This window comes from Bacteroides sp. Phil13, from assembly GCF_001940965.1.
GTDB classification, from domain to species: domain Bacteria; phylum Bacteroidota; class Bacteroidia; order Bacteroidales; family Bacteroidaceae; genus Bacteroides; species Bacteroides intestinalis.
Genome location: NZ_MSHA01000044.1, coordinates 1 through 84,900, shown reverse-complemented (window position 1 = coordinate 84,900; position 84,900 = coordinate 1). Strand labels below are relative to the sequence as shown.

Genomic DNA, 84,900 nt, shown 5'->3' with positions numbered 1-84,900 from the left:
AACCTTAAATCTAATACTATGAAAAACACAGTGCAAAGATACGGACTTTTGGGATATCTGCAAATAAAACAAATAAAAAAGAGTGTTTTATAACATGTTTTAGTAAAAGCGTTGTTTTTGTTAAGGCTTACTAAGGATTTGAGCCCCCTCAGTACTTGTTTTCTAAAAAAGAATTATCTTTGCATGGCTGCGAAAATAAGCTGCACTTTTGCCTATTAATAAATTTATAAAGAACAACTACTGTGAGCGAAGAAGATATTGTCCTTACCCCGATGATGAAACAGTTCTTGGACCTGAAAGCCAAGCATCCTGATGCCGTTATGCTGTTTCGTTGCGGCGACTTCTATGAAACTTATTCTACCGATGCTGTTGTCGCAGCCGAAATCCTGGGAATTACTCTGACTAAGCGTGCCAATGGCAAAGGAAAGACTGTTGAAATGGCGGGATTCCCTCATCATGCATTGGATACGTATCTGCCTAAGCTTGTACGTGCAGGGAAGCGTGTGGCCATCTGTGATCAGTTGGAAGACCCGAAAATGACCAAGAAGCTGGTGAAGCGGGGCATTACGGAACTGGTAACTCCCGGTGTTTCCATCAATGATAATATACTGAATTACCGGGAAAATAACTTTCTGGCTGCCGTACACTTTGGTAAGGGAGCGTGCGGTGTGGCATTTCTCGATATATCTACGGGTGAGTTCCTCACAGCAGAAGGGCCTTTCGATTATGTAGACAAGCTATTGAATAACTTCGCTCCTAAAGAAGTGCTTTTTGAACGTGGAAAACGGGGTATGTTTGAGGGTAACTTTGGAAGTAAGTTTTTTACTTTTGAACTGGACGACTGGGTATTTACAGAGACCACTGCCCGTGAGAAACTTCTGAAGCATTTTGAAACGAAGAATCTGAAAGGTTTTGGTGTAGAGCATCTCAAGAATGGTATTATTGCTTCGGGAGCTATCCTGCAATATCTCATTATGACGCAGCATACCCAGATAGGACATATCACTTCTTTGGCACGTATTGAAGAAGATAAATACGTCCGTTTGGATAAGTTCACCGTTCGCAGCCTTGAACTGGTGGGTAGCATGAACGATGGCGGCAGTAGCCTGCTGAACGTGATTGATAAGACTATCAGCCCTATGGGAGCCCGTTTGCTGAAACGTTGGCTGGTGTTTCCGTTGAAAGATGTGTTGCCTATCAATGAACGTCTGAATGTGGTGGAATACTTCTTCCGTCAGCCGGATTTCAAGGAACTGATCGAAGAACAGCTGCATCTGATAGGCGATCTGGAACGTATTATCTCTAAAGTGGCTGTAGGGCGTGTTTCTCCGCGTGAAGTAGTTGCGTTGAAGGTGGCTTTGCAGGCTATCGAACCTATCAAAGAAGCCTGTATGGAGGCGGATAACGCCAGTCTGAACCGTATCGGTGAACAACTGAATATCTGTAAGTCCATTCGCGACCGCATTGAAAAAGAGATTAATAATGATCCTCCGTTGCTGATAAACAAAGGTGGTGTCATGAAGTCGGGCGTTAGTGATGAATTGGATGAATTACGCCAGATAGCCTATTCCGGTAAAGATTATCTGCTACAGATACAGCAGCGGGAAAGTGAACTGACGGAAATTCCCAGCTTGAAGATCGGCTACAACAATGTGTTCGGTTATTATATAGAAGTCCGTAATACGCACAAAGATAAAGTTCCGCAGGAGTGGATACGTAAACAAACTCTGGCAAATGCCGAACGTTACATCACGCAGGAGCTGAAAGAGTATGAAGAGAAGATACTCGGCGCCGAGGATAAGATATTGATCCTGGAGACTCAGCTTTATACAGAACTTGTGCAAGCGTTAAGTGAGTTTATCCCTGCCATCCAGGTCAATGCAAACCAGATAGCACGTCTGGACTGCTTGCTTTCCTTTGCCAATGTGGCGCGTGAGAATAACTATATACGTCCTGTTATTGAAGATAACGATGTGCTGGATATTCGCCAGGGACGCCATCCGGTTATTGAGAAGCAACTTCCTATAGGGGAAAAATATATTGCCAATGATGTGATGCTGGATAGCAGTTCGCAACAAATCATTATCATTACCGGTCCGAATATGGCTGGTAAGTCTGCATTGTTGAGGCAAACGGCTCTGATAACGCTGTTGGCACAGATCGGTAGCTTCGTACCTGCCGAGAGTGCGCATATCGGTTTGGTGGATAAGATATTCACTCGTGTGGGTGCCAGCGATAATATTTCTGTTGGAGAATCTACATTTATGGTAGAGATGAATGAGGCAGCAGATATCCTGAATAACCTGTCTCCGCGCAGCCTGGTGCTCTTTGATGAGCTGGGACGAGGTACATCTACCTACGACGGTATTTCTATCGCCTGGGCGATTGTGGAGCATATCCATGAGCATCCTAAAGCCAAAGCACGTACATTGTTTGCTACGCACTACCATGAATTGAACGAAATGGAGAAGAGCTTCAAGCGTATCAAGAACTACAATGTTTCCGTTAAGGAGGTGGATAATAAAGTTATCTTCCTGCGTAAACTGGAACGTGGCGGCAGTGAACACTCTTTCGGTATCCATGTAGCAAAGATGGCGGGTATGCCGAAAAGCATTGTAAAACGTGCGAATGACATATTGAAGCAACTGGAAGCGGATAATCGCCAGCAAGGTATTGCAAGTAAGCCGATGGCGGAAGTGGGAGAAACGCGTGGCGGCATGCAGCTTAGTTTCTTCCAATTGGAAGATCCGGTCCTTTGCCAGATACGGGATGAGATATTGAATCTGGATGTGAATAATCTGACTCCGTTGGAGGCGTTGAATAAATTGAATGATATTAAGAGGATTGTAAAAGGGAAATAGATCGTTTTCCTGAATTCAGGAAAACGATCAGGTTAAAATTTTAGGTTGCGCTTTTATAATAAAGACTTCTCTATCTTTACGTTATCCTTCTGCTGTTCTCTGTACTGTCGCGGCGGCATGCCGAAGCGTGAAGAGAACAACTTATAGAAGGTGCCGCGGTTATTGAACCCTGTCCGATCCATAATTTCTTCAATAGTGAAATTCTTGGTCAGTAACAAACGTTCGGCCATCGTAAGACGATATTCCTTGATGATATCAGCCGGTGACTTTTCGGTAATCGGTTTCAGTTTCCGGTAGAATTGACGGGTGCTGTATCCCAAATCACTGCTCAATAATTCGACGGACAAGTCGGGATTGGTGATGTTCTTCTCTATGGTTTCTATTACTTTATCCAGAAATTCCTGATCTTCCTTATGGATGCAGTTCCCATTTTCTACGGTGAAGGAACTGAATATGGAACTGTAATATTCTTTTAAGTCCGATTCGCGCTGAATCAATCGATAGACCACTTTTTCCAGGTATTTCACGTTGAAAGGCTTCGTTACGTATACTTCCGCACCGGCTTCAATACCTTTCACCTGATCGTCTTCGTGATGAAGTGCGGATAATAAAATAAGTGGAATATGGCTCCATAACTTATTCTGCTTGATTTTCTGGGCGAAAGAAAGTCCGTCTGTTTCAGGCATCATCACATCTGAGATAATCAGATCCGGTTGTTTTTGTTCCAGGTTAGCCAGAGCCTCTTGGGCGCTGCCGAAAGATAGTACATTGTATTTATCTACAAATATTTCCGAAACAAACCACAGCATGGAAGGATCGTCATCAATAATCATAATTGTGTGTTTCGAACTATCGAATTTCTTAATGGTCTGTTCTAACTCTATAGATTCTGTATTAGTATTTATAGGTGTTGTTTCATATTCTTTCCGGGACATATCTGCCTCTTGTTGGCTTGGTGATAGTTCCGGTAAAGTAACTGTAAATGTCGTTACTTCGTTTTGGATACTGCTGACATTGATTTCTCCGTTCAACAAAGTAGTCATGCTTTTGCAAATAGCCAATCCGAGACCGTTTCGTGAATTCTTCCCATTCATCTCAAAGGAATCCAATATCTTGTAGCGGTCGAATATCTTCGAAAGGTTTTCTTTCGCTATACCTTTTCCGGAATTGGATATGCTAAGGGTCAGATGTTGATTCTCTGTCTTCAGGCTAACGGTAATAGTGCCTTCTTCCGGAGTATATTTAAAGGCATTGGAGATCAGGTTATTGGCTATCTTGTTGAAACAACTGATATCCGTATTCCATTCAATATCCGGTTCGATATCCAATTGATAATTCAAGTTCTTATTCTCGGCCAGTTCACAGAATGATTCTGCAATATTCCGGAGCTTGTCCGATACCGGTAATCTTTGGATGGAAAGTGCCTTATGGCCGGTTTCCAGCCTACGGAATTCAAGCAATTCCAGAATCAAGCTATTCAGTTTCTCCGTATTCTGCTGTATCATCTTTCCGTATTTGCGGATATATGAGTCTGATTGCGGGTAAGCAAGTATCTTTTCGCATGGACCGTAAATCAGTGTGAGCGGTGTACAGAACTCGTGTGTAATGTTGGTAAAGAAGCGAAGTTTGGATTCGTAAACTTCTTCTTTCTTTTCCCGGTTCAGCTTTTCGATGATGCGGTGTTGTTTCCGACGGTATTGACCGATAATCCTGTAGACAGCAAGAATACAGAGCAAAGCTATGATTATGAAATAGAAGATATATGCCCAGGTACTTAAATACCATGGTGGAGTGATCTGAATCAGAAGAGTCTGAGGTTCAGACTCTTTCCCATTCATGTTATTTCTGTATTTTACTAACAGCCTATATTGTCCGGGTGGAAGATTGGAAAATACGGCACTGGCTGACGTTCCACTTTCTATCCACTGGTTACTAACCTCATCCAGTTTGTAAGAATAAGAATAGTTGTTGCCGTTTATGTAATCGACTGCCATAAAATTAATGCAAAAGAAATTCTGGCTGTAGTCCAGTTGGAGTATTTCCTTTTCTTTCTTTTTATAAAGAAAGTCATATATATTATATTCTTTTCCGAAGATAGACAATCCTTTCAGGCTTATCTGAGGCATATAGTCTGCCATCCTGTATGTATTAGGCTTGATGGTTACAAAGCCGTTTGTACCTCCGAAGAATAAGGTTCCGGTTCGTAAGTCCTTATAAAAAGCTCCATCACTGAATTCAGTGACTTCCAGACCGTTTTGCCTGTCGTATGTCTGTCCGGTGTTTGTCTGCGGGTTGAACCTTACCAACCCTTGATTCGTACTGATCCAGAGATTGTTTTGCTGATCCTCTAAAATGCCGTGTACGGTGTTGTTTGAGAACAGGTCTGCCCGGTCATGCCGATGAGAGTAATTCTGATTCAAATGTAGCAATCCTGAACTGGTGCCTAACCAATATCCCTTTTCATTTTTGTAAATAGCGAATATATCATTGGCAGTCTGACTTTTCACAACATCATCAAACTTGTAGGGAGTCATTTCACCGGTTTCTACATTGAGCCGGTAAGCGCCGTAGCCACGATTACCAAACCAGAGTATGGAGTCACTTTCCTGGAAAGAGGTAAAGAAGTAATTGGATGCCATGCGCCCTTTATCCAGAACAATCCTGGTGGCTGATTTAACGGCTGGCGAGCTTCCGGTATTATTCAGAATTACCTTTACGATACCCTCACCAACGGTAGATACCCATAAAGTAGTATCATTCAGTTCATTGATAGAATGTACGTATTTCACTTTCTTATTGTCGGCAACGACTGGGAACTCTTTTAGTTGTTTGCTTTTGTACGAATAATAATTAATGCCGTTTTCGGTACCTATCCATAGTTTGCCTGTAGTGCTGGGAGCAAAACAATAAACGGCATTATCAGTCAGCGTACTGTTAGCAGCAGAAATACGGTTGAATGAAGTTAGCGACTCCTTATCAGGAGAATAATTATTGATACGTACTATGCCACCTCCTTTAGTTCCTATCCATAATGTTTGTTCCTCATCACAGTAAAGTGCGCGTATGGGGTTGTTAATCTGGTAAGCAGGGGTATCCAGCAGCGTGTTTGTTATGGAAAAAGCATCGTTAAAGTACATATATACGCCTTGACCGTCTGTTCCTATCCATACGATATCCTGAAACTTATCTTTCATCAGGCAGAAGATTCCCGAATGTATTTCGGTGGATTGCATCTGGTACTTCACTTTCTGGTCGGCCATGTATTTTAATAGAATCAGTCCGCTGCTTTTGAAGCCGATGTAATAGTCGTTCTGTTGCTTGATAATAGAAGATACCTCTCCACGTGACTCGATTTCGGTTTTAAGGTCGGCTATATAGTACTCTTGTTGATTGTTGAAATTATATTCGTATAACGAGTAAGTATCGTCAATGAAATAGACTAAGTGATCTTCTGCAAAAGCCCATAGCAGTTTTCCGTCATGCTTGAACAGATTGTTAGGAGTTAGGGTTACTCCCTGCTCTGTTTTATGAATCTGGTAGCTACGGGTATCATGATCCGATGTGAAGATCCAGAGAATATTATTTTCATCGACAATCGTGGATAATACATGTTCAAAAGCGACTGGCGGAACTTCCAACTTCCGGAAAGCTTGTTTTTCCCGTTGGTAATGATAAAGATATCCGTCATCTTTCACGATGAAGAGTTCGTTATCGTCACTTTTAGTGATGTAGTTATTGTCTTTGAAGTCCGGGAAACTTTGGCAGATTTGCTGTTTGGTGTCCAACCTGTCCAATCCGTAATTGGTTTGTATCCACAATACGTTCTCTTCGGCTTCCATGATATGGTTGATCAGATTTCCCGAAAGCAATGTTTCTGAAGAATAGACTGGGGTATATACCTGTATGCGGGTGCCATCGAAAACATTCAGACCGTCACATGAACCGATCCAGATGACTCCTTGATGATCTTGGTGAAGAGACAGGATAGCACTATTGGATAGTCCGTTTTTATTGGAGAACTGTCGTAGGCTATATGCGTAATTCGCCAAAGGGAAACAACATATAAAGCATGAAAGCAACCATATAAACCGGAATATTTTGTGGATGTTTCTCATATTCATATATTCGTTAGACGTCACAAAGATAAGGAATAATGGCAGGATATTGTCTTATAGTCGGACTTTTATGTCCAAAGTCTGTATATCTTTTCTTATGGAGAACGCTTAATTTTGCATCAGAAAATTAGTACTATAAATTTAGAAAACAGATCGATATGATAAGAGTCTCTTTGGGAGTGGCAATGATTTTATTGCTGACATCGACTGCTATATGCAAGGCAGAGGATTTCAGAAAGAAAACAGATCAGACATCCGGGTATACTCAGAAAGAAGTCTGGATGGCTTATGACGGATTTAATAAAACCTTTCTGGATTCAAACAAATATATCTATAAAACGGATACCTCCTTCGAACAGGCGGTTGACCGCGGTAATGGTGCCGCAGCTATCTGGTGCCAGCCCATTTATTGGGAAATGGCTATGAATGCATATAAGCTGGCTAAGTCGGAGAAAGATAAAAGGAGAACTAAAGAGATGAAAAAGCTTTGTGAGAAGATTTTTGCTGGAAACAAAGCACATTATGCACATTTTGATTTTGATGATAATAATGAAAACACAGGTTGGTTCATTTATGATGATATAATGTGGTGGACTATTGCTCTGTCGCGTGCCTATGAGCTATTTGGGGAGGAAGAATATCTTCGACTGGCAGAAGCCAGTTTTAAGCGGGTATGGTATGGCTCGGATAAGGTAGGAGACACAGGATCTTATGATGAAGAGGATGGAGGTATGTTCTGGCAATGGCAACCTATACGGAATCCTAATCCCAATAAACCCGGAGATGGAAAGATGGCCTGTATCAATTTTCCCACTGTAGTAGCCGCCCTGACTCTCTATAACAATGTACCGGAAGGAAGACCGGAGCAAACCGGACAAATTCCTGAATGCCAGTCAAAGAGCCAATATCTGGCGAAGGGCAAAGAGATTTATGAATGGGGAGTTGAGAATCTGTTGGATCAGAAAACGGGTCGCGTTGCCGATAGCCGTCATGGCAAGGGTGCTCCGAATTGGAAAGCACATGTTTATAATCAGGCTACTTTTATCGGAGCCTCCGTTTTATTGTATAAAGCTACAGGTGAAAAACGCTATCTGGATCATGCGCTCCTGGCAGCTGACTATACTTTCAATGAGATGTCTTCTGCGGAATATATACTACCTTTTGAGCATGGAATCGAGCAAGGTATTTATACTGCTATTTTTGCTCAGTACATTGCTATGTTGGTATATGATTGCGGACAGACTCAATATCTTCCATATCTGCACCGCAATATTTGTTCCGGTTGGTCCAACAGGGATGAAGTACGTGGCATTTGTGGCGGTGAGTATACCCAAGCACTGTCAACCGATGTAGTGGTTGACAGTTATTCCGCTTCAGGCATACCGGCGCTGATGCTTTTGTTCCCTGCTATTCGATAACAGCAACGAAACCGCCATTCCGTACAAGACGTATGCTGATTTTCTCTCCCTTTTTCAGCGTACGTTCTTTTTTGCGATAATCCATAGCCTGACGGCCGGCATTGATTCCATCTTCAAAAGAAGTCATACGATATGTTTTTCCTTCTTTTAAGAAGCTGAAGTCCAAATCGAAAGTTCTTTCTTTCTGCTGGTTGTTAGTCATGCCACCAATGTACCATTTGTCTCCTTTGCGTTTGGCAACAATGGCGTATTCACCGGCTTTAGCTTCCAGTGCGATGGTTTCGTCCCAAGTCTGTGGAACCTGAGTAATGAACCGGGTACATTCTTCGTTACGGTAATAAAGTGTCGGATTGTCTGCCATCATCTGGAGTCCGCTTTCAAAGATGACGAACAGGGCCATCTGATAAGCGCGTGTACCTATGCTGGCGGAATTAGGACGTTCGCAACGATATACTTCCGGTTGCATGCTGAACATGGCTCCGGGGGTATAATCCATCGGACCCACTGCATTTCTCATGAAAGGCAGGTAAACACTGTTATCCGGTTTACATCCGCCCATTTGTTCCATACCTCTTACGCCTTCATACGACAGTACGTTAGGATACTTATATTCTAACCCGGCCGGTTTGAATGAACCATGGAAATCAACAAATAAATGATGTTTTGCGGCTTCCTTAGCCACTTTTTCATAGTAGTTAACCATCCATTGGTCACTCCGATCCATAAAGTCGATTTTGACGCCTTTTATTCCCCAATTTTCAAAAGTTCCAAAAAGCTCGAAGTTATTCTCTACTGCCAGCCATGTCAGCCAAAGTACAATGCCTACATTTTTCTCTTTGCCATAACGGATAAGTTCATGCAGGTCTACGTCCGGGTTGGGAGTATACGGATCTTTTGTAGATTTTGCCCAGCCTTCGTCCATGATGATATAGGGCACTCCGTAACGGGAGGCAAAGTCGATGAAGTACTTGTAGGTGTTCAGATTACATCCGGCTACAAAGTTTACGTCCGGACCGTAAGGAGTGGCACCATTCCACCATTCCCAACTGGCTAATCCGGGCTTAATCCAGGATGCGTCTTCCAATAGATTCTTGTCTGCCAGCTTATAGGTCATCGTATTTTCTATCAGTTGCCTGTCATCCTTGCTGATGACGAAGTAACGCCAGGGAAAATCACGTTTTCCATTCGTCTTGGCTATATAATCCGCTTCTTTGAGAATCTTCAGGCTCCGGTCTCCATCTTCTCCGAATTCCACCGGTACCTTCGGAAACACGGAATACATTCCATTGTTATTATTGCTTTTGAGGAATAGGGCAGGATAGTCCGTCAGATTCGATTCACTGATCAGGATCTTATAGCCTTTTTGTGTATCGATCAGGATGGGCAATAAAGCCATCTTGTCGGTTTCTTTCCAATCTTTGCTTTGTATGTGTTGATAGGCTTCTTCATAAGCTGTTTTGAAGCTACCCGGTTGTTGGGTATGGAGTAAGTAATTATCCGGGAAATGCACTTGGAATGTCTCATTCTTTACCTCAACAATTCCTTTTTTGTTGATGATGAAACGATAGGCAAGTCCGTCATTAAAGGCACGGAATTCCACAGAATAATCTCCCTTGAATTTCAATATGAGCTGATTGTAATTGTTGGAGACGGTTGAATACTTAAGTGGTACAATAGGGGTTAATTCTTCCTGAATGCTTTTGGAGGTTGCTTTTAGCAGTTTGGGGTTAGCCCCCAATTGCAGGTTGCCTATTTCCAATTGCAGGTTGCCTTTTTCCAGTAATGTTTCATTCTGGTAGGTAATGTCGTAGTCGATTTTATCCGAAAGACTGATGGATATACCGATATTCTTATCCGGGGATGACAACTTATATATCTTTTGGCTATGGCCATATAAAGATACACAAAATGCACAAAGTAACAACAGGTGTTTTTTCATGGTAAATAATTGTTTTATGTTTCGGTGTAAAAGTACTGCGTTGTGTAGATTATCCTTTATGTATTCGTGACATTTATGTGTTTTTTTTGCGACATTCGGGCTTTATATACAATAATGTCATATATCCGTATACCGGATGACCTCATGACGCCCTATCTTTACCTCACACTAAAAACATTAAATGCGAATGCTATGAATTTGAAACAATCTCTTATGGTATGTGGTGCTTTTCTGGCACTGACAAACGGAGTCGTTTCAGCCCAGACTACTGCTACGAAAACGGCAAAAGTATATACTGTGGCTGATGCTCATCTGGATACCCAATGGAATTGGGATGTGCAAACCACCATTAAAGAATATGTGTGGAACACATTAAACCAGAACCTGCTTCTACTGAAGCAATATCCCAATTATATTTTTAATTTTGAAGGAGGTGTAAAGTATGCCTGGATGAAGGAATTTTATCCCCGGGAATACGAATTGTTGAAGGAGTACATCAAAGAAGGGCGTTGGCACATTTCCGGTAGTAGCTGGGATGCCAATGATGCTTTAGTTCCTTCCACCGAATCCTTCATCCGTAACATTATGCTGGGTCAGGAATACTACCGGAAGGAATTCGGGGTGGAGAGTACCGATATTTTTCTTCCCGACTGTTTCGGTTTCGGCTGGACTTTACCCACTATTGCCGCTCATTGTAGTCTGATAGGTTTCTCCTCTCAAAAGCTGGACTGGCGTGTACATCCTTTCTTTGGAAAGAGTAAACATCCTTTCACCATTGGAGTGTGGAAAGGAATAGATGGTTCTTCTATCATGCTGGCTCATGGTTACGGCTATGGTAAAAGATGGAATGATGTAGATTTATCTGAAAATAAAGAGCTGATGGAATTAGCGGAGCGTACCCCTTTGAAAACTGTTTACCGTTATTATGGAACAGGTGACATCGGCGGTTCACCTACTATTGGTTCCGTACGTTCCGTAGAGAAAGGCGTGAAGGGTAATGGTCCATTGCAAATTATAAGTGCTACGAGCGACCAGTTGTTCAAGGATTATCAGCCTTACAAAGAACATCCTGAACTTCCTATGTACGATGGTGAACTATTGATGGACGTACATGGTACCGGATGTTATACTTCGCAAGCGGCTATGAAACTCTATAACCGCCAGAACGAACTTCTGGGTGATGCAGCCGAACGTGCGGCAGCAGGTGCCGAGTGGCTGAATCTTGCAGATTATCCCGGTACTTTCCTGACTGATGCGTGGAAACGCTTTATATATCATCAGTTCCATGACGACCTGACGGGAACCAGTATTCCCCGTGCCTATGAATTCTCATGGAATGATGAATTAATTTCTCTTTCTCAATTCTCAGATGTGCTGACATCCTCGGTACGTGGCGTTGCCAGCCAACTGGATACCCGCGTAAAAGGTATTCCTGTAGTACTTTATAATCCGTTGGGCTTCTCTGCAAAGAGTGTGGTGGAAGTGGAAGTCAGTATGCCGCGCGCTCCCAAAGGCGTATCTGTTTTTGATGAGGCGGGAAAGAAAGTGGCTTCTCAATTGCTTTCTTATCAAAACGGGAAAGCAAATCTGCTGATTGATGCTGTGGTACCTCCGGTAGGTTATGCTGTATATGATGTCCGTACTTCCGGTGAAAAGGCTACAGAGCTCTCTGCACCGGTCCGTGAAGGCGAAAACTACCGGGTAGAAAACTCCGTATACAGTATGAAGCTGGATGCTAACGGAGATATCATTTCTTTGTTGGACAAGAAAAACGATAAAGAAATTGTGAAGCCCGGAAAGGCTATCCGTCTGGCTCTCTTTACGGAGAACAAATCTTATAGCTGGCCGGCTTGGGAGATTCTGAAAGAAACCATAGATAAAGAACCTATTTCCATTACGGATAAGAATGCTGAGGTTACACTGGTGGAAAACGGTCCGCTACGTAAAACAATCCGTATCAAGAAGCAGCATGATGAATCAGTTTTCTGCCAATACATCCGGCTTTATGAAGGAAGTCAGGCACCTCGTATCGATTTCTATAACGAAATAGAATGGCAGAGTACCAACGCCCTGCTGAAAGCAGAGTTTCCTCTGAACGTTTCTAATGAGAAGGCGACCTATGATTTGGGTATCGGCAGCATACAGAGAGGCAATAATGTCCCTACAGCCTATGAAGTATATGCACATTATTGGGCCGATCTGACCGACAAGAATGAAAGTTATGGAGTTTCTATATTGAATGACAGCAAATACGGATGGGATAAGCCCAATGACAATACGATTCGTCTCACGCTATTGCACACACCGGAAACAAAGCGAAACTATGCTTATCAGAATCGTCAGGATTTTGGTTTCCATAGCTTTACTTATAGCTTGATAGGTCATGACGGTAAGCTGGATAAAGCGGAAACCGTTCAGCAAGGAGAATTGTTGAATCAGCGTCTGAAGGCTTTCCAGACTGATAGTCATAAAGGTACATTAGGCAAAACTTTCTCTTTCGCTTCATCTGATAATCGGAATGTACTGCTTAAAGCATTGAAGAAAGCTGAAAGTTCTGATGAATATGTGGTACGTGTGTACGAAACTGAGGGTAAGCAGGAACAGAAAGCTACTCTGACTTTTGCCGGAGAGATAACCGCTGCTTGTGAAGCAGACGGAACGGAGAAGAAGATCGGTAATGCTTCATTCGCAGGAAACACCTTGCAGGTTTCTTTAAAACCCTATTCTGTCAAGACATTCAAGATCAAGTTGAAACCTTCCGGGTCAGTGGCTGCCACATTGGATTCAGAATATCTCGCGTTGAATTATAACCGTAAATGTGCTTCATGGAACGAATTCCGTAATGAAGGAAATTTTGAATCCGGCTATTCCTATGCAGCGGAACTGCTTCCTGAATCATTGACTGTGAATCAGATTCCTTTCAAGCTGGGTGAGAAAGATGCTGCCAACGGTATGACTTGTAACGGAGATACCCTGCAAATTCCTGTAGGCAAAGGATATAACCGTATTTATTTCCTTGCAGCTGCCACCGATGCGGATTATGAAGCTACCTTTACCACCGGTAAAACACAGCAGAAAGCCTTTGTCCCTTGTTATACCGGATTTATCGGTCAATGGGGACATACGAATCATACAGAAGGGTATTTGAAAGAAGCTGAAATAGCCTATGTAGGTACTCACCGCCATGGAGCTACCGAAGATCTTCCTTATGAATTTACCTATATGTTTAAGATAGGGGTAGATATTCCTAAGGGTGCCACTACGGTTATATTGCCTGCAAACGAAAAGATCGTTCTTTTTGCCGCTACTGCTGTAAAAGAAACAATGGAACCAGTGGAAGTAGCTACCCAATTATTCAGGACTGCCGTGAAAGGTTCAGTTACCATCAAGGAAGCTACCGTTCCCAAGGAGAACATCTTGAAAGAAGCCCATGTGATGGGTTGGTCAGGATATACGCGTGAAGGTGAACACCCCCGTCTGATGGTGGATGGAAATAGCGAAACAAAGTGGTGTGATACCAGTATATTACCCAACTACGTGGATTTCGACCTGGGTGAAAACAAGACTATCAGCGGCTGGAAATTACTCAATGCCGGACAAGAAAGCCAATCCTGGATTACAAGTGACTGCTTCCTACAGGTGAAAAATGCTGTTAACGAAGAATGGAAGACGGTAGACGGAATATTTGGTAACTCAGGTAACGAAGTATCCAGAAATCTTTCGCAGCCGATAGAAGCGCGTTATGTTCGTCTCTTGGTAACTAGACCGACACAAAGCAAAAATGGGAATGCAGTGCGTATCTATGAATTTAATGTGTATTAAATAAAGGCGTTTGAATTAAAATCCCCGGTATCCTTCTTCATGACGGGATATCGGGGATTTTCTATTTGAACCCTATCTGAAACATACTTGCTTCGTACCATTGCCGTACTTTCTCCACTCAGAGGTACCTCTGGATGGAGAAGGTACGGAGCAAGTGTGCTTCAGATAGGGCTCAGGTATGGTGCAGGAGATACTTATTTCTCCTGCATTTTGTCCATCAGTACTTTTATCCAGTAACCTCCGATTACAGAACGAGCCTTAAAACCAACCCAGGTACCTGTATCGGTATAGTGCCAGTCGTTCATTGGTACACGGGAGATTGTTTCATTGGCATATTTGTAAATGGGATCAATGAACTTTTCAAATGTAGCCTGGTCGGAAGCCATGGCGGCTGTCCACATAATCCAATCGGACTTGCTGTAAGTCTTGCGGTTATCCAGCGGCAGACCGTAAGCATTCTGTTTGGTCAGGTAATATTTGATTTCCTTTTCAGCAACACCGGGGAATAGGTTCAAATTCCACATCTTGTCCCATACCATATTATACTTCTGGCTCCAAGTGTTTTCACGGTCGAAAGCCAGACGGTAGTGGTCACCTTCACGTGCCATTTCTTCCCATTTTACGGCCATCTTCTTTGCAGTTGTTGCGTATCGGTCAGCAACATCATTCATGCCAAGCATACGTGCCATTTCGCTATAAGCGGCAACGCCCATGATTGCTTTTACGGACAGGTTGGTATTGTGTGCCCAGTGTCCGGCAAAGTCATCCGTACATAATTGGTTCTCAGGATTCTGCCCGTATTCTGCAAGATAGTCGGTCCAGATAGTCAATAGATCCCAGTACCGTTTGGCATAATTGGCATTGCCTTCTGCTTTGGCAATGGCTGCTGTCAGAATTACCATATTACCCCCTTCCTCAAGTGGCATATCACCGCCGTACACCTGACCGTTGGCTATGGGGTAGGTACCCAGGTCGTGAGCAGGGAACGGCTTATTCCAGCGTCCGCTTGCACTGTATTCGAAGATACTGGTCATCATTGCTTTTTGGAGGTCGGGATTATATATCAGGAACAAGGGAGCGGAAGGATAAGTCAGGTCAACCGTATTGACACATCCGTTGCTATTGTTTTCTTTAGAGAAGAACAGCAAATTGCCTTTTTCATCTTTAAACAGCTTATGGGCGGCAATCACCTGACGGTAAGCTAATGCGCAGAGTTCGGCATATTTGCGACCGCCAGCCTGTTCGGCATCATTCAGAATCATGGCATCGTAGGCACGGCAACGTTGCATGATGCTTTCATAATTTTCTTTGGCACGTTCGAATGCATCGAAGATACTTACTTTACCATCGTGTTTCCAGTAAGCCATACGACGCTGGTACATGTATTCGATGGAATAAATGTCGTCGTAACCTACCATCATGAATCCGGACTTTCCGGTTGCAGATACCATTCCCAAGTTGTCGGTGTATGCCATGGCAGGCATCAGTTTTGCCTGACGTGTGACGATCTCCCCTTTGCTGGGAAGTAACTTTCCGCTTGAGGCAAATGTCGATTTCATTTCATTGTAATCGCCCAAGCTGACTGCTGTGGTTGCATTCATATTGCCTGCAATATAAGCATACCCCCAGTCTATACAAATCAGGTCGCCTTTGTGGGCTGTGACAGGTTGGTCGATTGTTCCGGCCTGTATATAACTCAAACCATTGCGGCGGATCACTTTAGCAATTGTAGGTTGTATGGGTTTGTTTACTGCCAGTTGTGGAGTGGTTTCTATATATACCTGTACATCATGCTGTTTTTTGTCGATGGAGCGCACCTGATAAGAGATGTAGTTGACCGGAGTAGAGATGAGATCCAGATCGTCCAGCATCAAGGGGGCTGTAAACACGACATTCAGTTCTACCGGTCCGCAAGCGAATGTATAATAAGTCTGCGTGGGCAACACGGAAACAGATTTCTGTATGGCAAGATTTTCAAAGGCAGTCGTTTGGTTGTTAGGCACGAATAACCCGAAATCTACATAGGCGCCTCCGGTCGTATTGTGACAGTGGGCGGCAATTACATTTTTGCCTTTGCGAAGCTTCTTTTTGGTTTCAACAGTCAATTCCAAGAGTACGTTATCTCTCCAGCAATAATCTGTTGCTACCAAGCGTTCGCCATTCAGATAGAGTTCAAAGACATCATCATGCGAGTATTTCAGGTAGGCCGGACGGTTGCTCAGATCTTCGTTCAGGTTGAATTCACGACGTACCCAAATGTCCGGTTCACTTTTCCAAGGGGTTCCGATCATAGATCTGTCTGAACTTCCGAAAGCTGCTTTTCCGGCTTTCCAACCGTTGGCATTGTATTCGATGTCTGTCCAGTTTCCGGCGGGTTGTTGGAAGGTGTAGTTACCTTCCCATATTTCATCTTCAACCATTGGGAGTATAGCCTCCAACGTTTGTTTTCCCATGAAACGATATACTTTTCCGTCTACACGGACAGCTCCGATAAGCGGATGTTCGGTTCCGGTCCAGTGTTCGGTACTTCCTTCATTTAGTTTGTCGTAGGGTGACCAGATGGAAAGGTATGGATCGGAAGTAATCAGTGGCACAGATGGTGCACGAAGTTCCGTTTTCTGTACAGGTGTGAATAAGTCGGCTGCTTGTGATTGGCAGAACAGTCCGATTGCCAACATCGTTGTAAATAGACTTTTCATTTGTTTTTGCATCTTGTTTTTTTAAATACTATTCAGTAAATCCAGTTTTCCTTCGTTTACCAGTTTCAGAATCAATTCTCCGAAAAGTGTGTTTTGCCAGGCAAACCAGGCGCGGGTGAAGTTTGCCGGATCATCCTTATGGAAGGATTCGTGCATGAAACCTGTACCTGCATCTGTGTTTATCAGCATCCGGATACATTCTTTGATTTCCTGATCGTCTTGGCTGGTGAATGCCTTCATCATGATACTCATAGGCCATACCATATTGTAGCCGATGTGCGGGCCACCGATTCCTTCGCCGGCTTTTCCTTTGAAGAAATACGGATTGCTTTCACTCCATACGAAACGGCGGGTGTTCTGATAGATGGGATCGTTTACATCTACATCACCCAGATAAGGCATAGCGAGCAGGCTCGGTACATTGGCATCGTCCATCAGCATGTGATTGCCGAAGCCATCCACTTCGAAAGCATAAATAGTACCGAATTCCGGGTGGTTGTAAGTAGCATATTTCTTCAGTGCGGTTTCCACTTCATCGGCAAGTGCTGTACATTCTTGCGATAAGCTGTTGTTCTTGTTTACCGTTGAAAGAATTTCGGCCGCTTTTCTTAGAGAAGATACGGCAAAGAAATTAGATGGAACCAGATATTGGAAAGTGGTTGCATCATCGGATGGACGGAAGCAGGACACAATTAGTCCGACAGGATTGACAGGAGCACCCAGACCATCGTTGTTCAGGGTATCGAGAGCACGTTCCGTCTTGCGTTGGAACTTATAAGGACCTACACCATCCTTGCGTTGCTGTTCCTTGAACGTTTTCAGGATATTGGTAATCGCTTCAATCCAGGCTTGATCGAAGACACTGGCATCACCGGTTTCTTTCCAGTACTGATAGGCCAGGCGAAGCGGGTAGCAGAGTGAATCGATCTCCCACTTGCGTTCATGGAGTTCGGGCTTCATGTCTGTCAGGTCCGACATCCAACTGCCACCTACCGGACCATCATTATAAGCATTGGCATAAGGATCGATGTTGATGCACATAAACTGACGGCGGATTACACCTTCCAGCATCTTCTTCAGTTCCGGGTCTTGGTTGGCAAGTTGTACGTAAGGCCACACTTGTGCACCGGAATCACGTAACCACATGGCATGGATGTCACCGGTATAAACAAAAGTATCCGGTTTGCCATTCAAGAGACGATAGTGTACGGTGGTATCCAATGTGTTGGGGAAACAGTTTTCGAACATCCATGCCAGTTTGGCATTGGTCAGTAACTTCTTTACCCGCAGGATTTCCGCTTCTACTGCTTGTGATGTGTAGAGGCGGTTCTTTACTGCCGGACGATTTGTTTTGTAGGTAGCGGTTATTTGAGCATGATTTACGACTTTCGTGTTATCTTGCTTCAGAGCAGGCAGTGCTGCTTTGGCAGTGCCACTCATACATAATAGGGCAACTGCGCATAGGCCGATATTCTTCTTTTTCATATTCTTGAAGTATTGATATTTTATTAGTATGATTAGTATTGGATAGCTGCAAGGCGGGCATACATTTCTACCATGGCAGCTTGTGTGAGAAGCCATTTCCGTTCGTTCCTGTTATCACCGGTGAAGTCGGTGTTGAAAAGACCTTTCTCATCGCGGGCATGTTCCCAGGCGTGGTCCAGACTCTTATTGAAAGAATCCAGATAGGTTTTATTGTGGTCTATATGATAAAGCTCGATGAACCCCCTCAGCATGACGGCGGTAAACCATACATCTCCCTGTTTGATCATTCTGAATGCTTCGCCATGTTCCGGGGTATAGTCCGTAAAGAAGTAGTTATGGCATGCCTGAGCTATATTTTGTGCATCGGTCAGATACTCCTCTTTTCCGGTGAGTTGATATAGTAAAGAGGCGGATTGCATCATTTGTCCGCTGTTGTAGGCAAACTTGGCTTTACCTATTTTCCCATTCAGGGATATATTGTCAAAGTACAGGTAGTCTGTTGAGTCTTGTAATTGGGCTTGGGTCCATTTGTACAGTTGTTCCCCTTGCTTCAGGTAAGCACTATCCTGGGTAGCCTTAAAGAGTTTCAATGCGAGGACTGAGCCGGGAGCATTGGAACAGGTATTCTTGGATCCCTTCTTTTGTTCGCACCAGTAGATGCCACCACCTAAGTTATCATCCATGCCGCTTTCTATAAACTTCCAGATGAGTTTTGCTTTCTGAAGGTATTTATCTTCTTTAGTTGCTAAATAGGTGTCGGTGAAGTCAATGCCCAGCCAGACATTATCATCGTAGAAACGGTCGGATTGGGGAGCTGTGCGGATATAGGAAGCGTAAGCTTCGGGTGTTCTCTGGGTATCGAAATACTCTTCCAAGCCTATTAATACCTTCTTGTCGAGCAGTGATTTGTAGAGGGTATCTTGTGTAACCTCATATAAGGCACTTACTGCGGAGAAGGTGCCGGAATAAGGCCATAAGTAGGAATATTGGTTGGGTATATTCTTTTGTTCTTCGGATGCCAGATAGGTTGCGGTGTAGTCGCCAACATTCGAAGGATAATTTTCGCGAAGCAGGCATGTGCCGGGAGCAGAGTAGTTCTGGTATAGGGAATCCAATGTTTGCTTGGCCCGTGTCAGGGAGAGTTCATTGCCTACGACTACCTGTTTCCGGGTGTCGCAACCGGTCAGTGCGGCTATGCATACCAATAGCCCGAAGAATACTTGTTTTGAGTTCATCATTCTTAATTTAGATTGTTATTGGGTTAATATTTTGTTTCAGTCGGCAAAACTTTTTCTTAATATGCAAAGTTACTCGCCGACCTGTAAAACGATATACGATTTCGCGACATTAATGTACTAGAGAGAGGGAATGACACAAAAGGAGATAGATGTGTCATAAAAGCGTAAAGGAGAAAGGATAGGGGAAATCATGCGAAATGGAATCCCTGCGATTTTTTCTTTTTCTTCTACTTAGGGTGGAAAGGGAAGCTTCTCGTGCGAATAGGATTATCAAATTGACAGATTGGCAAAATGGTTGTATGGTTAAAGTTTAATGATGAAGTTTGAAAGAAAAGAATCTAATGAGTTTATCTATCAATTCAAATAAATACTCTATTTTTGTTGTGTTCAATGATTTGATGAAGACTTATGAGTAATTACAGATATACATTATCCGATTATAATGCGATTAAAGAAGCAGATATTGCTATTAATGGCATAACTGTGCTTGCCGGAGAAAATGGATGTGGAAAAAGTACATTGTCCCGTTGGCTTTATTATCTGATTAATGGTTTTAACAGGTTTGATGAGTTTGCTTATAACGACTTGTTGAAGCAGATACAAGATTGCTTGCGTAAACCGGATCGAGTGCGTAGGGATATAGTGAATCGAGGAGATGAGAATATCAATGTTACCTATAGCCGCTTGCTGGAGACCAGAGTTGTATATGGGGATATTGAAAGTCTTTTTCATGCGAGTTTGGATGTGTTAGCCTCTTTCCGGAAAGAGTTAGTAAGTTATATGAATAGTGGTGACAAGGGGAATAAAAATCGAATTCTGACATATCTTGCTATATCATTGGATGGAGGTATTACTTTGGATGATTACTGTGATGATTTAGAGAATATTGTTGCGGCTGCATACATCAATCTTTTAGATGACTTAAGGATGCATCCGGTTGGGAGATTACAAGGGTATATCTATGAATATCTGATTGAAGAAGGAATCTTTGATCCTCCTGCTTCTATTCAGTTATATGAAGACCAGATTCCTCTTTTGGCAGAACGGTGTTTCAGTATGCCTTATATGTTGCATAGAGCAATATATATTGATACCCCTATGGCATTAGCAGTAGAAGGATCAGAGTTAAATCATTGGAAAGACTTGGCGAATATGATGCTTAGCTCCGCGGGAACTAATATACCGGAGCGGAATAGACTTCTTTTAGCCCGGATAATGCGTTCCATTAATGGTAAGATTTCAGTGGATAAGGGATGGTTTAAGAATGACGAATTACATTATCATCGTACTGATGGATTGGATATCACGCTTGCGTCTACAGCCACCGGAATCAAGTCATTCGCTTACTTGCAACGTTTGCTTGAAAATGGATACTTGAATGAAGAGTCTCTTTTGCTTATTGATGAACCTGAGGCGCATCTTCATCCTCAATGGATTGTAGAATTTGCTCGTTTACTGGTGTTGCTTCATAAACAAGTAGGGCTCAAAATAATAGTTGCAAGCCATAATCCTGATATGGTATCTGCTATTCAGTCAATAGCCCGTAAAGAGGGCGTATTACAGAATACCTGTTTCTATCAGGCAGAGAGAGCTTCAGAAGATTCCATGCAGTATGTCTATAAGAACTTAGGCAGCGATATAAGTGAAATCTTTAAGTCATTCAATATTGCTATTTCACGTATACAGGATTATGGTTCAACTGGTCTGTCAGAATGATATTATAGTCAGCCACCCTTTTGCTTGTCATTGTCAGGCTACTTTGAATGATGTTGCTGCAAAAGATTATCAGAGAACGGGATGGTTCGATCCACGTATCACTTGTCTTTCATTGGATGACTATGAGGCTAAAGTACTTAAAGGGAGTAATGACTGTACAATGGATGCTGCCATTGGAATAGGTAATTATGCGAATAATCGTGTTACTACTTCCCGGTTGATGCTGGTAGAGTTGAGAATGGGGTATGATAATGTAGATAATTTAAGTGCATCCTCATTGGAAAATAAGATAAGCCATTCCGAAAATCTATTGTCGGGTCATCGTATAGACAAGAATAACTACTTTATCTTTAGAGACGGAGTGGCGGCTCAGGCTAAAAGCTGGGCGGAGCGAAAAAAGAAAGAAGGAGGAGTATGTCATGTATGGGTTGTCTTGTCTGTAGATGAGTTTAATCATCTGATTCAGTTTGTAGAAGATATGCCTTATGTACCAAATAATGATTTGGCACAGATAAGCAAAAGACTGACAGATTGTGTGACTAATAGAAATTGGAGAGGTTTATGTGAAGAAACGGACTACTGGCGGGAAAAGGCACTTTACTATAAACATAGATATGAATTGGCTGAGTTTGAAGCTATTCGTACTTTGTTGTTAGATACATGGTGTGCTATTGAACCTGATCAACTGGGTTTAAATATACTGTCGGATGATTACTGTTTTTTATGTATAGTCAAAGAAGATCTTTCTTGTTTGAATGTTTAGCAATGATAATAAGCTTGTTTTTCCGGTAATCAACTGAAACTACTAAATTCGGTTGATTACCGGAATTACTTTTTATTTACTCTTTACTACCTTACTTTTCCAGATGTGGTACGTCCACTCCGCATGACTGCTGCCCGAAGGTTGTACATCAGGGGCTGCCTTGCTGACTGTAAAGTAGAATTCCGGTTCTTCCCAGTCTTGCAGGTGGCCGAAATTATCTCTCAGCAAAGTGGCATTGTGGTTTCTCGGATAGCCGGTATCATCCGGAGTGATCCGGTAAATCGGTGTCCAGTTACCTCTTTGATTGGTGAAGTCAGAAAGGTTCATGTAGTCTATTTCCAATGAAGAATTCAGGTAATTGGGATAATCACTGGGCATAGGCTGTACCGGACGTATCATGACGATTTTATCCGCATCCTTGTCAATTGCAAATTCCGAGTTACAGGTATAATCCCTTGACTGGTTGTCAATGGTCTTTAAACCTGTCTGTACAATTGTTTGCGGGGTACTGATGGAATATGTATCCATATTACTGAAATCCGCTTCGGCCCAGACGATGCGCGTCCCCCCGATATCACCTACGGTATAAGTCAGCAGTAGCTTACCTTTTCCATCCAGAGATACGACAGAAGGCTGGCCTACTCCCCATGACTTACCGCCGCCACCTATTTCCTGGTCACCTTCGCTCGACCATGTTTTCTTCACAATCTGCTGCGGATACTTCACCCAGCTATCTGCACCAAGGTCGTTGCTGAACGCGACACCGATTTCATTGTAATATACTCCGTACATATTACTCAGGAAGAACATGGCATACTTGTAGGTAGTATTCTTCCAAGTGAAGTTACCTTCGATAACAGAAGGGTCACAGGTATGGTGATCGTCCCATGAACCTGATACACCAGGCTGCAATACACTTTTGGCAGCAGTCTGTGTACCATCCGGGTTGATCTTGATATGGAAGATATTATCGACCATGATCAAATTTTCCGGATTGCCGCAGAAGTATAGATGAACTGTTCCATCAGCTTGTTTCAAGGCACTTGGGCAGTAAGAATACTTGCTCTGGCCTTGGAAACCGAATACAAATTCCGGTTTTGTGATGGTTACGGTAGGTGTAGGTGTTGGCGGGTCTATCGGAGGGGTTTCTCCGGGGTCGGTGTCCGAGCAGGAACACATGAGCCATAAACTTATGAGACCCAATAGATATTTAGTCATAATGCTTATTATTTATTGAAGTGAGCCGGTTGCTTGGTCAGTAACTGGACGAAATGTTGTTTGATATTCTCAGCCTGAATGGAATCTACTGTCAGGTAGTAACGGTTTCCTGCGGCATCGGGAGTAAATTCAGTAGCACCTTGGTCCGTTACGTTTATTTTACCTGCCGGAGAAACGTTGAAATAGGATGGACCTTCAACGGAATATAGTACGGAAGTCAAGTCCCATGTAGGACGGTCGTAAGGCATCTGTTGGTAGCTTTTATATGCTTCTACCATTGGGTGCATAGGAGCCCATCTGAAATCGTTTTCAATGCTGCTGCCGGGATAGTTGATGGCGATACCTACTTCGAAAGGAGAGGTCACCAGTGTGGTAGGCCATTCGGAGAATATCTTCTTTGCCGCCGGAATGTCTTTCACTACGTTATATTCGAACAGGTTGGGATTATTGAAGCAGCCTGCCATGGTACACAGCAGTTTTACTTTTTGGGCAACAAGCTCTTTTCCGGTCAGCGGAGATACATCGTCAGCCGGAGTATCCAACAGGCGTGCAAGGTTCGTGGAGAAACCTACGGAGATGATGGTAACAGAACTGTCCGGTTGCTGTGCCAATAGCTTACGATAGAGGGCAGGCGCTTCCGGCAGTTGGTTATAGTCACCTTTCAGTGAGCGCTTGAAAGCCGGTTCACCGTTATCTTTCTGGATGAGGCATACGGCTTTGGCATAGTTTGTAGCATCGTTCTCACAGTCGGCTCCGTTGTGTATGATTCCGATAGGAATTTGAGGATAGCCGTACCAGGTATTCATGATGTCGGTGTATTCGGCCGGATAAGTTCCTTCTTTGTTGATGGTGATGCCTAATAAGTCGATATCTCCTGCGTCCAGATACTTGTAAAGCATATCCAGTGCCAGTGCATCGTCCACGTCGTTACCTATATCCGTTTCCAGAATAATTTTGGGTACATTCGGGGTGATTTCCGCAGTTTGTTGTTTCTTGGAAGTGCAGCTTGATAGAGCCAATACTAACAAGCCAATCAAATAAAGTTTGCTCTTTCTCATGACGGTATATTTAAAAAATTAGTGACTGGGTCGGGCAGTCCGAAGCCCATAATGAGGTCCATGTTATCTCTCGGGTCCTGATACGGATGATACAAGTCGGTGATTACCACTACGGGAATCTTTTTGTATTGCCCTGATGCCTTCCCACAAGGGAAGGCAAGAATAAGAGCAATGCATACTATTTGCAGGATTGTTTTATTCATTTGAAATAGTTTTTGAGATTAAACGTAGCCGAATACAGGTCGTATGACCATAGCCAGTTTTCACCTGTCATGGCGGGAGTGAAGTACATCACCAGTTCATCGTCATTAAGCATGTAACCTTTCGTATCCGTCAGGATACCCGGATTGTGATTTCTTGGGAATCCTGTTTCTTCCGGTCCTGCATGACCGATTTCAATCCATCCGTCTTCCTCGGTAAAGAGACTTTCTGTTCTTGGTTTGTATGCCAGCCGGCAGACATCTCCTACCCAAGTCGGTATCTCTTTGATGGGGGACACACGGGTTTCCGAAACCATATATATATTCTTGTCGGACATGGCAGGATAGCTGTTGGCGCTCAGGAAAGGAATTGCTTTCTCTTCGCCCAATATGATATTATCCAGATCATTCAATTTTATTTCGCGCATACAGAAAGGTCCGTTCTCCGTAGTCGAATGATAGAATAATTGTATGGTCGTAGAGTCTTTGACGATTGTTGTACTTTGCCCCACACCCCATTTGGTAGTATCTTCATAAGCCACCAGCGGATTGCGGTCGAACTTGATATACGGGCCTTCGATGTTCTTGGAAATGGCCAGTCCTATCTGGTTGTGGTTACAGTCCCAGCGGTCTACGCCCAGGTAGGTCATAATCCAGTTGTAAGTTTCTCCTTTATAAGTCGTTTTAAACTCACGTACGTCCGGGTCGCAGATGTGGCAGTTATCCCAGCCTGTCTCGGAAGGTTCGATGATCTGTGTGCCGGGTTGCCATACATAGCCTTTCTCCGTGGGGATTCCTTTGTATAGATAAACATAGTCCACAATCTTGAACGGATCACGATTCTCACATACAAAGCCGTACCGGATGCCGTACTGGTCTTCTATGATGCTCGGAGCATAGTTATAATGGCCGGCACCGCCGCTGAATTCATACCGGATTTGCGGTGTGAGTTTCTGCGGTTCATTGCCGTCATTGCCCTTGCAACTCAAAAGTGTGAGCAAGGTAAGGTATATGTAGGTCTTATAGTTGTTCATCTCTTTAAATTTAGTTCGTTAATAATTGAGTTGTCGGGTATATAGATGCTATAAATCAATCCTCGACTTGTATGTTCTTGACAGGTCGGATCATGGCTGCACGTGCTTTCTGTCCGTCACCCCAACCCCATGTGTCGCGGTAGCCGCCGGAGTCTCCCAGTGACATGCCACCGTGGGTAGGACTTAATGAATTTCCGCTGCGAACGGCACAGAGCCAGGTGCGGTCCATCATTCCGGTTTCATTTCTCCAACCGCTTTGAGGCAGGAAGAGGCAACCGAGTTGTTTTAGATTATCTTTTGTAGCACGTTTGGCAGTAACCTCGTCAACGCCAATAATGATGCCATCGGTTTTGAATCCGGTCTGGGCTGCTGTAACCCATGTTGCTCCTTTTTCCCAAAGAGCTACCATTTCTTCCGTGGTAGGCACACGCCAGCCCTCGGGAGAAGGGTCGTTTTCGGTAGTCCAGTTGGTACCGTCGTTGGTATAGCTTGAAGGCCAGTTAGCCGGTGCCGGATCGTCCTGCGGGCCAGCTGGATAACCTACTTTGCGGTTGAACTGATAGAGTTGCCCTATATCATCGGGAGAGGCCGCGAAAGTTCCCGGAGTGCCTACATTCTTGGTAGACCATATAAGGCCGTTTATCAGCACTTCGTCTTCACCCAGTACCATTGTCTCTTGCAACACCTTTGACTTTAATATCCGGGTACCGGAGCTTACTTCAACGATGACCGAACGGTTCTTTACGAAAGAGGTGGTCGGCTTTACAGTAACGGTGATTACTTTTCTGCCGCTTCCTGACGTTTCACTCAGTGTGCACCAGCCCTGGGCTGAGCTATTGGAATTTGTCAGTTCGGCTGTCCACGATTCATTGCCGTTGACTGTCAGTTCATAAGTTCCGCCATCAGCGCTTACAGGTATGGCTACCGGAAATATGGCGAACTCATTGGGATTGCTTTCGATGACGTAATCGGAATCATTTCCGCATCCCCATAACGTCAGCAGTACAATGACTGCTCCTATTAAATATTTTGTATTGATCATAGCTCAAATGTCTTCAATTAGTACTGGTCATTTTGGTTCAAATTCGGATTGTTGTCCACTTCGCTTTGCGGGATTGGCATACGGATGGATTTACCGATTATAAAGTTATTGAAGTCGCTGTCGCGTGCTTTCAGTTCGTTCAATGTGGTCTGGTCGTTGATACCCCAACGTTTCAAGTCGACCCAACGCACACACTCCATGGCAAGCTCCAGGGCGCGTTCTATCTTCAGGTGTTCGCGGAAAGCATCTTTGTTGGTGCTGATCTGGGAGCCGTTGTAATATTTACTGTCCTCTATGTTGGGTAGATTGACGCGGTTGCGTACGCGGTTGAGGCATTCAATGGCTTTTGAAGGTGGTGTGGCATTCAGTTCGTTGAGTGCTTCAGCATACAGTAACAGCATATCGGCATAACGCAGGGAACGGAAGTTATTATCATTCCAGTAATACAGTGGGGAGGCATCTGTACTATACTTCTTGATGAAGACGCGGTTGCCCCAGTCGCTGTTCCATGAAGAGCCGTATATCAACTGGTTGGGATATTCGGGGAAGTCGGAGGCTGCACCGTCATACCACAGAGTGTAGAACAAGCGGGAATCGTTCTTTCCATCCGTTGTTTGTTCGCGCTTGTAGTAGTCCACCAGCCAGCGTCTTGCTTCGATGTTGTTCCAGCCGATTCCGGTAGGAGCCTGGTTCATTTCAATCTGTGTACCCAGTTGCGCATTCGGGTCCAGGTAGTTGTCTGTCTGGTCGAAGCCCACCTTGTTGGTCAGAGAGAAGTGAATCTCATACAGTGACTCTTTGTTATCTTCCGTATAGTTGCTGAAATTATCAGCCCAGTTGGGTACCAGTGTGTAGTAGTTCTTCCCTTCGCCATCAACGAGCCATTCGAGACATCTTTTGGCATCTTCCCATTTGTGATGCTGTGCATAAGCTTTGGCCAGTAATCCGTAGGCGGCGCCTTTTGTTGGGCGGCCGTAGTTATTGGCGTCACGTGTGGAAGGGAGCTTGGTGATGGCATCTTCCAGGTCTTCTTCTATTTGTATCAAAACTTCGTCAGCGCTAGCCTGCATGGGCTTATCAGCTGCTGAAGAGGTATTTAGCACGAGAGGTACATTGTCCCACAAGGCAGTAAGGTAGAAGTAATAGAAAGCACGCAGGAACTTAGTTTGCCCAATGAGGTCATCCTTGTGCGTTGCATTACCGAACGGTACGTTACCTATATTGTCCAATACTTGATTAGCACGGAAAATGGCAGTATAGTGTTCCCGCCATATCTTGGTATTGACTTCTGAGAAGTTATAGTCGGTAAAGATGAACTTGGTGTATTCGTTCAATTCGGTCCATCCGGCATAACTTACGCCTTCGTCCGCCATACCTATCATCTGTGTATAGATATTACGTGTCCAGGTTCCCTGACGATAGAACATTCCGTATACGGCTACTACACCGGCCTCGACGTCAGATTCCGTCTTCCAGTATACGCCTGTACTCAGGGTATTTTCATTTTGCAGATCGAGCAAAGAGGGGTCGCACGACGTGAATAATGCCGTGACACCGCATAATATATAAAGAGCTATTTTTTTCATTTCAGCAGTATTTAGAAAGTGAATGATAATGCAAACTGAACAGCGCGTGGGTTAGGGAACGAACAATAATCTGCTCCCATAGTGAAGATGCCGCTGTCTGCAAATTCAGGATCCAGACCGGAGTATCCGGTAAAGGTCACCAGGTTTTGTAAAGTAACCGATGCACGGAGTCTTTCTAATCCAATCTTCTTAATGTAACGGGTAGGTACTGTATAACCTAACGTAATATCGCTCAGGCGGAAGAATGAACCGTTTTCCAACCAGCGGTCCTGATCGCTTCGACTGTTGCGGGAGTCTCCGTATACAATACGTGGACGGTCGTTAACCGGGTGCTCTTGTGTCCAGGGGATAATGCCGTTGAAGTTGTTCTGGTTGTTGGCAAAGTCACCGGCTGCTGATGCCGAACCGTTCCATACTTTCTGCCCGAAGCGACCGTAGCCGTTGATGTTCAGGTCGAAGCCTTTGTAGGATGCACCGAGACTTATTCCTAATTCAAGTTTGGGCCAAGGGCTGCCTACTATCTGGCGGTCTTCGGATGATATATTGCCATCGCCGTTGTAGTCGTCATACTTAATATCACCTGGCAAAGCATTAGGTTGTATGATCTTGCCTTCTGAGTTTACATAGTTCCGTACTTCTTCTTCTGACTGGAAGATACCATTCATTTTGTAGAGATACCACATACCGAGCGGTTCGCCGATTACGGTTTTGGCAAGAGTCGTATTGTAGACTGTTTGCCCGTATCCCAAATCAAGTACTTTATTCTTGATATGTGAAATGTTCAGTGAAGCGGAGTAGGCAAAGTCGCGAATCTGATCGTTCCAGCCGATTTCCATTTCAAATCCTTTATTTTCCAGGCTACCAGCATTCACGGCAGGTGCACCACCTTCATTACCCGAACTCATCAGGATGGGGAGGTAAACCAAGAGGTCTTTACTCTTTGAATAGAAATACTCAGCACTTAAACGGAAACGGTTATTGAATGCAACCAGGTCGAAACCGACGTTAGCGGTTGTTTTCTTTTCCCAAACCAGGTCATTGTTGGTTAACTGAGATTGAGTCATACCAATCAATATGTTTTCTGGACTTCCGAATACGGCGCGCGGAGCTGTGTTGATGGTGGACTGGTAGTCCCAATAACCGATACTACTGTTACCGAGAGTACCGTAATTGGCACGTATTTTCAAGTCATCAATCCAGGGTACATTGAAGAACTTCTCGCCACTAATACGCCAGCCCAATGAAACGGAAAGGAAGTTTCCCCAACGGTCATTCTTAGGTAGGCGGGAAGTACCGTCACGACGGGCTGTTACTTGTGCCAGGTATTTGTCGGCATAGGAGTAGTTGATGCGTCCGAGATAAGATATCAATGCTGATTCGCCATAGCTACCGCCTGCGGTGGTATTTCCGGTGGCAGCATCCAGAGATGTGATGTATTTGTCGCCTATCATCAATGGATCGAGTTTGGTAATCCAACGTTTTTCTTCGTGGAACTTATTGTAAGTGATACCAAACAGTGCATTCACATCATGTTTACCGAATTTATGCTTAAAATTGTAGGTTTGCTCAATCAGTATATCATGATTCTTGGCACTATCGTAACCCAGATGCGCGGCATCGTCACCTTGTCCCATAACCCAATTACCTTTCTTGCGCAGGGAGTTCGTAACGCCCATATAACTTTTATAGGCAACATTCAGTTTTGCATCGAACATCCCAAAGAGTGAAATCTGCCCGTAGATGTTTCCGGTCAGGTATTCCTCTTCATTGTTTCGTATATACAAGTCCTGCATGGCTACTGAATTCAGGCCGTAAGAGTTGGCACGGTCTACATCGCCGTATCCGTATCCGCCGACATGTGACTCGTCATATACCGGAATAGTGGGTGGCATACCGATGAAGTCGCTCCAGGGATTACCGTTCAGTATCTTCCTGTCGGATTTGGTGTAGTAGAAATTCTCACCGTATGAGAAAATACCTTTCTGTCCGCTGGTGTTGATACGGAAGCCGTATTTGTCGTAACCGGTACGGTAGAGAGCACCATCATCGACCATGCGGTTCAGAGATGCGTAATACTTCACAGTCTTGGAACCTCCGGAAAGGGATACATTGTAGTTCTGCAATACACCTGTACCCAACATTTCATCTTGCCAGTCTGTATTTCCATCATAGTGGTTCTGGCGTTTTGTAACGCCTGAAACTCCTGCCAGGATGGCTTCGTCATAAGCACGGTCGTTATAAATCTTGTAAGTCTCTGCATCCATCAGGTCGTAGCGGGGGAGCCAGCTCAGTGTCAGTTGTGAGTCAAACTTCACTTTCAGGTCACCTTCTTTACCTTGCTTGGTAGTGATGATTACAACTCCATTTGCTGCACGTGAACCATAGATGGCTGCTGATGAGGCATCTTTCAATACTTGAATAGACTCAATGTCTTCTACATTGACACCCAAATCACTGCCACCATAGGCACCGTCGATGATGAATAACGGGTTGTTGTTGGTCAAACTACCCAGACCGCGAATGTTGATGGTGGCACTGGAACCCGGTTGTCCACTACTTGTAATCTTTACGCCCGAAGTAAGTCCGCGCATGGCTTCCACCACATTGCCCGAAACACGTTCGGCCAAAGCGTCTTCCTTTACCGTAGAAATGGAACCGAGCAGGTCTTTCTTCTTGACGGAGCCGTAACCAATTACAACTACTTCATCCAATATTTCATTTTCAGGCTCTAATGTGATGTTAATGACATTGTTAGTGCCTACTTTCACCTTTTGCTTGGTAAATCCGATAAAACTGAATTCGAGGGTAGCCCCCTGATTCACTTTGATTTCATATCTACCGTTGATGTCGGTGGTGGTTCCAAAGGTACGGTCACCGTCCTTCGCCAGAATGGATACTCCGGGAAGACTTTCCCCGGTATTATCGTTTACAGTGCCTGTGACGCTGACTTGTGCGTACAAATTGAGCGAGCACATGCAAAGACAGAATACTATTATTTGAATCGGTCTCATGTATTAAAATTTTAGAGGTTGAACGAAAAATATATTTTAGTTCAGGCAATTCCCTTCTCCTTTTTCACTCCGTGAGAAGTAGAAAAAGAAAGCGTTTATTTAGTAAGAGTGAGGAGCCGGTTAATTGGCTCCGGAGATGATAATTGCTCCTAAACCGGATATAAACAGAACGAACATGCAGGCCAGAAGAATATTTACCGTGCGGGAAGAACCTTTGAATTCTTTCCAGATAAATATGCCCCACAGGGCTGCGATCATGGGTGCTCCTTGTCCTAATGCGTAAGAGATAGCTGCACCGGCTTTTCCTGCTGCAATGTAACTGAGAGCCGTACCCAGTCCCCAAATAGCTCCTCCCAGCACTCCGACCATGTGTGTGCTGAACTTGCCTTGGAAATACTCCTTATAGCTCACCGGAGTACCTACAAACGGTTTTTTCATCACGATGGTATTGATAATGAAATTACTTATGAAGATACCTATTGCGAATATAAAGAATGCTGAATACGGAGTAGCCATTGTGGGGGTAGGTGACTCAAAATTGTTCAAGTCCATGGCGGCAGCAACAAACCGATAGAAGAAAGACATCAGTACACCGGCTATAATGGCAATGATAATCCCTTTCTTATTGGTGCTGCTTCCTTTCTGGTTCATCTTTCCGGCAGCTATGGCATTAAATATTATAGCCAATACGACGAGTGCCACACCACTGAACAGGATTACTGCATCGCCTTTAGGTTCACCGAAATAATTGACGAAAACACCTAATACCAAGGCTATGCCGACTCCTAACGGGAATGCTACCGTAAGCCCTGCCATAGAGACGGAAGCTGATAAAAGGATGTTGGACAGATTGAATATGACGCCTCCTGCAAAAGCACTTGCATAGTTCTCCATACTGATCTGCTTCAAATCTTCAACAAAACCGCGTCCGGCATCTCCCGTGCTGCCCAGAGTGAAACCTAAGAGGAGAGAGAAGGCAAGGATACCGATTACGTAATCCCAGTAGAACAATTCGTAACGCCAGGTTTTCCCGGCAAGTTTCTGTGTATTACCCCACGAACCCCAGCAGAGCATCGTGACAACGCAGAAAATAACTGCTAATGAATAACTGTCGACTATAAACATGGTATTAGATTTTAAATTACTATTTATAAAACATCAATTTCTTTACGATAGGGTAGGGAGGGCTGGGCCCCCATTCGGGTCACAGTGATGGACGCACATTTATTGGCGAATTTAACTGCATCCAACACATCTACATCTTCGGATAAAGCAACGCACAATGCACCACAGAAAGTATCTCCCGCTGCTGTTGTGTCTACGGCTTTGACTTTGGGTACGGGTACTTCATGGAATGTATCTTTTTCTTTAATCAATGCTCCTTTGGAACCAAGGGTGATAACTACGATGTCCACTCCTTTGGCACTGATGATATCCGCAGCCTTGCGTGCGCTTTCCCAATCGGTTACTTTGACGCCGGAGAGGATTTCAGCTTCCGTTTCATTGGGGATGATCATGTACAGGTTCTGTAGTAGTTTGTTGGAGAGCGCACGGGCAGGTGCTGGGTTTAGTATCACCTTGATGCCTTGTTCGCTGGCTATCTGGGCGGCATATTCCACTGTTTCAATAGGGATTTCCAATTGCATCAGCAGGATATCGCCTTTTTCTATGGTAGACTGTGCCTTCCGGATGTCTTCGGGACTCAATGAACCATTGGCTCCGGAAGCGATGGCAATGCTGTTTTCTCCGTTCATATCCACCATAATTAATGCTACGCCCGAGGGGAGTGTGGGGTCTGAATAGATATTTTCAACATGAATACCTTCGTCTTCGTACTGTTCTATGGAACGTTTGCCGAACAAGTCATTTCCGGTTTTGGCTATGAAATGCACATTTCCTTTCAATCTGGCAGCGGCTACAGCCTGGTTGGCTCCTTTGCCTCCGGGATTCATCATGAAACTACCGCCTATGATTGTTTCTCCTGGTACAGGAAGACGGTCAGCTTTGATGACCATATCCGTATTACAACTGCCTATTACAATGATATTTTTGCTCATGGTTACTTTATTAGTTTTAAGATTGAATAATTGAATATTGGATACTGTGCTTTCTTTTTCTATTCCAAAAGTATGCGATACTTAGTACATAAGCAAACAAAAAACAATGATTTTTAATACTGGTAAAATGAATATAATTATAAATTGATACATTTAAATAATTGATATATAAATATATAATAAATAGTTAGTTGTGGTGATTATGATATTAGTAATATTGATAAAGCCTATATTATTCCGTGAAAATATTGCTTGCTTTCATTTTTTTCTCTACCTTGCTATCGTAAAAGATGTGTATCTAAAAAAATCTGCTAATACTATGCTAAAGTCCGAATCCCTCATTCATCTGATTAATAATCTCACTAAACAGGAGAAGAAAGAATTCTCCCTGTATATCTCTAATAAACCGGAGAAGGATTATATCTTTCTTTTCAGGTTGATTGATGATAAGAAGATAAGTGATCCCGAAGAATTGAAGATGGCTTTTCTGGCAGCCAAACCTGCTTCTTCATTCAATACGGTAGTCATTTATTTATTTGATTTGTTGATAGACATATTGACCCGGTTGCGGACAGAACAGGATAGTTATTATCTCTTGTTCAATGAATTGCTGCACGCAAGGGTTTTGTATGAGAAATCCATGTATCAGGAATGCTTCCAAGTATTGAAAAAGGTAAAAGAGAAAGCGGTGTATTATGAGAATCACTTTGCGTTGCTGGTAGCGCAAAGGCTGGAACTGAACTATCTTCTGACATTGGATTTTGAAGATATGGATGAACAGAAGCTGTTGAATAAGCAATATAAGATGAATAATACATTGAAAAGTATCCGCCAGCTGAATGAGCAGTCTTCATTGTACGAGCTGTTGAAGTATAGAATGATAAACAGAGGGGCTTCGAGGTCACTTGAGGAAACTCAGAAATTGGATGACTTGGTAACCAGTGAAATCAGTATTGTAGCAAGTGCAGGCGTTGAGAACTTTGAAATAAAAAAGAATCATCAGTTATTCCAGGCGAATTACTTTATCACAGTAGGGGATTACAAAGCAGCATTTAACTCGTTTGTAGAATTGAACAAGCTCTTTGAAGAGAACAGCCATTTGTGGAATAATCCTCCGGTCTATTACCTGATGACGGTGGAAGGTATGCTGGAAAGTCTGCGTATCATGCACAATTATGAGGGCATGAATTATTTCATTGAAAAGTTGGCGAAGTTGTCTTCGCCATCATCCAGTTTCCAGCTGAATGTTATGTATGTGATCTTTATCTACCGGTTGTTTTCGTTTATTGATGCAGGTGATTTCGATAAAGCAGGAATATGGATTGCTGAACATCAAGCCTCGTTGATTGATAAGATGCTACTGCTGAAGGAGCAACAACAGGCGGAAATGTCATTGTATATTGCTCTGATCCATTTGGGAAATGGGGAGTACAGGAAAGCCCGGAAACGGCTGAGTGCGACTATCGGTAGAGGTCATCTATATTCTCTTCCGTTGTTTCGTACTATTAGGATCGTGAATGTGATGATTCATTATGAATTGGGGGATATAGACTATATTCAGTCTGAAATTCGCTCTATCAAGCGGGAAATGTCCAAAAACAAGGGATATAATCTGAAGGTAGAATCCTTTCTGCTTAAGTTCCTGAATTATTCTTTCGCTGACACGAATCGGAAAAAGCGTGCGGAGATATGGGAAAGTATGGCGGAAGAAGTCCATGCCTTGTATGCAGATAAATATGAAACTCAGATTCTGCGTAAGTTCGACTTTGTGGCATGGGTTGAGGCTAAGATATTTGAGGTGCCTTTGAGTGATATTCTGAAGCGGGAACACGCTTCAAAGAGTAAATGGCAGCATCGATAGAATGAATGAGGATGTATCAAAATAAGAATTGTACATCCTCATTCATTCTATTTCTATGCTTTCTTCTTTCCGTAGAAGAACATGAAGTACACGCCTATAATCACGAACGGAACGCTGAGCCATTGTCCCATATTCAGTGACATGCTATTCTCGAAATCTACCTGGTTCTCTTTCAGGAATTCCACGAAGAAGCGGAATACGAATATCTCTGTGAGACAGAGGCCGAAGAAGAAACCACGATGTAATTTCTTGCTATAATTCTTATACAAGAAAATCATGATCAGGAAGAATATGAAATAAGCGATGGCCTCGTAAAGCTGTGCCGGATGGCGGGGGAGCATATCTACCCGTTCGAATACGAAAGCCCAGGGTACATCGGTTGCTTTACCTATGATTTCGGAGTTCATCAGGTTGGCGAGGCGGATGAAGCAGGCACAGATAGGGGTGGACACGGCTATCATGTCCAGCACATCCATATAGTGCATCTTAGTTTTGCGGCAGTACATCCACAAGGCAATAATCAATCCGAGTGTTCCGCCATGACTGGCAAGACCTGCATAACCGGTCCATTTCCAACCACCATCGGGCAAAAACTGGATAGGCAATATCATTTCCCAGAAATGATGCAGGTAATATTCCGGCTGATAGAATAGGCAGTGCCCTAATCGTGCTCCGATGAGAATACCGAAGAAGCAATAGAAGAACAGCGGTTCGAACTTGTCGTCACCAATTTTTTTGTCTTTATACTGGTAACGAACTACAAAATAGGAGCATGCGATGCCAATGACCCACAATAGGCCGTAATAACGGACGGGTACATGACCGAACAGGTTGAACAGTTCGGGGTTGGGGTTCCAGTTGATGGTTAGTAATGAGAGCATATTTTCAATATATTTGGTTTACAAATGAGCTTATTTACTTTTTATTGCTTGTTTTTCCCATAAAAGAGCATGAAATATATTCCGATGATAACGAACGGAACGCTGAGCCATTGCCCCATGTTGAGAGTCATTGTATTCTCGAAATCCACTTGGTTTTCTTTCAGGAACTCCACAAAGAAGCGGAAGACGAATATCTCTGTCAGGCAAAGTCCGAAGAAGAAACCTCGGTGCAGCTTTTGGCCATGGTCTGATTTCTTATATAAGTAAATCATTCCCAGGAAGAAGATAAAGTAGGCGATTGCTTCGTAAAGCTGTGCCGGATGGCGGGGTAGCATATCTACTTGTTCGAATACAAAAGCCCAGGGCATATCGGTTGGCTTGCCAATGATTTCGGAGTTCATCAAGTTGGCAAGGCGGATACAGCAGGCGCAGATGGGGGTGGCTACGGCTATCATGTCCAGCACGTCCATGTAGTGCATCTTGGTTTTACGGCAATATAGCCACAGGGCGATGATTAGTCCGAGGGTGCCGCCATGACTGGCAAGTCCCTTGTAGCCTATCCATTTCCAGCCTTCGCCTGGAAACTGCCTGATGGGAAGTATCATTTCTATGAGATGATTCTGATAATAACTCCAATCGTAGAAGATGCAGTGCCCTAACCTTGCTCCGAGGGTGATGCCGATTACACAATAGAAAAAGAGCGGGGTGAACTTGTCTTCACTGATTTTCCTATCCCGGTATTGGCGCTGGACTATGATGCAGGAAAGTACGATGCCGATACCCCACAGTAGCCCGTAATAGCGAATGGGGAAACTTCCGAAGAGGTTGAATAGTTCGGGATCGGGATTCCAATTGATGGTGAGCAGTGATGGCATAAATGTATCTGATTATATGATTTATTGTTTTGGTTTTATAAAGCCGATAGGGTTTCTGGGGTTGTCGGCCAGTCTTTTCTGGGCTTGCAGTTCGGCAAGGGTTCGGTTGATTAGCTCCAGTTGCACACGGGTGTCTTCGTTGATGTCGTTGTAATCGGTGAAGACTTCTTCGATGTAGGATTTAAGTTCTTTCAGTTCTTCTTCCAATTTGCCTATTCTATCGGTGGGGGGAGTGGATATGAGGCGGCGAACAGCGATGAAGGTACGCATGATGGCGATATTTACTTCGATGGCGATGTCGCTGTTCAACACAGAAGAGAGCATAGCTACTCCCTGCTCTGTGAAGGCATAAGGCAGTTTACGTACCCCTCCCCAACTTGATATCACAAATTGTGATTTCAAGTTTTGCCATTCTTCTACGGTTAGTTGAAACATAAAGTCTTCTGGAAATCTCTTTATATTACGCTTAACGGACTGATTAAGTATGCGTGTTTCTACTTGATAAAGTGCCGCCAAGTCGAAGTCAAACATTACTTGTTGTCCTCTTATCTCGTATATCTTACTTTGTATGATTACTGTTAATTCCATTTGTCTTTTCTTTATACTGAGATGCATAAATAGTATTTCATGGGTTACTGCCTTATTTGAAGTCGCAATTTGCGACTTCAAGATTTGAACTTCTCCGCCATCATCCTGTACGTCGGAATATCAATCTCCTGTTCTTCTGCGGCAGCAATCATATCAAAAAGCAACCCTTGCACCTCACTTTCGTGTCCCTTAGCCATATCCTTCTGCATGGAAGCGGTACTTTCCGGGTCCAGTTTGTCGATAACTTTAAGATTATATTCTACAATGTCTTCCTTGAAGTCAATACCAAGTTTAGCGCCCAGTGCGGCACTCTCGCGCGACAGTCCGATAAACGTATCGCGCACCTCTCCGGGTTTCTGTACTTCGCCCATAGGCACATCGTAATAAGCTCCGGTGACAGCCATAGCAGAGATGAAAGACCACTTCACGAAAGTGTCCCGGTTGATGTCGGGAGATATCTCGGCTTTGATGCCGCTTTCCTGCAAGTCCTGTTGTATAGTTTCCAACGTTCCACGGGGAACAACCGTGCCTTTGTGTGCACCGTAAACCAGACGGAATATCTTGCCCATTTGCGTGATTTCTCCTTTGCCGGACACGAAGCCGACAATGTAGATGCAACCGTCCAGAACCGTCACTCCGGGCACCAGGCGCTGAATGCGGGGACCTGTGCCGTAGACATTGAGAATAGGGATTACGACCGTGTCCTTGTGGGCGGAGCGTTTTATCAACTCCGTTATCGAATCTATGGAATAGCCTTTGACGCATACAAAGATGACGTCGGCTTTGCCTGTATATTCTTCGGCGGTATAGGCTTTGATGGGTAGTGTATGTTCGCCTTTCAGGTCGGAGTGCAGACGCAATCCGTGTTCGCGTATGGCAGCCAGATGTTCACCGCGGGCAATGCAGGTCACATATTTGCCGGCAAGGGACAGAAAGGCGGCGATACTGCCTCCCACGCCGCCTGTTCCGGCTATAAGGTATTTCATATTATTGTTTTCCATTTTGCAATGTACTATTTTACGTAGATTTCTTTTTTCATATAGTAAAGTCGTCCTACCTTATTTCCTGCTTCATCAATACGGGGACTTCTTTACCGTGCAGTATGGATTCGGGCTTTGCCTTTTCCATCCATTGGTAGAAGCGTGTCAGGTTCATGGGACGGGCGTGTTTCTGATAGGTGGGCAGACCGCTTTTCATGGCGATATGTGCATAAGCGACACTACACAGAAGCATGACGAGCAGAGTGGAGAAAGGTTGCTTCATGGTTGGTTTGCAGTATTATTCTGTGATTAAATCGCCCGCCATTTGGCGGACGATTTATAATGAGTTCCGTAAATCAGACGTTGAACCGGAAGTGCATGATATCTCCATCCTGCACCACGTATTCTTTGCCTTCCACGCCCAGCTTTCCGGCTTCGCGTACGGCGGCCTCGCTGCCATACTGGATGAAGTCTTCGTACTTGATAACTTCGGCACGGATGAATCCTTTTTCAAAGTCGGTATGGATAACTCCGGCGCATTGCGGAGCTTTCCAGCCTTTCTGGTAGGTCCATGCTCTCACTTCCATTTCTCCGGCGGTGATGAAGGTTTCCAGATTCAGCAATTGGTAGGCCGATTTAATCAGGCGGCTTACGCCGGATTCTTTTAATCCTACTTCTTCGAGGAACATCTGGCGGTCTTCGTACGTTTCCAGCTCGGCGATGTCGGCTTCGGTCTTGGCGGCTACAATCAGGATTTCGGCATTTTCGTCCTTCACTGCTTCGCGCACCATTTCCACGTATTTATTACCATTCACTGCGCTTGCCTCGTCCACGTTGCAGACGTACATCACCGGTTTGCTGGTCAGGAGGAAAAGCTCTTTGGCAATCTTCTGTTCGTCTTTGGTCTCGAACTGCACGGTGCGTGCGCTTTTGCCTTGTTCCAGTGCCTCTTTATATTGCACCAGTACATCGTAAGCCAGCTTGGCAGCTTTGTCGCCACCTGTTTGTGCTTGTTTCTGCACTTTCTGGATACGGCTTTCAATGGTTTCCAAGTCTTTCAGTTGCAACTCGTAGTCGATGATTTCCTTGTCGCGCACCGGGTTGATGCTTCCGTCTACGTGTGTCACGTTTTCATCGTCGAAACAACGCAGCACATGGATGATAGCATCCGTTTCACGAATGTTCGCGAGGAATTTGTTACCCAGTCCTTCGCCTTTGCTGGCACCCTTTACGAGTCCGGCAATGTCCACGATTTCCACCGTAGTGGGCACGATACGTCCCGGATGTACCAGTTCGGCGAGCTTCGTCAGGCGCTCATCGGGCACGGTGATTACACCTACATTCGGTTCTATTGTACAAAAAGGGAAGTTTGCCGCCTGCGCTTTTGCGTTGGACAAACAGTTGAAAAGCGTCGACTTGCCTACATTTGGCAGACCGACAATACCACATTGTAAAGCCATTATCTATTTCGTTATTACTTTGTTTTCTGCCTGCAAAGATAGGTATTCTTCTGTTTATTGCCTTATGGATTGTACATTTTTACCATTGGGGGTATTGGTTTTACTCTGAGGTTAGTGGTAAATGCAGGTAGGTTTGTTTACCTTACCACTTTATCACTCCTTTTGTTCCTTTCTTTCCCGATATGAACACAATTCAATTCCTGATCCGCATAAATAATATTAAGTTTCAGAGGTTAAGCCGCCGCATCGCCACTTTTATCCCTTTTCGCTGCGACGGTTAAGTAGAATTGTAGTAGGTACTTATTCTTTCCACCATGGTGGAAAGAAAGAAACTCCACGGTGGAAAGAATAAGCGTTCGGATGGAAAAGGCTAACCGTTGGAAGGGAAAAAGCATAGGAATGCCTAAGAAAGGAGTTAGCTATTGCATTTAGTTCATTTCTGCACGGTAATGAATCAGACGGCTGGTGATGAGTGATTTAAAATAAAAATAGGACAAAATGTATCAAGGTAAATAATTTATAACTATATTTGCCCCATGTTCACTATAGCGTAGTGAGCTTGTTATATTTAACAAAAGCGTTATTGAAATTATCTTCATACATCAAACTTCGCAACTTTGATTAACACTCGAAGATAATAACAACAACGCTCACGTCTTTGTTATATACCTGCATCTTCTTCCACGAGAGGAGTGGTGCGTCTATATACATAATTGACGTGAGTAGCTGTTGTTTATCCGGGTGTGAGGCATTGCGAAGGCCTGATGTATGGGTAAACATATACGGCGACTCACGTTTTTTTATGTTAAACTTTAAACAATTAAGTGTATGACAACAGACAAGCAAACCCAGAAAGAGACCTACGAAGCCCCTTCCATGGAAGTAATCAAAATGGAGAATGAAGGTGTAATCGCGGCAAGTGGCGAAGGTTACAACCCCGTTCAAACGAAATCTTACTCTAACAGAACTTCTACACGCAACTATGGCTCTGCATCAAGCAGTGATTTGGAAGATTTAATCAATGACATTCTAACCATAGAAAACTAAGGAGGAACTTTATTATGCTAAGACTACGAAAACTCCTGCAAGTTGCCTGCATGGCAACTGCTGCTTTGACCGCATTTAGTTGCAGTCAGGACGAATTTGAAATGACCAATGGGAAAGGGAACACCACTATTATGGCCACCTTTGAAGGTGCAGGCGGCAATACCCGTACCACAGTAAACGACCTATATCAGATTGTATGGCAATCCACCGATGCATTGGCATTGTTCTGTACGGACTATTCTAAAACGACGCTTAATTATCAAAGCGGTGCGGGAACAACCTCTGCGACTTTCATCGGAAGTGTAGAAAGTGACAAGACCGCATCTTTCTCCATCTATCCTGATCAATCGGATATGAGTGTAACCAACAATGCGTTGACTATGACCTTGCCCGCCACCCTCGAAAAATATGCCGGTTCGAGCAATGGTCCGATGTATGCAAAAGTAACGGATGCTGGTAATTTAAGTGCTCTTTCCTTCAAGCATATGGCAGCCTTGATTAAGCTGACGGTAAACAAAATACCGGCAGAGGCCACTACCTTCAAGATTACTGCATCCAATAATATCGCGGGAACTTGCACGGCGGACTTAAGTGCGGAATACCCTGTATTGACAATAAAGGATGAAAGCGCCAGCAAGACTATCACTGCTACTTTCGATGCTTCATCAAGCACTACTTCACGGAGTTTCTACATTCCATTACCCGTAGGTACTTATCAATTCATTACAGCCGAACTGACCAATGGAAGCGACAAAGTGTACTTTACCAAGACTTTGAATGACAAGACGCTTAACCGCAGAGACTTGCTGGAAGTTCCGGCTTTGGACTGTGTTACGGTAGAGGCAACCACACCAAGTGCACTTAACGAAGCTTTAGCAAACAGTAGTAACCTTCCGCAGGCAGCACCGGAGAAAAAAACTACTACAGACATTGCCATAACCGGAGAGTTTGCCACATCGGGACAAAGTACTGGAATCGAGATACCTGTAGTGGAGAACTCCGATATTAATCTGGCTTTTAATTCAGTCCCCAGCACAAGCAACGGGGCATTACAATTGACGGACAAGAATAAGGAAAGTCAGACGGACCCCGCAGAAATAGCCACTAACAAAGTCTCACTGGCAATTCCGGAGGTAAGCGACGGTGGAACCAGCGCCCCTTCTGTCGCTATTGATATGCCCCGAACAACCGTTACATTGAGTGCGGTGGGTGCAACGGCTACCTACAATGAAGTGACCGTTACCACCGCCAAACAAACATTAGTGGTGAATGCCGGAGTTACGGTTAAGAAACTAATCATCAAAGGCGGTAATGTAGAAATCTATGGAACAGTAGAAGAATTGGTGCGTGATGGCAGTAACAGCGCAACTGTGGATGTCGCTTCTTTTGGAGCCGCAAACATCAAAGCGGTAACCAATCCTGAGAACTTTAAACTCACTTCTACTTGGGATGGAATCTCTCAGGTGGAAGCTACAAACGGTAATATCTATACGGCTGCACAACTGGCATTTTATCAATCGAAGACAGCCCCCAACGACGTTAATTACAAATCACTTCCGGTGACATTGACTGCTGAAACAACTACTCTGTATGCTGATGTTGACCTTGCCGATAAGCCGTGGTTGGGTATGGTTATCAATGGAAAAATATTCGAAGGAAAGAGTCATACTATTAAAAACTTGAATATGAGCCAGTATATCATGAACCAGCAGGAAACCAAGTATACCCCACAGGCTTGTATTGGTCTGTTTGCTGTTGTATATGGTGCTGCCACCATCAAGGATATCACACTGGACAAAGTAACCATTCGTCCCGATGCCTCAGTTTCTCCCAAATGGGTAGGCGCACTGGTGGGCTATTCAAGAGGTAATGTTACCAAGTATGAGAATTGCATTGCCAAAAATGTGGAGATCTTTACCCATGGTGCAGCCTCTTACCGTGTAGGTGGTCTGATTGGCTATATCGAAGCGGATGGAGCGGCAGCTAATACTGCAACGGCCACACTGAAAGGCTGTAAAGTAGAGAAGGCCTCTATAGTGGCATCCTTCGGGTATGGAGGGTTGGTAGGTTCCATGTATGACAGTGTGACGTTTGAGGATTGTTCTACAAAGAATATCACTCTGAGCCTGAACGGTGAATGTGATAACACTTACGGATATGTGTCCGGCTTTATCGGCGATATTGCCAATAGTGGCACCAAGGCGCGAACTGTCATCATCAAGAACTGTACTACAGATGCTTTGACTAATGAAACTGCTTTGAAAGTTCCGATGGGTGGCTGTAAATGGTGCGGTATTGTAGAGCCGGAATCAGTTCCTAATTTTACGATCAAAGTAACGGAGAATAGCGGAACAGAAAAAACGTTAGTTGCTGGTACGGACTTTAATATAGTCAATAATATTCCCTGGGATGGCAGCTGCGCCTTTGAACCGAAATGCGAAAACAATATTTATGCTATCACTGCTCCCAGCGAGCTGGCGTGGATAGCAAAACAAGTAGAAAAGAACAATACATTTGAAGGAAAAACGATTCAACTGTCCAATGATCTGGATATGGGTAATAAAAGCTGGAAACCAATAGGTGATAATTCAGCGCATAAAATGATTAACGTACCTCAAGGGGTGACTCATGAGGCTGAATACGTGAAAACCGTGAAATACTTCAAAGGCACTTTCGATGGCAACAATAAGACTATCAGTAATCTTACGGTCAATCACAAATATCCTGGAGCCGGTCTGTTGGGCAATGTACAAAATGCAGTCGTTAAGAATCTGAACGTCACTAATGCCACTATTAATGGAAGTTCCAAATGGACAGCCATCGTAATAGGCTTTTCCAATGGAAGTCTGACAGTAGAAAACGTAAAGGTCAGCAATTCTGAGATTAATATGGAAAGTGATACGGATGGTGCTGTAAAACTGGCAGGTATTGTGTCTTATATGAATGGAAACAATACTGAAGATATCCATTTGAAAGGATGTTCTGTATCTGATTTTACAATTAACGGTGGAAGTTATAACATTGCCGGATTGGCGGGGTATATTATTAAAGCCAAATCATTCATCATAGAGAATTGCCAGACAAGCAATATAACGCTAAAGGTGTCTGATGCTAAATATGTCAATAAGGTAAACTATAGCTCGCCATTCCTTGGTTGTTTCGGGGTTACGGCAAGTGAGAAGGCGTCTTCAGCCGTATTTAAGAATAATACGGTCAGCGGAACCTATACCTATGATGGTAGTACGGTCAATCTGGGTAGTTTTACTATAAGCGATGCTGGTAAGGCAAATGATAGTAATTATAGTAGTTTTGTCTGCGCTCCACTATTTGGAGATTGCGATGCTACAAGTATGGGCATTACTATTAATGACAATGTTTATGCTTATAGCAATGGAAAATACATTCAGAAGCAGGATTAAAATAATTACTTAACAGATAGAAGAGGATGTGTCATATGATAGCAGTTCAAGTTGACACATCCTCTTTTTCTTTTAAAAGGGTAGAATTGCATAAATTCTGAGATATATTCTCTGTTTTATATATGGCTCTATTCCTTATTCTTTTTCCTCGGCAAGCAACTGTTGGAAGATACTCCTCAACTGTGCTTCGTCTGCGATAATCTTTTGCAGTTCTTTCAGCTTTTCTGCATTCTTTGATTTCGGAAACCAAAGTTTCAGATATCCACCCGGTGCATATTTCTCCATCAGATGCTGGCGGAAACGTTGGTAGTGCCATTCTTTTTCCGCTTCCGGTTTCTGTTTTAATCCGTATTGCACGGTGCGGCGTAAGGTGATTACGGGGTCAATCACACGATCTGCTTCTGCCACTATTTTGCCATAAATGCTTCGCGGTTCGTGATCGGTAGATGCCCGATGGTCTTCCACTGCCTCTTTCATGGTTTCTATTTCTTTCTTACTGAACCATTGGCAGAGCATTTTGTCTTGTTTCAGAATCTCCCCTGAGATGAGATGATGTGTAGCACGATCCCGACAAAGTCCTGTATCATGGTATGCGGCAATGGTATATGCCATGCTTTCGTTCACATTATATTCCTTGGCAAGTGTGAGGCTTTCTTCTACAACAGTACGTACGTGTGCGAGGTTGTGTGCCTTGTCAAAGTGCTTGTAACGGGGAATAATCTCTGTTTCAATGTAGTGGATGAGGGTAGCAGGTATCATAAATAGGTTTTGTTTAGGCAGGCAAAGTTATGAAAAAAGCCGAAATACATCACGTATTCCGGCTTTCACTTGGTGTACAAAACTTATAAAGGTTTCGGTTTGTTCAATTTGTTTGTTAGATTTTTAAGAGAGTATCTGCTGTTTTTACAGATTTGGATTGTCCATTGTAACCGTCATTTCGGGAACAAGGACATATGCTTTTTGTTTGTTATTCCACTTATAATAAGTAGTAGTGAGAGTTTTTCCTTGATAAGCGTAGCAAACGCGAAGGTCGTTTTCCCAAGCATTCTTTCCGCTGTTCCATTTCATAGTCTCGCTTTCAGTCATGCGTTTTTGGTCATCATATTTATAACTATGCTTCATATAATTTGCTAAAGTACCACCGTCCATTTTGTAAACGGTCTGTCCAACCATTACTCCATCTTTCTCTTCCGAATTGTAAATGAGGTTGTTTTTGTTAGCTGCAGAAGCTGCAATGCCACCAAATAGAATAACTGCTGATAATGCAGCTGTTTTTAAAAATACTTTTGTTTTCATGGTTCTATATGTTTTTAAGTTGTCTCTTACTATATTCTATCATTATGTCATTAAATTCGCTGCAAAGGTACGGATTAAATTGACATAATAGCGATAAATAGATTAAATATAGTCAAAATGTTAGTGCGAATGGGTTTGCTATGTTTTCTTTTTGCCAATATTAATGATAAAAAAATATCCGGCAGTGATGTTGCCGGATATTCTGGTGAGCAAACTGTATTTTGAATAGATTACTTCAGTTGCTTTCTGATTGTAAGTTAAATAAAGTTATAGTTGGATTTAGTGGGCTTTTAACCAGTTCTTTCCCCATCCACAATCGGCTCTCAGGGGTACGTGCATGCGATATGCGCGTTCCATCTCTTCGATTACAATTTGTTGCACAAACTCTTTTTCAGCCTCTGGAACGCTGAAATTTAGTTCGTCATGGACCTGTAAAATCATCTTAGCTTTCAATTTGTAACTTTGGAAGCGTTCATAGATGCGTGCCATGGCAACTTTGATGATATCGGCAGCGCTTCCTTGAATAGGTGCGTTGATAGCATTGCGCTCTGCATATCCGCGTACGGTTGCATTTCGCGAGTTGATATCAGGTAAGAAGCGTTTGCGATGGAAAATGGTTTCCACATACCCTTGCTCACGCGCTACTTGGATACTTTTATCCATATATTCGCGTACCTGCGGATAAGTTTCAAAGTATCCGTCAATCAGTTCCTTAGCCTCTTTGCGGTCCACGTTCATACGTTCTGCCAGGCCAAAGATAGAGATGCCATAGATGATACCGAAATTGGCGGTCTTTGCCTTACGGCGCATATCGGGGGTGACGTCTTTGATATCTATTTTATATATTTTAGCGGCAGTGGCGGCATGAATGTCATAGCCGCTAAGGAATGCGTCGATCATATTCTTATCTTCGCTTAGATGCGCCATAATGCGCAATTCTATTTGCGAATAGTCGGCAGAGAAGAACTCGCAGCCATCATCCGGAATAAAAGCCTTGCGGATTTCCTTTCCATCCTCATCACGGATAGGGATGTTCTGCAGGTTCGGATTACTGGAACTGAGGCGTCCGGTAGCTGTGACTGCCTGGTTAAAGGAAGTATGGATGCGTCCGGTACGTGGATTGATCAATAGAGGAAGAGCATCCACATAGGTTCCCAGTAATTTCTTCAATCCACGGTATTCGAGTATCTTTCCAATGACCTCATGTTTATTGCGCAGGCTCTCCAGCACTTCTTCCGAAGTAACATATTGACCAGTCTTTGTCTTTTTTGCTTTATCTATAATCTTCAGCTTGTCAAACAGGATCTCACCTACTTGTTTAGGTGAAGCGATGTTGAATGTTTCACCTGCCAGCTCATAGATTTCTTTTTCGATCTCCTGCAAGCGGGCAGTGAAGTGCTCGGATGTTTGTTTCAGTGCTTCGGTGTCAATACGCACTCCGTTGCTTTCCATATTGGCAAGCACACGTACGAGTGGCATCTCTATTTCATAGAAGAGGTGTTCCACGCCTTGTTTCTTTAATTCTTCCTCAAGAACGTTTTTAAGTTTCAGGGTAATGTCCGCATCTTCGCAAGCATATTTGTAAACTTCCTCCGGTGGGAGGTCGCGCATGTTCTTTTGATTCTTTCCCTTCGGTCCGATAAGTTCGTCGATATGGATAGTTTGATAGTGCAGATAAATTTCTGCCAGATAATCCATATTATGGCGAAGTTCGGGTTGCAATACATAATGTGCAAGCATGGTGTCGAAAAGTTCACCTTTCACTTCCACTCCGTAATTTTGAAGAACCAGAATATCGTACTTGATATTTTGTCCGACTTTCATTGAATTCTCATTTTCGTAGAGTGGTCGGAATTCATTTACTATTTTTAACGCTTCTTCCCGTTCGGGTGGAACCGGAACATAATAGGCCTGATTTTCGGTGTCGCTGAAACTCATTCCTACTAATTCTGCCTCCATTGGCTCAGCAGAGGTGGTTTCGGTATCTATTGAGAGAATTTTCGTTGTAAGTAACTTTTTAATAATTTCAGATCTTTTCTCTTCTGTATCAATGAGTTGGTAGTCGAAATTGCTGGTTTCTAAACGCGCGAGATTCGATTTTTTTTCATCGTCCAGTCGGTCGCCCGCAAATTCTTCAAACAAATTGCCTTGAACCGGGCCATTATTTGGGGTAAAAAGCGGACCTGGTGAAAAAAGATCGGGAGCAGCAGAAGAAGGAGAGGGGGCATTGCTTTTTTTGAGTACGCGATCAATGAGTGTACGAAATTCCATCTCTTCGAAAATTTTTCGAAGTTCTTCTTCGTTGGGTTCTTCACGAACGAGTGCTTTCATATCAAGTTTGATGGGAACATCAATTTTGATAGTTGCAAGAAATTTGGAGAAGGTAATCATTTCGCGATTGTTTTCGACTTTAGTCTTCAAGGCACCTTTCAGTTGGTCGGTGTGTTCCAGAAGGTTTTCGATGCTGCCGAATTCGCTGATTAGCTTTTGTGCGGTTTTCTCTCCTACGCCGGGACAGCCGGGTATGTTATCGGATGCGTCACCCATTAACCCCAACATGTCAATGACCTGCTGGGTCGATTGGATATCAAACTTAGCTTTTACCTGTTCTATACCCATGATCTCGAAACCACCTGTATGTTTGGGGCGGTACATGAATACATTTTCAGATACCAGCTGTCCATAGTCTTTATCCGGTGTCATCATATAAGTTGTGATGCCTTGGCGACCTGCCTCAGTAGCAAGCGTACCGATGACATCATCCGCTTCATAGCCCGGTACTTCCAGGATAGGGATGCGGTAGGCACGAATAATATCTTTTATAATAGGTACGGAGAGACGGATTGCTTCCGGGGTTTCTTCCCGCTGTGCTTTATACTGTTCGTAGGCCTCGTGCCGGAAAGTAGGACCTGCCGGGTCGAAAGCCACACCAATATGGGATGGATTTTCTTTTTTGAGTACTTCTTCAAGGGTATTTACGAACCCTAGAATGGCAGAAGTGTTGAAACCTTTGGAGTTGATCCGTGGACTCTTGATGAACGCGTAATAGGCGCGATATATCAATGCATAAGCATCGAGAAGAAACAATTTATCGTCAGAATTCATATATTTATCCTTTTTTTCATGGTAAAAGTACAAAAAAATACCGTATTAAGTGTTTTATTACTATTTTTGTCGGAAAATAGCGATGCATGGACACCTCATCACTCATAAAAACTCCGATAGCGGCAGAACTGGATGATTTCAAAAAGCTGTTCGACAGCTCACTTACCAGTTCCAACTTTTTGTTGAATGAAGTTATATCTCATATTCGACAAAAGAATGGGAAAATGATGCGTCCGATGTTGCTGTTACTTATGGCAAAACTGTATGGCAGGATCTGTCCCGAAACACTTCATGCAGCGGTATCCCTTGAATTATTGCATACAGCCAGTTTGGTCCATGACGATGTGGTGGATGAAAGCACTGAACGTCGTGGTCAGTTATCGGTAAATGCAATCTATAATAATAAGGTAGCAGTATTGGTGGGCGATTATTTGCTGGCAACTTCACTTGTGCAAGTAGGCAAAACGCATAATTATGCTATTATTGAGGTGGTTTCCCGTCTGGGACAGAATTTGTCAGAAGGGGAGCTTCTCCAACTTTCCAATGTGAGCAGTCTTCAGTTTTCAGAAGAAGTTTATTTTGATGTAATCCGTAAGAAAACGGCTGTGCTCTTTGCTGCTTGTACCAAATCCGGGGCTCTTTCGGTAGGGGTGACCGATGAACAGGCTGAATTTGCACGTCAGTTCGGTGAATATATCGGTCTTTGTTTTCAGATTAAAGACGATATTTTTGATTACTACGATAGCAAGAAGATAGGTAAGCCGACAGGGAATGATATGTTAGAGGGAAAATTAACTCTTCCTGTTCTTTATGCTCTGAATTCAACTAAAGATAAAGCTGCCGAAGAAATTGCCGTAAAGGTGAAGAGTGGTTCGGCTACTGCTGATGAAATCGACTATTTAATTGAGTTTGCCAAGCAGCAGGGCGGCATTGAGTATGCTGTGCAGACAATGCTTACATTTAAGGAAAAGGCCATGTCTTTGTTGCTAACTTTGCCGGATACGGACGTTAAAACTGCACTTGTGGCTTACCTCAATTATGTGGTGGATAGGGATAAATGATTTCCGAGATTATTCAATAACTTCTCATATTTGTTTTGTAAATTCTGCTCATGTTTTGAAAGCGTTTTATGATATGAAGGATATTTCTACCGTAAATGAGTGGTGTCTCCAATGAATTTTGAGAAGAAAAGTCAATGTGGTGAATATTATTTTGTCCATTTAGTTTCCTTTTTTTATAACCTTACTCTACGCTAACAATTTGATTTATAGACGTGTGTCTGTCTTGTAATTTGTCCATAACCTATTTTTGGTTAAGTGTGATGTATTGTCTATTTTTGTGGTACTCTAAGTTGAATGTTAGCTGCATTTCAATTTTGGCACTAATACCGTATAAGTGTCATTTGTAACAAGAGAGCTATCTGTTATGATGGATAAGTCGGATAGTACTAACTTTATAAATTATACACATGAAAAAGTTTTTTATAAGTTTTGTTGCATGCCTTTTTCTTTTCTCTTGTTCACAAGAAAAAATAGCAGATGTTGAATCGGGGCATATAGATCCAATCTTGGTTGATTCTCTTAATAAAACTGTAGTTGCTTATGCAGGCTTAATCAGTCCGATTATTCAATAAGTGGAAACTCGTAGTATAAATGGAGAGTTGAAGTTTACTAAAGTAGAGGAAGACTTTATTCTTCAGGAATTTGCCCCTTCAATATCATGGGCTAAACAAGTGATGTATTCCATGGGGGTAACTGATCAAGAAATAACAGAAATTTGTGGTTCAGATGAATCGAGTGTTGTTACAGCAGCATTGCATGCAATAAATTCTCCAGAGTATAATACTTATATAGTAAGTACGAGAAACATTTATGTAACTTGTGCATTGGCAGTTTTGGGGCTTGATGCTTTTAGCTGTATTTCTGAATTGGGGAAGACAACTCTTAAAAGAGCAGCGATTAACTTGTTAAAATCTGCTGCCAAGAAGTTGCTTGGTCCTATAGGTGTAGCGTTGGCTGTAGCTGAGTATGGTTTTTGTCTTGCTGGATTATGATGAATGTTCTCCTTCTTATTTGCAAAGCATTATTTTTGCTTATTGCTGCACATCCTATACTAAGTGTGCTTCGTATGACTTATGCATTTATTACAAGAAGTATGTTTAAAAAGTTGTATTGGGCTATTCCTGTGTCCTTATTGGCTGTGGCGTTTTACGTTTGGCTTGTAAGTTTTACGATGGATGCGTTAAAATAGTCAGATAAATAGAAATGCCTGACAGGAAAAGTTTGCTTCCTATCAGGCATCTTTGTATATTGGTTTTGCTTCTAGAAAAATTTCATTTCTTCGCCTTTAATTTCGGAAAGTAAAAGGTTAGCCAAACGGCTGGTACCTAAACGGAACCATTGGTTATCCAACCATTCTTCTCCGAGTATTTCTTTGACGATCGTATAGTAAATAACTGCGTCATTTACGGTGTTAATTCCTCCGGCAGGCTTGAAGCCTATTTTGTTGCCAGTCTTGTCATAATATTCTTTAATGGCCTGGCACATTACGTAAGCGGCCTCCGGGGTAGCGGCAGGCTGCTGTTTTCCGGTAGAGGTTTTGATGAAATCTGCTCCTGAATACATGGATAGGATAGAGGCTTTCATGATGTTGGAAGCGCTTTTCAGTGCTCCTGTTTCCAGAATAACCTTCATGTGATGTTCTTTGCAGACATCTTTCAGTTCCTGAATTTCTTCGCACATGCTCTCATAGTCTCCACTCAGGAATTTACCTACAGAGATAACAATGTCTATTTCATCTGCACCTTCCATCAATGCCATAGCAGTTTCTGCTACCTTTACTTCCGTAAAAGTCTGCGAAGAGGGGAAGCCAGCCGAAACACAAGCTATTTTTACGTCTTCCACTTCCAGGGTATCCTTTACGATTTCTGCAAAATTTGGATAAACGCAAATGGCAGCTACGTTCTTTAAATCGGGGAATTCATTGTCGAATTGATTCACTTTTTGTGTAAATTTCATTACGCTTTCATCGCTGTCCGTGGTGTTCAGCGTGGTGAGATCAATGCAGTGAAACAAGAATTTCTTAACTTCTTCCGTATGGTTTCCAGGTACTTTTTCTGCGATGAGCTTCGCTACTTTTGCAGCTATTTCTGCATCATCCAGTTGTGTGTTATACTTTGCCAAAGCGGCATCATACTTGTTCTGCATAGGTTCATTCTTCTCCATGGTCTTGCAATTTAGGGTTATTGATATGTCGGGCACTATCCCGTTGGGTTTTCTTCTCCAGATTCCGGGCAAACGCTTCAGTGACGTTTACACCTGTTTGATTGGCAATGCAGAGGAGTACCCACAGGACATCTGCTATCTCGTCGTCAATGTTATCTTTTTCTCCTTCTTTAAAGGATTGGTCACCGTATTTACGGGACATCACTCGGGCCAGTTCTCCGACTTCTTCGGTAAGAACAGCCATATTGGTGAGTTCGCTGAAGTAGCGTACTCCATACTTCTTAATCCAGCAATCTACTTGATGCTGAGCCTCTTCTAATGTCATCATTCCTTGTTTTTTGTATCCATACAGATGGTCACAGGACCATCGTTCAATAATTCTACCTTCATATCGGCGCCAAATTCTCCGGTACCTATCTCTTTACCTAAAGAAGAACTCAATTCCCTGCAAAACTGTTCATACAAAGGGATTGAAATTTCGGGTTTTGCCGCCCGTATATAGGAGGGACGGTTCCCCTTCTTTGTAGAGGCATGCAGAGTGAACTGACTGATTACCAGTATCTCACCATTAATGTCGAGGATCGATTTGTTCATAACTCCGTTTTCGTCGTCGAAGACACGCAGATTGACAATTTTTTTGCAAAGCCAGTCAATGTCTTCCTGTCCGTCTGTCTCCTCAATACCTACCAATATTAAAAGTCCTTTTCCTATAGCGGATTTACACGTTCCGTCAATAGTAACAGAAGCGTGTCCGGCACGTTGTATGACTACTCTCATGTTCTTTTATCCTAATCTTTTTAATCTTTTCCGGTGTGCAAAGTTACGAATAAATTCGTGATTGTCTGTAATTTGAGTGTATGATTCATTTTTAATCGATAGAAGATTTAGCTTGTGGCCTGTCTGAAGTATTCTTTAATAACTTTTGCTTTTGCCTCTCCTGTCACCTTTGCAAGTGCCTCCAAGGATGCTTCTTTAATGCGTTTTACGCTCTTAAACTCTTTTAGAAGGGCAGCTTTTGTTTTCTCTCCGATACCTTTTATCTCATCCAATTCAGACGCTATCTGCCGTTTACTGCGTTTATCCCGATGGAAAGTAATGGCAAATCGGTGTACCTCGTCCTGTATCTGTGTCAGAAGACGGAAAAGGGGAGTGTTTTGCTTCAGTCCGATGGTCTGTGGCGGAAAACCGTACAGTAATTCTGATGTGCGGTGTTTACCGTCTTTGGCAAGCCCGGCAATAGGTATATTCAGATTTAGTTCGTCCAGGACTTCTTTTACGGCACTCATTTGCCCTTTTCCACCATCGGTGATAAGGAGGTCGGGTAGAGGAGCGTTTTCCTCAATAGCACGCTGATAACGGCGTTTTACGACTTCTTTCATGGAAGCATAGTCGTCTGCACCTACTACGGTTTTGATATTATACTTCCGATAGTCCTGTTTAGAGGGTTTGGCCTTCTTGAAAACTACACAGGCAGCAACGGGATCGGAACCTTGGATATTTGAGTTATCAAAACATTCTATTTGCATGGGCAGGCGGTCGAGGTGCAGCTCATCCTGTATTTCTTTCATCAGACGAACGTTCCGTTGTTCAGGATTCAACTTCTCAGCCTGCTTCATACGATCTGCCTTGTACTGTTTTACATTCAGAATAGAAAGGTCCAACAGTTTTTTCTTGTCTCCTCGCTGGGGGATTGTGAAAACCACATCCTTTAGTTCCATATCGACCTCAAACGGCACGATAATTTCGCGTGAAAGGCTTTTGTATCGTTCTCTCATCTCGATGATACCCAGTTCGAGAAGCTCTTCTTTGGTCTCGTTAAGGCGTTTCTTATACTCAAATGTAAATGCTTGGTTGATAGCTCCGTTCGTAATATGCAGATAGTTGACGAATGCTGATTTTTCGTCGCTATCTTCTTCGATGGAGAATACGTCGATATTGTGCAGTATATTGCTTACAACTTCTGATTTAGCGCGATAATTCTCAATCAGCATATACTTTTCTTTCACCTTCTGTGCTTCTTCAAACTTCATGTCGGTTGCCAATTCTTGCATTTGCTGGAATAAATGGCGTTGTATCTCCTGCGTGTTTCCTTTGAGGATTTCCTTGATTTCACCAATATTTTTCAAGTAATCATCCAATGATTGTTTTCCGATGCAAGGACCGGCGCAGTTCTTGATGTGATACTCCAGACATACATTGAATTTGCCTGCATTGATATTCTCGGGCGAAAGATTCAGGCTACAGGTGCGCAACGGATATAAATGCTTGATCAGGTCGAGCAATGCATTCATGGAAGGTATATGGCTATAAGGGCCATAGTAGGAGGAACCGTTGCGTATAATCTTGCGAGTCTTAAATACACGGGGAAAATATTCGTTTTGAACGCAGATAGATGGATATGTCTTATCATCCTTCAATAAAACGTTGTATCGCGGTCTATATTTCTTTATCAGATTGTTTTCTAACAGCAATGCGTCCTCTTCTGTATTTACTACGATATAACGTATATCTGCGATCTTGCTGACGAGTACTCTTGTTTTTCCCGGTTCGTGCTCTTTATTGAAATAGGAGGAAACCCGGCGTTTCAGGTTCTTTGCTTTACCTACGTATATAATAACTCCTTCGGTATTCAGATATTGATAAATACCGGGGCTTTCGGGAAGGTTTAATACTATCCCTTTCAAATATTCGCTGGTTTTAAGTTCCGGGTTATTCTCCATATATTGCTTGAGGCTATTCTATCTGTTTATAGAGAAAGTACTGATTGTACATCTACATCATTATTGAATAAATCTTTTCCGTGCAATTCTTTCAACTCGATAATGAAGTTAACATGAATTCTTTTTGGATTCATCTTCTGTACTAATTTGCAAGCAGCCTCCATTGTTCCACCTGTAGCCAATAAATCGTCGTGGAGCAGAACCACATCGTTTTCGTTCAAAGCATCCTTGTGTATCTGAATTGTGTCTTTCCCGTATTCCTTATCGTAGCTTTCTTCAATGGTTTCTGCCGGAAGTTTCCCCGGTTTGCGGATAGGAATGAATCCTGCGCCCAAACGAGTGGCGAGGATAGGGCCCATAATGAAGCCTCTTGATTCAATACCTACAACTTTTGTGATACCTTTGTCTTTGTACATCTCGTACAATGTGTCCGAAAGTTCCTGTAGCCTTGCAGGATCTTTGAACAATGTAGTCACGTCGTAAAATAGAATCCCCGGTATTGGGAAATCGGGAATCTCCCGAATGCTTTTAGCAAGAGTTTCTTTGCTCATAATCAGTATTTTTAATGCGTTTATTGAATTCTTTTGTTTCACGTGGAACGTTCGCGTTATCTGCCCGAAAGTACCAGCAGGACGTTAATATCGCTTGGAGAAACTCCCGGAATTCGGCTTGCTTGAGCAATGGTTTCCGGGTCAATCTTTACCAACTTCTGTCTTGCTTCGGTGGAAAGGGATTGAATGGAATTATAGTTAAACTTCCCTTTGATTTTTATACTTTCCAGACGGGCAAGCTTATCTGCTATAATTCGTTCCCGCCCGATATAGCCTTCATATTTAATAAGGATCTCGGCAGCCTCGATGATTTCCTCTTTTCTTTCGGTAACCTTATTCAGCTCCCGGCGGAAAGCGTCGACGTGTTCCGCCATATTTTCAAGAGTGACTTGCGGACGGTTTATCAAATCTATTAATTTGCATCCCTGGCGCAGGGGAGTAGTTCCTAACTGTTCGAGTACCGGATTTATTAATGCCGGTTTCATCGAATATTTTCGGGTAAATTCTACAATGTTACTGATAGCTTCACGTTTCCGCTTCAGTAGTTCATAGCGGTCTTCTTTCACTAATCCGAGCTTCCATGCTTTTTCAGTGAGTCGCATGTCCGCGTCGTCCATGCGCAGCAAGATTCTATATTCCGCACGTGAAGTAAACATGCGATAAGGCTCATCCACACCTTTTGTTACCAAGTCATCGATCAATACGCCGATATATGCTTCATCGCGTGCCAGCGTAAAAGGTTCTCCGCCATGGCAATTAATATGTGCATTGATACCAGCAATGATTCCTTGTCCGGCAGCTTCTTCGTATCCAGTGGTTCCATTTACTTGTCCAGCAAAGAATAAGTTCTTGATTTTTTTCGATTCCAACGTGTGTTTAAGTTGGGTAGGATCGAAGTAATCATACTCAATGGCATACCCCGGACGGTAAATCACCAGATCTTTAAATGCAGGGACTTTCTTTAAAGCTTCTATTTGTATGCTCATCGGAAGTGATGAAGAGAAACCATTCAAGTAAAGTTCCTGTGTTGTCTCTCCTTCCGGTTCCAAGAAAAGCTGATGCTGCTCCTTGTCAGGAAAGGTCACAATCTTGGTTTCAATGCTGGGACAATAGCGGGGGCCTATACTTTGAATCTGTCCGTTGAAAAGGGGAGAATCCGGCAGTCCCTCACGCAACACACGATGCACTTCTTCGTTCGTAAAGCAAGTCCAGCATGGGAGTTGTTTCAGGTGACGCACACTGGTATCCATGAACGAAAATTTGTGGAAGTCACATTCTCCATCCTGGGTTTCCATATATTCATAGTGTACACTTCGTCCGTCTATGCGTACAGGGGTACCGGTTTTCATGCGTCCGTATTCGATGCCATGTCTTGCGATAGACTCCGTTAATTCGTAGGATGCAGGCTCTGCCATACGTCCACCTGCAAGCTGGGTACGTCCTATGTGCATTAACCCGTTCAGGAAAGTTCCAGCTGTTAATATGATACACTTGGCTCGGAAAGTCACATCAAGGAAAGTAGTCAGCCCGGTAATTTCTCCATTTTCAACGAGAATTTCGCGTACAGTATCTTGCCAGATGTGCAGGTTAGGAATGTTTTCTAATATTTCGCGCCATGCCCAGATGAATTTATTGCGATCGCATTGTGCACGCGGGCTCCACATGGCAGGACCTTTGGAACGATTCAATATACGGAACTGGATAGCGGTTTGATCGGTTACTAATCCCATGTATCCGCCTAAAGCATCTACTTCGCGTACAATTTGTCCTTTGGCAATACCGCCTATGGCAGGGTTACAACTCATTTGACCTATCTTATTCATGTCCATGGTGATAAGACAGGTTTTTGAACCCAGATTTGCCGCAGCCGCAGCTGCTTCACAACCGGCATGTCCGGCTCCAATCACGATAACGTCGTATTTAAACTCCATTCATTCAATGTATTTAAAACTGTGCAAAGTTACGAAAAAAACTGCTACCCATCCAGTTTTTCTTTTTCTTATCATTGTTTAAGGTAAGGCAAGATGTAGGGAAAACCTTAAATACGTTTTGGTCAGAAACACTTCTGAACTACACCGACTCTGTATCAACTCCGTATTTTCTCCACTCCTATACGGAGATGAAAGAAGTGGAGTTGGTGTGGACTTGGTATGGAGTTGGTACGGCTTTGATACGGAGTTGGTCCTTTTTTGTTCCATTTTTCGTCTACAAAAGAATACTCCCGATATTTTGTAGCTATCTGTTGTTATTTCTTTTTGTTTTTGTTTTCTTTGTTGACAAATAACCGAATAGCTTTATGTTAAACCGATTGAAAGGCTTACTCTCTGTTTTTTGTTTGATTCTGATTCTTGCTTCTTGTAGTAAAAAAGTGGAGAATAAGCAATTGTTGCGTGCTGAAATATTAATGCATTCTTCTGTCGATAGTAGTTACCAGATTCTACAATCCATCTCTCCGGATATTCTGACCAAATCCGAACAGATGCATTATGGATTGCTTTTGGCAGAAACTATGGATAAGAAATATCTTTCTCTGTTACCTTGCGATTCTTTGCTTAATGAGGCTATTCATTACTATGGTAGTGGCATCAATCGTGCTAAGGCTTTTATGTATAAAGGACGCCTTCAGCTTCGTATGAATATGTATAAAGAAGCTATTGAGAGCGATTTTGCTGCTTTGAAAGAGCTTGGTAATACGGATGCTGAAGAGTTAAGGGTAAAAGGAATGGTTTATGAAGATCTGGGTAATTTGTATGTTTCGCAGGTTCTCATAGATAAAGGAATGGATATGTTCCTAAAGTCGAAAGATTGCTTTATAAGTTGCGATTATAAAAAGGGATTGTGTTTTGTTTTTAATGATATAGGCTGGGGGTATTTATTGAAAGGTGATACTCTGCGTGCTCGTGATAATATGAAGTGTGCTTTGGGGCTGGCTTTGGAAGAAAATGATTCAATGATCGTATCAATGACTAATCATAATCTGAGTTGTACCTATGAGGAAGTCGACTCTATGCTTTTTTACGGGAAACAGTCTTTGGCGTTTGGTAAAAGAATGGCTTCCAAGGCAGCAATTATGGTAGGCTATGCATTTATGAACCATGAACAATTGGATTCTGCTGATTACTATTTCAAACAGGCATTACAGGATACGGTGATAGAGACAAAAGCTTTAGCTTTTTATGGTTTGAAAGATGTGATGGAGATGAAAGGAGACTATCAGCAGGCATTAGGTTATCTGGATAACTACTCTGTGACTATGAACTCCATTCTCGATAAGCAAAATCCCGAAGTGGAGCAGAAGATTTATGAATATGAGGCCAAAATGAAAGTTTATACAGAAAAAGTGCAGATGCAGATACTGTTTATTGGTCTGGCTGTTTTGTGTTTGCTCGTTATTCTTTCTATGGTTTGGTATATTCAGCGAATAAGACGTCGGAGAGACTTTTTTGAATTGGAACATAAGTATGATAGGGCTTTATTGGAGGTAGATATAGTAGGACTACAATATTATGTCTCTTCGTTGCGGAGGGAGCAGGAAGAGGATAAAAAGAAGATTTCTCAAAAAGAATGCGAAATCAGAAAATTAGCCGATGAAAAGGCGGAATTATGCAATGTTATTTTTAAAGAGACCTCCATTTATAAGAAAATAGAACAGCTTAGTCATCAGGAAAAGACTAAGAATAAACAGGAACTGCGTATTTTGTTGGAAGATGAACAGAAGCAGCTTCGTTCCACTGTTATGGAAATATACAAGGGTTATATAGACTATTTGTATCAAACCTATCCTAAATATACCGAGAATGATTGTCTTTTCTCATGCCTTTCACTTTGTGGGTTAGATGATTTTACAATTGCCCTTTGCTTTGGGAATGTGAACAAGCAAATTGTGGCTCAAAGGCGACACCGGATTAAATTGAAGACTGCTAATTAGCCTTTTACTGAAAGAATGTTATCTGTTTATTGCTTAAACACCTGATAAACAGGGTGTTGTTGTAATTAGATGTTATCATTTTTATTCTGTTTTTTGCTTTTATGTCACTAACTTCGTCACATTATTAATCTCTAATAAGTGTGAGACATATGAAAGCATTATCGTTTGTTCTATTCAGTGGTTTATTTATAATGCAGCCGCTTTGTATATCTTTAAATGCATCAGCTGAATCTGCATCTGTTCCTACAGAAAAGAAGGAAATCAAAAGACCGATTAATATTCATTTATTAAAAGGGAATGGATCAGTTCGTTCCATATATCCTATAATTCCGGGTTATATTCAGGATAATCAACTTTATATCTGTTTCGAGACTTCTATCGACAATCAATGCTTGGTAGTTAAAGATGCTGGTTCCGGTGAAATCGTGTATTCTGGCACTTTTATCGGTAATACTCTTGTTGTAGCCTTGGCCAATTCGGGTGAATCTTATACAGTGGAATTTGTGTAGGGAAGTGCTATGGGTGAACACATTACTATCAGGTTTTATCCGACAGAACTACCTAAAAGGAAGAAAGGTTTTTTTGTCCGCCTATTCAATCGCATAAAAACAGTGATTAGGAAATTTCTGAGTTTTAGTTAACTTTTTTAATAACTTCTTTAAAACACATTAGTATGGATACAAATTTATTGTCAATGTCGCAGCAGTTCTCCGGGCTGCCAATGGAAAGTTTAATCGGAGGTCCTTTGAATGCAGCTGCTAAAGCGAATTCTGCAATGGCTCTTACTCAAACAAGATTTATGTTGGACACTTGTTTTAACAGAAAGGAAGTTAGTACAACCGAACCGAAGAGTTATCAGTATGAACCCATTATGATCGATATGATTCTCACCAGGAGTGTTATTGGTCCGGGAGCTACTGAGGGCGCTGATCCTGTTATTAAACCAGCTTCAACCAAATTTACTTTGCCTCTGCTTACAATTCTTCCTATTAATTCCCTGGCTGTTGAAACTGTGGATATTAATTTTGAAATGGAAGTGAAATCAAGTTTCTCAGAAGATGACAATAAGGCAAAAGAATCTGAGAGTAAAGGAGAGGGTAGTTTTGAAACAAAATTAGGTTGGGGACCACTGTCTGTATCTATTAAAGGATCGGCCAGCTATTCTTCAAAGGATTCTGAGACTCATAATACGCATTATGAGAAGAGTAATTCTGCTAAGTATACTGTTAATGTACATGCAGGTCAGCTTCCACTTCCTAAAGGAGTAAATACTATCATCGAAGCATTTACAAAAGCAATTCAACCGATAGAGTTGAAGAGTCCTAGTGCACAACCGTAAAGAATAGGATTATTCCTGCTACTAAGTAAATAGGATAAAATATTTGATATCAAGTAAAAAGAAAAAAATATGGCTGAAAACGAGCAAGGTACATTCAAACCTCAATTTGGGGCAGAACTTAATATTGAGTCAATCATTGGTGCTCCTTTGGTAGCGGCATCCAAGGCCAATGTTATGATGCTGACCGGGCAGGCTCAATTTTTGCTTGATTATTGCTTCACAAAGGAGGAGGGAAGTGACTTGCGTCAGCCTCTTATGATAGAGATGATACTGAGTCAGCCGGTTGTTGATCATACAAAGCAACCGACTGATCCAGGATACATCTCTATCAATAAAATGGCTTTTCAGGTTCCTTTGCTGTGTTTATTGCCTTTAAATTCTCTTGCAATAGATAAGATCAATGTAGATTTTGATCTGGAGATTACATCGGTGGGTTCTTATAATTATGAATCAAAAGTGAATGCGGATGTACAACTTGTAGAGAGGAAGGCGGTTTTGAACGGAAGAATTGCTCCGGCCAAACAGGAGTATAAGAGGAATTCGCATGAGCAATATGATAGCACTTTGTCAAGCCGCCTTAAAGTAAATATTCATGCAGGCAGACTGCCTTTGCCCAAAGGAGTATTGACTATACTTGATTTGTATACGAAATCAATACAACCCATACAGAAAATAGATAAACAGTCAGAAAAAGAATAAAAGTATGATAGATCAGTATATTCCGTGTCCGGTATGCAAAACTCAAATTCCCATTGATTTGCATTTGTTAGTTCAAGGTATGCAATTTTCATGTCCTAATTGTCAGGCAGCCATTGGATTGAGTACAGAGAGTCGTCCGATAGTGAATGAGGCTGTTGATAATTTTGAAAAGCTGAAGAAATTATCTCCTCAGAAAGAGTGAAATGGTATAGCGTCGAATCATTAAATTTATCGATATGATTAGTTTTAAATTGTTTGTGGAAGCCATCCACCATGCCATTGTTAGTGCCAGTGACTCACTGATGGACAAGAATGAAGGCTTGTTGGATAAGTATTTTGAGAAACCGGCTGTCGGGGTAGGAAAAGATAAAGGAGCATTGATTCCGAAGATAGTGCAACTTGAATATCCTACTTTGGATGATGCCGGGGCAGTTACCACTACAACGGTTCAGGTTCCCTTAATTACATTGGTGCCCGTCACAGCCTCTAAAATAGAGAAAGCTACAGTGACGGCAGAGTTTGCATTGGAGGTTATAAACAATGAATTGCAAATCAGTTTTCCCAATAATAAATCATCGGAGAATGCTACGGTTGGGAAACTGGAAATTGTTATTTCGCCACAAGAATTGACGGACGGGCTGGAATTGATTATTGAAGGATATGCCAATGCTTTGAAGAGGCAGATTACCTGATAGAATTTCTCAGTTATTCATTTTAAAAATTGAAGTTACTATGAGTGTTTATAAATGTAAGTACTTCAAAATTCAGGAATTAGTCTGTAATCATGTGATGCAGAGCTATTCGGAAGAACAGATATGGTCTTTTCTGGATGAAGATTTAAAGAAGACATTAGATATTATCCGTGAAATACTGGGTGTTCCTCTTACAATTAATCAGCCCAAGATGAAAGTGTATCAAAGGGGGCTAAGATGTCATTTATGCAATCTTGTTCAGAGTAATAAGACTCCCTATATTACGACTCATATACAAGGTAAAGCCGTCGATATCCTGTTACCGGCAGATTGTGGAATGACAGCAGAAAGTGCAAGACATAAAGTTCAGGAGTCTGCTGATAAACTACCTTGCAATATCCGCTTTGAACATCTGCAAAAAGGAGTTCCTATCTCATGGGTACATGTGGATGTAAGAGATAATGAAAAGGATGAAAAAGTATATTGGTTTAATGTCTGAATATTCCTGAAAGTTCTGTTTTTGCAAGGCATTGACTTCTTGCAGGCAACACATTATTTGTTTGCCTGCAAGAAGTCAATTTTGTTATTGATCTGATTAGAAGGCTGTAGTTGTAGCTTTCTAAGTTCCTACTATTATCTTGGCAGATTGATTATTTCTTTCTACATTTAGTTATTAAATGATAAGATTCTTGCATTTATTGAACCAATTGCGTTATTTTGAAAATGAATTAGTGGCTAACTTTGCTTCCAAACATTTAGAATAGTTACATACCATGAAGAAATTATTTATTGCGTTATCTTTGGTAACGTTTTTTAGTTTGGAGAGTTCGGCACAATGGAAACCGGCCGGAGATAAGATTAAAACAGAATGGGCGGGGCAAATTGATCCTTCAAATGTATTGCCCGAGTATCCAAGACCCATTATGCAGCGTAATGATTGGAAAAACCTGAATGGGCTGTGGGATTACGCCATTATTGATAAAGGTGGGCATATTCCGGCTGATTTTGAAGGTAAAATACTTGTGCCGTTTGCTGTGGAATCTTCTTTGTCGGGAGTAGGCAAGAGGATAAACGAAAAGCAGGAATTGGTATATCAACGTAGTTTTGATGTTCCATCGGCTTGGAAAGGAAAGCAGATTCTGCTGCATTTCGGTGCTGTAGACTGGAAAACAGATGTATGGGTGAATGGCGTTAAAGTTGGAAGCCATACCGGAGGATTCACTCCTTTCTCATTTAATATTACTTCAGCTTTATCAGCTAAAGGTAGTAATCGTTTGGTTGTAAAGGTTTGGGATCCAACGGATAAAGGACCTCAGCCGCGTGGTAAGCAAGTCAGTAGACCGGAAGGTATCTGGTATACTCCTGTTTCCGGTATCTGGCAGACTGTATGGCTGGAGCCTGTTAGTGGAAAACATATTGAAAACCTTCGTATCACTCCTGATATTGATCGCAATTTGTTGACGGTAAAGGCTGAACTGAATGCCAATTGTGCAACAGACCTCGTTGAAGTGAATGTGTATGATGGCAATCAGCTGGTAGCTGCCGGTAAGAGTATCAATGGAGAAGCTGTAGAGGTAGCGATGCCTGAAAATGCTAAATTATGGAGTCCTGATTCTCCTTTCCTTTATACCTTGAAAGTAAGTTTGAAGGATGGAAATAAAATAGTGGACAAGGTGGATAGTTATGCTGCTATGCGTAAATATTCTACCCGCCGGGATGCTAACGGTATTGTACGCCTGGAATTGAATAATGAAGCGTTGTTCCAGTTCGGACCGCTTGATCAGGGTTGGTGGCCTGATGGTTTGTATACAGCTCCTACGGATGAGGCTTTGCTGTATGACATCCAGAAGACGAAAGATTTTGGTTTTAATATGATTCGTAAGCATATCAAAGTTGAGCCTGCCCGTTGGTATACCTATTGTGACCAGCTTGGAATTATTGTATGGCAAGATATGCCGAGTGGTGACCGCAATCCACAGTGGCAGATGCGTCAATATTTTAATGGTACGGAAATGAAGCGTTCTGCAGAATCTGAAGGTTATTATCGCAAAGAATGGAAGGAAATTATAGATTGCCTGTATTCTTATCCTTGTATTGGTACCTGGGTGCCGTTCAACGAGGCTTGGGGACAGTTTAAAACGGTAGAAATAGCTGAATGGACAAAGCAATATGATCCGACCCGTCTGGTGAATCCGGCAAGTGGTGGTAACCATTATCCTTGTGGCGATATGCTTGACCTGCACCATTATCCTGCACCGGAAATGTTTTTGTATGACGGTCAGCGTGCAACCGTTTTAGGTGAATATGGCGGCATAGGTCTGGTATTGAAAGATCACCTTTGGGAACCGAACCGTAACTGGGGTTATGTACAGTTCAATTCTTCTAAAGAGGCTACGGATGAATATGTGAAGTATGCCGATATGTTATATCGGATGATTGACAGAGGATTCTCGGCAGCTGTTTATACGCAGACTACTGACGTAGAAGTGGAAGTGAATGGTTTTATAACTTATGACCGTAAGGTAATCAAGCTGGATGAAAAGCGTGTGAAAGAAATTAATACACGTATTTGTAATTCATTAAAGAAATAATCTTTCCTAAAAAAGGAGGGAACTATGAATCGAACTATTATAAAGCTTTTCCTCTGTTTGTGCATAGTGACGGCATTGCCGTCCTATGCCTATAATACCGTTCACTATTATTTCAGAACGGTAGATATCAGAAATGGTCTTTCTCAGAACTCTGTGAATTGTATTTTCCAGGATAAGAAAGGCTTTATGTGGTTTGGTACTAAAGATGGCTTGAGCCGCTACGACGGTTTGTTTTTTCGCATCTATAACAATGAAAATTCGAATCTGGGTAGGAATTTCATAACGGTGCTTTATGAAGATAGTAAGGGGAATATATGGGTCGGAACCGATGGTGGACTTTATATTTATAATCCTATACTTGATTCTTTTACCGAATTCAATTTAGTAAGTGATAAAGGGACCATTATTCGGGATTTCGTAACTATGATAAGGTGCGATGAACATTCAAATCTTTGGATATCGGTTGAGAATCAGGGGCTGTTTTACTATAATAGTAGTGAAAACAAATTGCAGAATTACCTTCATGATGCAGGACTGGCCAACGTTCATCGTTTCTGGTTAAATGGGAATACCTGTTGGCTGGCATTGTATGGTGATAATCTTTATTATACAAAGGCTGACTTTGAATCGCCTTTACAGCCTTTTAAGGATGCGAATGGCGATGAGATATTCAAAGATGATATCATCAATTGTGAGATTGTCGGTCCTCATAATTACACTTACATAGCATCATCGAACGGATTGACTGAGGTTAATTTTGTGACGGGTAAATCCCGTAGGATTTTGGATGCTTTTGCACGTACGTTAGAATTTAAGTCCGATGATGAATTATGGGTAGGTACGGAAAAGGGATTGTACATTTATAATTTGACGACCGACAAGATCACACATCTGACAGTACCCGATCAAGATGACTCCTATGCGTTATCAGACAATGCTATTTATTCGATTTATCGCGATAGTGAGAATGGAATGTGGGTAGGTTCTTATTTTGGTGGCGTAAATTATTATCCGTATCAATGGACCTATTTTGAGAAGTTTTATCCGAGAGAGGAGATCAAGTTCTTGGGGCGTCGGGTACGTGAGATATGTGAAGGCAATGACGGTACTTTATGGATAGGTACTGAAGATAAAGGATTGTTTAATTTTGATCCGGAGACAGAAAAAATAGTACCATTTGAGCATCCGGATATATATAAGAATGTCCATGCTCTTTGTCTGGATGGAGATGATTTATGGGTCGGTACTTTTTCGGGGGGATTGAATAAGGTGAATTTACGTACCAGACAAGTGAAGCATTATTTCAAAGATAAAGGTGAAGGGGCGCTGACTGCCAGTGATGCTTTTACTGTTTGCAAAACTGCTACGGAGGATATCTGGATAGGAACAACATCCGGTTTATTCAAATATAATCGTTCTTTCGATAATTTTACCCATATTCCACAGTTGGGAAATTTGTTCGTTTATGATATTTTAGAGGATTTTGAGGGGAATTTGTGGTTCGCTACTTTCTCAAATGGGGTATTCGCGTACAATACTCAGACCCAACAATGGAAGAGTTATCTTTCAAATGAAAAAGATTCGACTTCTCTATCTTATAACAAGGTAATTTCTATTTGCGAGGACAGCAAGAAGCGTTTGTGGTTTATGACGATGGGAAAGGGGTTCTGCCGTTATAATCGGGAAACGGATAATTTTACACGTTATGATACGTCGAAAGGGCTTCCTAACAATACCGTCTACAAAATGGTTGAAGACAAGCGGGGAAACCTTTGGATTACAAGTAATTATGGGCTTACTTGCTTTAATCCGGATAGTGAGGCTATGCATGTATATACTACGGCAAATGGATTACTGAGCAATCAGTTCAATTTCCAGTCTGGATATCGTGACAAGAGAGGGCGTATCTATTTTGGCAGTATTAATGGGTTTGTCATATTTGATCCGGATAATTTTGTCGAGAATACCTTTCTTCCTCCGGTGGTTATTACCGACTTTTATCTGTTTAATAAACGCTTTTCTGTGGATACTCCGGGATCTCCTTTACAGCAGAATATAACTTATGCTGACAATATAGAGCTTGATGCAGACCAAAATTCTTTTGCCTTCCAGGTGGCAGCTTTAAGCTATCAGGCACCGGAGATGAACCGCTTGATGTATAAGCTGGAAGGTTTTGACCAGGAGTGGTATATGTTGGGGCGAAATTCTATGATTACTTATTCTAATTTACCCTATGGAAGTTATACGCTGCGCATAAAAGGGTCTAATGGTGACGGAAAGTGGAATGATGTGGAACGGGTGCTCAATGTACGTATTCATCCTCCTTTTTACTTATCAGTGTGGGCATACGTTATTTATGTTATCTTGGCCCTGTGTTCATTGGTTGCCACTATTTTATATTTCAGAAGACGGACGCAAGAGAGGCATCGATTGGCAATGGAGAAGTTTGAGCGGGAAAAGGAGCGTGAGCTTTATTCTGCGAAAATCGATTTCTTTACGAATGTAGCGCATGAGATACGCACTCCGCTCACATTGATAAAAAGTCCGCTTGAGAATGTCCTGCTTTCTAAAGAGGTTTCTGACGAAATCAGGGACGATCTGGAAGTGATGGATCTGAATACAAACCGGTTGCTTGATTTGGTGAACCAGCTACTTGATTTCCGTAAGACGGAGACACAAGGATTTCAATTGAACTTTGTGGAATGCAATGTTGTAGATATATTGCAAAAGACCTATAAGCGTTTTAAACCTTTGGCACGTGAGAAGGGGCTGGAACTTACCATTGATTCTCCGGAGAGTCTGTATGCCTCGGTAGATAGGGAAGGGCTGACCAAGATCATCAGTAATTTGATGACAAATGGCGTGAAATATTCGGAAACATATATCCGCATTAAGTTACATGTTGAAAAGGATCAAATGTTGCTCCTGGCATGCAATGACGGACGTGTGGTTCCGATGGATATGCGTGAAGAGATATTTAAACCATTCGTTCAATACAAAGCCGGGGTATTGCATTCTGTTTCCGGTACAGGGATAGGGTTGCCTTTGGCGCGTTCGCTTGCCGAACTTCATGGAGGAACTTTGTGTATGGTAGATTCCATGGAAAACAATCAGTTTTTGCTCTCGCTTCCGATAAAACATGCTCATACAATACAGGCAAAAGAGCAAGTTGTTCATGAAGAATCTTTAGAAAGACAGGAGGTTGAAGAAGAACCTAATTCGCAAAATCGTTATACGTTGCTTGTTGTAGAGGACAGTTTGGAAATGCAGGCGTTCATTGTGAAACAATTATCAGCGAAATATCGGGTTTTGACAGCCTTGAATGGAATGGAAGCTTTGAAAGTATTGGAAGAACATACCGTCAATCTGGTTATTTCGGATGTCATGATGCCTGAAATGGATGGATTGGAATTATGTGAGCATTTAAAGTCCGCGGTTGATTATAGTCATATTCCTGTTATTTTATTGACAGCTAAGACCACCCTTCAGGCTAAGATAGAAGGTATGAAACTTGGGGCGGATGTCTATATAGAGAAGCCTTTTTCTGTAGAGTATCTTAAAGTTTGTGTATCTAACTTGCTAAGTAACCGTGAGAAACTTCGTGTTGCTTTCGTGCATTCACCTTTTGAGCAGGTCAACAGTATGGCGATGACTAAAGCGGATGAAACTTTCTTAAAGACATTGAAAGAAGTAGTGGTCGCAAATATGCAGGATCCTGACTTTAATCTGGATGATATGGCAAGCCAGCTGAATATGAGCCGTTCGAGTCTTAACCGGAAAATAAAAGGTATATTGGATATGACTCCGAATGATTACATTCGTTTGGAGCGTTTAAAGAAAGCGGTGCAATTACTCAAAGAGGGGGAATGTCGGATAAATGAGGTTTGTTACATGATCGGTTTTAATACCCCCTCTTATTTTGCCAAATGCTTCCAGAAACAGTTTGGTGTTCTGCCTAAGGACTTTATAAAATAGCGATGGGGAGGCTTTGGTACTATTTTTGCATTGTTTGAGTGGATTTTTATATTTTATATCTTAAGATTTCACTATTTTTGGGCTGTTATTTTTATATGGATATTCTGCCCGGAAAAAAGAAAGGAGTATATTCGTATTTTATTTTAAAGACCATATTATGAAAGATACATTAATCAACAGAAGAGAATTCCTCAAAAATATAGGGATGCTTGGAGCCGGGGTGTTGTTGTCAGCAAGTCCTTGGCTTTCTGCTTTTTCAGAAGTAAAGGAAACTTCCAATGAAAAATGCCGTTTGGCTGTTATCGGTCCGGGTTCAAGAGGACGTTTTCTTATGAGCTTTCTGGTACAGAATCCTAAAGTGGATATTGTGGCTTTGTGTGATATTTACCAGCCTTCCATTGATGAGGGGTTGAAACTTGCCCCGAAAGCCAAGATTTATGATGACTACCGGAGACTATTGGAGGACAAAACGATTGACGCGGTATTGGTGGCTACTCCCCTTAATTCCCATTGCCAGATTGTATTGGATGCTTTTGATGCCGGTAAACATGTATTCTGTGAAAAGACCATAGGCTTTACGATGGAAGAGTGCTACTGTATCTATCAGAAGCACATCAGTACGGGCAAGATATTCTTTACCGGTCAGCAGCGCCTTTTCGACCCGCGATATATAAAAGTAATGGAGATGGTACACGCCGGTACATTTGGTGAAATCAATGCTATCCGTACTTTCTGGAACCGGAATGGAGATTGGAGGCGGGAAGTCCCTTCCCCTGAGCTGGAACGTCTGATAAACTGGCGTTTGTATCGTGAATATTCCAAGGGTTTGATGACTGAATTGGCCTGCCATCAGCTACAGATCGGAAGTTGGGCTTTGCAAAAGCTTCCTGAGAAGGTGATGGGACATGGAGCCATTACTTACTGGAAAGACGGCCGTGAAGTGTATGACAATGTAAGTTGTATATATGTGTTTGATAATGGAGTGAAGATGACGTTCGATTCTGTCATATCCAATAAATTCTATGGCTTGGAAGAGCAAATCATGGGTAATTTGGGAACAGTAGAGCCTGAAAAGGGTAAGTATTATTTTGAGAGTGTAGCCCCTGCACCCGGATTCCTGCAGATGATCAATGATTGGGAGAATAAAGTCTTTGACTCTTTGCCTTTTGCCGGTACCAGTTGGGCACCGGAAACTGCCAATGAAAACAAGGGAGAATTTATTTTGGGAGAACGTCCTAAATCGGATGGTACTTCTTTGCTGCTGGAGGCTTTTGTAGAGGCCGCTATTACCCGCAAGCAGCCGAAACGTATAGCCGAAGAGGGTTATTATGCAAGTATGCTGTGCTTATTGGGCGATCAGGCTTTGCAGGAAGAAAAAGTACTTTACTTCCCCGATGAGTATAAAATAGATTATCTGAATCATAAAGCTAAAACAATTGAAGCCGTATGAAAAATACAGTTATTACCGCTCGCCGGAAAAAGATAGAATTGCTGACCTTGCTGGCATGCTTCATTATTGGCAACTTGGCAAATTTGTATGCAATAATTTCCTATAAAACCCCTTTCTCGGAGATGCTGACATCTATTTTCTATGTTCTGGCATTTTCGTGTGTGCTTTATGCCTTTTGGACCCTATTGCGGCTTTTATTCTACGGAATAAGAAATCTGTTCCTTAAAAAAAGTGAAGTATAGAGATAATTGAAATAGAATTACTTAATTAATACCAATGAGATAATGACAACACGAAGAGATTTTTTGAAGACCATGACCATGGCTTCTGCCGGATTGGCATTGGGTGCCGGTGATATACTGGCAAATCCCACCTTTGCATCGCAAAGAAAGATAACAGATAAGGTGAAGATTGCCTATGTAGGTATTGGCAATCGTGGCGAACAGATTATTGGGGACTTTGCCCGTACCGGTATGGTAGAGGTTGTAGCTTTGTGTGATGTTGATATGGGAGCACCCCATACGCAAAAGGTGATGAACCTGTATCCCAAAGCAAAGCGTTTCCGTGATTTTCGCCAGATGTTCGATAAGGCAGGCAATGAGTTTGATGCTGTAGCTATAGCAACGCCTGACCATTCCCATTTCCCTATCAGCATGCTGGCTCTGGCGTCAGGTAAACATGTTTATGTAGAGAAGCCTTTGGCACGTACTTTCTATGAAGGTGAGTTGTTGATGCAGGCTGCGTTGAAACGGCCTAATCTGGTGACCCAAGTGGGTAATCAGGGGCACTCTGAAGCTAATTACTTCCAGTTTAAGGCATGGATGGATGCCGGTATCATCAAGGATGTGACGGCTGTAACAGCGCATATGAATAATCCCCGTCGTTGGCATAAGTGGGATACGAACATCTATAAGTTCCCTGCAGGACAACAATTGCCGAAAGATATGGAATGGGATCCTTGGCTGGGAGTAACTCCTTATCATGAATATAACAAGGACTATCATTTGGGACAGTGGCGTTGCTGGTACGATTTCGGCATGGGCTGTCTGGGCGATTGGGGCGCGCATATTCTGGATACGGTTCATGAGTTCCTGGAATTGGGATTGCCTTATGAAATAACGATGCAGTATGCCAACGGGCATAATGATTTCTTCTTCCCTTATTCTTCCACGATCCTGTTCCGCTTCCCTCAACGTAAGGGTATGCCACCGGTTGATATCACTTGGTACGATGGTTTGGATAATCTTCCTCCTATCCCTGCCGGTTATGGTGTATCCGGTCTGGATCCTAACATTCCTACAACAAACCAGGGAGATGCTCCGGCTGCGAAGTTGAATCCCGGAAAGATTATTTATTCAAAAGAACTTACCTTTAAGGGTGGAAGCCATGGTAGTACGCTTTCTATCATTCCGGAGGAAAAGGCAAAGGAAATGGCCGGTAAGTTACCGGAAGTGCCAAAGAGTCCGTCCAATCACTTTGAGAATTTCCTGTTAGCTTGTATGGGTCAGGAAAAGACTCGTTCCCCGTTTGAAATTAACGGTGTCCTAGGTCAGGTATTCTCATTGGGAGTAATGGCTCAGCGCCTCAATACGCAGTTGTTCTTCGATCCTCGCACGAAGCAGATTACGAATAATGAATTTGCTAATGCCATGTTGGCCGGAGTACCGCCACGTAAGGGATGGGATGAGTTTTATAAAATGTAATAACATCATATTAAAATAATTAATAGAAGAGATATCAATATGAAAAAGAATTATTTGTTGCTTCTGTTTGTGTTTTGTGCCTCTATGGTTTCAGCACAGAATTGGGAGCCTCTTTTCAATGGAAAGAATCTGAGTGGCTGGAAGAAACTGAATGGTAAGGCCGAATACAAAGTAGTGGATGGAGCTATTGTGGGTGTTTCAAAGATGAATACTCCTAATACCTTCCTGGCTACCAAGAAAACGTATGGTGACTTTATCCTGGAATTTGATTTTAAGATAGACGATGGATTGAACTCTGGTGTACAAGTACGTAGTGAAAGCAAGAAAGACTATCGGAATGGCCGTGTACATGGCTATCAGTTTGAAATAGACCCTTCAAAGCGTGCATGGTCAGGTGGTATCTATGATGAGGCTCGCCGTAATTGGTTGTATCCTTTGACACAAAATCCAACAGCTAAAACGGCTTTCAAAAATAATGAGTGGAACAAGGCTCGTATTGAGGCTGTGGGCAATTCTATTGCTACCTGGATTAATGGAGTACCTTGTGCTAATATTTGGGATGATATGACTCCTGTAGGCTTTATTGCTTTGCAAGTACATGCTATCGGCAACGCTGCTGATGAAGGAAAGACTGTCAGCTGGAAGAATATACGTATTTGTACTACAGATGTAGAACGCTACCAGACAGCTCAAAAAGCACTGGAAATAAATGTTATTCCTAATACAATTTCTCCGAACGAGGCGAAAGAAGGTTGGGCACTCCTTTGGGATGGCAAGACTTCCGAAGGCTGGAGAGGGGCTCGATTGAACTCTTTCCCGGAAAAGGGCTGGAAGATGGAAGACGGCATCCTGAAAGTAATGAAGAGTGGCGGTGCGGAATCTGCTAATGGTGGTGACATCGTAACAACTAAAAAATATAAGAATTTCATTCTGAAAGTTGATTTTAAGATTACTGAAGGTGCTAATAGCGGTGTGAAGTATTTTGTTAGTCCTGATATGAATAAGGGAGCCGGTTCAGCTATCGGTTGTGAGTTCCAGATTCTTGATGATGACAAGCATCCAGATGCCAAGTTGGGCGTAAAAGGTAACCGTAAATTGGGTTCGCTTTACGATTTGATTCCTGCTCCGGCAAACAAACCTTTCAATAAGAAAGACTTTAATACGGCTATGATTGTTGTGAAAGGTGATCACGTAGAACATTGGTTGAATGGTGTGAAGCTCATTGAATACACACGTCAGAATGAAATGTGGGATGCATTGGTTGCTTATAGCAAGTATAAAAATTGGCCTAATTTCGGAAATCATGAGTCAGGAAATATCCTTTTGCAAGATCATGGAGATGAAGTCTGGTTTAAGAATATAAAGATCAAAGAATTGTAATTAATATTATGTCTTCGAAAAGGGCAAGTTGCAACACTGTGGCTTGCCTTTTTCATTTTTCTCTTAAGAAACACAGATTTGAAAATGTCGAATGTAATTCAACATCTTTATAAGTTCTCATCTGTCCACGGTGGACTGCTTTATGCTTGGTTTCCATCGATGCATACACGCGTTGATATAGTGCTGTGCGGCAGGCAAGGCGAAGAGTCTTTGATGCTTGTGATCAGTGCTATCCATGAAATGCTATGCCGTTTGGAAAAGATGGCAAATTATTATGATGCAGAGAGTGAACTGGCATATTTGAACCGTACAGCAGCCACGGGACCGCAACCGGTTAGTAAGGAGCTTTATGATATGCTTGCTTTCTGTGTAGAATGTTATACTCGAACTGACGGATGTTTCGATGTTACTATTCATTCGGCTAATTATACACGTAATTCTATCTATAGTATTCAACTCTCACCTCAGGAACATACTCTCTTCTTTTTGCAACCTGGAGTGACTATCAATCTTTCCGGTTTTTTGAAAGGATATGCTTTGGAGAAGATACGGGAGCTACTTCAGCAATATGAAATAGAGAATGCATTGGTTAATATGGGGAATAGTTCTGTATTGGCTTTGGGGCATCATCCATTGGCTGATGGGTGGAAGGTTAACTTCGGACAAAGTGCTGTCACGCAAGCGAAAGAATGGCCGGAAATATTTCTTAAAAATGAATGTCTCACAACTTCGGGTAATGATTCGCATGAGCGGAAACATATTATCGATCCTCAGAGTGGAAAACTGGTAGAGGGGAAAAGGGAAGTAGCAGTTGTTACGGCTAACGGAACTGTAGGTGAGGTGTTGTCGACTAGTTTATTCGTAGCTGATGCTCGTCAGCGTGAACTTTTGAAGGTAGAATTCTGCCCACGTTTGATTCTTGATCTTTAAAATCTTTCTTTGCTTTGATATATATGCTATTTCTATCATAGTATAAAAGACATGACAAACAAAAATGGTGGTATAAGAAGAGAAATGTATACTCCTGAAAAGTAAGAATTGCGTCAGAAAAAGTAATTATCCAGTCAAGGAGGCGTCCTAAGATGCAATTGACGTAATTATTCCATACGTTGAATCTTTTCTGTTATCCTATGTGTTTTCGATTCTCTACTTTTGTATCACCATGAAAACATCAATTTTATGAAAACACATTTAATACTTTTCTTATTGTTTTTTATATGGACGTCTTGTGGAAATTCTACAAAGCCGTCTGCTTCTACATCAACAGATGACGATTTTGAAGTTCTGGAAGAACGTTTGCCTATAGCAGACCCGTATGTACTCTTTTACGAGGATTGCTATTATGCATATGGAACAAATGTCCGGGGATTCGAAGTTTATACTTCTACCGATTTAAAACATTGGCATCGGAACCGCAATTTAGCTTTGGCACCCGAAGATTCTTGGGGGAATAAAGGCTATTGGGCTCCTGAAGTTTATTATGTAGAGTCGTTGAAGAAGTTTTATATGTTCTATACTGTAAACGAGCAAGTTTGTGTTGCTACTTCCGATTCGCCTGAAGGGCCGTTTGTGCAGGATGTGAAGCAGCCTCTCTTTGGTAGTGAAAAGAATATTGATCCTTCTCTTTTTATAGATTCCGATGGTAAAGCATATCTCTATTTTGTCCGTTTCACGGGTGGAAACGTCATTTGGTGTGCGGAAATGAATCCTGATCTGAAAAGCTTGAAAGAGGAAACATTGACGAAGTGTATTGAAGCACAGGATGAGTGGGAGCGTAAACAGGCTACTGTAGCTGAGGGACCTTCCATATTGAAGCAGAATGGAGTCTATTATTTACTTTACTCAGCCAATCATTTTGAAAGTAAGGATTATGCTGTAGGTTATGCCACCTCGGATTCTCCTTTCGGACCTTGGGAGAAATATAGCGGAAATCCTATTCTCAGGAGAGATATGGATCAGACTGCGAGGTTGTCGGGTACTGGCCATGGTGCTCCTTTTATCTGCGAAGATGGAAGCTATAAATACATATTTCATGCTCATGCCAGTGAAGAGAAGGTGCAACCTCGTTCTTCCTATATCAAGGATCTTACTCTGTCGGATAAGGGGATAGTCTCTATTCATGGAACAGTTATCCGACCTGTAGTTGTGAAGTAACTAATGAATAATTAAGATAAACTTTTGGATTTTATGAAACGATTGATGACGCTATTGCTGGGATTTGCTGCCCTGGCGGGATGTACCTCACCCCAATCTGAGCAGCATGTGAAGAATGAATTGCGCGCGCCTGCCTATCCGTTGGTTACTATTGACCCTTATACGAGTGCATGGGCTTTTCAAGATAACTTGTATGATGGTGCAGTGAAACATTGGACCGGCAAGAGCTTTCCTCTGATTGGCGTAGCTAAAGTAGACGGACAAACTTACCGTTTCATGGGAGCGGAAGAACTCGAATTGAATTCTGTGGTTCCCAATTCGGAGCAGGAAGACTGGGTAGCGAAATATACAGTGGTACAACCGGCTGAAGGTTGGCAGAATATGGACTTTAATGATAGCCGCTGGAAAGAAGGCAAAGCTGCTTTTGGAACCATGGAGAATGAGCATACTGCCAAGACGCAATGGAGTGAAAAGTATATTTGGGTACGCAGAACTATAGACCTTCAGGAAGATTTGGCTGGTAGGAGTGTATACCTTGATTATTCACATGATGATGACGTAATTATTTATATCAATGGTGTCAAAGTGGTGGATACGGGTAATGCTTGTAAGAAGCATGCCCAGGTGAAGCTTTCGGATGAAGTGGCTGCTTCTTTGAAGAAAGGGAAGAACTTGATAGCTGCATATTGCTACAATCGTGTAGGAAATGCCTTGCTGGACTTTGGACTATTGGTTGAACAGGAAAACTATCATTGCTTTGAACAGACTGCCGAACAAACTTCGGTAGATGTACAAGCTATGCAGACCTATTATACATTTATTTGTGGGCCAGTCGATCTGAAACTGACTTTTACTGCTCCTTTGTTTATGGATAATCTGGATTTAATGACTCGTCCGGTTAATTATCTCTCGTATGAAGTTGTTTCCAGAGATGGTAAAAATCATCAGGTGGATTTGTATTTCGAAGCCTCTCCTCAATGGGCGGTTGATGTACCTCATCAGAAATCTATAGCTGGCAGTTTTGAAGAAGGCGATTTGCTGCTTTTACGTACCGGAAGCCAGAGTCAGGAGATTCTGAAAAAGAGAGGGGATGACGTCCGTATTGACTGGGGATATTTTTATTTAGCTGGTAAAAAGGATAATGCTACTTATGGTATCGGCGATGGCAAGACTTTGCGTAAGAGCTTTTTGGAGAATAAATTAGATGCACCGGCTACTGATGGTTATGATAAACTAGCCTTGGTATGTTCGTTAGGTGAAACAAAGAATGCTGATGGTTATCTGATGCTGGGATATGATGATATTTACTCCATCCAATATTTTGGTGACAATTTGCGCCCTTATTGGAATCGTTCAGGGAAAGAAACGATTGTTTCTCAGTTCCAGAAAGCTGCGGTTGACTATCAGAAACTGATGAAAGATTGTGCTGCTTTTGATAAGAAATTGATGGAGGAAGCTACCGCAGTGGGCGGTCGTAAGTATGCTGAACTTTGTGCATTAGCTTATCGTCAATCTATAGCTGCCCATAAACTTGTAGAAGCTCCGAACGGTGAATTATTGTTCCTTTCTAAGGAGAACTTCAGTAACGGTTCTATTGGAACTGTTGATATTACATATCCTTCGTCTCCTTTATATTTACTTTATAATCCGGAATTGGCCAAAGGGTTGCTTAATCATATTTTCTACTACAGTGAAAGTGGTAAGTGGACTAAACCGTTTGCTGCCCATGATGTCGGTACTTATCCACTGGCTAACGGACAGACATACGGTGGTGATATGCCTCTGGAAGAGAGCGGTAATATGTTGCTGGTGACTGCTGCCATTGCTGCCATAGAGGGAAATGCGGACTATGCAAACCGTCACTGGGCTACATTGACCACTTGGACTGATTATCTGGTGGAATATGGTCAAGACCCGGGAAACCAACTCTGTACAGATGATTTTGCAGGACACTTTGCTCACAATGCGAATCTTTCTATAAAAGCTATATTGGGTATTGCTTCTTATGGTTATTTGGCCAATATGCTGGGAAAGACTGAAGTAGCCGAGAAATATACAAATAAAGCAAAAGAAATGGCTACCCAATGGGTAGAGATGGCCGATGATGGCGACCACTACCGTTTGACATTTGATAAGGCAGGCACTTGGAGTCAAAAGTATAATTTGGTATGGGATAAATTGATGAATTGGCAGATATTCCCGGAAAAAGTAGCTGAAACGGAAATTGCATACTATCTGACCAAGCAAAATCGCTATGGTTTGCCACTTGACAGTCGTGAAACATATACCAAGACTGACTGGATTATTTGGACAGCTACTATGGCTAAGGATAAGACTACTTTTGAAAGTTTTGTTGATCCGGTTTATAGCTTTATGAATGAGACTGTTGACCGCATTCCAATGTCTGATTGGGTCTTTACAGATAGTCCGAAACAACGAGGCTTCCAAGCTCGTTCGGTGGTAGGCGGATATTTCATTAAGATGCTTGAAGAGAAACTGCATACTAAATAGTATGCAGTTTTATCAAAAGTTTCGCTATTTAGAAAATAGATATTATAGTCTTGTCGAGAAATGTCTGTAGGGGCATATTTTGGTTTTATAATTGTATTTCTTGAAAAGATCGTTCTATTGTTTTTTCTTATAAAGAGATAATTTTGCTTCGTGAAAACAGAAATTTCGTTTAATGTTAAATCTAATAATAAGCCTATGGTATAAAGAGAGACAATTTTTAATTAATCTAATTTGCTGGCTAAAAATTTGCTTGCAATACACTGTATTAATAAAAAGTACGGAATATTCATCTTCCGTAATATTTCTAATCTAATATCTATAAAACATGTCTAAGAAAATCTTATTTTTATTTTTTTGCGTGTTTGCACTTGCAGCACATTCTCAGAATGTTGTAATAAAAGGTTCTGTAACGGATGTTAATAAGGAACCTTTGTTGGGTGTGAATATTAAGGTAAAGGGAACTACTACAGGTACCATTACCGACATCGATGGTAACTTCTCGATAAATGGGCCAAAGGGTGCTACACTTGTAATTTCTTATATTGGTATGGTGACCCAAGAAGTGGAATATAAAGGACAACCTTTGAATGTTGTATTGAAAGACGATTCCCAGGCTCTGGAGGAAGTGGTAGTTGTAGGTTATGGTTCGATGCGTAAGAAAGACCTTACGGGGTCTGTAGTACAAGTACGTCCGGACAAGATAGCTAATGATAATCCCAAGACAGTACAAGATGTCTTACGTGGTACACCAGGTTTGACGGTAGGATACGGTGAAAGTGATGCCGGTGCTAAAGGTGGTGGCTCAATGAAGATCCGTGGTCAGCGTTCAGTTTATACCGATGGTGGGCACAATGACCCGTTGCTTATTCTTGATGGAATGTTCTTTTATGGTGAGCTTTCTGAAATTAATCCGGATGACATAGCACAGATTGACGTGTTGAAGGATGCTTCTGCTGCTGCTGTTTATGGTGCACGCGCTGCGAATGGTGTTATCATTATTTCTACCAAAAAGGGTAAGCAGGGTAAACCGACAATCAATTTTACAGCTAGCATCGGATTGACTCAAAAAGCTGCTTATCGCGACAGGTGGCAGAGTCCGGAAGCATATCTGCAACATTATGTAGACTGGAAAGAAAAAAATACGTATGGTGTAAATGCTGAAACCGGTGAATATGCCGCTTACTCAAGACCGGGTAATGAATATACTTCAAAACCGGGTTACTTCCGCAATCCTAATAACCTTGACGATGTGTCTTTGGAAGCATGGAGAGGTTATACTACCAATGATGAAGGGGAATCAGACCTGAGTATTTGGGCAAGACGTTTGGGATTTAGACCTAATACAGCTTTGATGGATAATCTTTTGTCCGGTAAGGTAATGGACTGGCAGGATAAAGCATTCCGTCTGGGATTCAACCAAGATTATAATGCTAGTATCAGTGGTGCAGGTGAGAAGATTGACTATTATATGTCATTAGGTTACTTGCGTAATGAAGGTGCTTTTGTAGATGATACTTATCGTGCTATTCGTGGTAATTTCAAATTGAATGCAAAAGTGACTGATTGGTTTGAAATAGGTGCTAACATCAATTTCCAGGATCGTTCAGATGGTGAAATTGGTATGAATAAAGGTGGTTTCATGGAAAATAGTCCATACGCAGTATTTAAGGATGATGAAGGTAATTATGTACAAGACCCTTTGATGTTCCAGTATGACCGTAACAATCTGACAAACTGGTATTACGAAAAACAGTTTTTGGAATTGCAAAAAGGATATACTACATTCAATACGATTTTTAATGCGAAATTGAAATTACCGTTTGGTATTACTTATACATTCAATGCTGCTCCGCGTCTTCAGTATTTCCATGATCGTTACTTCATGTCTGCTGAACGGCCGAATTCTAAGCCAACTGACCGTGGAGTGAATCGTGAACAAGCTAAACGTTTCGACTGGTCTTTGAATAATACCATTACTTGGGATCATACTTTTGCCGATAAACATCATGTTATTTTGACACTGGCACAAGAAGCTGAAGAACGTCAGTATTGGTCAGACCGTATTGAAGCCCGTAACATTTTGCCATCTGATGTACTTGGATTCCACAATACACAAAATGGTGATAAGTCGGCAAGTTCGTTTAGAAGTGATGACTCACATCAGACTGCTGATGGTTTAATGGGGCGTGTGTTCTATTCTTATGATGATCGTTATATGGCTACTTTCACTATGCGTCGCGATGGTTATTCGGCTTTCGGTTCTTCTAATCCTTACGCTTACTTCCCCTCCGGTGGTTTGGCATGGACTTTCTCTAATGAAAAGTTTTTCCAGCCGTACACTCACATCATGAGTACTGGTAAATTGCGTGTATCTTTCGGTAAGAATGGTAACCGTTCGCTGGCTAATCCTTATGAAGCTCTTGCTAACCTCTATCCGGGTGGTGGAAAGATGCAGGGCTATATTACATCTTCTGGCGATTTATACTTGATGCGTTACTTAATGGCTCAACGCATGGAGAATCCGGGGCTACAGTGGGAGAAGACACAGTCTTGGAATTTTGCCTTAGACTTTGGTTTCTTGAATGATCGTATAACCGGTACATTGGAATATTACCGTATGAGTACCAAAGATATGATTATGGGACAGCGCTTGCCTAACTTTACAGGTTTTGAAAGTATCACGACCAATTTGGGACAAGTTGATAACAATGGTTTGGAAATTGCTTTGAACACGTTGAATATTGATAATAAGAATTTCCAATGGAGCACAACATTTAGCCTCTCATACAATAAGAACCGTATTAAACATCTATATGGTGATTATGAAGATATATTGGACGCTTCAGGCAATGTGATTGGTAAAAAAGAAGCTGATTACGTGGGTAATGGCTGGTTTATTGACAGACCTATCAGTGCCATTTGGGACTATAAAGTGACCGGTATTTGGCAGAAAGATGAAGTAGAGGAAGCAAAAATATATGGTCAGGTTCCGGGTGATCCAAAGGTATGGAACAATCCGGCTAACGATGAATATGATGCTGATGGAAATCTGAAGAAGGTTATTTATAACAATGATGATAAAGTATTCCAAGGACAAACGGCGGCTCCCGTAACTTGGGCATTACGTAATGACTTTACTTTGTGGAAAGATTTGACATTATCTATCAATATTTACTCTCGTATGGGTCATAAGAGTTTGGAAAGTATGTATCTGAACAATGACGACGATGGTGGTGGTATGACTTACCGTTTAGTGAATAAAGAAGCTAAAGAGTATTGGACAGTAGATAATCCAAGCAATAAATATGCGCGTATTGAAGCACAAGGTCCTGAAGGCGCCAGAGGAGCCCGCAGACTTTATAACCGTTCTTTTGTCCGTTTAGAAAATATTTCAATAGGCTATACATTGCCCAGACAATGGACAAAAAGAGTAGATATTGAACGTGCTAAGGTATATGCTACAGTTCGGAATGCTGCTGTATGGGGCTCTAAGGACTGGGAATATTATGGTGACCCGGAAACAGGCAATTATGCTTCTCGTATTTGGACACTGGGACTTAACTTAACATTCTAAATCTTTTAACTCAAGAATAAATATGAAAAACTATATTCAAAAATTTATTTGCAAGGGATTTATCCTGATGGCCGGAGCTTCAATGGTGCTGACCGGTTGTAAAGAAAGCTTTTTGGAACCTGATCCGCAAACCATGTTCAAACCTAGTGAAGTGTTTACTACAGAAGATGGTATTAGGTCTGTGTTGGCTATCTGCGATCGTCAGTTGAAGAGAAACTATGTGAGTGAAGATTCTCGTGAAATGATGGCGTTGGCTACAGAATACACTTTCTCTGATTTGATGGTACCTGCTGCGACTGATAAATCAGGATTCCTTGATAATGTAGATAATATGTTGCGTTCGAATAGCGATCAAAGTACAGAAAAAAACTTAGGTCGTACAAACAGCATCTATTTCTTTTGGCGACAAGGGTATGAAGGTGTTCGAAATGCCAATACAATACTTTCATTTATAGATGGTGTCCCTATGGATGAGACGTTAAAGAAAGAATATATTGGTCGTGCCTATTTCCATCGTGCTTATCGATATTATGCATTGGTATTTCAGTATGGGCATGTGCCTTTACTTACTAAATTGACATCATCTCCTAAATTGAGTTACCATTCTACTCACAGGGATGCAATTCTGGAGAAGATGGCGCTTGATATGGAATTTGCAGTTCAGTGGGTGCCCGACCAGAAGGATATGCAATACATCGGTATGGTGAATAAGGGAGCTTGTCGTATGTTGCTTTCCAAGTTATATCTGGCTCTGGGTAGATATGAGGATGCAAAGAAACAGCTGGATATTTTGATTGACCAGTCCGGTTATTCATTAATGACTAATAACTTCGGTACCTTCTTTGAAGGTGGTGAACCTACCTCTTGGCCCATTACGCGCAACGTGATTTGGGATTTACATCGTCCTGAGAACAAGTTGATTACAGCTAACAAGGAAGTTATTATGGGTATGCCCAACCGTGGTGCAGCTGCCGAATCGTTTATCCCGATGTTGAGTATGCGTATCATGTATCCTTTCTTCTTTGATGGTAGAATCAAGATGCCCGACGGTAAACAAGCGTTGTATAACCTTGACCGTACTAATAGCAAATACCGTGTGGAATATGATTATATGCGTGGCTTGGGTCGTGGTATTGCAACTTTCCGTACCAGTACTTTCTATCAAGATGGATTGTGGGCTGTAAATGGCAAGATGGATGAAACGGATTTGCGCCATAGTTCAGAAACTGGAAACTGGATGCACATGGAAAATTTGCGTTGTAACAATGTAGACTCCGAATTCTATGGACAGAACATTATGCTTCATTCCGACAGAGATTTTTGGGGTAAAGATAAAGATGGAAATCCCGTGTTGGTTACCGCAAAGGGACAATTATTATGTTCCGATACAATTCGACGCTGGTATGATGTGCCTCATTATATTTTCTGTCTGGATGATGTTGTCAACCAAGCTTTGATTAAAAATAATGGTCTTGAAGGAGCTACTGAGGGTAGTGTTGCCGATTGGTATCTCTATCGTTTGGCAGAAGCATACTTACTTCGTGCTGAAGCTAAATTCTACATTAATCCGAGTGATCCGACTATCAAGGATGACCTGAATATCATCAGAAAACGTGCACAATGTTCTGAACTCTATACCGGCAATGTGACTATCGGTGATATCATGGACGAACGTGCACGTGAGCTTTTCTATGAAGAGTGGCGTAATGTAGAGTTGACTCGTGTATCTCTCTGTCTGGCTCGCAGTGGAAGACCTGATGAATGGGGCAATACCTATAATGTGGAAACTTTTGACAAACAAACCGGTACAGATCTGGAAGGTGGTAGCTATTGGTATCAACGTTGTGTACGCAAAGGTATGTACAACAAGGGTGTAACGATTCGTGTTGATGCCACTAAAACAGACATTAATTTCATTATGGGTAAGCATAATATTTATTGGCCGATTCCTTATAATGCTATCGAGGCTAATAAAAATGCCAAGCTGTGGCAGAATGTAGGTTATACAGAATACGACCCTGCTACTCCTATATGGAATACTTGGGAAGAAGCCGTAGCTGATGAAGATAAAATTTAATCAGTCACTTTCGCTATAGTGCAGAAAGAATATTGGAGGTATATAGGATCGGCAAAGTCAGAATGGTGAATTGCTGTGAGAAATATACCTCCATTTTCTTTTTTATCATAAATATTTGTTCTGATGAAAAAGTTATTTATAATATCGGCATTATGTTGCTTGGCGGCATGTTCTTCATCATCGTCAAAAACAGAAGATGATCCGGAAAATCAACCGAAGAATGTATATCATAATCCGGTTATAAACTATAGTTTGCCTGATCCTTCTGTTATCAGAGGAGAGGATGGTTATTTCTACTTATATGCCACTGAAAATATCCGTAATCTGCCTATTCATCGCTCCAAGAATTTAGTAGATTGGGAATATGTGGGTACGGCTTTTACAAATGATACTCGTCCGAACTTTGAACCCAAAGGAGGACTATGGGCTCCAGATATTAATAAAATAGGCGATAAATACGTGCTTTATTATTCCATGTCCGTTTGGGGAGGCGAGTGGACTTGTGGCATCGGATGTGCTACTGCCGATAAGCCTGAAGGCCCTTTTAAGGATCATGGAAAAATGTTTCGTAGCAATGAAATCAATGTGCAGAATTCTATTGATCCTTTCTATATAGAGGAAGGAGGACGAAAATATCTTTTCTGGGGCAGTTTCCGCGGCATTTATGCTATTGAGCTGTCAGATGATGGACTTTTCCTTAAAGAAGGTGCTACACCTCAAAAAGTGGCAGGAACAGCCTACGAAGGCACTTATATTCATAAGAAGGATGGTTATTACTACTTTTTTGCTTCAATAGGTACTTGCTGTGAAGGATTGAACAGCACATATACAACAGTAGTAGGACGTTCAGAAAATCTTTTCGGCCCTTATGTTGATAAAAAGGGTGGGAGTATGCTCGACAATAAACATGAAATCCTGATTCATAAAAATAGTGCTTTTGTAGGCACCGGCCATAATTCTGAGATTGTGACGGATAATGCCGGTAATGATTGGTTTTTCTATCATGCGGTAAGCGTGAAAAATCCCGAAGGACGTATGTTGCTGATGGATAAGATTGAGTGGAAAGATGGATGGCCATCTGTAAAGGGTACTTCTCCATCAATAGAGGCAGAAAAACCAGCATTCTAACAACTATAAAACAAATGCGATTATGAGACTAAAGAGATTGTTTTTTGGAGTAATGCTTTTAGCGGGCATTACAAATGTAGGGGCTATGGAGCATTCTCTGGGAGATGTTTCGACCTCTATTTCTTTAAAAGTTCCGGGTAATGACGCCCAACACTATTCACTGACACTTCAGAAGCAGCAGGACGGTGTGTATACTTGCCAGTCTTCCGAGCAGTTGCCATTGGCTATTACCCGCCAGGTAGTTGATAAAGATGGCAAGCAGCGTATTAACGTTGTCATCACGGCCTTGGATACTGTTTATTTCAATTATGGCGAGCAAATAAACACCGGATACCGTCATTCCGATTGCCAGTTCTATATGCCCGGCTTCTGGTACCGCCAGAATCTTCGTTCTCCCGAAAAGGCTCCTTCTTTCCATACCTCGGATAGC

At 42.3% G+C, this 84,900-nt stretch carries 59 protein-coding genes and 1 pseudogene; 31 read left to right on the top strand and 29 right to left on the bottom strand.

Going from position 1 to position 84,900, the window contains the following annotated elements:
* The first annotated feature begins 272 nt into the window (after positions 1 to 272).
* The gene (gene mutS, locus BWI44_RS08420; protein WP_195208678.1) at positions 273 to 2,861 is read left to right on the top strand and encodes a DNA mismatch repair protein MutS; all 2,589 of its coding nucleotides are present in this window, start codon (positions 273 to 275) and stop codon (positions 2,859 to 2,861) included.
* Between the two features lie 53 nt (positions 2,862 to 2,914).
* On the opposite strand, the gene BWI44_RS08415 is transcribed toward mutS, so the two are convergent.
* Positions 2,915 to 6,976 (bottom strand): hybrid sensor histidine kinase/response regulator transcription factor, encoded by a 4,062-nt coding sequence (locus tag BWI44_RS08415; protein WP_195208588.1) that lies wholly within the window; start codon positions 6,974 to 6,976, stop codon positions 2,915 to 2,917.
* Positions 6,977 to 7,134: 158 nt separating this feature from the next.
* Between BWI44_RS08415 and BWI44_RS08410 the strand changes: the two genes are divergently transcribed.
* Positions 7,135 to 8,394: a glycoside hydrolase family 76 protein gene (locus BWI44_RS08410; RefSeq protein WP_229036091.1), complete on the top strand. Its 1,260-nt coding sequence runs from the start codon at positions 7,135 to 7,137 to the stop codon at positions 8,392 to 8,394.
* On the opposite strand, the gene BWI44_RS08405 is transcribed toward BWI44_RS08410, so the two are convergent.
* Positions 8,384 to 10,333, bottom strand: a complete 1,950-nt coding sequence (locus tag BWI44_RS08405) for a glycoside hydrolase family 97 protein (protein WP_138291454.1) — start codon at positions 10,331 to 10,333, stop codon at positions 8,384 to 8,386. The two genes, BWI44_RS08410 and BWI44_RS08405, sit on opposite strands and share 11 nt — an antisense overlap.
* Before the next feature lie 198 nt (positions 10,334 to 10,531).
* Between BWI44_RS08405 and BWI44_RS08400 the strand changes: the two genes are divergently transcribed.
* Positions 10,532 to 14,155: a beta-sandwich domain-containing protein gene (locus tag BWI44_RS08400; protein WP_394368898.1), complete on the top strand. Its 3,624-nt coding sequence runs from the start codon at positions 10,532 to 10,534 to the stop codon at positions 14,153 to 14,155.
* A gap of 194 nt (positions 14,156 to 14,349) precedes the next feature.
* Here BWI44_RS08400 and BWI44_RS08395 read toward each other — a convergent pair whose 3' ends face one another.
* From BWI44_RS08395 to BWI44_RS08385, 3 genes are read right to left on the bottom strand one after another with little or no spacing between them, the layout of a single operon-like run.
* Complete coding sequence (locus BWI44_RS08395; RefSeq protein WP_117707267.1) at positions 14,350 to 16,854, bottom strand: glutaminase domain-containing protein; 2,505 nt, start codon at positions 16,852 to 16,854, stop codon at positions 14,350 to 14,352.
* A 21-nt stretch (positions 16,855 to 16,875) separates the two neighbouring features.
* Positions 16,876 to 18,339, bottom strand: coding sequence for a glycoside hydrolase family 125 protein (locus tag BWI44_RS08390; RefSeq protein ID WP_044532791.1), 1,464 nt, complete (start codon positions 18,337 to 18,339; stop codon positions 16,876 to 16,878).
* 32 nt (positions 18,340 to 18,371) lie between these two features.
* Positions 18,372 to 19,574, bottom strand: a complete 1,203-nt coding sequence (locus BWI44_RS08385) for a glycoside hydrolase family 76 protein (RefSeq protein ID WP_044532793.1) — start codon at positions 19,572 to 19,574, stop codon at positions 18,372 to 18,374.
* 411 nt (positions 19,575 to 19,985) lie between these two features.
* Here BWI44_RS08385 and BWI44_RS08380 point away from each other — a divergent pair, with 411 nt between their 5' ends.
* Together BWI44_RS08380 and BWI44_RS08375 are read left to right on the top strand one after the other, a co-directional pair.
* The gene (locus BWI44_RS08380; RefSeq protein ID WP_044532790.1) at positions 19,986 to 21,293 is read left to right on the top strand and encodes an AAA family ATPase; all 1,308 of its coding nucleotides are present in this window, start codon (positions 19,986 to 19,988) and stop codon (positions 21,291 to 21,293) included.
* Positions 21,268 to 22,056, top strand: coding sequence for a hypothetical protein (locus BWI44_RS08375; protein ID WP_195208586.1), 789 nt, complete (start codon positions 21,268 to 21,270; stop codon positions 22,054 to 22,056). The genes BWI44_RS08380 and BWI44_RS08375 overlap by 26 nt, the downstream gene beginning before the upstream one ends.
* Positions 22,057 to 22,128: 72 nt before the next feature.
* Here the strand turns inward: BWI44_RS08375 and BWI44_RS08370 are convergent, their stop codons facing one another.
* The 9 genes from BWI44_RS08370 to rbsK form a co-directional block, all read right to left on the bottom strand.
* Positions 22,129 to 23,274, bottom strand: a complete 1,146-nt coding sequence (locus BWI44_RS08370) for a glycoside hydrolase family protein (protein ID WP_195208585.1) — start codon at positions 23,272 to 23,274, stop codon at positions 22,129 to 22,131.
* Positions 23,275 to 23,282: 8 nt separating this feature from the next.
* The gene (locus BWI44_RS08365) at positions 23,283 to 24,332 is read right to left on the bottom strand and encodes a nucleoside hydrolase (protein ID WP_195208584.1); all 1,050 of its coding nucleotides are present in this window, start codon (positions 24,330 to 24,332) and stop codon (positions 23,283 to 23,285) included.
* The gene (locus BWI44_RS08360) at positions 24,329 to 24,535 is read right to left on the bottom strand and encodes a hypothetical protein (protein ID WP_195208684.1); all 207 of its coding nucleotides are present in this window, start codon (positions 24,533 to 24,535) and stop codon (positions 24,329 to 24,331) included. The genes BWI44_RS08365 and BWI44_RS08360 overlap by 4 nt, the downstream gene beginning before the upstream one ends.
* Positions 24,532 to 25,566: a glycoside hydrolase family protein gene (locus tag BWI44_RS08355; protein ID WP_118940073.1), complete on the bottom strand. Its 1,035-nt coding sequence runs from the start codon at positions 25,564 to 25,566 to the stop codon at positions 24,532 to 24,534. Before BWI44_RS08355 ends, BWI44_RS08360 begins: the two co-directional genes overlap by 4 nt.
* 55 nt (positions 25,567 to 25,621) lie before the next feature.
* Positions 25,622 to 26,608, bottom strand: coding sequence for a BACON domain-containing protein (locus BWI44_RS08350; RefSeq protein WP_115503755.1), 987 nt, complete (start codon positions 26,606 to 26,608; stop codon positions 25,622 to 25,624).
* 17 nt (positions 26,609 to 26,625) lie between these two features.
* A complete protein-coding gene (locus BWI44_RS08345; protein ID WP_195208583.1) occupies positions 26,626 to 28,194 on the bottom strand; it encodes a RagB/SusD family nutrient uptake outer membrane protein in 1,569 nt (522 codons plus the stop codon).
* Positions 28,195 to 28,205: 11 nt separating this feature from the next.
* Positions 28,206 to 31,205, bottom strand: a complete 3,000-nt coding sequence (locus tag BWI44_RS08340; protein WP_195208582.1) for a SusC/RagA family TonB-linked outer membrane protein — start codon at positions 31,203 to 31,205, stop codon at positions 28,206 to 28,208.
* 120 nt (positions 31,206 to 31,325) lie between these two features.
* Entirely contained in the window at positions 31,326 to 32,330 is a 1,005-nt protein-coding gene (locus BWI44_RS08335; RefSeq protein WP_007661255.1) for a GRP family sugar transporter, read from the bottom strand.
* 23 nt (positions 32,331 to 32,353) lie between these two features.
* Entirely contained in the window at positions 32,354 to 33,262 is a 909-nt protein-coding gene (gene rbsK, locus BWI44_RS08330) for a ribokinase (protein WP_138291464.1), read from the bottom strand.
* 319 nt (positions 33,263 to 33,581) lie between these two features.
* Between rbsK and BWI44_RS08325 the strand changes: the two genes are divergently transcribed.
* Complete coding sequence (locus tag BWI44_RS08325; protein ID WP_117707265.1) at positions 33,582 to 35,123, top strand: BT2802 family ribose utilization protein; 1,542 nt, start codon at positions 33,582 to 33,584, stop codon at positions 35,121 to 35,123.
* Positions 35,124 to 35,176: 53 nt separating this feature from the next.
* On the opposite strand, the gene lgt (BWI44_RS08320) is transcribed toward BWI44_RS08325, so the two are convergent.
* The 6 genes from lgt (BWI44_RS08320) to ychF form a co-directional block, all read right to left on the bottom strand.
* A complete protein-coding gene (lgt, locus tag BWI44_RS08320) occupies positions 35,177 to 36,004 on the bottom strand; it encodes a prolipoprotein diacylglyceryl transferase (protein WP_229036090.1) in 828 nt (275 codons plus the stop codon).
* A 41-nt stretch (positions 36,005 to 36,045) separates the two neighbouring features.
* The gene (lgt, locus tag BWI44_RS08315) at positions 36,046 to 36,879 is read right to left on the bottom strand and encodes a prolipoprotein diacylglyceryl transferase (RefSeq protein ID WP_007661259.1); all 834 of its coding nucleotides are present in this window, start codon (positions 36,877 to 36,879) and stop codon (positions 36,046 to 36,048) included.
* A gap of 21 nt (positions 36,880 to 36,900) precedes the next feature.
* On the bottom strand, positions 36,901 to 37,467 hold the full coding sequence (locus BWI44_RS08310) for an ORF6N domain-containing protein (RefSeq protein ID WP_117707213.1): 567 nt from the start codon (positions 37,465 to 37,467) through the stop codon (positions 36,901 to 36,903).
* A 77-nt stretch (positions 37,468 to 37,544) separates the two neighbouring features.
* A complete protein-coding gene (locus tag BWI44_RS08305; RefSeq protein WP_195208581.1) occupies positions 37,545 to 38,468 on the bottom strand; it encodes a ketopantoate reductase family protein in 924 nt (307 codons plus the stop codon).
* Positions 38,469 to 38,520: 52 nt separating this feature from the next.
* On the bottom strand, positions 38,521 to 38,730 hold the full coding sequence (locus BWI44_RS08300) for a hypothetical protein (RefSeq protein ID WP_195208580.1): 210 nt from the start codon (positions 38,728 to 38,730) through the stop codon (positions 38,521 to 38,523).
* Between the two features lie 73 nt (positions 38,731 to 38,803).
* On the bottom strand, positions 38,804 to 39,907 hold the full coding sequence (gene ychF, locus BWI44_RS08295) for a redox-regulated ATPase YchF (RefSeq protein ID WP_044534838.1): 1,104 nt from the start codon (positions 39,905 to 39,907) through the stop codon (positions 38,804 to 38,806).
* 828 nt (positions 39,908 to 40,735) lie between these two features.
* Here ychF and BWI44_RS08290 point away from each other — a divergent pair.
* Together BWI44_RS08290 and BWI44_RS08285 are read left to right on the top strand one after the other, a co-directional pair.
* A complete protein-coding gene (locus BWI44_RS08290) occupies positions 40,736 to 40,954 on the top strand; it encodes a hypothetical protein (RefSeq protein WP_117707210.1) in 219 nt (72 codons plus the stop codon).
* Between the two features lie 14 nt (positions 40,955 to 40,968).
* Positions 40,969 to 44,373, top strand: coding sequence for a hypothetical protein (locus BWI44_RS08285; protein WP_195208578.1), 3,405 nt, complete (start codon positions 40,969 to 40,971; stop codon positions 44,371 to 44,373).
* A 135-nt stretch (positions 44,374 to 44,508) separates the two neighbouring features.
* Here BWI44_RS08285 and BWI44_RS08280 read toward each other — a convergent pair whose 3' ends face one another.
* From BWI44_RS08280 to polA, 3 genes are all read right to left on the bottom strand, one after another.
* Entirely contained in the window at positions 44,509 to 45,132 is a 624-nt protein-coding gene (locus tag BWI44_RS08280) for an HD domain-containing protein (RefSeq protein WP_195208577.1), read from the bottom strand.
* Positions 45,133 to 45,276: 144 nt separating this feature from the next.
* Positions 45,277 to 45,669: a DUF3836 domain-containing protein gene (locus tag BWI44_RS08275; RefSeq protein WP_195208576.1), complete on the bottom strand. Its 393-nt coding sequence runs from the start codon at positions 45,667 to 45,669 to the stop codon at positions 45,277 to 45,279.
* Between the two features lie 279 nt (positions 45,670 to 45,948).
* Positions 45,949 to 48,774, bottom strand: coding sequence for a DNA polymerase I (gene polA, locus BWI44_RS08270; RefSeq protein WP_195208575.1), 2,826 nt, complete (start codon positions 48,772 to 48,774; stop codon positions 45,949 to 45,951).
* Positions 48,775 to 48,860: 86 nt separating this feature from the next.
* Between polA and BWI44_RS08265 the strand changes: the two genes are divergently transcribed.
* The 3 genes from BWI44_RS08265 (at position 48,861) to BWI44_RS08255 (ending at position 50,827) form a co-directional block, all read left to right on the top strand.
* The gene (locus tag BWI44_RS08265) at positions 48,861 to 49,835 is read left to right on the top strand and encodes a polyprenyl synthetase family protein (RefSeq protein ID WP_195208574.1); all 975 of its coding nucleotides are present in this window, start codon (positions 48,861 to 48,863) and stop codon (positions 49,833 to 49,835) included.
* A 407-nt stretch (positions 49,836 to 50,242) separates the two neighbouring features.
* Positions 50,243 to 50,407 (top strand): putative periplasmic lipoprotein, encoded by a 165-nt coding sequence (locus tag BWI44_RS08260; protein ID WP_181982191.1) that lies wholly within the window; start codon positions 50,243 to 50,245, stop codon positions 50,405 to 50,407.
* Complete coding sequence (locus BWI44_RS08255) at positions 50,408 to 50,827, top strand: hypothetical protein (RefSeq protein ID WP_195208573.1); 420 nt, start codon at positions 50,408 to 50,410, stop codon at positions 50,825 to 50,827. It begins immediately after the preceding gene.
* A gap of 268 nt (positions 50,828 to 51,095) precedes the next feature.
* Here BWI44_RS08255 and deoC read toward each other — a convergent pair whose 3' ends face one another.
* From deoC to mnmG, 6 genes are all read right to left on the bottom strand, one after another.
* Positions 51,096 to 51,998: a deoxyribose-phosphate aldolase gene (gene deoC / locus BWI44_RS08250; RefSeq protein ID WP_195208572.1), complete on the bottom strand. Its 903-nt coding sequence runs from the start codon at positions 51,996 to 51,998 to the stop codon at positions 51,096 to 51,098.
* On the bottom strand, positions 51,985 to 52,323 hold the full coding sequence (locus BWI44_RS08245) for a nucleotide pyrophosphohydrolase (RefSeq protein WP_115503763.1): 339 nt from the start codon (positions 52,321 to 52,323) through the stop codon (positions 51,985 to 51,987). Before BWI44_RS08245 ends, deoC begins: the two co-directional genes overlap by 14 nt.
* Positions 52,323 to 52,775, bottom strand: coding sequence for a D-aminoacyl-tRNA deacylase (gene dtd, locus BWI44_RS08240; protein ID WP_195208571.1), 453 nt, complete (start codon positions 52,773 to 52,775; stop codon positions 52,323 to 52,325). The genes BWI44_RS08245 and dtd overlap by 1 nt, the downstream gene beginning before the upstream one ends.
* A gap of 107 nt (positions 52,776 to 52,882) precedes the next feature.
* On the bottom strand, positions 52,883 to 54,718 hold the full coding sequence (gene uvrC, locus BWI44_RS08235; RefSeq protein WP_007661278.1) for an excinuclease ABC subunit UvrC: 1,836 nt from the start codon (positions 54,716 to 54,718) through the stop codon (positions 52,883 to 52,885).
* 26 nt (positions 54,719 to 54,744) lie between these two features.
* Positions 54,745 to 55,269, bottom strand: coding sequence for an adenine phosphoribosyltransferase (locus tag BWI44_RS08230; RefSeq protein ID WP_182427850.1), 525 nt, complete (start codon positions 55,267 to 55,269; stop codon positions 54,745 to 54,747).
* A 56-nt stretch (positions 55,270 to 55,325) separates the two neighbouring features.
* On the bottom strand, positions 55,326 to 57,200 hold the full coding sequence (gene mnmG / locus BWI44_RS08225) for a tRNA uridine-5-carboxymethylaminomethyl(34) synthesis enzyme MnmG (protein WP_195208570.1): 1,875 nt from the start codon (positions 57,198 to 57,200) through the stop codon (positions 55,326 to 55,328).
* Positions 57,201 to 57,565: 365 nt separating this feature from the next.
* Here mnmG and BWI44_RS08220 point away from each other — a divergent pair, with 365 nt between their 5' ends.
* The 20 genes and pseudogenes from BWI44_RS08220 to BWI44_RS08125 all read left to right on the top strand — a co-directional run.
* A complete protein-coding gene (locus BWI44_RS08220) occupies positions 57,566 to 59,197 on the top strand; it encodes a hypothetical protein (RefSeq protein ID WP_195208569.1) in 1,632 nt (543 codons plus the stop codon).
* A 149-nt stretch (positions 59,198 to 59,346) separates the two neighbouring features.
* Positions 59,347 to 59,706 carry a DUF3244 domain-containing protein gene (locus BWI44_RS08215; RefSeq protein WP_138291474.1) on the top strand — a complete coding sequence of 120 codons (360 nt, stop codon included), beginning with the start codon at positions 59,347 to 59,349 and terminating at the stop codon, positions 59,704 to 59,706.
* Positions 59,707 to 59,870: 164 nt separating this feature from the next.
* Positions 59,871 to 60,536 (top strand): DUF2589 domain-containing protein, encoded by a 666-nt coding sequence (locus tag BWI44_RS08210; protein ID WP_007661285.1) that lies wholly within the window; start codon positions 59,871 to 59,873, stop codon positions 60,534 to 60,536.
* Between the two features lie 69 nt (positions 60,537 to 60,605).
* Positions 60,606 to 61,235, top strand: coding sequence for a DUF2589 domain-containing protein (locus tag BWI44_RS08205; protein ID WP_118223279.1), 630 nt, complete (start codon positions 60,606 to 60,608; stop codon positions 61,233 to 61,235).
* Between the two features lie 4 nt (positions 61,236 to 61,239).
* On the top strand, positions 61,240 to 61,437 hold the full coding sequence (locus BWI44_RS08200) for a hypothetical protein (protein WP_007661287.1): 198 nt from the start codon (positions 61,240 to 61,242) through the stop codon (positions 61,435 to 61,437).
* Between the two features lie 34 nt (positions 61,438 to 61,471).
* Positions 61,472 to 61,927, top strand: a complete 456-nt coding sequence (locus BWI44_RS08195; protein ID WP_115503767.1) for a DUF2589 domain-containing protein — start codon at positions 61,472 to 61,474, stop codon at positions 61,925 to 61,927.
* A 40-nt stretch (positions 61,928 to 61,967) separates the two neighbouring features.
* Positions 61,968 to 62,426 (top strand): hypothetical protein, encoded by a 459-nt coding sequence (locus tag BWI44_RS08190; protein ID WP_138291476.1) that lies wholly within the window; start codon positions 61,968 to 61,970, stop codon positions 62,424 to 62,426.
* 274 nt (positions 62,427 to 62,700) lie between these two features.
* Positions 62,701 to 64,518 carry a glycoside hydrolase family 2 protein gene (locus tag BWI44_RS08185; RefSeq protein WP_195208568.1) on the top strand — a complete coding sequence of 606 codons (1,818 nt, stop codon included), beginning with the start codon at positions 62,701 to 62,703 and terminating at the stop codon, positions 64,516 to 64,518.
* Positions 64,519 to 64,542: 24 nt separating this feature from the next.
* Positions 64,543 to 68,493 carry a hybrid sensor histidine kinase/response regulator transcription factor gene (locus BWI44_RS08180; RefSeq protein WP_195208567.1) on the top strand — a complete coding sequence of 1,317 codons (3,951 nt, stop codon included), beginning with the start codon at positions 64,543 to 64,545 and terminating at the stop codon, positions 68,491 to 68,493.
* A gap of 157 nt (positions 68,494 to 68,650) precedes the next feature.
* Entirely contained in the window at positions 68,651 to 69,943 is a 1,293-nt protein-coding gene (locus BWI44_RS08175) for a Gfo/Idh/MocA family protein (protein ID WP_286812937.1), read from the top strand.
* Positions 69,940 to 70,185, top strand: coding sequence for a hypothetical protein (locus BWI44_RS08170; protein ID WP_138291480.1), 246 nt, complete (start codon positions 69,940 to 69,942; stop codon positions 70,183 to 70,185). The genes BWI44_RS08175 and BWI44_RS08170 overlap by 4 nt, the downstream gene beginning before the upstream one ends.
* A 42-nt stretch (positions 70,186 to 70,227) precedes the next feature.
* Positions 70,228 to 71,646 (top strand): Gfo/Idh/MocA family oxidoreductase, encoded by a 1,419-nt coding sequence (locus tag BWI44_RS08165; protein WP_195208565.1) that lies wholly within the window; start codon positions 70,228 to 70,230, stop codon positions 71,644 to 71,646.
* Positions 71,647 to 71,685: 39 nt separating this feature from the next.
* Entirely contained in the window at positions 71,686 to 73,026 is a 1,341-nt protein-coding gene (locus tag BWI44_RS08160) for a 3-keto-disaccharide hydrolase (protein ID WP_286812935.1), read from the top strand.
* An 84-nt stretch (positions 73,027 to 73,110) separates the two neighbouring features.
* On the top strand, positions 73,111 to 73,956 hold the full coding sequence (locus BWI44_RS08155; RefSeq protein WP_195208563.1) for an FAD:protein FMN transferase: 846 nt from the start codon (positions 73,111 to 73,113) through the stop codon (positions 73,954 to 73,956).
* A gap of 249 nt (positions 73,957 to 74,205) precedes the next feature.
* Positions 74,206 to 75,180: a glycoside hydrolase family 43 protein gene (locus BWI44_RS08150; RefSeq protein WP_044532436.1), complete on the top strand. Its 975-nt coding sequence runs from the start codon at positions 74,206 to 74,208 to the stop codon at positions 75,178 to 75,180.
* A 33-nt stretch (positions 75,181 to 75,213) separates the two neighbouring features.
* Positions 75,214 to 77,691: a glutaminase domain-containing protein gene (locus tag BWI44_RS08145; RefSeq protein WP_195208562.1), complete on the top strand. Its 2,478-nt coding sequence runs from the start codon at positions 75,214 to 75,216 to the stop codon at positions 77,689 to 77,691.
* Positions 77,692 to 78,016: 325 nt separating this feature from the next.
* Positions 78,017 to 81,265 carry a SusC/RagA family TonB-linked outer membrane protein gene (locus BWI44_RS08140; protein ID WP_195208561.1) on the top strand — a complete coding sequence of 1,083 codons (3,249 nt, stop codon included), beginning with the start codon at positions 78,017 to 78,019 and terminating at the stop codon, positions 81,263 to 81,265.
* A gap of 22 nt (positions 81,266 to 81,287) precedes the next feature.
* Positions 81,288 to 83,342 (top strand): RagB/SusD family nutrient uptake outer membrane protein, encoded by a 2,055-nt coding sequence (locus tag BWI44_RS08135; RefSeq protein ID WP_117694318.1) that lies wholly within the window; start codon positions 81,288 to 81,290, stop codon positions 83,340 to 83,342.
* 123 nt (positions 83,343 to 83,465) lie between these two features.
* Positions 83,466 to 84,470, top strand: coding sequence for a family 43 glycosylhydrolase (locus BWI44_RS08130; protein ID WP_286812931.1), 1,005 nt, complete (start codon positions 83,466 to 83,468; stop codon positions 84,468 to 84,470).
* A gap of 22 nt (positions 84,471 to 84,492) precedes the next feature.
* Positions 84,493 to 84,900: pseudogene (locus tag BWI44_RS08125) on the top strand (hypothetical protein); the annotation flags it as partial.

Bases quoted from the DNA above. Each gene is read 5' to 3' on its own strand.
- BWI44_RS08220 (WP_195208569.1), top strand. From the start codon at position 57,566: ATGTTAAACCGATTGAAAGGCTTACTCTCTGTTTTTTGTTTGATTCTG.
- ychF (WP_044534838.1), bottom strand. From the start codon at position 39,907: ATGGCTTTACAATGTGGTATTGTCGGTCTGCCAAATGTAGGCAAGTCG.
- BWI44_RS08155 (WP_195208563.1), top strand. From the start codon at position 73,111: ATGTCGAATGTAATTCAACATCTTTATAAGTTCTCATCTGTCCACGGT.
- BWI44_RS08145 (WP_195208562.1), top strand. From the start codon at position 75,214: ATGAAACGATTGATGACGCTATTGCTGGGATTTGCTGCCCTGGCGGGA.
- BWI44_RS08375 (WP_195208586.1), top strand. From the start codon at position 21,268: ATGGTTCAACTGGTCTGTCAGAATGATATTATAGTCAGCCACCCTTTT.
- uvrC (WP_007661278.1), bottom strand. From the start codon at position 54,718: ATGGAGAATAACCCGGAACTTAAAACCAGCGAATATTTGAAAGGGATA.
- lgt (WP_229036090.1), bottom strand. From the start codon at position 36,004: ATGCTCTCATTACTAACCATCAACTGGAACCCCAACCCCGAACTGTTC.
- BWI44_RS08350 (WP_115503755.1), bottom strand. From the start codon at position 26,608: ATGATCAATACAAAATATTTAATAGGAGCAGTCATTGTACTGCTGACG.
- BWI44_RS08370 (WP_195208585.1), bottom strand. From the start codon at position 23,274: ATGACTAAATATCTATTGGGTCTCATAAGTTTATGGCTCATGTGTTCC.
- BWI44_RS08285 (WP_195208578.1), top strand. From the start codon at position 40,969: ATGCTAAGACTACGAAAACTCCTGCAAGTTGCCTGCATGGCAACTGCT.
- mnmG (WP_195208570.1), bottom strand. From the start codon at position 57,200: ATGGAGTTTAAATACGACGTTATCGTGATTGGAGCCGGACATGCCGGT.
- BWI44_RS08265 (WP_195208574.1), top strand. From the start codon at position 48,861: ATGGACACCTCATCACTCATAAAAACTCCGATAGCGGCAGAACTGGAT.
- BWI44_RS08165 (WP_195208565.1), top strand. From the start codon at position 70,228: ATGACAACACGAAGAGATTTTTTGAAGACCATGACCATGGCTTCTGCC.
- BWI44_RS08200 (WP_007661287.1), top strand. From the start codon at position 61,240: ATGATAGATCAGTATATTCCGTGTCCGGTATGCAAAACTCAAATTCCC.
- BWI44_RS08380 (WP_044532790.1), top strand. From the start codon at position 19,986: ATGAGTAATTACAGATATACATTATCCGATTATAATGCGATTAAAGAA.
- BWI44_RS08410 (WP_229036091.1), top strand. From the start codon at position 7,135: ATGATAAGAGTCTCTTTGGGAGTGGCAATGATTTTATTGCTGACATCG.
- lgt (WP_007661259.1), bottom strand. From the start codon at position 36,879: ATGCCATCACTGCTCACCATCAATTGGAATCCCGATCCCGAACTATTC.
- BWI44_RS08215 (WP_138291474.1), top strand. From the start codon at position 59,347: ATGAAAGCATTATCGTTTGTTCTATTCAGTGGTTTATTTATAATGCAG.
- BWI44_RS08170 (WP_138291480.1), top strand. From the start codon at position 69,940: ATGAAAAATACAGTTATTACCGCTCGCCGGAAAAAGATAGAATTGCTG.
- BWI44_RS08245 (WP_115503763.1), bottom strand. From the start codon at position 52,323: ATGACATTAGAAGAGGCTCAGCATCAAGTAGATTGCTGGATTAAGAAG.
- BWI44_RS08180 (WP_195208567.1), top strand. From the start codon at position 64,543: ATGAATCGAACTATTATAAAGCTTTTCCTCTGTTTGTGCATAGTGACG.
- BWI44_RS08390 (WP_044532791.1), bottom strand. From the start codon at position 18,339: ATGAAAAAGAAGAATATCGGCCTATGCGCAGTTGCCCTATTATGTATG.
- BWI44_RS08290 (WP_117707210.1), top strand. From the start codon at position 40,736: ATGACAACAGACAAGCAAACCCAGAAAGAGACCTACGAAGCCCCTTCC.
- deoC (WP_195208572.1), bottom strand. From the start codon at position 51,998: ATGGAGAAGAATGAACCTATGCAGAACAAGTATGATGCCGCTTTGGCA.
- BWI44_RS08325 (WP_117707265.1), top strand. From the start codon at position 33,582: ATGCTAAAGTCCGAATCCCTCATTCATCTGATTAATAATCTCACTAAA.
- BWI44_RS08365 (WP_195208584.1), bottom strand. From the start codon at position 24,332: ATGAGAAAGAGCAAACTTTATTTGATTGGCTTGTTAGTATTGGCTCTA.
- BWI44_RS08160 (WP_286812935.1), top strand. From the start codon at position 71,686: ATGAAAAAGAATTATTTGTTGCTTCTGTTTGTGTTTTGTGCCTCTATG.
- BWI44_RS08340 (WP_195208582.1), bottom strand. From the start codon at position 31,205: ATGAGACCGATTCAAATAATAGTATTCTGTCTTTGCATGTGCTCGCTC.
- rbsK (WP_138291464.1), bottom strand. From the start codon at position 33,262: ATGAGCAAAAATATCATTGTAATAGGCAGTTGTAATACGGATATGGTC.
- BWI44_RS08175 (WP_286812937.1), top strand. From the start codon at position 68,651: ATGAAAGATACATTAATCAACAGAAGAGAATTCCTCAAAAATATAGGG.
- BWI44_RS08150 (WP_044532436.1), top strand. From the start codon at position 74,206: ATGAAAACACATTTAATACTTTTCTTATTGTTTTTTATATGGACGTCT.
- BWI44_RS08140 (WP_195208561.1), top strand. From the start codon at position 78,017: ATGTCTAAGAAAATCTTATTTTTATTTTTTTGCGTGTTTGCACTTGCA.
- BWI44_RS08395 (WP_117707267.1), bottom strand. From the start codon at position 16,854: ATGAAAAGTCTATTTACAACGATGTTGGCAATCGGACTGTTCTGCCAA.
- BWI44_RS08205 (WP_118223279.1), top strand. From the start codon at position 60,606: ATGGCTGAAAACGAGCAAGGTACATTCAAACCTCAATTTGGGGCAGAA.
- BWI44_RS08260 (WP_181982191.1), top strand. From the start codon at position 50,243: ATGAAAAAGTTTTTTATAAGTTTTGTTGCATGCCTTTTTCTTTTCTCT.
- BWI44_RS08130 (WP_286812931.1), top strand. From the start codon at position 83,466: ATGAAAAAGTTATTTATAATATCGGCATTATGTTGCTTGGCGGCATGT.
- BWI44_RS08280 (WP_195208577.1), bottom strand. From the start codon at position 45,132: ATGATACCTGCTACCCTCATCCACTACATTGAAACAGAGATTATTCCC.
- BWI44_RS08335 (WP_007661255.1), bottom strand. From the start codon at position 32,330: ATGTTTATAGTCGACAGTTATTCATTAGCAGTTATTTTCTGCGTTGTC.
- polA (WP_195208575.1), bottom strand. From the start codon at position 48,774: ATGAATTCTGACGATAAATTGTTTCTTCTCGATGCTTATGCATTGATA.
- BWI44_RS08415 (WP_195208588.1), bottom strand. From the start codon at position 6,976: ATGAGAAACATCCACAAAATATTCCGGTTTATATGGTTGCTTTCATGC.
- mutS (WP_195208678.1), top strand. From the start codon at position 273: ATGATGAAACAGTTCTTGGACCTGAAAGCCAAGCATCCTGATGCCGTT.
- BWI44_RS08275 (WP_195208576.1), bottom strand. From the start codon at position 45,669: ATGAAAACAAAAGTATTTTTAAAAACAGCTGCATTATCAGCAGTTATT.
- BWI44_RS08210 (WP_007661285.1), top strand. From the start codon at position 59,871: ATGGATACAAATTTATTGTCAATGTCGCAGCAGTTCTCCGGGCTGCCA.
- BWI44_RS08405 (WP_138291454.1), bottom strand. From the start codon at position 10,333: ATGAAAAAACACCTGTTGTTACTTTGTGCATTTTGTGTATCTTTATAT.
- BWI44_RS08135 (WP_117694318.1), top strand. From the start codon at position 81,288: ATGAAAAACTATATTCAAAAATTTATTTGCAAGGGATTTATCCTGATG.
- BWI44_RS08230 (WP_182427850.1), bottom strand. From the start codon at position 55,269: ATGAGCAAAGAAACTCTTGCTAAAAGCATTCGGGAGATTCCCGATTTC.
- BWI44_RS08190 (WP_138291476.1), top strand. From the start codon at position 61,968: ATGAGTGTTTATAAATGTAAGTACTTCAAAATTCAGGAATTAGTCTGT.
- BWI44_RS08300 (WP_195208580.1), bottom strand. From the start codon at position 38,730: ATGAAGCAACCTTTCTCCACTCTGCTCGTCATGCTTCTGTGTAGTGTC.
- BWI44_RS08360 (WP_195208684.1), bottom strand. From the start codon at position 24,535: ATGAATAAAACAATCCTGCAAATAGTATGCATTGCTCTTATTCTTGCC.
- BWI44_RS08345 (WP_195208583.1), bottom strand. From the start codon at position 28,194: ATGAAAAAAATAGCTCTTTATATATTATGCGGTGTCACGGCATTATTC.
- BWI44_RS08195 (WP_115503767.1), top strand. From the start codon at position 61,472: ATGATTAGTTTTAAATTGTTTGTGGAAGCCATCCACCATGCCATTGTT.
- BWI44_RS08355 (WP_118940073.1), bottom strand. From the start codon at position 25,566: ATGAACAACTATAAGACCTACATATACCTTACCTTGCTCACACTTTTG.
- BWI44_RS08185 (WP_195208568.1), top strand. From the start codon at position 62,701: ATGAAGAAATTATTTATTGCGTTATCTTTGGTAACGTTTTTTAGTTTG.
- BWI44_RS08310 (WP_117707213.1), bottom strand. From the start codon at position 37,467: ATGGAATTAACAGTAATCATACAAAGTAAGATATACGAGATAAGAGGA.
- dtd (WP_195208571.1), bottom strand. From the start codon at position 52,775: ATGAGAGTAGTCATACAACGTGCCGGACACGCTTCTGTTACTATTGAC.
- BWI44_RS08305 (WP_195208581.1), bottom strand. From the start codon at position 38,468: ATGGAAAACAATAATATGAAATACCTTATAGCCGGAACAGGCGGCGTG.
- BWI44_RS08385 (WP_044532793.1), bottom strand. From the start codon at position 19,574: ATGAACTCAAAACAAGTATTCTTCGGGCTATTGGTATGCATAGCCGCA.